General features: G+C 63.3%; 107 protein-coding genes and 1 tRNA gene (1 of these 108 only partly in view). 87 read left to right on the top strand and 21 right to left on the bottom strand.

Annotated features, from left to right (window positions below):
- The 13 genes from ybgC to glmM form a co-directional block, all read left to right on the top strand.
- On the top strand, positions 1 to 355 hold the 3' portion of the coding sequence (gene ybgC / locus JHL16_RS15535; RefSeq protein WP_200185809.1) for a tol-pal system-associated acyl-CoA thioesterase. Its footprint begins 89 nt before the window's first position; only the last 355 of its 444 coding nucleotides appear in the window; its start codon lies beyond the left edge, outside the window; the stop codon is at positions 353 to 355.
- Positions 356 to 691: 336 nt separating this feature from the next.
- Complete coding sequence (gene tolQ / locus JHL16_RS15530) at positions 692 to 1,402, top strand: protein TolQ (RefSeq protein ID WP_200185808.1); 711 nt, start codon at positions 692 to 694, stop codon at positions 1,400 to 1,402.
- 2 nt (positions 1,403 to 1,404) lie between these two features.
- Positions 1,405 to 1,896 carry a protein TolR gene (tolR, locus tag JHL16_RS15525; protein WP_200185807.1) on the top strand — a complete coding sequence of 164 codons (492 nt, stop codon included), beginning with the start codon at positions 1,405 to 1,407 and terminating at the stop codon, positions 1,894 to 1,896.
- Between the two features lie 3 nt (positions 1,897 to 1,899).
- Entirely contained in the window at positions 1,900 to 2,835 is a 936-nt protein-coding gene (locus JHL16_RS15520) for an energy transducer TonB (RefSeq protein ID WP_200185806.1), read from the top strand.
- Positions 2,836 to 2,845: 10 nt separating this feature from the next.
- The gene (tolB, locus tag JHL16_RS15515; RefSeq protein WP_420884540.1) at positions 2,846 to 4,180 is read left to right on the top strand and encodes a Tol-Pal system beta propeller repeat protein TolB; all 1,335 of its coding nucleotides are present in this window, start codon (positions 2,846 to 2,848) and stop codon (positions 4,178 to 4,180) included.
- A gap of 125 nt (positions 4,181 to 4,305) precedes the next feature.
- The gene (gene pal / locus JHL16_RS15510; RefSeq protein ID WP_200185805.1) at positions 4,306 to 4,806 is read left to right on the top strand and encodes a peptidoglycan-associated lipoprotein Pal; all 501 of its coding nucleotides are present in this window, start codon (positions 4,306 to 4,308) and stop codon (positions 4,804 to 4,806) included.
- Positions 4,807 to 4,819: 13 nt separating this feature from the next.
- Positions 4,820 to 5,275: an OmpA family protein gene (locus tag JHL16_RS15505; protein WP_200185804.1), complete on the top strand. Its 456-nt coding sequence runs from the start codon at positions 4,820 to 4,822 to the stop codon at positions 5,273 to 5,275.
- A gap of 251 nt (positions 5,276 to 5,526) precedes the next feature.
- A complete protein-coding gene (pal, locus tag JHL16_RS15500; RefSeq protein WP_200185803.1) occupies positions 5,527 to 6,021 on the top strand; it encodes a peptidoglycan-associated lipoprotein Pal in 495 nt (164 codons plus the stop codon).
- Between the two features lie 188 nt (positions 6,022 to 6,209).
- Entirely contained in the window at positions 6,210 to 7,229 is a 1,020-nt protein-coding gene (gene ybgF, locus JHL16_RS15495) for a tol-pal system protein YbgF (RefSeq protein ID WP_200185802.1), read from the top strand.
- The gene (gene tilS, locus JHL16_RS15490; protein ID WP_200185801.1) at positions 7,216 to 8,487 is read left to right on the top strand and encodes a tRNA lysidine(34) synthetase TilS; all 1,272 of its coding nucleotides are present in this window, start codon (positions 7,216 to 7,218) and stop codon (positions 8,485 to 8,487) included. The genes ybgF and tilS overlap by 14 nt, the downstream gene beginning before the upstream one ends.
- 123 nt (positions 8,488 to 8,610) lie before the next feature.
- The gene (gene ftsH, locus JHL16_RS15485) at positions 8,611 to 10,545 is read left to right on the top strand and encodes an ATP-dependent zinc metalloprotease FtsH (RefSeq protein WP_200185800.1); all 1,935 of its coding nucleotides are present in this window, start codon (positions 8,611 to 8,613) and stop codon (positions 10,543 to 10,545) included.
- A gap of 79 nt (positions 10,546 to 10,624) precedes the next feature.
- On the top strand, positions 10,625 to 11,680 hold the full coding sequence (gene folP / locus JHL16_RS15480) for a dihydropteroate synthase (RefSeq protein ID WP_200185799.1): 1,056 nt from the start codon (positions 10,625 to 10,627) through the stop codon (positions 11,678 to 11,680).
- A gap of 75 nt (positions 11,681 to 11,755) precedes the next feature.
- Positions 11,756 to 13,102: a phosphoglucosamine mutase gene (gene glmM, locus JHL16_RS15475; RefSeq protein ID WP_200185798.1), complete on the top strand. Its 1,347-nt coding sequence runs from the start codon at positions 11,756 to 11,758 to the stop codon at positions 13,100 to 13,102.
- A gap of 3 nt (positions 13,103 to 13,105) precedes the next feature.
- On the opposite strand, the gene JHL16_RS15470 is transcribed toward glmM, so the two are convergent.
- The gene (locus tag JHL16_RS15470) at positions 13,106 to 13,999 is read right to left on the bottom strand and encodes a DMT family transporter (protein WP_200185797.1); all 894 of its coding nucleotides are present in this window, start codon (positions 13,997 to 13,999) and stop codon (positions 13,106 to 13,108) included.
- 217 nt (positions 14,000 to 14,216) lie between these two features.
- Between JHL16_RS15470 and JHL16_RS15465 the strand changes: the two genes are divergently transcribed.
- The 6 genes from JHL16_RS15465 to JHL16_RS15440 all read left to right on the top strand — a co-directional run bounded on the left by JHL16_RS15465 (position 14,217) and on the right by JHL16_RS15440 (position 22,677).
- Complete coding sequence (locus tag JHL16_RS15465) at positions 14,217 to 14,783, top strand: outer membrane protein (RefSeq protein WP_200185796.1); 567 nt, start codon at positions 14,217 to 14,219, stop codon at positions 14,781 to 14,783.
- A 373-nt stretch (positions 14,784 to 15,156) separates the two neighbouring features.
- Positions 15,157 to 16,284: a phosphoserine transaminase gene (locus JHL16_RS15460; RefSeq protein WP_200185794.1), complete on the top strand. Its 1,128-nt coding sequence runs from the start codon at positions 15,157 to 15,159 to the stop codon at positions 16,282 to 16,284.
- Positions 16,285 to 16,355: 71 nt separating this feature from the next.
- Positions 16,356 to 17,942 carry a phosphoglycerate dehydrogenase gene (gene serA, locus JHL16_RS15455; protein ID WP_200185792.1) on the top strand — a complete coding sequence of 529 codons (1,587 nt, stop codon included), beginning with the start codon at positions 16,356 to 16,358 and terminating at the stop codon, positions 17,940 to 17,942.
- A gap of 213 nt (positions 17,943 to 18,155) precedes the next feature.
- On the top strand, positions 18,156 to 18,977 hold the full coding sequence (locus tag JHL16_RS35245) for a hypothetical protein (protein ID WP_200185790.1): 822 nt from the start codon (positions 18,156 to 18,158) through the stop codon (positions 18,975 to 18,977).
- A 162-nt stretch (positions 18,978 to 19,139) separates the two neighbouring features.
- Positions 19,140 to 20,840 carry a mucoidy inhibitor MuiA family protein gene (locus JHL16_RS15445; protein ID WP_200185788.1) on the top strand — a complete coding sequence of 567 codons (1,701 nt, stop codon included), beginning with the start codon at positions 19,140 to 19,142 and terminating at the stop codon, positions 20,838 to 20,840.
- A gap of 157 nt (positions 20,841 to 20,997) precedes the next feature.
- A complete protein-coding gene (locus tag JHL16_RS15440) occupies positions 20,998 to 22,677 on the top strand; it encodes a mucoidy inhibitor MuiA family protein (protein WP_200185786.1) in 1,680 nt (559 codons plus the stop codon).
- A gap of 27 nt (positions 22,678 to 22,704) precedes the next feature.
- Here JHL16_RS15440 and JHL16_RS15435 read toward each other — a convergent pair whose 3' ends face one another.
- A complete protein-coding gene (locus JHL16_RS15435; RefSeq protein WP_200185784.1) occupies positions 22,705 to 22,950 on the bottom strand; it encodes a hypothetical protein in 246 nt (81 codons plus the stop codon).
- Between the two features lie 218 nt (positions 22,951 to 23,168).
- On the opposite strand from JHL16_RS15435, the gene JHL16_RS15430 reads away from it, so the two are divergent.
- From JHL16_RS15430 to JHL16_RS15395, 8 genes are all read left to right on the top strand, one after another.
- On the top strand, positions 23,169 to 24,461 hold the full coding sequence (locus tag JHL16_RS15430; protein ID WP_200185783.1) for an adenylosuccinate synthase: 1,293 nt from the start codon (positions 23,169 to 23,171) through the stop codon (positions 24,459 to 24,461).
- A 1-nt stretch (position 24,462) separates the two neighbouring features.
- A complete protein-coding gene (locus JHL16_RS15425) occupies positions 24,463 to 25,311 on the top strand; it encodes a hypothetical protein (RefSeq protein WP_200185782.1) in 849 nt (282 codons plus the stop codon).
- 366 nt (positions 25,312 to 25,677) lie between these two features.
- Entirely contained in the window at positions 25,678 to 26,532 is an 855-nt protein-coding gene (locus tag JHL16_RS15420) for a hypothetical protein (protein ID WP_200185781.1), read from the top strand.
- Positions 26,522 to 26,851, top strand: a complete 330-nt coding sequence (locus JHL16_RS15415) for a hypothetical protein (RefSeq protein ID WP_200185780.1) — start codon at positions 26,522 to 26,524, stop codon at positions 26,849 to 26,851. Before JHL16_RS15420 ends, JHL16_RS15415 begins: the two co-directional genes overlap by 11 nt.
- Before the next feature lie 126 nt (positions 26,852 to 26,977).
- Positions 26,978 to 28,798, top strand: coding sequence for an ATP-dependent zinc metalloprotease FtsH (gene ftsH / locus JHL16_RS15410; RefSeq protein WP_200185779.1), 1,821 nt, complete (start codon positions 26,978 to 26,980; stop codon positions 28,796 to 28,798).
- A 111-nt stretch (positions 28,799 to 28,909) separates the two neighbouring features.
- Positions 28,910 to 29,938, top strand: a complete 1,029-nt coding sequence (locus JHL16_RS15405) for a cytochrome P450 family protein (RefSeq protein WP_200185777.1) — start codon at positions 28,910 to 28,912, stop codon at positions 29,936 to 29,938.
- A complete protein-coding gene (locus tag JHL16_RS15400) occupies positions 29,935 to 30,186 on the top strand; it encodes an acyl carrier protein (RefSeq protein ID WP_137858090.1) in 252 nt (83 codons plus the stop codon). Before JHL16_RS15405 ends, JHL16_RS15400 begins: the two co-directional genes overlap by 4 nt.
- A gap of 37 nt (positions 30,187 to 30,223) precedes the next feature.
- Positions 30,224 to 31,060: an alpha/beta hydrolase gene (locus tag JHL16_RS15395; RefSeq protein ID WP_200185775.1), complete on the top strand. Its 837-nt coding sequence runs from the start codon at positions 30,224 to 30,226 to the stop codon at positions 31,058 to 31,060.
- Between the two features lie 22 nt (positions 31,061 to 31,082).
- On the opposite strand, the gene JHL16_RS15390 is transcribed toward JHL16_RS15395, so the two are convergent.
- From JHL16_RS15390 to JHL16_RS15380, 3 genes are all read right to left on the bottom strand, one after another.
- The gene (locus JHL16_RS15390) at positions 31,083 to 31,892 is read right to left on the bottom strand and encodes a hypothetical protein (RefSeq protein WP_200185773.1); all 810 of its coding nucleotides are present in this window, start codon (positions 31,890 to 31,892) and stop codon (positions 31,083 to 31,085) included.
- Between the two features lie 116 nt (positions 31,893 to 32,008).
- Complete coding sequence (locus tag JHL16_RS15385) at positions 32,009 to 32,803, bottom strand: hypothetical protein (protein WP_200185771.1); 795 nt, start codon at positions 32,801 to 32,803, stop codon at positions 32,009 to 32,011.
- Between the two features lie 13 nt (positions 32,804 to 32,816).
- Positions 32,817 to 33,602, bottom strand: coding sequence for a hypothetical protein (locus tag JHL16_RS15380; RefSeq protein WP_200185769.1), 786 nt, complete (start codon positions 33,600 to 33,602; stop codon positions 32,817 to 32,819).
- A gap of 81 nt (positions 33,603 to 33,683) precedes the next feature.
- Between JHL16_RS15380 and JHL16_RS15375 the strand changes: the two genes are divergently transcribed.
- Positions 33,684 to 34,286 carry a CAP domain-containing protein gene (locus JHL16_RS15375; protein WP_200185767.1) on the top strand — a complete coding sequence of 201 codons (603 nt, stop codon included), beginning with the start codon at positions 33,684 to 33,686 and terminating at the stop codon, positions 34,284 to 34,286.
- 206 nt (positions 34,287 to 34,492) lie between these two features.
- Here the strand turns inward: JHL16_RS15375 and rpoH are convergent, their stop codons facing one another.
- Positions 34,493 to 35,407: an RNA polymerase sigma factor RpoH gene (rpoH, locus tag JHL16_RS15370; RefSeq protein ID WP_246770944.1), complete on the bottom strand. Its 915-nt coding sequence runs from the start codon at positions 35,405 to 35,407 to the stop codon at positions 34,493 to 34,495.
- Positions 35,408 to 35,682: 275 nt separating this feature from the next.
- Here rpoH and JHL16_RS15365 point away from each other — a divergent pair, with 275 nt between their 5' ends.
- Positions 35,683 to 36,441, top strand: a complete 759-nt coding sequence (locus JHL16_RS15365; protein ID WP_200185765.1) for a bestrophin-like domain — start codon at positions 35,683 to 35,685, stop codon at positions 36,439 to 36,441.
- On the opposite strand, the gene JHL16_RS15360 is transcribed toward JHL16_RS15365, so the two are convergent.
- Positions 36,436 to 37,428, bottom strand: coding sequence for an RluA family pseudouridine synthase (locus JHL16_RS15360; protein ID WP_200185763.1), 993 nt, complete (start codon positions 37,426 to 37,428; stop codon positions 36,436 to 36,438). The genes JHL16_RS15365 and JHL16_RS15360 overlap by 6 nt on opposite strands.
- On the opposite strand from JHL16_RS15360, the gene JHL16_RS15355 reads away from it, so the two are divergent.
- The 6 genes from JHL16_RS15355 (at position 37,427) to JHL16_RS15335 (ending at position 40,903) form a co-directional block, all read left to right on the top strand.
- A complete protein-coding gene (locus JHL16_RS15355; RefSeq protein ID WP_200185761.1) occupies positions 37,427 to 37,774 on the top strand; it encodes a DUF6476 family protein in 348 nt (115 codons plus the stop codon). The genes JHL16_RS15360 and JHL16_RS15355 overlap by 2 nt on opposite strands.
- A gap of 715 nt (positions 37,775 to 38,489) precedes the next feature.
- Entirely contained in the window at positions 38,490 to 38,891 is a 402-nt protein-coding gene (locus JHL16_RS15350) for a hypothetical protein (RefSeq protein WP_200185759.1), read from the top strand.
- Between the two features lie 104 nt (positions 38,892 to 38,995).
- On the top strand, positions 38,996 to 39,124 hold the full coding sequence (locus JHL16_RS35240; RefSeq protein WP_281436049.1) for a hypothetical protein: 129 nt from the start codon (positions 38,996 to 38,998) through the stop codon (positions 39,122 to 39,124).
- A gap of 90 nt (positions 39,125 to 39,214) precedes the next feature.
- A tRNA-Glu gene (locus tag JHL16_RS15345) sits at positions 39,215 to 39,290 on the top strand.
- A gap of 101 nt (positions 39,291 to 39,391) precedes the next feature.
- A complete protein-coding gene (locus JHL16_RS15340; RefSeq protein WP_200185757.1) occupies positions 39,392 to 40,582 on the top strand; it encodes a class I SAM-dependent methyltransferase in 1,191 nt (396 codons plus the stop codon).
- Positions 40,583 to 40,627: 45 nt separating this feature from the next.
- Positions 40,628 to 40,903 carry a hypothetical protein gene (locus JHL16_RS15335; RefSeq protein ID WP_200185755.1) on the top strand — a complete coding sequence of 92 codons (276 nt, stop codon included), beginning with the start codon at positions 40,628 to 40,630 and terminating at the stop codon, positions 40,901 to 40,903.
- A gap of 11 nt (positions 40,904 to 40,914) precedes the next feature.
- Here JHL16_RS15335 and JHL16_RS15330 read toward each other — a convergent pair whose 3' ends face one another.
- Positions 40,915 to 41,295 carry a hypothetical protein gene (locus tag JHL16_RS15330; protein ID WP_200185753.1) on the bottom strand — a complete coding sequence of 127 codons (381 nt, stop codon included), beginning with the start codon at positions 41,293 to 41,295 and terminating at the stop codon, positions 40,915 to 40,917.
- Between the two features lie 138 nt (positions 41,296 to 41,433).
- Here JHL16_RS15330 and JHL16_RS15325 point away from each other — a divergent pair, with 138 nt between their 5' ends.
- Positions 41,434 to 42,714, top strand: coding sequence for a M20/M25/M40 family metallo-hydrolase (locus JHL16_RS15325; protein ID WP_200185751.1), 1,281 nt, complete (start codon positions 41,434 to 41,436; stop codon positions 42,712 to 42,714).
- Here JHL16_RS15325 and JHL16_RS15320 read toward each other — a convergent pair.
- The gene (locus JHL16_RS15320; protein ID WP_200185749.1) at positions 42,698 to 43,777 is read right to left on the bottom strand and encodes an adenylate/guanylate cyclase domain-containing protein; all 1,080 of its coding nucleotides are present in this window, start codon (positions 43,775 to 43,777) and stop codon (positions 42,698 to 42,700) included. The two genes, JHL16_RS15325 and JHL16_RS15320, sit on opposite strands and share 17 nt — an antisense overlap.
- Before the next feature lie 254 nt (positions 43,778 to 44,031).
- On the opposite strand from JHL16_RS15320, the gene JHL16_RS15315 reads away from it, so the two are divergent.
- A complete protein-coding gene (locus JHL16_RS15315) occupies positions 44,032 to 44,478 on the top strand; it encodes an SRPBCC family protein (RefSeq protein WP_200185747.1) in 447 nt (148 codons plus the stop codon).
- Here the strand turns inward: JHL16_RS15315 and JHL16_RS15310 are convergent.
- Positions 44,475 to 44,903 carry a hypothetical protein gene (locus JHL16_RS15310; RefSeq protein WP_200185746.1) on the bottom strand — a complete coding sequence of 143 codons (429 nt, stop codon included), beginning with the start codon at positions 44,901 to 44,903 and terminating at the stop codon, positions 44,475 to 44,477. The genes JHL16_RS15315 and JHL16_RS15310 overlap by 4 nt on opposite strands.
- Positions 44,904 to 45,216: 313 nt before the next feature.
- Between JHL16_RS15310 and JHL16_RS15305 the strand changes: the two genes are divergently transcribed.
- From JHL16_RS15305 to JHL16_RS15225, 17 genes are all read left to right on the top strand, one after another.
- Positions 45,217 to 46,251 carry a succinylglutamate desuccinylase/aspartoacylase family protein gene (locus JHL16_RS15305; RefSeq protein WP_348647260.1) on the top strand — a complete coding sequence of 345 codons (1,035 nt, stop codon included), beginning with the start codon at positions 45,217 to 45,219 and terminating at the stop codon, positions 46,249 to 46,251.
- Positions 46,252 to 46,280: 29 nt separating this feature from the next.
- Positions 46,281 to 47,819 carry an ABC transporter substrate-binding protein gene (locus JHL16_RS15300; protein WP_200185742.1) on the top strand — a complete coding sequence of 513 codons (1,539 nt, stop codon included), beginning with the start codon at positions 46,281 to 46,283 and terminating at the stop codon, positions 47,817 to 47,819.
- Between the two features lie 78 nt (positions 47,820 to 47,897).
- Positions 47,898 to 48,842 (top strand): ABC transporter permease, encoded by a 945-nt coding sequence (locus JHL16_RS15295; protein ID WP_200185740.1) that lies wholly within the window; start codon positions 47,898 to 47,900, stop codon positions 48,840 to 48,842.
- Positions 48,835 to 49,719 (top strand): ABC transporter permease, encoded by an 885-nt coding sequence (locus tag JHL16_RS15290; protein WP_246770943.1) that lies wholly within the window; start codon positions 48,835 to 48,837, stop codon positions 49,717 to 49,719. The genes JHL16_RS15295 and JHL16_RS15290 overlap by 8 nt, the downstream gene beginning before the upstream one ends.
- Entirely contained in the window at positions 49,716 to 50,705 is a 990-nt protein-coding gene (locus JHL16_RS15285) for an ABC transporter ATP-binding protein (RefSeq protein ID WP_200185736.1), read from the top strand. The genes JHL16_RS15290 and JHL16_RS15285 overlap by 4 nt, the downstream gene beginning before the upstream one ends.
- A 178-nt stretch (positions 50,706 to 50,883) precedes the next feature.
- A complete protein-coding gene (locus JHL16_RS15280) occupies positions 50,884 to 51,909 on the top strand; it encodes an ABC transporter ATP-binding protein (RefSeq protein ID WP_200185734.1) in 1,026 nt (341 codons plus the stop codon).
- Positions 51,906 to 53,396, top strand: coding sequence for a M81 family metallopeptidase (locus JHL16_RS15275; protein ID WP_200185733.1), 1,491 nt, complete (start codon positions 51,906 to 51,908; stop codon positions 53,394 to 53,396). Before JHL16_RS15280 ends, JHL16_RS15275 begins: the two co-directional genes overlap by 4 nt.
- A gap of 23 nt (positions 53,397 to 53,419) precedes the next feature.
- Positions 53,420 to 54,595, top strand: coding sequence for a mandelate racemase/muconate lactonizing enzyme family protein (locus JHL16_RS15270; RefSeq protein ID WP_200185731.1), 1,176 nt, complete (start codon positions 53,420 to 53,422; stop codon positions 54,593 to 54,595).
- A 142-nt stretch (positions 54,596 to 54,737) separates the two neighbouring features.
- Positions 54,738 to 55,508 carry an ABC transporter ATP-binding protein gene (locus tag JHL16_RS15265; RefSeq protein ID WP_200185729.1) on the top strand — a complete coding sequence of 257 codons (771 nt, stop codon included), beginning with the start codon at positions 54,738 to 54,740 and terminating at the stop codon, positions 55,506 to 55,508.
- Between the two features lie 2 nt (positions 55,509 to 55,510).
- A complete protein-coding gene (locus JHL16_RS15260; protein ID WP_200185727.1) occupies positions 55,511 to 56,404 on the top strand; it encodes a branched-chain amino acid ABC transporter permease in 894 nt (297 codons plus the stop codon).
- Positions 56,404 to 57,501, top strand: coding sequence for a branched-chain amino acid ABC transporter permease (locus tag JHL16_RS15255; RefSeq protein ID WP_200185725.1), 1,098 nt, complete (start codon positions 56,404 to 56,406; stop codon positions 57,499 to 57,501). The genes JHL16_RS15260 and JHL16_RS15255 overlap by 1 nt, the downstream gene beginning before the upstream one ends.
- A 30-nt stretch (positions 57,502 to 57,531) precedes the next feature.
- Entirely contained in the window at positions 57,532 to 58,722 is a 1,191-nt protein-coding gene (locus JHL16_RS15250; protein ID WP_200185723.1) for an ABC transporter substrate-binding protein, read from the top strand.
- A 66-nt stretch (positions 58,723 to 58,788) separates the two neighbouring features.
- Entirely contained in the window at positions 58,789 to 59,493 is a 705-nt protein-coding gene (locus JHL16_RS15245) for an ABC transporter ATP-binding protein (RefSeq protein WP_200185721.1), read from the top strand.
- A gap of 12 nt (positions 59,494 to 59,505) precedes the next feature.
- The gene (locus tag JHL16_RS15240) at positions 59,506 to 60,759 is read left to right on the top strand and encodes an amidohydrolase family protein (protein WP_200185719.1); all 1,254 of its coding nucleotides are present in this window, start codon (positions 59,506 to 59,508) and stop codon (positions 60,757 to 60,759) included.
- Between the two features lie 122 nt (positions 60,760 to 60,881).
- Positions 60,882 to 62,933 carry a hydantoinase/oxoprolinase family protein gene (locus tag JHL16_RS15235; RefSeq protein WP_200185717.1) on the top strand — a complete coding sequence of 684 codons (2,052 nt, stop codon included), beginning with the start codon at positions 60,882 to 60,884 and terminating at the stop codon, positions 62,931 to 62,933.
- Between the two features lie 14 nt (positions 62,934 to 62,947).
- The gene (locus JHL16_RS15230; RefSeq protein WP_200185716.1) at positions 62,948 to 64,843 is read left to right on the top strand and encodes a hydantoinase B/oxoprolinase family protein; all 1,896 of its coding nucleotides are present in this window, start codon (positions 62,948 to 62,950) and stop codon (positions 64,841 to 64,843) included.
- A gap of 60 nt (positions 64,844 to 64,903) precedes the next feature.
- Positions 64,904 to 65,506 carry an SRPBCC family protein gene (locus tag JHL16_RS15225; protein ID WP_200185714.1) on the top strand — a complete coding sequence of 201 codons (603 nt, stop codon included), beginning with the start codon at positions 64,904 to 64,906 and terminating at the stop codon, positions 65,504 to 65,506.
- Between the two features lie 125 nt (positions 65,507 to 65,631).
- Here the strand turns inward: JHL16_RS15225 and JHL16_RS15220 are convergent, their stop codons facing one another.
- A complete protein-coding gene (locus JHL16_RS15220; protein ID WP_200185712.1) occupies positions 65,632 to 67,176 on the bottom strand; it encodes a malonate--CoA ligase in 1,545 nt (514 codons plus the stop codon).
- A complete protein-coding gene (locus JHL16_RS15215) occupies positions 67,173 to 68,603 on the bottom strand; it encodes a malonyl-CoA decarboxylase (protein WP_348647217.1) in 1,431 nt (476 codons plus the stop codon). The genes JHL16_RS15220 and JHL16_RS15215 overlap by 4 nt, the downstream gene beginning before the upstream one ends.
- Before the next feature lie 164 nt (positions 68,604 to 68,767).
- On the opposite strand from JHL16_RS15215, the gene JHL16_RS15210 reads away from it, so the two are divergent.
- On the top strand, positions 68,768 to 69,535 hold the full coding sequence (locus tag JHL16_RS15210) for a creatininase family protein (RefSeq protein ID WP_200185710.1): 768 nt from the start codon (positions 68,768 to 68,770) through the stop codon (positions 69,533 to 69,535).
- 8 nt (positions 69,536 to 69,543) lie between these two features.
- Here JHL16_RS15210 and JHL16_RS15205 read toward each other — a convergent pair whose 3' ends face one another.
- Positions 69,544 to 70,353, bottom strand: coding sequence for an IclR family transcriptional regulator domain-containing protein (locus JHL16_RS15205; RefSeq protein WP_200185708.1), 810 nt, complete (start codon positions 70,351 to 70,353; stop codon positions 69,544 to 69,546).
- 142 nt (positions 70,354 to 70,495) lie between these two features.
- On the opposite strand from JHL16_RS15205, the gene JHL16_RS15200 reads away from it, so the two are divergent.
- The 9 genes from JHL16_RS15200 (at position 70,496) to JHL16_RS15160 (ending at position 81,586) form a co-directional block, all read left to right on the top strand.
- Positions 70,496 to 71,914 (top strand): amidase, encoded by a 1,419-nt coding sequence (locus tag JHL16_RS15200; protein WP_200185706.1) that lies wholly within the window; start codon positions 70,496 to 70,498, stop codon positions 71,912 to 71,914.
- On the top strand, positions 71,911 to 72,822 hold the full coding sequence (locus JHL16_RS15195; RefSeq protein WP_200185705.1) for a DMT family transporter: 912 nt from the start codon (positions 71,911 to 71,913) through the stop codon (positions 72,820 to 72,822). The genes JHL16_RS15200 and JHL16_RS15195 overlap by 4 nt, the downstream gene beginning before the upstream one ends.
- Positions 72,823 to 73,016: 194 nt before the next feature.
- On the top strand, positions 73,017 to 73,880 hold the full coding sequence (locus tag JHL16_RS15190; protein WP_200185704.1) for an FAD binding domain-containing protein: 864 nt from the start codon (positions 73,017 to 73,019) through the stop codon (positions 73,878 to 73,880).
- Between the two features lie 13 nt (positions 73,881 to 73,893).
- Positions 73,894 to 74,436, top strand: coding sequence for a (2Fe-2S)-binding protein (locus JHL16_RS15185; RefSeq protein ID WP_200185702.1), 543 nt, complete (start codon positions 73,894 to 73,896; stop codon positions 74,434 to 74,436).
- Between the two features lie 3 nt (positions 74,437 to 74,439).
- On the top strand, positions 74,440 to 76,827 hold the full coding sequence (gene cutA, locus JHL16_RS15180; RefSeq protein ID WP_200185700.1) for an aerobic carbon-monoxide dehydrogenase large subunit: 2,388 nt from the start codon (positions 74,440 to 74,442) through the stop codon (positions 76,825 to 76,827).
- 105 nt (positions 76,828 to 76,932) lie between these two features.
- The gene (locus tag JHL16_RS15175; protein ID WP_200185698.1) at positions 76,933 to 78,018 is read left to right on the top strand and encodes a BMP family ABC transporter substrate-binding protein; all 1,086 of its coding nucleotides are present in this window, start codon (positions 76,933 to 76,935) and stop codon (positions 78,016 to 78,018) included.
- A 28-nt stretch (positions 78,019 to 78,046) separates the two neighbouring features.
- On the top strand, positions 78,047 to 79,549 hold the full coding sequence (locus JHL16_RS15170; protein WP_200185696.1) for an ABC transporter ATP-binding protein: 1,503 nt from the start codon (positions 78,047 to 78,049) through the stop codon (positions 79,547 to 79,549).
- Positions 79,542 to 80,648: an ABC transporter permease gene (locus tag JHL16_RS15165; RefSeq protein ID WP_200185694.1), complete on the top strand. Its 1,107-nt coding sequence runs from the start codon at positions 79,542 to 79,544 to the stop codon at positions 80,646 to 80,648. The genes JHL16_RS15170 and JHL16_RS15165 overlap by 8 nt, the downstream gene beginning before the upstream one ends.
- A 2-nt stretch (positions 80,649 to 80,650) precedes the next feature.
- Positions 80,651 to 81,586, top strand: a complete 936-nt coding sequence (locus JHL16_RS15160; RefSeq protein WP_200185692.1) for an ABC transporter permease — start codon at positions 80,651 to 80,653, stop codon at positions 81,584 to 81,586.
- Positions 81,587 to 81,602: 16 nt separating this feature from the next.
- On the opposite strand, the gene JHL16_RS15155 is transcribed toward JHL16_RS15160, so the two are convergent.
- Entirely contained in the window at positions 81,603 to 81,830 is a 228-nt protein-coding gene (locus JHL16_RS15155; RefSeq protein WP_200185690.1) for a hypothetical protein, read from the bottom strand.
- A 231-nt stretch (positions 81,831 to 82,061) separates the two neighbouring features.
- Complete coding sequence (locus JHL16_RS15150) at positions 82,062 to 82,310, bottom strand: hypothetical protein (RefSeq protein WP_200185688.1); 249 nt, start codon at positions 82,308 to 82,310, stop codon at positions 82,062 to 82,064.
- Between the two features lie 592 nt (positions 82,311 to 82,902).
- On the opposite strand from JHL16_RS15150, the gene JHL16_RS15145 reads away from it, so the two are divergent.
- The gene (locus JHL16_RS15145) at positions 82,903 to 83,625 is read left to right on the top strand and encodes a response regulator (RefSeq protein WP_200185686.1); all 723 of its coding nucleotides are present in this window, start codon (positions 82,903 to 82,905) and stop codon (positions 83,623 to 83,625) included.
- Entirely contained in the window at positions 83,622 to 85,034 is a 1,413-nt protein-coding gene (locus tag JHL16_RS15140; RefSeq protein WP_200185684.1) for an ATP-binding protein, read from the top strand. The genes JHL16_RS15145 and JHL16_RS15140 overlap by 4 nt, the downstream gene beginning before the upstream one ends.
- 3 nt (positions 85,035 to 85,037) lie before the next feature.
- Here JHL16_RS15140 and JHL16_RS15135 read toward each other — a convergent pair whose 3' ends face one another.
- Together JHL16_RS15135 and JHL16_RS15130 are read right to left on the bottom strand one after the other, a co-directional pair.
- Positions 85,038 to 86,774: an adenylate/guanylate cyclase domain-containing protein gene (locus JHL16_RS15135; protein ID WP_200185682.1), complete on the bottom strand. Its 1,737-nt coding sequence runs from the start codon at positions 86,772 to 86,774 to the stop codon at positions 85,038 to 85,040.
- A 7-nt stretch (positions 86,775 to 86,781) separates the two neighbouring features.
- On the bottom strand, positions 86,782 to 88,719 hold the full coding sequence (locus tag JHL16_RS15130; protein ID WP_200185680.1) for a GNAT family N-acetyltransferase: 1,938 nt from the start codon (positions 88,717 to 88,719) through the stop codon (positions 86,782 to 86,784).
- 335 nt (positions 88,720 to 89,054) lie between these two features.
- Here JHL16_RS15130 and cysP point away from each other — a divergent pair, with 335 nt between their 5' ends.
- The 13 genes from cysP to JHL16_RS15065 all read left to right on the top strand — a co-directional run bounded on the left by cysP (position 89,055) and on the right by JHL16_RS15065 (position 101,130).
- A complete protein-coding gene (gene cysP / locus JHL16_RS15125; protein ID WP_200185678.1) occupies positions 89,055 to 90,059 on the top strand; it encodes a thiosulfate ABC transporter substrate-binding protein CysP in 1,005 nt (334 codons plus the stop codon).
- Between the two features lie 183 nt (positions 90,060 to 90,242).
- Positions 90,243 to 91,067 (top strand): sulfate ABC transporter permease subunit CysT, encoded by an 825-nt coding sequence (cysT, locus tag JHL16_RS15120; RefSeq protein WP_200185676.1) that lies wholly within the window; start codon positions 90,243 to 90,245, stop codon positions 91,065 to 91,067.
- A gap of 4 nt (positions 91,068 to 91,071) precedes the next feature.
- A complete protein-coding gene (gene cysW / locus JHL16_RS15115; RefSeq protein WP_200185674.1) occupies positions 91,072 to 91,908 on the top strand; it encodes a sulfate ABC transporter permease subunit CysW in 837 nt (278 codons plus the stop codon).
- A 4-nt stretch (positions 91,909 to 91,912) separates the two neighbouring features.
- Positions 91,913 to 92,944 (top strand): ABC transporter ATP-binding protein, encoded by a 1,032-nt coding sequence (locus JHL16_RS15110; protein WP_200185672.1) that lies wholly within the window; start codon positions 91,913 to 91,915, stop codon positions 92,942 to 92,944.
- Between the two features lie 143 nt (positions 92,945 to 93,087).
- Complete coding sequence (locus JHL16_RS15105) at positions 93,088 to 93,831, top strand: SDR family NAD(P)-dependent oxidoreductase (RefSeq protein ID WP_200185670.1); 744 nt, start codon at positions 93,088 to 93,090, stop codon at positions 93,829 to 93,831.
- 90 nt (positions 93,832 to 93,921) lie between these two features.
- A complete protein-coding gene (locus JHL16_RS15100) occupies positions 93,922 to 94,995 on the top strand; it encodes a polyamine ABC transporter substrate-binding protein (protein ID WP_200185668.1) in 1,074 nt (357 codons plus the stop codon).
- 13 nt (positions 94,996 to 95,008) lie between these two features.
- A complete protein-coding gene (locus JHL16_RS15095) occupies positions 95,009 to 95,914 on the top strand; it encodes an ABC transporter permease (protein WP_200185666.1) in 906 nt (301 codons plus the stop codon).
- Entirely contained in the window at positions 95,911 to 96,729 is an 819-nt protein-coding gene (locus tag JHL16_RS15090; protein WP_137858146.1) for an ABC transporter permease, read from the top strand. The genes JHL16_RS15095 and JHL16_RS15090 overlap by 4 nt, the downstream gene beginning before the upstream one ends.
- On the top strand, positions 96,726 to 97,859 hold the full coding sequence (locus tag JHL16_RS15085) for an ABC transporter ATP-binding protein (protein WP_200185664.1): 1,134 nt from the start codon (positions 96,726 to 96,728) through the stop codon (positions 97,857 to 97,859). The genes JHL16_RS15090 and JHL16_RS15085 overlap by 4 nt, the downstream gene beginning before the upstream one ends.
- Positions 97,856 to 98,611, top strand: coding sequence for an SDR family NAD(P)-dependent oxidoreductase (locus tag JHL16_RS15080; RefSeq protein WP_200185662.1), 756 nt, complete (start codon positions 97,856 to 97,858; stop codon positions 98,609 to 98,611). Before JHL16_RS15085 ends, JHL16_RS15080 begins: the two co-directional genes overlap by 4 nt.
- A 106-nt stretch (positions 98,612 to 98,717) precedes the next feature.
- Positions 98,718 to 99,476, top strand: a complete 759-nt coding sequence (locus JHL16_RS15075; RefSeq protein WP_200185660.1) for an SDR family NAD(P)-dependent oxidoreductase — start codon at positions 98,718 to 98,720, stop codon at positions 99,474 to 99,476.
- 30 nt (positions 99,477 to 99,506) lie between these two features.
- Positions 99,507 to 100,568: an LLM class flavin-dependent oxidoreductase gene (locus tag JHL16_RS15070; protein ID WP_200185659.1), complete on the top strand. Its 1,062-nt coding sequence runs from the start codon at positions 99,507 to 99,509 to the stop codon at positions 100,566 to 100,568.
- A 1-nt stretch (position 100,569) separates the two neighbouring features.
- Positions 100,570 to 101,130 (top strand): flavin reductase, encoded by a 561-nt coding sequence (locus JHL16_RS15065; protein WP_200185657.1) that lies wholly within the window; start codon positions 100,570 to 100,572, stop codon positions 101,128 to 101,130.
- Here the strand turns inward: JHL16_RS15065 and JHL16_RS15060 are convergent.
- On the bottom strand, positions 101,127 to 101,915 hold the full coding sequence (locus JHL16_RS15060) for an IclR family transcriptional regulator (protein ID WP_200185656.1): 789 nt from the start codon (positions 101,913 to 101,915) through the stop codon (positions 101,127 to 101,129). The genes JHL16_RS15065 and JHL16_RS15060 overlap by 4 nt on opposite strands.
- 122 nt (positions 101,916 to 102,037) lie before the next feature.
- On the bottom strand, positions 102,038 to 103,330 hold the full coding sequence (locus JHL16_RS15055; protein WP_246771044.1) for an LLM class flavin-dependent oxidoreductase: 1,293 nt from the start codon (positions 103,328 to 103,330) through the stop codon (positions 102,038 to 102,040).
- A gap of 260 nt (positions 103,331 to 103,590) precedes the next feature.
- Between JHL16_RS15055 and JHL16_RS15050 the strand changes: the two genes are divergently transcribed.
- Genes JHL16_RS15050 through JHL16_RS15040 form a run of 3 tightly spaced genes read left to right on the top strand, consistent with a single transcriptional unit; the run spans position 103,591 to position 106,286 of the window.
- Positions 103,591 to 104,904 carry a type I glutamate--ammonia ligase gene (locus tag JHL16_RS15050; protein ID WP_200185653.1) on the top strand — a complete coding sequence of 438 codons (1,314 nt, stop codon included), beginning with the start codon at positions 103,591 to 103,593 and terminating at the stop codon, positions 104,902 to 104,904.
- Entirely contained in the window at positions 104,888 to 105,673 is a 786-nt protein-coding gene (locus tag JHL16_RS15045) for an N-formylglutamate amidohydrolase (RefSeq protein WP_200185651.1), read from the top strand. Before JHL16_RS15050 ends, JHL16_RS15045 begins: the two co-directional genes overlap by 17 nt.
- A 4-nt stretch (positions 105,674 to 105,677) precedes the next feature.
- Positions 105,678 to 106,286 carry a cysteine hydrolase family protein gene (locus JHL16_RS15040; RefSeq protein WP_200185649.1) on the top strand — a complete coding sequence of 203 codons (609 nt, stop codon included), beginning with the start codon at positions 105,678 to 105,680 and terminating at the stop codon, positions 106,284 to 106,286.
- Here the strand turns inward: JHL16_RS15040 and JHL16_RS15035 are convergent.
- Both JHL16_RS15035 and JHL16_RS15030 read right to left on the bottom strand, forming a co-directional pair.
- Complete coding sequence (locus JHL16_RS15035; RefSeq protein WP_200185648.1) at positions 106,283 to 107,212, bottom strand: glutaminase; 930 nt, start codon at positions 107,210 to 107,212, stop codon at positions 106,283 to 106,285. The two genes, JHL16_RS15040 and JHL16_RS15035, sit on opposite strands and share 4 nt — an antisense overlap.
- Entirely contained in the window at positions 107,209 to 108,069 is an 861-nt protein-coding gene (locus tag JHL16_RS15030; RefSeq protein ID WP_200185646.1) for an SIS domain-containing protein, read from the bottom strand. The genes JHL16_RS15035 and JHL16_RS15030 overlap by 4 nt, the downstream gene beginning before the upstream one ends.
- A gap of 209 nt (positions 108,070 to 108,278) precedes the next feature.
- Between JHL16_RS15030 and JHL16_RS15025 the strand changes: the two genes are divergently transcribed.
- Genes JHL16_RS15025 through JHL16_RS15005 form a run of 5 tightly spaced genes read left to right on the top strand, consistent with a single transcriptional unit; the run spans position 108,279 to position 113,636 of the window.
- A complete protein-coding gene (locus JHL16_RS15025; protein ID WP_200185644.1) occupies positions 108,279 to 109,391 on the top strand; it encodes an ABC transporter ATP-binding protein in 1,113 nt (370 codons plus the stop codon).
- Between the two features lie 41 nt (positions 109,392 to 109,432).
- Positions 109,433 to 110,584: an ABC transporter substrate-binding protein gene (locus JHL16_RS15020; protein WP_200185642.1), complete on the top strand. Its 1,152-nt coding sequence runs from the start codon at positions 109,433 to 109,435 to the stop codon at positions 110,582 to 110,584.
- 7 nt (positions 110,585 to 110,591) lie between these two features.
- Positions 110,592 to 111,479, top strand: a complete 888-nt coding sequence (locus tag JHL16_RS15015; protein WP_200185641.1) for an ABC transporter permease — start codon at positions 110,592 to 110,594, stop codon at positions 111,477 to 111,479.
- Complete coding sequence (locus tag JHL16_RS15010; protein ID WP_200185639.1) at positions 111,476 to 112,297, top strand: ABC transporter permease; 822 nt, start codon at positions 111,476 to 111,478, stop codon at positions 112,295 to 112,297. Before JHL16_RS15015 ends, JHL16_RS15010 begins: the two co-directional genes overlap by 4 nt.
- Positions 112,298 to 112,313: 16 nt before the next feature.
- On the top strand, positions 112,314 to 113,636 hold the full coding sequence (locus JHL16_RS15005) for an aspartate aminotransferase family protein (RefSeq protein ID WP_200185638.1): 1,323 nt from the start codon (positions 112,314 to 112,316) through the stop codon (positions 113,634 to 113,636).
- Positions 113,637 to 113,692: the final 56 nt, after the last annotated feature.

Genomic DNA, 113,692 nt, shown 5'->3' with positions numbered 1-113,692 from the left:
CGGTGCCGTCTATCACGCCAATTATCTCAAATTCTGCGAGCGCGGCCGTTCCGACTGCCTGAGGCTCATCGGCATCCATCACAACGAGATGCATTGGCATGAAACCCATGGCCGCATGGGCTTCGTGGTGCGCCGGATGGTCTGCGATTTCCTGAAACCGGCGCGGATCGACGATCTGCTCGAGGTCGAGACGCGTTTTCGCGAGATGGGCGGGGCCCGCATGGAGCTCGATCAGAAGGTGCTGCGGGCGGGCGAGGTGCTGTTTTCAGCCGACGTGACGGTGGCGCTGGTCGATGCGGCGGGGCGCCCCAAACGTTTCCCCGAGGACATGGCGGCCGCCCTTAAGACGTTCTGACGCAACCCCTTGTCCCATGGGAACTCGGCTTCGTAACCATAACTTAACCATAGCTTGCTGTTCTCTCTGGCGCCCGATATGCGGTTTCGGCGGCCAAAAGCCCGCTACGCCGCAGTTTGGACAGATTTAACCTTATCTACCTCGCTCGCTTCACCATGAAGCCAGGGCGGGGATTTGGATTCTAGAGCGCTTCTCGCCAAAGTTGCTCGACTTTGGCGGTAAAGAAGCGCTCCAGGTTAGTGATTTTCGAGCCTCTTACCCGCTTTGCTCGCATCGTTTCGATGCGAGCAAAGTGGGTAAGGCTCTAAGTGCCGGCGGTGGGAAAGAAAGCAAAGCATGGAAGTTGAGACGGTACAGAACGTAGCGCAGGGGGCAGGACAGCTCTCCCTCTGGCATCTGATCTGGAATGCGGGCTTTGTGGTCCAGCTGGTGATGCTGGGCCTCGCTGCGGCCTCGGTGTGGTCCTGGGCCATCATCTTCGAGAAATTCTTCGTCTATCGCCGCACCATGGGGCAGAGCGAGCAGTTCGAGCAGAATTTCTGGTCCGGCCAGTCGCTCGAGGATCTCTATATGGCCTTGGGCTCGCGCAACAATAGCGGGCTCGCGGCGATCTTCATGGCGGCGATGCGCGAATGGAAGCGCAGCCAGGGGGCGGCGTCACGGGCCGGCTTCCAGGGCGTCCAGAAACGCATCGAGAAGGTGATGGACGTCCAGATCCAGAAGGAGATGGGTTATATCGAATCCAGGCTTTTGTTCCTGGCGACGGTCGGCTCGGCCACCCCGTTCATCGGCCTGTTCGGCACCGTCTGGGGCATCATGACCAGCTTCCAGGCCATCGCCAATTCGCAGAACACCAATCTGGCGGTCGTCGCCCCCGGCATCGCCGAAGCGCTGATCGCAACCGCGCTTGGCCTCCTTGCTGCCATACCGGCGACAATCTTCTACAATAAGTTCGCCGCCGACGCGTCGAAGATCGGGGCCAGACTGGAAAACTTCGCTGACGAATTCTCCGCGATCATCTCGCGGCAACTGGACGAGCGGGTGTAAGCATGGGTGCTTCGGCAGGCGGTACGAGCGGGGGATATACGAGACGCGGCAGCCGCCGGCGCTCGTCCTTCTCGGCCATGAGCGAAATCAACGTGACGCCGCTGGTCGACGTCATGCTCGTGCTGCTCATCGTGTTCATGGTGGCGGCGCCCTTGATGACGGTCGGCGTTCCGGTCGACCTGCCGCAGACCAAAGCCAAGCCGATGCAGGGCGATACCGAGCCCATCACGGTCTCCGTCGACGCCGAAGGCAAGATCTTCATCCAGGAAACTCAGATCGACCAGGAGACGCTGATCGCCAAGCTCCAGGCGATCGCCAAGAACGGCTATGAGGAGCGCATCTTCGTGCGCGCCGACACCAATGTGAATTATGGCCTCGTGATGAAAGTCATGGGCGAGCTCAACGGCGCCGGCTTCAAGAAGATCGGCCTCGTCACCTCGTCCGAGACGGTGGCGCCTGACAAGGGCAAGACCCAGAAGAAGGCGCAGAAATAGGGCATGCGGCGCAGCCTCACGATATCGGTTCTGGCGCATGCGGCGATCCTCGCCGCGGCCTTTGTCGTGCTGCCCAATCCGGATGAGTTCAAGGTCGAGGACCAGGAGTCGATCCCGGTCGATATCGTGTCGATCGAAGATCTGCGCAAGACGCAAGCGACAGTGAAGACGCCGGAAAAGCCGGCGGAGAAGGTGGCTCCGAAGCCTGTCGATGTGGTGAAGCAGGTGAAGCCCGCCCCAGAGGTGGCGCCCGAAATCAAGACCGCAGCCAAGGAAGCCTCGGCCCCGCCCGAGCCCAAGCCCGAGCCGAAAAAGGAAGAGCCGAAGAAGGAAGAGCCGAAGCCCGCGCCGAAGCCGGAAGATCTCGCCGAGCTCATCAAGAAGACGGATGAGCCGGAGCCCGAGAAAAAGAAGGAAGAGCCGAAGAAGGCGGAAGTAAAGCCGGAGAAGCCGGTCGAAAAGCCGCCGGAGAAAAAGCCTGAGAAGAAGCTGAAGCCGAAGAAAGAGTTCAATCCGGACGATATCGCGGCCTTCCTCAACAAGACTGATGACAAGCGCACGGCGCCGCTCAAGCAGCAGGCGGAAACGGGCACGCCGAAGCAGGGCGAATACAATCTGTCTGGTATTGATGAAGGCGTCGCCGCAACATTGCGCGACAAGCTGCGTCAGGCTCTGGAGCGATGCTGGGACGTTCCGCCCGGCGCACGTGAAGCGGCGATCGTGGTGAAAGTCCATTTCTTCCTCAATCCCGACGGCTCGGTGAGCGGCATGCCGAATGTCGTGAACAGCAGCTCAGACCCGCTGTTCACCGTCACCGCGCAGTCGGCCGTATCGGCGGTGATGAGCTGCCAGGCTTATGATTTCCTGCCCCAGGACAAATACGACATGTGGCGGGAGATCACTTTTACTTTCAATCCGAACCTGATGTTCCCGAGCTAGATGAGGCGGCATGATCTCGATGCGTATGATTGACGGACGATTCTTTGCGGGCGCGGTCACTCTGTTCATGTGGCTCGCGCTGGCAGCGACGGCGCGCGCGCAGGGCCTCGATGTCGATATCAACAAGGGTCAGATCGATCCTCTGCCGATCGCCATCACCGCGTTTGTCGGCACCTCGCCGGAAGCGGCCCAGTCCGGTGCCGACATCGCCGGCGTCATCGCCAACAATCTTGGCCGTTCGGGCTATTTCCGCCCGCTGCCGCCCGAATCCTTCATCGAGCAGATCACCAATTTCGACCAGGAGCCGCGCTTCGGCGACTGGCGCCAGATCCAGGCCAAGGCGCTGGTCACCGGCCAGACGATCATGGAAGGCGGCCGTCTCAAGGCGCAGTTCATCCTGTGGGACACCGGCTCGCAGCAGAAGCGCGCCGGTTTCGAGTTCACGACATCGCCGAAGAACTGGCGCCGCCTCGGCCATCTGATCTCCGACAAGATCTATCAAGAGTTGACTGGCGTGCCCGGCTATTTCGACACGCGCGTCGTTTTCGTCGCCGAGTCTGGCCCCAAGGACAAGCGGGTCAAGAAGCTGTCGATCATGGACCAGGACGGGTTCAATGTGCGCGCCATCTCGGACGGCAAGCAACTCGTGCTGACGCCGCGCTTCTCGCCGAACTCGCTCGAGATCACCTATATGGCCTTCGGCTCGGGCTCGCCGCGCGTCTATCTCTACAATATCGAAACGGGGCAGCGCGAGATCGTCGGTGAGTTTCCCAATATGAGCTTCTCGCCGCGCTTCTCGCCCGACGGCCAGCGCGTCATCATGAGCCTGCAGGACGGCGGCGCCGCCAACCTGTTCGTGATGGACCTGCGCTCGCGCCAGATGCAGCAGCTCACCAACACCGATGCGATCAACACCGCACCCTCCTATTCGCCGGATGGCAGCCAGATCGCGTTTGAGGTTGGCGGCGACAACAGCCAGCAGATCTTTGTGATGAATGCCGACGGTTCCAATCCACGCCGCATTTCTTCCGGCGGCGGGCGTTATGCGACGCCGGTGTGGTCGCCCGACGGCAAATACATCGCCTTCACCAAGCAGGGCGGCGGTCGTTTCGCCATCGGCGTGATGAATCCCGACGGCAGCGGTGAGAGATTATTAACCGAAGGTTTTCATAATGAAGGTCCGACATGGGCACCGAACAGTCGCGTGATCATGTTTTTCCGCGACGAGCCGGGGGAGAGTGGTGGCCCAAGGCTCTATTCGGTTGACGTTTCGGGCTACAACGAACAGCTCATCAAGACGCCGACCTTCGCGTCGGACCCGGCGTGGTCGCCTTTGTTGAACTGATCCGCCTGCGGATCAAATCCGTCGCGAGGCGGGATAATCTGAGTTGGTTTCGGGCTAGGGGGCCTGATCCGCTTACGGAACAACCGGGAAGCGGGCGCCAACGACTTAAAGGAGTGGGATAAGTCATGTTGCGTATGAGCGCGGGTTTCAAGGCTGTCGCCTTGTGTTTCTGTTTCCTGGCCCTGGCGGCCTGTTCCAAGAAGAACACGGCCAATCTCGAGGATGAGAACGGTCTCGGCCGCGCCGCGATGGCGGGGTCGGAGCAGCAGTTCAAGACAGAAGTCGGTGACACCGTCTTCTATCTCGTCGATCAGTCGACGCTAACACCGGAAGGCCAGGAGACGCTGCGCCGTCAGGCCGCCTGGCTCAAGCAGTATTCCGACGTCGCGATCCAGGTCGAGGGCCATGCCGATGAACGCGGCACGCGCGAATACAATATCGCGTTGTCGGCGCGCCGCGCCACGACGACCCGCCAGTTCCTGATCTCGCAGGGCATCGAGGCGAGCCGTATCTCCTCCATCGCCTATGGCAAGGAGCGCCCCGCGGCGCTGTGCGATGCCGAGCAGTGCTATTCGCAGAATCGCCGCACCGTCACGGTCATCACCTCGGGCGCCAAGACGAGTTGATCTCGCGTCAAGCATGAAGTTGCTGAGAGAATTGAACGAGCGCGGTTTACGCGCTCGTTTTTTATTGCCCCTCGTGGCGGCTCTGGCCTTGTGCACCCAGCCGGCGTTCGCCACGTCGGTCGTCGTCGGTGACACGGTCTATTTCTCACGCAATTCCATGCAACTGAGCGGCGAGGGTGAGGAAACGCTGCGCCGGCAGGCGGCGTGGCTCAACGAGCATCCTCGGGTCACCGTCACGATCGAAGGCCACACGGACAGTTGGGGAAGCCGGACCCAGAACAAGGCGCTCGGCCAGCGGCGGGCCGAAGAAGTTCGCCGCTTTCTGATGAGCCAGGGCGTCGCGGCGTCGCGCGTCACCACCATTTCCTATGGCGAGGATCGGCGGATGGCCATTTGTCAGAAAGAGCAATGCTGGTCCACCAACCGCCGGGCGGTGACGATCATCGCGTCGGATGGTGAGCCCCCCTGACTTCGCGGACACCGTCGCAGGGCAGATTTTTCTCTTGTTTCCTAGGCAATTTGGCGGGTGCGGCAATATTGGTCACAGAATCGCCGCGCTGTTACGGTCATAAGCCCCCTTAACAGGTGCTTTCCGGCATAGCCGGGAAGGGAATATTAACCCTAAATAAGCACTGTACGGTAGCAATTTGGTCCTGTGGTGGGTGAGCGGCCCCGGTGAGAGGCGGCAATGCACAGGGCGGGACATAGGAGTGGGATATCATGTTGCGTCGTTTGGCGGAATTCAAGATCGCTTTGATTTGTTGCTGTTTTCTGGCTTTGGCCGCGTGCTCGAAGAAGAATCAGCCGGATCTGGAAGGCGATGGCGCCGGTACGGCGGTTCCCGGCTCCGAAAAGGATTTCGCCATCAATGTCGGCGACCGCATCTATTTCATCGTCGATACCTCGACGCTGACTCCTGAGGCCCAGGAGACGTTGCGCCGCCAGGCCGCCTGGCTCAAGCAGTATCCCAATGTGACCGTCCAGGTCGAAGGCCATGCCGACGAGCGCGGCACCCGCGAATACAACATCTCGCTGTCGGCGCGCCGCGCCACCGCCACCCGCGAATTCCTGATCGCCCAGGGCGTCCAGGGCAACCGCATCTCCTCCATCGCCTATGGCAAGGAGCGCCCGGTGGCTTTGTGCGATGCCGAACAATGCTACTCCCAGAACCGCCGCGCGGTGACCGTGATCACCGGCGGGGCGGTATCGGGCTAAAGTGACGGACCGGGACCTGTGGCCTCGTGGCAACAGGTCTCAGATGTTTCGGTAGCCCCCTGGCAAAGCCTCATTTTCACCGCCTTTAGAGACCAAGCCCAATCATGGGGTGCTGGGGACGGCTCTGGCACAGCAGCGGTTACGCGATGAAGACAGTTTTGAAGCTTACCCTTCCTGCAGCTCTCCTGATGGCCATGGCCATCGGTGGCGCCCCCCTTGCTCTGGCTCAGTCGGACGGCGAATTGGCCGACCGCGTCAGCCGGATGGAAGAGCAGATGCAGCAGCTGATGGGGCAGGTCGAACAACTGACTTTCGAAGTCAGGCGTCTCCAGGGCCAGCGTAAATCGGGCGATCTCGGTGAGCCCGTTTCGGCCCAGCCGCGTAAGCGCCAGCTGGCCGCCCAGGAGCAGGGCCTCGACAGCCAAGGCGTCGAGCAGATCGGCGACACCGAATATACCCAGCAGCCCTTGCAGACGATCGGCGACGATCTCCCCGAAGGCCAGGTGCAGAGAGCGCCAGGACCCAAGATCCTCGGCACCATTCCCGGCTCCGCCTACCAGAACGGCACTGGCGGCGATCAGCAGGGCAATGGCTATTCGCAGAATAATGGCGGCTACCAGACGGGTGGCAACGGCGAATTCCAGGGCCAAGTCCTGGTACCCCCGGGTGGCGGTACTGAAGGCCAGGTGCTCGTGCCGCCGGCCCAGAATGGCGGCGGCGGTGGCCAAGTGCTGGTTCCGCCCGCTCAAGCCGAAGGCGGCGATGGCGGCGGCAATGATCTCATGCCGGAAAAGGTCGAGACGGTGGCGCTGGGTACGGCAGCCTCCGCCGATCCGGAAGTCGTCTATGAGCGCTCCTATGAGAGCCTGCTCAGGCGCCAGTTCGGCGACGCCGAGGTCGGCTTCCGTGGCTTCCTTGAACAGCATCGCGACCACAGCCTCGCCGGCAACGCCCAATATTGGCTGGGCGAGACCTATTATGTGCAGGGCGATTACAAGCAGGCGGCGTCAGCCTTCCTGTCCGGCTATCGCGATTTCCCGAAGAGCCGCAAGGCGGCGGACAGCCTCCTGAAGCTCGGCCTCTCGCTCAACCGGCTGGGCCAGAAGGAGCAGGCCTGCGCTGCCTATATGCAGGTCGGCTCGCAGTTCCCGAAGGCGGCCGAGGCCAAGAAGCGGGCGCAGTCGGAGATCAAGCGTGCCGGCTGCTGAGGCAGGCCGGCCGATCAGTCTCGACGCTGCGAACGCGCTTTTCGAATCCCTGACCTTCCATGACCATGTGGCGCTCGCTGTCTCGGGCGGCAGCGATTCCACCGCACTCATGTGGCTCGCGGCGCGCTGGGCCGTTACACAGCGCACGCCGCCGCGCCTCACCATCCTCACCGTCGATCATGGCTTGCGGACCGAAGCCGCGGCCGAGGCTCGCAAGGTCGCGGGCTGGGCCGAGGCGCTCGGCCTCGCGGCGCAGATCCTGACCTGGACCGGCGCCCGGCCGGTGAGCGGCCTTCAGGCCAAAGCGCGCGAGATGCGTTATGGCCTGATGCGCGACTGGTGCATTGCCCATGGCATGAGCCTCCTGGTGACCGCCCATACGCGCGAAGACCAGGCCGAAACCTTTCTCATGCGGCTGGCACGCGGCAGCGGCATCAGAGGCCTCTCCGCCATGCGGGCCGACGAGACAGGCGCCGTCCTGCTGGAGCGCCCGCTGCTCGAGACGAGCCGCGCCGATCTCAGGGCGACGCTCGTGGCCGCGGGACATGAATGGATCGAGGATCCGAGCAACCGGGATGAGCGCTTCGAGCGGGTAAGGCTGCGCCAGGCGCTGCCGATGCTGGCCGAGCTCGGCCTGACCCCGGAAGCCGTGACGCGCTCGGCGGCGCGCCTCGAACGGGCCCTCGCCGCGATCGAAGGCCTGTGCCGCGATTTCCTCGGCCGTCACGTGGAGATCCGGCCGGAAGGCTTCGCGATGGTCGATCTTCCGGCCTTCCACAAGCTTGACGAGGAGGTGGCGATCCAGCTCCTCGAGCGGCTCCTGGGACAGCTGGGCGGCGGTGACGCGCCGCCCCGCCTGATGGCGGTCGAGGCGCTCCAGCACTGGCTGAGGCGCGGCGGGACAGAGGCCCGCACGCTCGCCGGCTGCCGGCTCGCCCAGCGCAAGCGCCATCTGCTGATCGGGCGGGAGGCCGGCCGTATCAGCCGGATCCCGGTCGCGCTGGCACCGGGAAGGAGCCTCGTCTGGGACAATCGTTTCAGGATCAGTATCGGCCCGGCGGCGCCTGACGTCGCCATCCTTCCGGTTCACGGGCTGAAGGTGGCGCGCAACCCCAATATCCCGGCCTTCGTCCAGGATGGCCTGCCGGCCTTGCTGATCGCGGGCGAGATTGCCGCCATCCCCTCGTTAAGCTATGTGGGACAAAGCGCCCCGCCGGGCTTGCGGGCGGTCGCGGAATTTCAGAAAATCGGCCTATAAATTGCTTTAGCAAAGCTGCCATGCTTGGCAATCCTGACCCGCATCCCTATGTTAGATTTAACTTTTGGGCGGCAGGATTGGCCCAAATCCCTTCGGCCTCAAGGCCCTTGAGAGAGGAACGACGTGAATAATTTCCGGAATTTTGCTGTCTGGATCGTCATCGCGATCCTGCTATTCGCCCTGTTCAGCCTGTTCCAGGGCCAGGCTTCGCGCTCGAAGAGCGACGAACTCGATTATTCGACGTTCCTCAGCAAGGTCAATGCCGGCGAAGTGCAGACGGTGACCATCACCGATGCCGGCATGAACAGCTCGTATCTCACCGGCAAGCTCACCACCAATGAAGTGTTCGCCACTTACGCGCCGTCGGATCCCGAACTGATCAAGCTGCTCAAGGACAAGAATGTCTCCTTCAACGCCAAGCCGGCGCAGAACGACTCGTTCCTCTCCAATGCGCTGCTCTACTGGCTGCCGACATTGTTGCTCATCGGCGTCTGGGTGTTCTTCATCCGGCAGATGCAGTCGGGCGGCGGCAAGGCGATGGGCTTCGGCAAGTCCAAGGCGAAGCTCCTCACCGAGCGCCATGGCCGCGTGACCTTCGAGGACGTGGCGGGCGTCGATGAAGCCAAGGAAGACCTGCAGGAGATCGTCGAATTCCTGAAGGATCCGCATAAGTTCCAGCGCCTCGGCGGCAAGATTCCGAAAGGCGCCTTGCTCGTCGGTCCTCCCGGCACCGGTAAGACGCTGCTCGCGCGCGCCATTGCGGGCGAGGCGAATGTGCCGTTCTTCACCATCTCGGGCTCCGACTTCGTCGAGATGTTCGTCGGCGTCGGCGCGTCGCGCGTGCGCGACATGTTCGAGCAGGCGAAGAAGAACGCGCCCTGCATCATCTTCATCGACGAAATCGACGCGGTCGGCCGCCATCGCGGCGCCGGCCTCGGCGGCGGCAATGACGAGCGCGAACAGACGCTCAATCAGCTGCTCGTCGAAATGGACGGCTTCGAAGCCAATGAAGGCGTGATCCTGGTCGCGGCCACCAACCGGCCGGACGTGCTCGACCCGGCGCTGCTGCGTCCCGGCCGTTTCGACCGTCAGATCACCGTTCCCAATCCCGACATCGTCGGGCGCGAGCAGATCCTGCGCGTCCATATGCGCAATGTCCCGCTGGCGCCGGATATCGACCCCAAGGTGCTGGCGCGCGGCACGCCCGGTTTCTCGGGCGCCGATCTCGCCAATCTCGTCAACGAGGCGGCCCTGCTGGCGGCCCGGCGCAACAAGCGTCTCGTCACCCAGCATGAATTCGAGGACGCCAAGGACAAGGTGATGATGGGTGCGGAGCGCCGCTCGCTGGTCATGAGCGAGGAGGAGCGCCGCAATACCGCCTATCACGAAGCTGGCCATGCCATCGTCGGCCTCTCGGTTCCTTACGATCCGCTGCACAAGGTGACGATCATCCCGCGCGGACGCGCGCTCGGCGTGACCATGAACCTGCCCGAGGGCGATCGCTATTCGCGCACGCGCGAATGGTGCGAGGCGCGGCTCGCGGTGCTGTTCGGCGGCCGCGAAGCCGAGCTGATCCTCGGCGGCGAGAAGAACGTCACCAATGGCGCCACCGGCGACATCCAGATGGCGACGCAATTGGCGCGCGCCATGATCACCGAATGGGGCATGTCCGACAAGCTCGGCCGTGTCCGCTACAACGGCAATGAGCAGGAGATCTTCCTCGGCCACTCGGTGACCCAGACAAAGAACCTGTCCGACGAGACAGCCTCGCTGATCGATGCCGAGATCCGCAAGCTCATCGAAGACGGCGAAAAGAAAGCGCGCGAAATTCTCCGCGGCGACAGCGACAAGCTGCACACGCTGGCCAAGGCGCTTCTCGAATTCGAGACGCTGTCGGGCGAAGAGGTGAAGCGTGTCCTCAAGGGCGAGCAGATCCAGCGCGACGATCAGGGCGGCGGCCACAAGAAGCCGGAAAAGGCCTCCTCCTCGGTCCCGGTTACCGGGCGTCCGAAGAGCGGCCCGACCCCAGGCGAAATGGAGCCGCAGCCGCAGGGCTGAGCACCGTCTGTCCGACTGAACATCTTGACCCCTCTCTCCGCCACAGCGGGGCGAGGGGTCAAAAGTTTGAAGACCAAGGATGACCCTCTATCTCCGCCCGCTGAGCCTGCTTCATGGACCCGATGCGCGCCGCGCGATCGCGGCGGGCGGCGCCGGTGCGCTTGGCGGCTCCGACTTCATCGCCTTCACGCAAATTCAGCTCATCGAGCGTGCCCGCGGCAGCGTCTTCAAGCGTGTCATCACCTATGCTGAAGCGCAACGTGTCCACGGTGAACTGCTTGATCTTATCGAAGCGCGCCGGCCGGCCTTCGCCGGCCTCGCCATGAACCGGCCGAAGCTGATGGGCATCGTCAATGTCACGCCTGATTCATTCTCCGATGGCGGGCAATTGGCGAATGCAAGCGAAGCGGCCGCACATGGCGCGCGGCTCGCAAGCGAGGGCGCCGACATTCTCGACATCGGTGGAGAATCGACCAGGCCCGGCTCCGATCCGGTGCCCGCGGAAGCGGAGCTCGCGCGCATTTTGCCGGTCATCGAGGCCTTGACGCAACAAGGCCATTACATCTCGGTCGACACGCGCAAGGCGCAGGTCATGCGTCAGGCTGCGGTAGCCGGGGCGCGGATCATCAATGATGTCTCGGCGCTGTCCTACGACCCCGAAGCGGTCGGTACCGTGGCGGCGCTCGGTCTCCCGGTCGTGCTCATGCATGCGCAGGGCGATCCCAAGACGATGCAGAATAATCCCGTCTATGACGATGTGACGCTCGACGTGTTCGATATGCTCAATGCCCGCATCGCTCAATGCGAGGCGGCCGGCATTCCGCGCCGCCTCATCGCGGTCGATCCCGGCATCGGTTTCGGCAAGACGTTCCACCACAATCTGACGCTGCTCAACGAGCTGGCGCTTTTCCACGGGCTCGGCGCCGTGCTTCTGGTCGGGCTGTCGCGCAAGGCTTTCACCGGCGCCCTGACCGGCGAGAACAAGGCGGCCGACCGGGTTTTCGGCTCGGTCGGAGGGGCGATCCAGGCGGCTCTCAATGGCGCCCATATTCTCAGGATTCATGACGTCAAGCCGACGCGGCAAGCCCTCGCGGTGGCGCTCGCCGGCGCGGATCCCGAGGCCGCCCGGCTTTAACCCTTCAGCGCCCGTTCTGGTATAGACTATTCGGGTTCAGTGAGACGGCAAGGTCACGTTAGGAAAAGGAAAACCATGTCCCGCAAATATTTCGGAACCGACGGTGTGCGCGGCGTTGCCAATCGCGCGCCCATGTCGCCCGATATGGTGATGAAGATCGGCCTTGCCGCCGGCAGTGTCTATTCCCAGGGCAACCACCGCCATCGCGCCGTGATCGGCAAGGACACGCGGCTCTCAGGCTACATGATCGAGCAGGCCCTGACCGCCGGCCTGCTGTCGGCCGGTGTCGATGTTTTCCTTTTCGGCCCGTTGCCGACACCCGCCGTCGCCATGCTGACGCGCTCGCTGCGCGCCGATCTCGGCATCATGATTTCCGCTTCGCACAATCCCTATTACGACAACGGCATCAAGCTGTTCGGACCCGACGGCTATAAGCTGTCGGACGCGCAGGAGCTCGCCATCGAGAAGCTGATCGACACCGCCGACAATGTGAGCCTCGCGGCACCCCAGGACAAGCTCGGTCGCGCCAAGCGCATCGAGGACGCGCAGGCCCGCTATATCGAATTCGCCAAGCGCACTTTCCCCAAGGATCTGCGGCTCGAGGGTCTGCGCATCGTCATCGATAGCGCCAATGGCGGCGCCTATCGGGTGGCGTCGGCCGCCCTGTGGGAACTCGGCGCCGAGATCATTCCGATCGGCAACGATCCCAATGGCTTCAACATCAACGAGAAATGCGGCTCGACGGCGCCGGAGGCGATGTGCGCCAAGGTGGTCGAGACGCGCGCCGATATCGGCATTGCGCTCGACGGCGACGCCGATCGCGTCGTCATCGCCGACGAGCATGGCAAGCTCATCGATGGCGACCAGCTGATGGCGCTGATCGCGACGTCCTGGCACAGCCAGGATCGCCTCTCGGGCGGCGGGCTCGTCGCCACCATCATGTCCAATCTCGGCCTCGAGCGTCACCTTGCCGATCGCCAGCTCACATTGGCGCGCACCAAGGTGGGCGACCGTTATGTGGTGGAGCATATGCGCCAGCACGGTTTCAATATCGGCGGCGAGCAATCGGGCCATATCGTGATGTCGGATTTCTCGACCACCGGCGACGGGCTGGTGGCGGCGCTGCAGGTGCTGGCCGAAGTGGTGCGCACCGGCAAGCCGGTGAGCCAGGTCTGCCATATCTTCGAGCCGGTGCCGCAGATCCTCAAGAATGTGCGTTATGGCGAGGGCAAGCCGCTCGAAACCAAGACGGTCAAGCAGGCGATTGCGGATGCGACCTCGCAGCTCGGCGCCTCCGGCCGTCTCGTCATCAGGCCGTCGGGCACCGAGCCGTTGATCCGCGTGATGGCGGAGGGCGATGATGCCGGCCTCGTGGCGAAGATCGTCGACGACATCTGTATGGTGATCGGCAAGGCGGCCTGATTTTCAGGCCGCTTTCCGCATCCGGCTGGCGGCGATGCCGGCCAGGATGAGGACGAGACCGATTCCGACATTCGCGGTCAGGCTCTCACCGAGAAGCATAGCGCCCAATCCGAGCGCATAGACGGGCACGAGATAGTTCGAATAGGACACGAAGCTCGCACCGGCCGAGCGCACGATGACATAAACGAGTAGGGTGGCGATCGCGGTCGGCACGATGCCGAGGCCGATCACGCACAGAAAGGCGAACGTCGTCGCTTGATCAAGCCCATGCGGCGCGTAGAGCGCGGCAAAGATCACGCCCATGGCGCCGCCGGAGAGACAGACGGCGGTGGCTTGTTCCACCGGACCGTGAAACGGAATGCGCCGGGCGAGCAGGCTGTGGGTCGCATAGCAGAAGCAGGAAAAGATGATGGCGATCTCGCCGACGAGCGCCATGCCCTGGCCTTCGAAGCGCAGGAGCTTCTCGGGGCCGAGCACGATCATCAGACCGACGAAACCGACGACGAAACCTACCGCCTTCATGCGCGTGAGCTTCTCATCGGGCAGGAAAAAATGCGCGAGCACGATGACGAAAAGCGGAATGGCCCCCATCAGGACGCCGGACAATCCTGAGGAGATGAACTGAGTTCCCCACGAGACGAGAAAGAAGGGAACCGCATGGCCGATGAGGCCGAGGCCGGCGAACCACAACCAGAGTTCCCGCCCACGCGGCCACTGCCGCTTCGTCAGCATCACGACACCGCTGAGAAATATGCCGGCGACCGAGAGGCGCAGCGCCATGACCCAGGCGGGATCCATCGACGCAACGGCAATCTTGGTCATCGCGAAGGACGAACCCCACGTCATCACGAGTGCGACGAGCGCGATCCAGTCTTTTGTCGTAGGGGAGGAGTTCATGACACAACGGTAACTAGCGTTATGGTCAGTGCACGGTCAATGATTTCCCACGCATCTGTCTCGATCGGGCACAACAGAGCGTGATGTTTTGGCAACAGTTACAATCTGCCTTTTTGCCGCCCGATTCGAGCCCGGCTCTCGTCACACGCCGCTCCTAACTAGGAACCATCACGAGGGACGTGAGTTACCGGATGTATCCGGGAGAGGAGAAGTGTCTATGAAATCTTTCAAGCTCGTTTTGCTGGCCACTGCGATGACGGCGGGTCTCGCTGTCGCCGCGCAGGCCGCCGATGTGACGCCGCCGGAACCGGAGACCGTCACGCAGGAGCAGTATCAGGCGATGGGCTTCTATCTGCGTGGTGACCTCGGCTGGTCGTTCCTCGATTGGGGCGACAAGGACAATGCCTTCGCGGTGGGCGGCGGTGTCGGTTATCAGTTCAACGATTATCTGCGCTCGGACGTGCGCGTCGACTGGTCGGGTGACTACGAGGTCGGTGACAATGCCGACGCCAGCCTGACGACCGTGCTCGGCAATATGTACGTCGACTGGAAGAACGACTCGATCTTCACGCCCTATATCGGCGCCGGTGCCGGTTATGGCTGGGTCAGCGCCGATGACGGCCTCAGCGATGACGGCTTCACCTACGCGCTGATGGGTGGTGTCTCCGTCGACATGTCGCAGAGCATCGCGCTCGACTTCGGCTACCGTTATCGCGAGCTGATGATCAGCGGCGAGAATCCGGCCGATCACTCGGCGCTCGCGGGTATCCGCTTCAAGTTCTGAGGCTCGATCGAGAGACCTCGATTGAATGAAGCGGCGGTGGAGAAATCCACCGCCGTTTTATTTTTGCGCTTGCTATCACTTTCCAATTTTTCCCTTCTCCCGCGCGCAGCGTGGGAGAAGGTGCCCGATAGGGCGGATGAGGGCTCTTCTGAGTTATTAGCTAGTCTTGAGCAAAGAGCCCTCACCCGGCCTTCGGCCACCCTCTCCCATTGCTTCGCAACGGGCGAGGGGGAAACCTGGAGGGGTTCGCGCTGCTGGAGGTGCTAGTGGCCTTTCCGCAAATCTGTTGACGAACGCTCCGGTCTCGGGCATGAGCGTCGCCGGGACACCTCTCCCCACCGAGAGGCGGACCATCTGTAAGGATGGAGCAGACATGACGACGATCGAGAAACCGGCTGTGCGGCCGGCCAATCCGCACTTCTCTTCCGGCCCGTGCGCGAAAATCCCGGGCTGGTCTCCTGAACTCCTCTCCCATGCCCTGATCGGGCGCTCGCATCGCTCGAGCGAAGGCAAGCAGCGCCTCAAGCAGGCGATCACGCTGACGCGCGAGATCCTCGAAGTTCCCGACAGCCATCTGATCGGCATCGTGCCGGCCTCCGATACCGGCGCCGTCGAAATGGCGCTGTGGTCGCTGCTTGGCGCCCGTCCGGTCGATCTCCTCGCCTGGGAAAGCTTCGGCGAAGGCTGGGTCAGCGACGTGCTCAAGCAGCTTAAGCTCAAGGACGCGCGCGTTCTCAAGGCACCTTATGGCGAGCTGCCCGATCTCAAAGCGATCGATTTCAGCCATGACGTGGTCTTCACCTGGAACGGCACGACGTCGGGCGTCTGCGTGCCCGATGGCGACTGGATCGCCGCCGACCGTCAGGGCCTCACCATCTGTGACGCGACCTCGGCCGCCTTCGCGCAGGCCCTCGATTTCGCCAAGCTCGATGTCGTCACCTTCTCCTGGCAGAAAGTGCTGGGCGGCGAAGGCGCCCATGGCGTGATCATCCTGTCGCCGCGCGCCGTCGAACGGCTCGAAAGCTACGTGCCGGCCTGGCCGCTGCCGAAGATTTTCCGTATGACGCAAGGCGGCAAGCTCATCCAGGGCATCTTCACCGGCGAAACCATCAACACGCCCTCGATGCTGTGCGTCGAGGATTATCTGGTGGCGCTCAACTGGGCGCGCGGCATCGGCGGGCTCAAGGTACTGCGCCAGCGCGCCAGCGCCAATGCGGCGGTCATCGACAAATGGATCGCCGGACGCTCCTTCGCGCATCATCTCGCCAAGGATCCGAAGACGCGCTCCAACACTTCGGTGTGCCTCACCCTCGATGGCGGCGAAAGCGTGCCGAAATCGATGGCGAAGCTGCTCGAGGCCGAGCGCGCGGCCTTCGATATCGGCGCCTATCGCGACGCGCCGCCGGGCCTGCGTATCTGGTGCGGCGCCACCGTCGAGACATCCGACGTCGAGGCGCTCATTCCCTGGCTCGACTGGGCTTACGCCGAAGCCACGCGCTGAAGCTTTTCGCGCGCGATCCTGGTCGCGCGCGCCTCATCTTCCAAGCCGTCACATATTTTCGGAGTTCTCTCATGAAACCCCGCGTCCTCGTTTCCGACAAGCTGTCAGAAGCCTCCATCCAGATTTTCCGCGACCGCGGCATCGACGTCGACTATCAGCCCGATCTCGGCAAGGACAAGGACGCGCTCCTTGCCGCGATTTCGCAATATGATGGCCTTGCCATCCGCTCGGCGACGAAAGTGTCGCCGAAGCTCATCGCCGCGGCGACCAAGCTCAAGGTGATCGGCCGGGCCGGCATCGGCGTCGACAATGTCGACATCCCGGCGGCGACGGGACGCGGCATCATCGTGATGAACACGCCCTTCGGCAACGCCATCACCACCGCCGAACATGCGATCTCGCTGATGATGGCGCTGGCGCGCCAGATCCCGGAAGCCAATGCCTCGACCCATGCCGGCAAGTGGGAAAAGAACCGCTTCATGGGCGTCGAGCTCTTCAACAAGACTTTGGGCGTCATCGGCTGCGGCAATATCGGCGCCATCGTCGCCGACCGGGCGCTCGGCCTCAAGATGAAGGTGATCGCCTTCGATCCCTTCCTGTCGCCCGAGCGCGCCATCGAGATCGGCGTCGAGAAGGTCGAGCTCGAGGATGTGCTGCGCCGGTCCGATTTCATCACGCTCCATACGCCGCTCACCGACAAGACGCGCGGCATTATCGACAGAGCGGCGATCGCCAAGATGAAGAAGGGCGTGCGCATCATCAACTGCGCCAGAGGCGGCCTCGTCGTCGAGGAGGCGCTGCAGGAGGCGCTCAAATCCGGCCAAGTCGCAGGCGCCGCCCTCGACGTGTTCGAGACGGAGCCCGCCACCCAGCATCCGCTGTTCGGGCTCGAGAACATCGTCGCTACCCCGCATCTCGGCGCCTCGACGGCAGAGGCGCAGGAGAATGTCGCCATCCAGATCGCCGAACAGATGGCCGACTATCTCATCACCGGCGCGGTCTCCAATGCGCTCAACATGCCGTCGATCTCGGCGGATGAGGCGCCACGCCTGCGGCCCTTCATTGCCGTCGCCGAGAAGCTCGGCTCCTTCGCCGGCCAGCTCACCGACGAGCCGATCACCGGCATCGTCATCGAATATGCGGGCGAGGTCGGCGACATGAATACCCGCGCCCTCACTTCGGCGGCGCTTGCCGGCGTGCTCAAGCCGATGCTGGGCGATGTCAACATGGTGTCGGCGCCGGTGGTGGCGAAGGAACGCGGAATCAAGGTGGACGAGGTGCGCCAGACCCAGCGTGGCGCCTACGAAACCTATATCCGCCTCGCCATCAAGACGGAAAAGATGGAGCGCTCGGTGGCGGGCACCGTGTTCTCCGACGGCAAGCCGCGCATCATCCAGATCAAGGGCATCGAGCTCGAATCGGAATTCGGCCCGCATATGCTCTATGTGACCAATATGGACAAGCCGGGCTTCATCGGCGCGCTCGGCATGCTGCTCGGCAATGCCGGGGTCAATATCGCGACCTTCCATCTGGGCCGGCAGGCCCAGGGCCAGGAGGCCATCTGCCTCGTCCAGATCGACGAGCCGGTGCCGGAAGCGGTGCTCGCCGCGGTGGTGAAGCTGCCGCAGGTCAAACAGGCTAAGCGGCTGGCTTTCTAAGAGCTTCTATCGTCGGATCAAAAGCCCTTCAGGCCGTTGCGACCTGAAGGGTTTTTTATTGCGAAGAAATTGATCCGTAATCGACCTGAATTTCCGCGTGCGTGAACATCAGCCTTCATTCGGGAAACATAAATGCCGGCGCGTCAGCAACAAATTGACGCTGGAGCGCGTTTCAAGAGCATGGGGGTTCATCCTTCAACGGAGAGGTGTTCCATGATTACGGCAAGAAACACCGATAGAAGCACGGCACTCTTTGCAGCGGTATCGCTACTCGCGCTTATCGGCATGACCGCGCCCGGCCATGCCGGCAGTCTCGGCGGCGTCGTTGGTGGCGCCGTCGGTGGCGCCGTCGGAGCGGTTGGCGGCGCTGTTGGCGCTGTCGGCGGCGCGGTTGGAAATGTCGGCAATACCAATGACAACAGTGGTACGTCCGGCGGCAAAGGCGGATTGCTTGGCGGCGGCACTGGCGGACTGGTCGGCGGCGCCGGCGGGTTGGTTGGCGGTACGGTCAACGCCGTAGCCGGCTCCACCAATCTGGCGAAGGCCACGGTCGGCGTGCTCAACCGGAAAGGCGTGTTGCAGGCGGTTGCCAAATCCGACCTGATCGGCGGAATCAAGGCCAAGCTTGACGTGCTGTCCAAGAAGAACCTGGCCAAGCTTTGCGTCGGCATAGGCGGCGGGTCCGGCTGCGGCAGCGGCAAGAGCCGTCATCAATTGCTCGGCCTCATCGACTACCGGCTCACTTTGTTGTCCAAGAAGCAGTTGCTGGGTCTCTGCGTGAGTGTCGGCGGCACCGGCTGCGGTGGCAAGAGTGGTGGCGGTGGTGGTGGCGGAGGCGGGGGCGGAGGAGGAGGCGGTGGGGGCGGCGGAGGCGGAGGTGGCGGTGGCGGCATGAGCCAGGAAGTCGCCGCGCTCTCTGGCGGCGAGCGCCGCGAGCTCATGCGGAAATGCCCGTCGGTTCTGCAGAATCCCGCCGCCTATAGCGGCGACGCGGTGAAGGTCTGCCGCGTTCTCGGGCAGATCGCGGGATTCTAGATCCTGTTTGCAGCGTACATCCCGGCGAAGTGGAAGCACTTCGCCGGATTTCTGCGTCTCCCTGTTGTTTCACTTCCGCCCTAAGTCCGACGCTATCCGGCCCCGATTTTGCCGTCGCCGGCTGGCTCAGATGTTGCCGGGACGGAACCAGGGAGCACCTCCATGCGTACACTTGTTGTCGCGCTACTTCTCACCACCACATCATTGAGCCCCGCCTTCGCTGCCGACATCAATGCGGTATCGCGCATCGACGCCGTCACGGTCTTTCCACAAGGAGCGGAAGTGACCCGCATCGCCGAGGCGCGGATCAGTGCAGGCGAGCACACGCTGATCTTCGACGGACTGCCGGGTGATCTTTCACCCGAGACCTTGCGCATCGAGGGCACGGCCAAGGGCGTAATCGAGATTGGATCGGTCGATTCCAAGGCGGTCTCTTTGCCACGGGCTGAGCTCGATGCGGATCGCCGGCGGATCGAGAAGGATATCGAGACGCTGGCGGATGAGCGCGCCGCCCTCGATCAGGTTATCCAGGACGCTGAGTACGAGAAGAGCTTGATGCAGCAGCTGGCGGCGGGGACGCTCACCCGGAAACCAGAAGAAGGCGACACGCGCATCCTCAATGCGCAGGGCCTAAGCGGGGTGCTTGACCTCGTCAGCACAAGGCTTGCGAGTCTCGGCAAGACGAGCCTCGATGTCCGTCAGCGCCAGCGCGAGATCGACCGTCTGACCGAGGATCTTCAGAAAAAGCTCGCTGAACTCGCCCCGCGTGGCGGCCAGCGCACACGGGTAACGGTGCACCTTTCCGCGCCTGCCCAAACCGAGGGCACCTTCAAGCTCCGCTATCGCGTCTGGTATGCCGGCTGGCAGCCCATCTATGATGCGCGGCTCGGCGCGATGGACAAGGACGGCAAGGCCCGGATCGAGTTGGTGCGCCGCGCCGAAGTCTCGCAGTCGACGGCGGAGAGCTGGGACAATATCGCGCTGACCCTTTCGACGGCGCGGCCGCTTGGCGAAACCGCGGCGCCCGATCTCGAGCCCGTGGCGATCGACAAGCTCGTCGAAGCCCGGCGCGAAAGCTATTCGATCAAAACCAAGGACGATGAGCGTATCGGACCTGAACAAGCTCCCTCAGAGTTGAGAAAGGAAGAGCAGATCGCGGACGTTGGCTTTTCCGATGTCGAATCGCCGCTCGACGCGGCGCTCCGGCAGGCCCAGGCCAATGTGAATATTGCCGGTTTCCAGGCACTCTACGCCATCAAGGACCGGGTGAGCATCGACAATGCGGGTACGGCTAAAAAGGTGCGGATCGGGACCGATGAAATCGACGCGAAGCTGTCGGCGCTTGCCGTGCCTAAGCTCGACCCCAATGCATATCTGACGGCCGCCTTCACGCTCGCGGGCGACACGCCGCTGCTGCCGGGCCTGATCCTGCTTTATCGCGAGGGCGTCTTCATGGGGCAGGGCGTGTTCCCGTTGCTGTCGCCCGGCGAGGAGACGAAGCTCGGTTTCGGCGCCGACGACCTCATCAAGGTCAAGCGCATCGAAGTGAAGCGGCGCACCGCCGAGGAAGGGCTGCTCACGACGTCGAATGTCGACGAGCGGGCTTTCGACATCACCGTCAAGAACCTGCATCAGGCTTCAATTCCCGTCACCATTCTCGACCAGGCGCCTTACTCCACCGAGCAGAAGATCACCGTCGAGACCCTGTCCGGCATGACGCCGGCGACGGTGAAGGACTATGAGCGCCAGCGCGGCATCCTGGCCTGGAGCTTCGATCTCGCGAGCCAGGACAGCAAGGTCATCAAGCACGGTTACAAAATCAGCTGGCCGCGCGATGTCAAACTCGGCTCGAACGGCGATTGAGGCTCGGACGGGCAGCCCCTCCCCAAGGCCATATGGGGAGGGGAAATGGCTGTTGTTGCAGCTCAGCCCCGGGGCTGACGCGATCCCGCCGTGAATTTGCCGTGACGCCGGGATTTGATGCGCCACCCCCGCGACCGGGGAACCACGGAGCACCACCATGCGTCACGCCGCCGCCGCCTTTTTCCTCGCCACCACCGCTTTGACGGCCCCGGCCTTCGCCGCCGACATCACGGCCGCGTCGCGCATCGACAAGGTCACCGTCTTCCCGCAGGGTGCCGAAGTGACCCGCATCGCCGAGGCCCGGATCGGGCAGGGCGAGCATACGCTCATCTTCGACGGGCTGCCGGCGGAGCTTTCGCCCGAGACCCTGCGGGTCGAAGGCGTGGGCGGCGCCAAGCTGGAGATCGGCTCGGTCGATTCGAAGATCGTGTTCCTGCCGACCGACACGCTCGACCAGAATCGCAAGCGCATCGAGAAGGACATCGAAAGCTTGAGCGACGAGCGCGCCGCGCTCGACCAGACGATCGGCGATGCCGAATACCAGAAGACCCTGATGCAGCAGCTCGCCTCGGCGACCCTGACCCAGAAGCCGCAGGAGGGCGCGACCCGCATCCTCGACGCGCAAGGCTTGAGCGGCGTGCTCGATCTCGTCGGAGCCAAGCTTGCGAGCCTCGGCAAGACCGTTCTCGATGCCCGGACGCGGCAGCGCGAGATCGACCGGCTGGTCGAGGAGCTCAACAACAAACTCACCGATCTCGCCCCGCGCGAGGACCAGCGGATGCGGGTGAGCGTGCATCTCTCGGCCCCGGCCGAGACGGCGGGCACGTTCCGCCTGAGCTACCGGGTCCAGAATGCCGGCTGGCAGCCGATCTATGACGCCCGCCTCGGCGAGATGGGCAAGGATGGCAAGGCCAAGATCGAGATCGTGCGGCGCGCCGATGTCATGCAGGCGACGGCGGAAAGCTGGGACAATGTGGCGCTGACCTTGTCGACGGCGCGCCCGATGGGCGCCACCGCGGCCCCCGATCTGGCGCCGATGGCGGTCGGCGGCTTCATCGATGGTCGAAGTGAAAACTACACCTCGCGCGGCGTCGGCAATGCCGCGCCCGAGGCCCCCATCGTGGCCGAAGAATCGCTGCAGGCCGCTCCGGCGCAGGACATGGATGTAAAACGCGCGGTGCAGAAGCAGGCGCGGGTCGAGATCGCCGGCTTCCAGGCGCTCTACGGCATTCAGGACCGGGTGACGGTCGACAATACCGGCACCGCCAAGAAGGTGCGCATCGCCACCGACGAGATCGAGGCGAAATTGTCGGCTCAGGCCGCGCCCAAGCTCGATCCCAACGCCTATCTGACCGCCGCCTTCACGCTCTCAGGCGACACGCCGCTGCTGCCGGGGCCGGTGATGCTCTATCGCGACGGCGTGTTTATGGGCCAGGGCATGCTGCCGATGCTGTCGCCCGGCGAGGAGACCCGGCTCGGCTTCGGCGCCGACGACCTCATCAAGGTGAAGCGCATCGAAGTGAAGCGGCGCACCGCCGAAGAGGGGTTGCTGTCGACCTCCAATGTCGATGAGCGCGCCTTCGACATCACGGTCAAGAACCTGCATCAGGCGGCGATCCCGGTCACCATCCTCGACCAGATGCCTTATTCGACCGACCAGAAGATCACCGTCGAGACCTCGTCCGGCATGACACCCGCGACGGTGAAGGACTATGAGCGCCGGCGCGGCGTCCTCGCCTGGAGCTTCGAGCTTCCGAGCCAGGATACCAAGGTGATCAAACACGGCTACAAGATCAGCTGGCCGCAGACGCTCAAGCTCGGCCTCAACGGCGAGTGAGAGCGCCTCCGGCGGCGGGCTGAAGGTTCAGCGATTCTCCTTGGTGGTCACGCCGAGCATGCGCCTTTCGAGAAAGGCGATGCGCGCGGCAAGGTCGCTGGTCTCGCTCTGGAAATAGGCGACGATCAGCACCGCGATCACCAGGCTGGAGTTGAATTGCCCGATATTTTCGGAGAGCCAGGGACCGAAATAAGCGAGAATCGCGGCAAGCACGATGATTACGCCGACGGTTTTCAGCGCCCGAAATTGACTGGAACTTTGTTTCTTGGCCATGGTCGGCGATTTTAATCCTTGCGATCAGTTACCTCAAGTCATGACCGATCACTTTTAAACGAGGATCTCGGGAACTCCCTTTTTTGGAGCGGCGAAGTGTCCTGTTTTGGGGCGGCCGATCGTGCTTTGCCTTTCGGCCCGGCCCGTGTAAAAGCCTGCAACGGCCCCGGCGCGTCAAGCGTTAACGGGGCCGGTTTCATGTCAGGACTGGGAACTTCATGGCGAATGTCGCGGTAGTGGGCGCCCAATGGGGCGATGAGGGCAAGGGCAAGATTGTCGACTGGCTGTCGGAGCGCGCCGATATCGTGGTGCGCTTCCAGGGCGGCCATAATGCCGGCCATACGCTGGTCATCGACGGGGTGACCTACAAGCTCTCGCTATTGCCCTCCGGCATCGTGCGCAAAGGCAAGCTGTCGGTCATCGGCAATGGCGTCGTCGTCGATCCCTGGGCGCTCTGCGCCGAGATCGAGAAGCTGCAAGGGCAGGGCGTCACCGTCAGCCGTGAAAACCTGCGGATCGCCGGCAATGCGACGCTCATTCTGCCGCTCCACCGCGAGCTCGACCAGATGCGCGAGGCGGCCGCCGGCGACGGCAAGATCGGCACCACCGGGCGCGGCATCGGCCCGGCTTACGAGGACAAGGTCGGCCGGCGCTCGATCCGGGTGCACGACCTCGCCAATCTGGCGACCCTCGACCCCAAGATCGACCGGCTGCTCGCCCATCACAATGCGCTGCGCCGGGGCCTCGGCCAGCCGGAAGTGCAGGCATCCGAGCTGAAAGCCCAGCTCGCCGAAGTGGCGCCGAAGCTCCTCGCTTATTCCGACGCCGTCTGGCACCTGCTCGACGAGGCCAAGCGCGACGGCAAACGCATCCTGTTCGAAGGCGCGCAGGGCATCCTGCTCGACATCGACCACGGCACCTATCCCTATGTGACCTCCTCCAACACGGTGGCCGGCCAAGCCTCGGCCGGCTCCGGCATGGGGCCGTCGTCCATCGGTTATGTGCTCGGCATCGCCAAAGCCTATACGACGCGCGTCGGCTCGGGCCCGTTCCCGACCGAGCAGCAGAACGAGATCGGCGAGCTCATCGGCCAGAGAGGCCGTGAATTCGGCACCGTGACCGGGCGCAAGCGCCGCTGCGGCTGGTTCGACGCGGTGCTGGTCAACCAGACGATCAAGGTCTCGGGCATCCACGGCATCGCGCTGACCAAGCTCGACGTCCTGGACGGGCTCGAGGAGATCAAGGTCTGCGTCGCCTATGAGCTCGACGGCAAGCGCATCGACCGCCTGCCGGCGGCTGAAGAGGCGCAGAAGAACGTGGTTCCCGTCTATGAGACGCTGGAAGGCTGGAAAGAGACGACCGCCGGGGCGCGCTCCTGGGCCGATCTTCCGGCCCAGGCGATCAAATATGTGAAATATCTCGAAGAGCTCATCGGCTGCCCGGTGGCGCTTTTGTCGACGTCGCCCGAGCGCGACGACACGATCCTGATGAAAGATCCGTTCGAGGACTGACATGCTCCGGCGCCTCATCCTCCTCAGCGGCGCCGGTCTCCTTTTCGTTGTCCTGACGGCGCTCACGCAGCTGGGCGGTCTCATTTTCCTGGCGAGCCTCGCGCTCGCCTGGGCTTTGCGCCTCGCCGGATCGACCAGAGCGATGGCCGTTCTCGCCGGCATTGTCCTCTTCCTCGCCGGCGTGCCGCTCGCCAATCTGTTCGTCGCGCCGGCGCTGGCCACGCTCAATGGCCGCGTGGCTCTGCCGTGCGAGATGAGCGCCGGAACATCCTATGCCGCCCTGTCGCCCGTCTACTGCGCGCTCGGCCGCACTTATGCACGGGCGGAAGTCCAGGCGATGCTCGAGGCGATGGGGCGCGATCTCGGCCGCGATGATCCGGGCCTCGTCGTCGCCACGCTCGATGCGAATTTTCCGGTCCTCGACGGTTTTCCGCTGCCGCCGCATCTGTCGCATGACGACGGGCGGCGCATCGATCTCGCTTATTTCTATACGGATGCGGCGGGCAAGCCGCTGCCGCTCGCCGCGCCGTCCTTCCTCGGCTACTGGGGTTTCGAAGAGCCGCCGACGCCGGCCGATGCCGCGTGCACCGACAAGACGCGCTGGCTGACCTTTCGCTGGGACATGGACTGGTTTCAGGCCTTCGTGCGCAAGGACCGGAGGCTCGATCAGGAGCGCACCGCGGCAATGCTGCGCTGGCTCGTCGAGAAGGGGCCCGAGCATGGCGTCACCAAGATCCTGCTCGAGCCCCATATGGTGAAACGGCTCGGCGTCACGTCGCCTTTGATCCGGTTCCAGGGCTGCCGCGCGGCACGCCATGACGACCATATTCATGTCGAGGTCGGCGGCTAGAGTCTGGCTTGACCATCCGGGAGTTTGCCGATGCAACCGATCCTGCTCTTCAACCCGTCGCTGGCGCTCAAGATCGTCGTCGCCGTCATCGCCATCGTGGGGCTGGTGCTGTTCATCCGGGCCTATTGGAAAAGCGGCCGGCTCTGAGTGGGAATTCCGCTGTTTTTTGCAGCGGAATTTGCAGCGGATTAACAGGGGATCTACAGGGATCTGCAGGGAATCTCGAAATTCCCCTGTTTTTTAACTGCGGCGCCGCCTCTGGAATTCTCCAATTGCACATTTGCGCACATGACTGCCAGAACTGTGTTCCTCTCGACGTCGTAGGACAGAAACGATATCGTTGCAGCAGGGATAGGGGAGACGGCCATGGACAGATTTCTGCGTGACGGCTTTGGTGAGGTCGCCGGAGGGCTCGGTGCGGTCGTGAAGAGCTTCTGGCCGGTATTCCTCGTCTATATCGCCATGGGCGTTGTCGGCGTCGGCTTCGGCTATTTCGTGATGACGAGTGATGCGCCGGACCTCACCTTCCTCCTGCTCTATTTCATTATCGTCTTCGTTGTGCTCATTTATATCTTTCTCGCGCTCAGCCAGGGAGCCGTGGCCTGGCATCGCCGCGTCGTCTTGGGCGAAGCCGCGCGCTGGATCTCGCCCATACCGCGATTACGCAGCCTCAAATATGCCTGGGCGGTGTTCCTGTTCTCGCTGGTCTTCATGATCAGCTATCTCATCATTGCCTCCTTCACGCTGCCCTATCTGCATTCCATATTCACAGCGTCAATCGGGCAGATCGATCTCACCAAGGCACCGGCCGAGCAGCTGGAGGCCTGGCGCCGGGCCGTGTGGCCCATCCAGCTCATCCTGTTGGCGATCGTAATCGTCCTCGCCGCGGCCATTCTCTGGCTCGGGCGGTCGTGGCTTCTCATTTTTCCTTTTATTTCGGTGCGCTCGACCGAACCCGCCTTCGGCCGCATCCGCGAAAGTCTCGGCTACTCAAGTGGCCTCGTCGGCTCATTGCTGGCCGTCTACTTTCTGTCGTCGCTCCTGGGGCTGGCCTACTATCTGCTCGTGCCGATGAGCGTACAGCTTCTGCCCGTGCTCAATGTTTTCACGACCATATTGGGGGTCGTGATCTATTTCTTCTGCTTCCTGTGGGGATTGAGTATTCTTTCGCTGGCTTATCGGCGGGCCGTCGCCGTACCGGAAACGAACCATGCGGATTAAGCTCTGCCTCTGCGCCTTTCTCCTCTTCTGCGGCCTGGCGGCGGTTCCCGCCGGCGCCGTCGATACCTTGCGCATCTATCGCCTCGATGGCAGCAAGCAGTGCGAGGAGGGGAAAACGGGGCGCAGCCTTGCCCGTGATGCTCAGGCATTGCGCCGGCTCGGCATTGCGATCCGGTCGATGAAGAAGCTCCATCACCCGACCATGGTCAACATCATGATGTGCGGGGCGACCTCGACGCGCGCCAATACCTATGTCATCCGCGCGAGCGACTGGCGCCGCCATGGTAAACGGCTCAGCGGCTTCAAGCGCTGGCCGTGAGTTCCTCAGCCTCATTTCCCTTCTCCCACAAGCGGGAGAAGGGAAATAGGAGAGACGAGGGCGCTGCGTGACATGCCTGCCAGCCCTTGTTAGTCTCGCCTGTGAATAGTTTCGGAGGCCGGCCGGATGGACAAGAAGCAGCAGTTCAATCTGTGGTACGTGGCGCTCGCATTCGCCGGGATCCTTCTCGCCCAGGGCTGGTGGCAGACCTACCGCACCGTCGAGCCGCTCGATTATTCCGACTTCCTGGCGCTGCTCAAGAAAGGCGAGATCGCCGAGGTCACGGTCAGCCAGAGCACGATCGAAGGCAAGTTCAAGACACCGCAGAACGGCAAGGAGTTTTTCGTCACCACGCGCGTCGATCCCGCGATCGCCAATGATCTCGCGCAATACAATGTGAAAATCTCGGGCCAGGCGAGCAACGGCTTCCTCTCGACGCTGCTCTCCTGGATCGTGCCGGTGCTGTTCTTCTTCGCGCTCTACATGTTCTTCTTCCGCCGCATCATCGACAAGCAGGGGCTCGGCGGCATGATGAATGTCGGCAAGTCCAAGGCCAAGGTCTATGTCGAGAAGGATACCGGCGTCACCTTTGCCGATGTGGCGGGGGTCGACGAGGCGGAGGCCGAGCTCGTCGAGATCGTCGGCTTTCTCAAGGACAAGGAGAAATATGCCCGCCTCGGCGCCACTATTCCGCGCGGCATCCTGCTGGTGGGCCCGCCCGGCACCGGCAAGACGCTGATCGCCAAGGCGGTGGCGGGTGAGGCGAAGGTGCCGTTCTTCTCGATCTCGGGCTCGGAATTCGTGGAAATGTTCGTGGGCGTCGGGGCGGCCCGCGTGCGCGATCTCTTCGAGCAGGCGCGCAAGACGGCGCCCTGCATCATCTTCATCGACGAGCTCGATGCCTTGGGCAAAGCGCGCTCCGGCCCGAGCTTCGGCGGCAATGACGAGAAGGAGCAGACGCTCAACCAGCTCCTGACCGAGCTCGACGGCTTCGATCCGCGCGAAGGCATCGTGCTGCTGGCCGCCACCAACCGGCCGGAGATTCTCGATCCGGCCTTGCTGCGCGCCGGGCGTTTCGACCGGCAGGTGGTGGTGGACCGGCCCGACAAATCGGGGCGTGTCGAAATCCTCAAAGTGCATATGAAGAAGGTCAAGGCCGACAAGGATGTCGATCTCGAGCAGCTGGCGCAGCTGACCACCGGCTTCGCCGGCGCCGATCTCGCCAATCTCATCAACGAGGCGGCGATCTTCGCGACAAGGCGCGGCGCAAAAAGCGTGACGATGAAGGATTTCGTCGAGGCTTTCGAGCGCATCGTCGCCGGCAGCGAAAAGAAGAGCCGGGTGCTCAATCCCGACGACAAGAAACGTGTCGCCTATCATGAAATGGGCCATGCGCTGGCGGCCGCCACGCTGCCGGGCGCCGACCCGGTGCAGAAGATCTCGATCATCCCGCGCTCGATCGGCGCGCTCGGCTATACGATGCAGCGCCCGACCGAAGACAAATATCTGATCACGCTCACCGAGCTGAAGAACCGCATGGTGGTGCTGATGGCGGGGCGCGCCGCCGAGGAGCTGATCTTCAAGGAGATCTCGACGGGGGCGGCCGACGACATCACGCGGGCCACCGACATCGCCCGTCAGATCGTGACGCGCTTCGGCATGGCCAAGGAACTGGGGCAGGCGGTGTTCGAGCGGCAGGGCTCGAGCTATATCGGCGATAACATGGTGGGCATGCGCCAGAAGGATTACTCCGACGAGACGGCGCAGAAGATCGACCTCGCGGTGAAGGAGCTGATCGACGAGGCCTATGCGCGGGCGAAGAAGATCCTCACCACGCGCCACAAGGATCTCGAGGCCGGCACGCATATCCTGCTCGAGAAGGAGACGATCACGCCGGAGGATTTCAAGGCGCTGTTGCCGAAAGCTGCGAAAGCGGCGGCGGAATAGAACGGGCCATCTGGATGCCTGGACGGGCCCGCTGTCGTGGCGTAAACAGCAGGGCCGTCACCTGTTTATTCCAGCCTTGTTCGAAAGCTCCCGGCCGCCGCAATGAATTCCATGGACTTGCTGTCTTTGCACTATCGGGCGTCCCGGCGCGCCGAGTTCAAGACCATAGATGACATATTCTTCAATCAGGAATTGAAGAGCTGGTTCGTCTTCAAGCCAGAGCTGGTCATCGACTTGCTGCGCGACGATGACCGGCTCATCGTGCCCGACACCGTCGCCAACATCAAAATGCTGGAGGCGCGCTACAAGCGGCAGTTCCCCAATCTCATCTATGCGGTGAGCCACATCCCGTTGCTGCTCAATGGCGAGGTGCATCGCGACATCCGGCGCGGTTTGGCCGAGATCGTGTCGCGGGGCAGGCCGAGGATCCTCGCCGGATTGCCGGAGCTGATGGCCCGTCACATCGCGCCCCTGGATCAGGAAACCCACCCGGAATGGGTTTCGGCCAGGCTTTCGCCGCTGGTCGGCGAGATATTCGGCATCATGTGCGATTGCCCGGTTCCATTGCCCTTTCCGAAGCTGGCATTGACCAGGCTGTTCGATCGTTTCGTCAGCCTGGCGGCACTCGGCGAGGCTGAGAAGCATGCCGGCCAGTTGCGCCAGAGACTTGCCGAGACAGCGCCCCATGTCGATCAGGCCTATGCCGTCGCCCTTCTGGTTCTGGGGCGGGATTCGCTGCTCGGCACGCTCGCCACGGCCTTCCATACAATTCTCAGCGAGAACGAGGGCAAATGTTTCGCCGACATCGAGTTCCCGGATTTTCCGCCGGAGACCGGCGTCGCCATCGCCGAACGGATCGCGACGACGGACATCACGGTGGGAGCGCGGACGATCGCCGCCGGCGACCGGGTAAGAATGTATTTCCAGCCTATAAGCGACATGAGCAGCGCCAACAAGCAGGCCTTGTTCGGCGCCGGCGCGCATTCCTGCCTGGGCCGGCCAATCTCCCTTGACGTCTGGCGCGCGATGATCGAGACCTGCAAGGGGTTTTCGTCGCGGCTGATCTCGGTCAGCTGCGAGTTCGAATCCAACAATATATTCGTGATGCCGCAATTCTTAAGGACCGAGCACGCCCGATGAGTGAGAAGATCGAAACTGAACTGCGTAACGTCTTTGCGGAACTTGGCCTGATCGAGGCCGCGCCTGGCGATGTGACCGAGGACATCACCTTCGCGGATCTCAACGCCGATAGCCTGACGCTCATGGATCTCTGTGTCGCCCTCGAGGAACGTTATGAGTTCATCATCGAGCCGGCCGATGTCATGAAGCAGGCCACTTTGAGCAATCTGGCGCGCTTCATCGCGACGCGGCGGCCTGAACGGGCGTGAGCTTTCCGTGAACGAGCGGAAGACACGATTTGAAGTCATGCTCGCGGATAGACCCGTCGCCATCAGCGTGCGGGAATGGCGCATCGGCAAGCCGAAGGGCCGGGTGATCTGCCTGCATGGGCTGGGCGTGAACGGTGCCGAATATGCGCCTATGGCGGAGGGCCTGAACAAGGCCGGTTTCGACGTGCTGGCCCCGGATTGGATGGGGCACGGCGACAGCGACTATCTCAGCAATCTCGAAGACTATGACTGGACGAACTACGTCAAATGCCTGACGGCGATCGTCAGGCACCATCATGGGCCGGTGACCCATTATGTGGGAACGTCCTGGGGCGGGGCGATCCTGCTCATGTTTCTGCTGTCGTTGCGGGTGCGCCCGCAATCGGCGATCTTCGTCGATGTTCCGATCCGGACCGCGCCCGAGACGACGCGTCATGGCGAAATACTCGGCCGGCAGGTGGGCCAAAGCTTCGCATCCGCCGCCGAAGGCAATGCGTTCCTGGCCCAGCTGCGGCCATTGCTGGTGGAGGTGCCGGCGAAATACAAGGCTTATCTCGATCAGGAGCGCTATCGCGCCGAAGGCGATCGCCTCATTTTCAGCTTCGATCCCCTGGCGATAGGCAGGCTGAGCGGAAGCGCAAGCTGGAAATACAATTATTTCGGTGAGCTGAAGCGTTTCAGTTTCGATACACTGTTTCTCTATGGAGCCGCCAGCCCGCATCGCTGGCCGCCGGACTATGTGGCCCTGGCTCAGAAGTCGCCTCTCATCACCTATAATGGCGACATGAAGGGAGGCCACCCGCCGATGCTCCTGTTCGAGGAGCAGTTCGGCCCGATCGTCGATTACATCAAGAAGAAAACGCCGGCGCGCTGACGTCGCGCCAGCGTAACGGTGATCAGAAGTCCCGCCCTTCGACGAAGAAGCCATAAAGCGATGTCAGAATGGTGACGTTGAAGATGGCCAGCAGCCAGCCAAGGAAGGCCTGAATCAGCTGGGAGATGACGAGCGTGATGGTGGGACCGATAAGGGCCAGCGTAAAGTCGAGGGCGAGGAAGACAAGCGCCACGCCGATCAGCAGCAGGAACTGGAACAGGATGACGAGGAAGATCGGCAGCTTGTTGTCGCGCGTCGCCGCCCAGGCGTCGCTGAGCGAGAAGTCGCGCCGGCCGATCGCGATCGCCGGCAGCTTGACGCTGAGCCGGTAGGTCGAGATCACGACGAACATGAAACCGGCCAGCCCGATGATGACGGCCACTACCCCGATGACTTCCGAGAGCGATCCCAGCAGCATCAGCGGCAGCATGCCGATCATGAAGACGACGCCGACGATCAAGCCGATGAGCCAGACATTGCCGACATAGCGCCAGGTCAGTCCGTCGAGCCGGAAGAGCTCGGCCCCGACGGGCACCTGATCGAGCAGAATATAACGGTGCCAGTTCACAGCGATGGAGGCGAAGGCCAGGATGGTGACAAGGGCCACGACGATGGCGATCGGCACATAAAAGCCGGGATGAACCTCGATGCCGCCGGCGAGAGCAAAGCTGGCAAAAGCAAGTGTGCCGATATTCAGGGCAGCCAGGACGAGATACCATGGCCAGGAGATGCGGAAGGCATAGCCGATATTGTTGCGCACGCTTTTGATGGCGTGGCTGACGCACGCCCCGGCCGGGAGCTGGCGGGGCAACGGGCTTCCACTCGTATTCATATGCCGTTCCTTTCCCTTCAGAAGTCCAAGAAGTGATCACTTTGGCAAGTAGTCACCATGCTCTGCCTTCTTATTTGCGCCTGATTTCTCCGGAACTTTCCGGATCATGCTCTAGCTCAGAAGTCGCGGCCCTCGGCGAAGAAGCCATAGAGCGAGGTGAGGACGGTGATGCTGAATATCGTGATGATCCAGTTCGCCGCGAAATGCAGGACATAGGCAACCGCAATGGCCAAAGCCGGGCTGAGCTGATTGAGGGCCGCGGCGAGGAGGCCGATGAGGAGGAGCGATCCCAGGAGACAGACGATCTCGAACAGCGCGACCAGAAAGATCGGCAGGTTGCTGTCGCGCGTCACCGCGAAAGCGTTCTTCAGGCCGAAATCGGTACGGCCCAAGGCGATGGCGGGCAGCTTGACGCTGAGACGCAGCGCGATGGTGCCGGCAACGGGAACGATGATGATGAAGAGCAGGAGCGGAAACAGCGGGCTCGCGCCGAGCGAGGTGAGGGCGGCAATGATGCCGAGCGGAATGCCGACCAGGAAGCCGGCCACCACGAGGATGAGGAAGATGAGGATGATATTGCCGAAATAGCGCCAGACCTTGTCATCGAGGCGGAAAATGCCGCGCGAGTCCGGCACTTCGTCGAGCAGGATATAACGGTGCCAGTTCACCGCGATGGAGGCGAAAGCGAAGCCGAGAAGGAGGCCGGAGATCATGTTGTTGAGGAAGGCCAGCCCCTGGTTCTGCGTCAGGTCGCCGCCGGCGGCAGCGCTCAAGACCAGGCTTACAATGATGGTCAGGGGAATGACGACCACATACCACGGCCAGCTGATGCGGAAAGCATAGACGATATTGTGGCGCACGCTGTTGATGGCATGGCCGATGCAGGTGCCGACCGGTAGCTTCCGGGTCATTAAATCTTCTCCGTCAGAAATCGCGCCCCTCGGCGAAGAAGCCATAGAGCGAGGTGAGAATGGTGATGCCGAAGATGGTGAGGATCCAGTTGACGAACAGCTGGGCCAGGAGGCCGGTGACGAAGCCGAATATGGGATGAATGGCGCCGGTGACAAATTCCAGGAAGAACATGAGCATGCCAGTGCCGAGGGCGAGAGCGACCTGGAACAGGATGAGCAGCAGCACCGGCAGGCTGTTGCCGCGCGTGGCGGCCAGAGCGTGGCTGAAGGTGAAGTCGCGACGGCCGAGCGCCACGGCGGGAAGCTTCACGCTGAGGCGGACGGAAAAGATCGCCAGGATCATGAAGAAGATGAGGCCGACGATGACCACTGCGATGATCACGGAGTCGGAATAGAGATTTGCGGCAAGGGCGATGAGCGGGCCCATAATGACGGCGCTGATGAGAAACAGGATCAGGCCGATGAGCAGCAGATTGCCGAGATAGCGCCAGGTGTGGCCGTCGAGGCGGAAGATGCTGCCGCCGGTGGGAACTTCATCGAGCAGAATGTAGCGGTGCCAGTTCACGGCGATGGCGGCGAAGGCCACGAAGCTGATCGCCACGAGAAAAACCACGCCGAAATGCAGAGCGGAAAGGACGCCGCCGGCCGCCAGGACGCCCAGGCCGGCGAAAACGGCGATGGAGAGGACGGCGATGGCGGCATACCACGGCCAGCTGATGCGGAAGGCGTAGGATATATTGTTGCGGACGCTGTTGACGGCGTGCCGGATGCAGGTGCCAACCGGAAGCTTTCGGGTCATATTGTCTCTCCCTCTTGCCTCCGCCTTAAGAAAGCCCGAAGGCCCCGTCAAGCCGCGTCACGACATGACATGAGAGTGCCCATGAGCCAGACCCGCCGTTCCGTCCTGAGTGTTTTGCTTCTGCTGCCGGTCGTGGGCACTGGGCTCGCGACGGTTCCGGCCGAGGCGGCCGGCGATTATGCCCAATATGCCCGCCAGGTGCTTGCCAGCCTGCCCGCCAATAGCGAGCCCCGGCCCGATCTCGAGGCCTATCTCGACAAGCTCGTCTCGTCCTATCGGCAGGCCAATGGCCGCAAGGGGCTCGCCGCCAGCGACATGCTGCGCGAGGCGGCGCGGGCCCAGGCGGCCGACATGATGTATGCCGGCAAATCGCGCCACGTTTCGCGCGCCGGCCATTCCTTCGACCAGCGTTTCGGCGCCTATGTGGAGGCGGCCGAGCTCTATAAAGCGCGCGGCGAGAATGCTGCCAGCGACCGCAAGAAAGGCCCGGCCGACCTCGCCAAGGCGAAGGGGCTGTTCGACCTGTGGCTCGACAGCAGCGGCCACCGGCGCAACCTGATGAAGCGGGATTACGAGTTCGTGTCGACCGGCGTCATCCAGCGCGGCAATGAATTATGGGCGGTGCAGATCTTCTGGTCGAAGAAGATGGAGCCCGGCAGCAATCCGCTGTTGCTGATTCAGTAGGACAGCTTCGTCGCTATCCGTCATCCCGGCGAAAGCCAGGATCCATTGAGTAAACGCGACTGGGGAAGCGCTGATTATCTTGCGAGGGTTTATTGGATCCCGGCTTTCGCCGGGATGACGGAAAGTGGGCATAGGGCGAGGGCAAAACGAAAAGCGCCGCCCCGGTTTGATGCGGGACGGCGCTCTTCAACTCGTTCAGGCTTGTCTTAGACGCGGGCCTCGGCGGCGAGGGCGGATTTGGGCGCCAGCGCCTTCTGGGCGGCGTTCTTGACCGCCTTCTGCACCTTTTCGAAGGCGCGAACCTCGATCTGGCGAATGCGCTCGCGCGACACGCCGAATTCCTGGCTCAGGTCTTCAAGGGTGGCCGGGTCTTCCTGCATGCGGCGCGCCTCGAAGACGCGGCGCTCGCGGTCGGTGAGCTTATCCATCGCCTCGGTCAGAAGCTCGAGACGCATGCGCTTCTCTTCGCTTTCGACGAGGACGTCTTCCTGCGTGTCGGTGTCATCGACGAGCCAGTCCTGCCATTCGCCTTCCGACTCGGCGCGCACCGGCGCGTTGAGCGAGGCGTCGCCTGACAGGCGGCGGTTCATCGACACGACATCTTCTTCCGGCACGCCGAGACGACGGGCGATCTCCTTAACCTGGTCGGGGCGCAGGTCGCCCTCTTCCAGGGCCTGGATCTGGCCCTTCACCTTGCGCAGGTTGAAGAACAGCTTCTTCTGGCTGGCCGTGGTGCCCATCTTCACGAGGCTCCACGAGCGCAGAATGAATTCTTGAATCGAGGCTTTGATCCACCACATGGCGTAGGTGGCAAGGCGGAAGCCCTTGTCGGGCTCGAAGCGCTTGACCGCCTGCATGAGGCCGACATTGCCTTCCGAGACGACCTCGGAAATGGGCAAGCCATAGCCGCGATAACCCATGGCGATCTTGGCCACGAGGCGCAAATGGGAGGTGACGAGCTTGTGCGCGGCTTCGCGGTCGCCATGCTCTTTCCATTGCTTGGCGAGCATGAACTCCTCGTCCGGCTGCAGCATCGGGAACTGGCGGATCTCCTGCAAATAGCGGGAAAGGCCGCCTTCGCTCGAGACGCTCGGCAGTGCTGACATAGATCTGTTGGCCATTTAGTTTTCCCCCCTTTCACGGGCCGGGTGGAAGGCAAGGGCCTTCTCCGGTGATGAGGATATAGGGATCAATGTGCGAAATTTAAGACCGTTCCCGCCAAAAAAGAAACTAAACAAGTTGCAATATTGGCCTGCGCCGGGCGCAGGGCTGGAAAACGCGTTCAATCCCTTGAATTATATCGGGGATCGGCTTTGAGGCTGGTTGGACCAGCGGACCATGGACAAACTGTCGCTGGGGTATATCAGTAACAGGCTAACTTGCGGGTAACCGGTGCATGACCTGGCTCTATTTCCTGTCCTTCCCCACCCTGTTCCTGGTCCTGTTGATCATGACCGGGCTCGTCAGCACAGCTTTGTGGGCGCTGCCCAAGCTGCCGCCGGTGGCCCACCTGATGCGCTGGGGCAAAGCCATGTCGCCGGTTTTGCAGGGCATTTGCGGCACCTTGTTCGTGCTCGCCACCACCTTCCTGTCGTCGAGCGTATGGACGGCCGAGGACAAGGCTTATGAGGCGGTGGCGATCGAGGCGCGGCAAGTCCGCCAGTTGCGCACGCTGGCGCATCTCTTCGCCGAGCCGCGGCGCTCCGAGCTCGTCAATCTGGTGTCCGAATATGCCGGGCAGACGGCGGCGGAATGGCCGCTGATGACGGACGCCGGCGGCGGGCGCGGCGCCGAGCAGGTGCTGACCGCGCTTTACGGCGCCGCCGTGTCGCTGGCGGGCAGTGAGCAGATGCTGTCGGGCGAGATCATGCAGGCGCTCAATGCGGTGGGCGATGCGCGTGAGCGCCGTCTCGACATCGCGCGCAACAGCGTCAATGAGGACCAATGGGTGGTGATGCTGATCCTGGCGCTGATCCTGGGCGCCGCCGTCACCTTCGTGCATGTCGAGGAGGACAAAGCGCGCGCCGTGGCGCTGGGCCTCGTCACCGTCATGGTGGCGACGGCGCTGCTGCTCATGATCATGCATGACCGGCCGTTCATCGGCTACGAGGCGCTCGGCCCCGAGGCGATCGTCGCCGCGGCGAGAGGTCTATGAAAGGGCCGAAATAAGAGCGGCGAGATCGGGCGGCGGATCGCTTTCGAACGACATCGGCTCGCCCGAGACCGGATGCTCGAAACCCAGCACCGCGGCATGGAGCGCCTGGCGGCTGAGCGCCCTCAGCGCCACCTGGGCGCCTTCGGGGAGCTTGTGGATGGCGGTCTTGAAGCCCTTGCCATAGGTCTCGTCACCTAAGAGCGGGTGGCCGATATGGGCCATATGCACGCGGATCTGGTGGGTGCGGCCGGTTTCGAGCCGGCAGGTGATGAGGCTCGCCACCGGTGGCGTACCGAAGCTTTGCTCCACGTCGTAGTGGGTGATGGCCACGCGGGCCTGGGGGCTGCGGGAGACGGTCATCTTCTCGCGGCTGACGCCGTGGCGGCCGATCGGCGCATCGATGGTGCCGCGCCGGCGCTCAGGCGCGCCCCAGGCGACGGCGATATAGGCGCGCTCGAGCCTTCCGTCGCGGCCATGGGCGGCGAACTGCTCGGAGAGGCTTTTATGGGCCTGGTCGGTCTTGGCGACGACGAGCAGGCCAGACGTGTCCTTGTCGAGGCGGTGGACGATGCCCGGCCGCTTGACGCCGCCGATGCCGGAGAGGCTGTCGCCGCAATGGGCGAGGAGGGCGTTGACGAGGGTGCCTGAATCATGGCCGGCGGCCGGGTGGACCACGAGGCCCGCCGGCTTGTCGATGACGATGAGCGCGTCGTCCTCATAGACGATGGTGAGGTCGATCGCTTCGGGCAAAGGTTCGGCCGGGACGGGGGGCGGCAGGCGGACCGTCACATGATCCTCCGCCTTCATCTTGCGGCGCGCCTCGGTGACGGGCGCCCCCTCGACATCGACGCACCCATTGGCAATAAGGGTCTGGAATCGCGCCCGGCTCACCTCGGGGAAGCGGTGCGAGAGAAAGCGGTCGAGCCGCTCGCCCGCGGCTTCGGGCGGAACGGCCGCTTCCAAGTGATCTAGCGATGGAGACATCATGACGGACAACCAGCAACCGGATATGGGGGATACCCCGCCGCAGCCGGGCTTACGATTCCTTGAATGGACCGTCTATATCATGGGCGGGCTGCTCGTCATCATGCTTGTGGTGCTGCTGGGCGGCATCGCCTGGAAGGCGACGCGCGGCAAGGCGCCGGAAGAACCGCCGAAAGCCAGCCTGGTCGAGATCGGCGTGCCGGCCGGCGCCACGATCGGGTCCGTGACGCTCGACGGGAACACCATGGCGGTGCAGGTGACTGCCAGTGGAACCCAGGAAGTGGTGGTCGTCGATACGAAGAAGGGTGTCGTCGTCAGCAGGGTGAGGTTGAAGCCGGAGGGGCAGTGAGGGGCGGGGGGGCCTGCCCAGCATATTGATGGGCTCGTCGTTGCACCGCTTGGGCTAGGGCCAGTGCCGATCTGGCACATCTATAGGGGCGATGATCGCTCCAGGCCTAGTAGCTGCCTTGCGACAGGAGAGTCTGTTTCAATATGGCGATAAATTTTTTGTGTTTCTATTCCGGCTCTTTGCAATACTGAACCAGACTCACTTGCGGAAGAGTCTCGCCTCGTGCATTCTATTCGCCAACAGGGGCTATCTCGATGCGGGCGGCGTCCAACCTTGCAGAGTCTGCTGACTGCGCGTGTCCCGGTAATTATGCCGAGGCTGCCGCCGGGCTTTTGGCCGGGCCGCCAAATGCGGATTGGGCGAGCCGCTTGTCTTCTGCGCCGTGTGAGGGGCTCGAGCGCCTCCGTGATCAAGGTCGACAAACTTTCAACATCAATGCTTGCTCACGGGCTGTGCAATGGTGCGCAAGTCGAAGTCGCGTCGACGGTCAGTCCCGGCAGGTGCGGACCAAATCCGAAGTCTCGTTCCAATTGAATGCACTGTCACCGAAATTAACTGTCACCGAAATTAAGGCGAGGCCTGGCAAGTGCGGTTCTACGGAGAAGTGAGGCGCCGAGATGGTTAGGTCCACTGCCGTCACCGAAATCCTGGAGATCTCGTTGGCGTGGGCTTAGCAGTGTCGGTACATCGTAGAAAATTTGGATAGGGGAAGTGCATGTTCGTTATCGAAAGGGACCCGAAGCGGCTGGGTAGCGGTAGAACAATAGATCGCGAACGGGGAATGGAGCTGAAGGAGATCATGGCGACCCGTGACGAGATACGTCTCGTCCTGAACGTGAAAGGGAAGGATATTACCGTAAGCGCAAGTTACCGATTCGCCGGAGAAAACAGGAACATTATTGAGTATTTTGTAGAAAGGTTTGGGAACGGTTGGTCCTCAGTCCGTGAAAGCTACAGCAAGTATGACTTTTCGTCTCGTGCCGAGAAGCTTGAGATCGCAGAATATATTGAAGAAGCCTTGAAAGCATTCGGAGTTCATCATTCCCTGCCTCCTGGACATTCTGTCGATGTGAAATTTAGTGAGGAAGCGCTTTCCTACAGGGAGGGAGGGCTGTGATTACGATTGAGCAAGCCAAAATACAGTTAACTGCGCTGTTCGAAAATGGCCAGACTCCCTCACTTGCGCAATTGCAGTCTATTGCGTCGCAGCTTTCCCATTCAGTGCCAGGTACTACCTCGACGCCCGGCATGCCGGCCGAGGTGTTCTTCCCGACCGGTGCCCGCACCATCTTGTCCTATCTGGTGAAGCCGCTCAGCGACCAGGTCGAGCGCGCGTTCCGGGAGGAGTGAGGGCCGGCGCGCGCTGGACCGGCCCGGTCCGTCACGGGATGTCTTGCGCTTTGCGGCGGAGCCCCTTATATCGAGCCCCTCGAACAGTGCGCCCCCTTCGTCTAGTGGCCCAGGACGCGGCCCTCTCACGGCTGAAACAGGGGTTCGACTCCCCTAGGGGGCGCCATTCAATTCCTTAACATCATGATTTTCCAGCCGCTTTCCTGGGTTCACCGCGGCCGCACTCACGGCTGGCGCAAGCGGCCATGCTCACGTTAGGCTTGGGCCATGATCGAATCCTTTCTTCGCCGGATGATCAAGGTCGGGAACCTGACGGTTCATCTGCCCGGCGGCCGCACGCTCAAAGCCGGGGATGGCAGCGGGGCGCCGGTGGTCCTGCGCCTGTCGGCCAAGACGCTGCGCCGCATCGCGCTGCATCCCGGACTGGCCTTTGGCGAGGCCTATATGAACGGCGACCTGGTCATCGAGCAGGGTGGCCTTTGGGACCTCCTGGACATGGTGGGCCGCAGCGGCGGCCGGGCGCCCGCCAAGGGGCGCCCGCCGCTGCTGAAGCGCCTCAAGCAGACGCTCAAGCGACGCCTCCAGCAGGCCAATGGCCGGCTGGCCTCGCGGCGCAACGTCGCCCACCACTACGATCTGTCGAACGACCTCTACCGGCGCTTCCTCGATGCCGACATGCAGTATTCCTGTGCTTATTTCCGCCGACCGGACATGACCCTGGAAGAGGCGCAGGCGGCGAAGAAGAGCCATATCGCGGACAAGCTGAGGATCGAGCCGGGCCAGAGCGTGCTGGACATCGGATCCGGCTGGGGCGGGATGGCCATGACGCTCGCCAAAGACTATGGCGCCAAGGTCACCGGAGTCACGCTGTCGACGGAACAGCTCAACCTGGCACGTGACCGCGTGGCGGCCGCGGGGCTGGCGGAACGGATCACCTTCGAGCTTCGGGATTATCGCGACCTGGCCAGTTCCTTCGACCGGATCGTCTCCGTCGGAATGCTGGAGCATGTGGGCGCCCCTAACCTGCGTGCTTATTTCGAGACGGTGCGCCGGCTGCTGGACACCGATGGCGTCGCGCTGATCCACACCATCGGCCGGATGGAAGGCCCACGGGCCACCAACGCCTTCACCCAGAAATACATCTTTCCGGGCGGCTATGTGCCGGCCATGTCCGAGGTCACCCAAGCCATCGAGGAGGCGGGGCTGTGGATCACCGATGTGGAGGTCCTGCGCCTGCACTATGCCGAGACGCTGAAACATTGGCGCCAGCGATTCATGGCCGACCCGGAAATCCCCCGTCTCTATCCCGAGACGTTCCGCCGGATGTGGGAGTTCTACCTGGCCGGCTCGGAGATGGGCTTCCGCTATGCGGGCCACATGGTGATGCAGTTCCAACTGACCCGGCGTATCGACGTCCTACCGAACACGCGGGACTACATGCTGGAGAAGGGCGCCTGAAAAGGGCATTGTGACGTGTCGCGATCAACAGAGAGGGAGTTTCAGATGAAATTGAAAGTCGTTTCCTGCGTCTTGTTCATCGCCGGCATGACGACGGCGGCTCAAGCCGACCGGAAGGCCGCCGATGAATGCGCCGCATCGCTGCCGGCCAACGCCAAATATATTTATGAGACCACCCAGGCGAGCCACCCGACCGAGGAAACCGGCCGCAGCATCGTGATCGGCATCGTCGAAAAGATGATCGCCGAGGGCAAGCTGACGCTCGGCGAAGGCGAGACCGCCGGCGAAGCGGCGGGGACCTGCCTCGAAAAAATGAAGTAGCCTCCCGGCTCTCAGCCTTCTGTTTCAGGAATGCGGTCGGTCAGTTCCTTGCCGGATGCGGGGGGCGCCGGGGAGCCTGATTTGGGCGGCGCCACGGAATCGGGGGCTGCGTCTTTCTCAGGCGGCCTTATGTCGATAGTCTCGCCCGGCGCCTGCTTGGTGATGATCCGGTCGCCGCCGGTCGATGTCTCCACGGCCGGTGCATTCTCGTCCCGCGGAATACGTTCGTCGATCTCTTTGCCGGATGACGGGGAAGGCGCCTCGGTCGTGGGCTGCTCGTCAATCTTCCCGTCGTTCCAGATCGGCGTGTCGGCGGTCAGGTAATAGATGCCGGCGACCGCGAGCGCGACGCAGAACAAGGCGGCCAGCAAGGCGTAGGTCTGATCCTTCATCGCGCGTCCCTCGGTCAGGAACTTGGTCCTCAGTGCATATTTGGTGAAACTGAAGGCATGCCGCAAGGGAATAAATAACGAGACTTGACGAGACGCGGAGAGAAGGCCAGCACACGGAGATGATCGATCGGGGTGACAATGACTGAAGACCGCAAGCAATTGCTCGACTGGCTCCACAATGAGAAGGACGAGATCATCGAATTGCTCAGGGCTCTCCTGCGCGAGCGCTCGCCCAATCCGCCGGGCGACACACGCTCGACCGCCGATGTCGTCACGCGCTATCTGAGCGGGCAGGGGCTCGACCACCGGATCGTCTCGCCGCATCCCGAAATGCCCAATATCATCGCCAATTTCCAGGCGGCGCGGCCGGGGCGTCATCTGGTGCTCAACGGCCATATGGATGTCTTCCCGCTGGCGCCTGGCAATGCCGGCTGGAGCAAAGATCCGTGGGGCGCCGAGATCGTCGACGGCAAGATCTATGGCCGCGGCGCCTCAGACATGAAGCCGGGCACCACCGCCTCGCTCATCACTTATGTGCTTTTGTCGCGCCTGCGCGACAAGCTCCACGGCCAATTGACGCTCACCTGCGTCTCCGACGAGGAGACTTTCGGGCCCTGGGGTGCCCGTTATCTGATGGAGCATCATCCGGAAGTGCATGGCGACTGCCTGCTCAATGGTGAGCCGAGCGGACCCGAATCGATCCGTTTCGGCGAGCGTGGGCCGTTGTGGATCGAGTTCACGGTGCGCACGCGGGGCGCCCATGGCGCCTATGTGCATGCGACCGGCAGCGCCACCAAGATCGCCATGAATCTCGCAATGGCGCTGGAAGAGCTGACCGACATCGAAGGAAGGGTCAGCGACAATGTGCAGCGCGCCATCGATCTCGGCCGGCCCACCATGGACCGCATGATGGGCAAGGGCGCCGGCGATCTCGTCTCCAAGGTCACGCTCAATATCGGGCTGATGAATGGCGGCGACAAGGTCAACATGATCCCGTCGCATTGCACGTTCACCGCCGATCTGAGGCTGCCGGTCGGCATGGGCAAGGCCGATCTCCTGCCGAAGATCGCCGAGATCACCGGCCGCTATCCGGAAGCCACCTGGCGCGAGATCGGCGGCGACGAGCCGTCCTGGTGCGATCCCGATCACGAGATGGTCGGCATCATCCAGAACAACGTCACCGCCTTCGGCCGCCCGAAGCCGACGCCGATCGTCAGCATCGGCGGCACCGATGCGCGGCTCTGGCGGCACAACAACGTGCCGGCCTATGTCTATGGTCCCTACCCGCATGGCATGGGCTCGCATGACGAGCATGTCGACATCGAGGAGTTCCTCCATGTCGTGCGCACCCATGTGCTATCGGCCTATGATTATCTGAGCCGCCCGGATGCGGTACGGCCGGTCAATCGGGAAGCGTGAAGACCTCGCACGGCTCGTCGATGCCGCGCAGTTCATGCGCGCCCAATGGCCGTAACGGGTTCGTCGCCTCGGCAGCGAAGGCACCCGAGATCAGCACGGTGTGCTGCAGCGGCTTGCACAGGCCTTCGAGCCGGCTGACGAGATTGACGGCGCGGCCGATGGCGGTGAAGTCGAGGCGGTCAGCGGTGCCGATATTGCCCCAGATGATGTCGCCCAGATGCAAGGCCATGCCGAAGGGCAAAGGCGGCAGGCCTTGCCGGGCGCGGCTTTCGTCGAGATGCGCCATGCCGGCGCGCGCCGCCGCAACGGCGCTGAGCGCGCCGTCGCAGGCGACGGAGGGCGGATTGCCGCCGACCGGGAAAATGACGAGCACACCATCGCCGATGAATTTCAGCACCTCGCCGCCAAAGGCATGGACGGCGCCGGCGATGCGATCGAACCAGGCGCCGAGCGCGGCCACCACCACCTCGGGCGCCGCCCGCTCCGACAATTCGGTGAAACCGCGCAGGTCGGCATAGAGGAGAGCCGCGCGAATGGTCTCGCCCGGCTCGCGGCGCAAGCGGCCGGCCAGAACCTGGGCGGCGCTGCGGCGGCCGAGATAGGTCTCGAGCAGCGCGACCAGCGTGGCGTTCAGGGCGAGAATGGCGAGCGGTGCGGCGGCGAAACGCGCGACGGCGCCGAGCAGCGCCGATTGATCCTCGGTGAGAGGCCCGCTCAGCGCCCAGCCGAGGACCGGGCCGTCGGGTGTCGTGCCCGCGACATCCTCGCGGACCGAATGGGGCCTGAGGCCCGAGAGCCAGTCACGCCCGACGGTGACCGGCTCGAGCACGGTGATGCTCATCGAGGCGAAACCCAAAGCTTCGATCACGACGCCATTATCCGCCCGCCACAGCCAGACGCGCCGCGCGATGATCGGATGCGGCGCGGAGAGCGTCAGCGCGCCGCCGGCGAGCGGCAGGCCCTCGGCGATGAGGCGCGCGCCGAGCGCCGCGAGGAACTGGTCGGCGCCGGCGAGGCTGCCGGCGTCGTCGATGAGCCAGGCGAGAGGAGGGGGAAGCTGCATCGGCGGATCATGCCGGTCCGCGGCGCGCCTGTCATCGGGTGATGCGTAGCCCTAACCCCCTCACCCTGAGGTGGCCGCGCAGCGACCCTCGAAGGGTTGCCTCATTCTGATGGTGCTTCGAGGCTCGCTTCGCTCGCGCCTCAGCATGAGGATGCTTTGAGAAGACGCTGCCGCTAGGACAGATGTTCCAGCCGAATGCATCTTGACCGCGACGATGGTTGGGGATGGAGTGTCCTCTTCAAGGAGGCCCCCACATGGTCGAACCGCTCGTCGTTCGCCGCGAAGTCCAGATCGCGGCGCCGCCCGCCACGGTCTTCGCGTTCCTGACCGATCAGGACAAGTTGCTGCGCTGGATGGGCACGGAGGCGACGGTCGAGCCGCAGACGGGTGGGCTCTATCTGGTCAATGTCACCGGCAAGAGCATCGCACGCGGCAAATTCATCGAGGTCGTTCCCGTCCACCGGCTGGCTTACAGCTTTGGCTGGGAGGGGAACCCGAAGGTGCCACCGGGATCGAGCTTGATCGAGATCGATCTCCTCGAGGAAAAAGGCGGCACGCTGTTGCGGCTCACGCATAGCGGCCTGCCGGATGCCGAGGAATGCGCCGGCCATGAAGAGGGCTGGACGCATTATCTCGGCCGCCTCGAGATCACCGCGGCGGGCGGCGATCCTGGACCCGATTCGAACTGCAAAGCGCGCTAGTTGTTTGCCGGCAGCACGAAGGCATTGACGCGGAAAACCCTGAGCGCGATCTTCTTGGCCAACATTTCGGCATCGGCATAGTCGGACTTGCTCAAAGCGAGGCAGGTCTTCTCGAAGGACGACTGATCGTCGGATGTGCTGCGGAGTTTGGGTGAGCCGATGATCACCATCCGCCACGCACAGCTCAGTTTCTGATCACGAACAAAAATGCCATTGGAAAATTCGCTGGCGTAACGGGCGACGGAGCGCATCGAGGCGCGCCGCCCGGCCAGCGCGCCGCCCATGATCAAGGGCAGCAGGCGCTGATGCGCCTTGCAGTTCTTCGGCTCCGAGGTCGTGCCGCAATCGAGCTTCTTGGGGAAGATCGCATCGTCATTGTCGGCCGAAGCGATGGCCGGCGAGGCGAGGCACAATAAGGCGATCACAGGCACTTGCAAAAACTTCACAATCAGCTTGCTCCAGGCTCGTGAGCAGGATGCGCCGTGGCACGCCGCATATCGGAATCGGGCCGACGCTTTTGTTTGCGCATCGGCTTATCCGAAAACCGCTTCGTACTTTTCGGGCCGATGCTGTGCACCATCCTGACAGGAATGTAAATTCACAGGCGACCCATGGTCAAATTAGGGCGAAGTTCCCAATACCGACAAGAAGCTTGACATACGGTATACCGTACGCAAGGATGAATGAACCTCGCGAGGCGGAGGCCTCGGCGTACAAATATGGGGGAACATCTTGGCAGTGCAGGTCGAGAAAAGTCGCATCTCGAATCCCATCGATTTCGACAAGAACGGGCGTCAGGCCGGCGTGCTCAGAGCGCCACTGGCGCGCAATACTTCAGCCTGGGGTGTGATCGAGATTCCGATCATCTCGGTGAAGAACGGCAAAGGTCCGACCGTGTTGCTCACCGGCGGCATCCACGGCGATGAATATGAAGGGCCGATCGCGATCTCGCATCTCGCCCGCACGCTCGATCCGGCCAAGGTGCAGGGCCGGGTGATCATGATTCCCGCTTACAATATCCCCGCCGTGCTCAACGACACGCGGCTCAGCCCGGTCGACAATCGCGACATGAACCGCTGTTTCCCCGGCAATCCGAAAGGCACTTTCTCGGAGATGCTGGCGCATTTCCTCGATGGCTACATCCTGCCTTTGGCCGACGTGTCGGTCGACATGCATACCGCCGGCCACAGCGCGGATTCGGCCCTTTCGACAAACATGCATTATCTCCCCGATCCGGGTTTGCGGAAAAAGACGATGGATGCGGCGGCGGCCTTCGGCGCGCCCTTCAACACGGTGTTCTGGGGCGTCGATGAGGGCGCCACCTTCACCTCCTGCGTCGAGCGCCGTGGCATCATCTCGCTCGGCACCGAGCTCGGCGGCTGGGGCCGCGTCAATATCGAAGGTGTGCGCATCGGCAGGCGCGGCGTCGACAATATCCTGAAGCATTTCGGCGTCATCGAGGGCGAGCCCGAGACGCAGCAGCGCGACGGCTCGGCCGCAACGCGCCACATGATGGTGCGCGATCCCGCCGGCTATTCCTTCGCGCCGGCCGCCGGCCTGTTCGAGCCGACCAAGGTCGTCGGCGATGCGATCGAAGCGGGCGAGTCCGCCGGGCTCCTGCATTTCGTCGAGGAAGTCGACCGCGCCCCGATCGAAGTCAAATACCAGCGTGACGGTGTGTTGTGGATGTCGGCGGGTCCGGGCCGTGTGGCGCGCGGCGACACGATCGGCGTGGTGATGAGAGACTATGACGAAGCGCTGGCCGCTGCCTGAGCCGGAAATTTTCAAAGGGAGGAATAAAAATGTCACTAAGACTGAAAGGACTAGCCTTCGCCTTCGGACTGATGACGGCGCTGGTGGGCGTGACGCCCGCCGTCGAAGCAGCGGGCGGTGAGATCGTCATCGCTTCGGTGCAGGGTCCGCCGTCGCTCGACGCGCATGTCACCAATGCGCAAGTGGCGCGCAACATCACGCTCCACATCTATGAGACGCTCTATGCGCGCAACGAAAATGCGGAGCCGGTTCCCGATCTCGCCGAAGGGGTGAGCGTCTCCGATGATGGGCTTACTTACACCTTCAAGCTGCGTCAGGGCGTCAAGTTCCACAATGGCAAGGAGATGACCTCGGCCGATGTCGTCGCCTCGATCGAGCGTTACCGCAAGATCGGCGTGTCGCCGGCGCTGGTCGCCGCGATCGACACGGTAAGCGCGGTCAGCCCCTATGAGGTGGCGATCAAGCTCAAGGTGAAGCAGTCGGTCTTCCTCGACAATATCTCATCGCCCCGCGCGCCGATCGCCATCTATCCGGCGGAAGAGGCGGCCAAGGGCGCCAATGAGATCCAGTATATCGGCACCGGCCCGTTCAAATTCGTCGAATACAAGCCGGACAGCCATGTCACGCTCGAGAAGTTCGCCGATTATGTGCCCAATCCCGCCTATCAGAAGCGTGACGGTCTTGCCGGCAAGAAGGAAGTGCTGATCGACCGCGTCACCTTCCGCTTCATCCCGGAGGCGGGTGCGCGCACCGCGGCGCTCGAATCGGGCGCGGTGCAGATCGTCGAGACGGTCGACGGTCCGACCGCCGAGCGGCTGCGCAAGGACAGCAAATATGTCGTCCATGACGTGCTGCCCTTCGCTTTCCAGGTCATCAAGCTCAACCATGCTCAGGCGCCGTCGGACGATGTGAATTTCCGCAAGGCGGTGCAGGCGGCGCTCGACATGCAGGAGGTGATGGAGATCTCCTATTCCGGCATCAACCAGGTCGATGGCGGCTGGGTGTTCCCGAAATCGGCCTTCGCCAACGATGCCGGCCTCGATCAATATAATGTCGCCGATTTCGACAAGGCCAAGGAGTTCCTGTCCAAGTCGAGCTATAAGGGCGAGACGGTGACGTTCATCACCGACAATCTCAGGCCCAATGTCGATATCGCCACCGTCGTGCAGGCGCGGCTCGCCGAAATCGGCGTCAAGGTCGACATCAAGGTCGCCGACTGGCCGACGACGTCGAAGATCGGCTTCACCAAGACGGGCTGGAATTTCTGGACACATGGCTTCGGCATCGAGCCCTTCGAAGGCCCCGGCACCGTGATGTCGGCCTTTGTCGGCGGCAATGCCCAGATGGTGGCCGATCCCGAGATCGACCGCATCGCCAAGGAATTCTACGCCACCCTCGACGACGCCAAGAAGAAGGAATTGTTCAAGCAGTTCCAGCAGCGCATGTATGACAACATGGTCGCGATCAAGGCCGGCAATTACGGTCTCTTCCAGGTGACGAGCGACAAGGTGAAGGATTTCGTGCCCTTCCGCATCCCGCGCATGTGGGGTGTGACGCTCGCCCCGTAAGTGTAGAAGTTTCGTGAACCGGCACCGCCGCTGACAGAAGCGGCGGTGTCTCCCGTTAACCCGCGAGAGGAGGTCCCCATGCGCGACTACCTGCTGCGGCGGCTCATATCCGTCGTTCCGGTCCTCTTTCTCGTGTCGCTGATGTCCTTTGCGGTCATCTGGATCATTCCGGGCGATCCGACCGCCGCTTTCCTCGATGCGAGCTCGACGCCGGAAGACGTGGCGCGGCTGCGCGAGATGCTGGGCCTCGACAAGCCGCCACTGGTGCAGATGGCGGAATGGTATGGACGGGTGCTGACCGGCGATCTCGGCCAGTCGATCCTGCTGCGCATCCCCGTTCTCTCAGCCATCCTGGAGCGCCTGCCGCTGACCCTCCTTCTCGCCACGCTCGCTCTCATCCTCGCGGTGGGCCTCGGCGTGGCGGCCGGCACCTTTGCCGCGACACGGCGCGGGACCTGGGCCGATCAATCGGTCATGAGCCTCGCTTTGCTCGGTCTGTCGGTGCCGGATTTCTGGCTCGGACTTCTGCTGATCGTCGTTTTCTCGGTCCAGCTCGGCTGGCTGCCGTCTGGCGGCTATGTGCCGCTGCTCGATGATCCCCTGGGCTGGGCGAAGTCCATGGTGCTGCCGACCATCACACTCGCGGTGGTGCAGGTTGGCTTCATCGCCCGCATGACCCGCTCGGCGATGCTCGACGTGATCAGCCAGGATTTCATGCGCACGGCGGATTCGAAGGGGCTCTCCGGCCTCTATATCATCCTGCGCCACGGTCTGCCCAATGCGATGATGCCCATCCTCACCGTCACCGGCATCATTGCCGGCGCCCTTCTCGGCAGCGCGGTCGTGGTCGAGCAGGTCTTCGCGCTGCCGGGCGTCGGGCGGCTCATCATCGGCGGCATATTGAGCCGCGATTATCCGATCATCCAGGGCGGTCTCCTGTTCCTGACGGTGATCTATCTGCTCATCAATCTCGTCGTCGACCTGCTCTATGCCACCATCGATCCAAGGGTGCGCCTTGAGTAGCCTCGATACCAATCTGGCGCATGAGGCGCTGCCGGAGCGGCAGAGCCCGTTCCTTTTGTTCGCGCGCCGGCTTCTGGGCAACCGCGCCTTCGTCATCGGCGGCTCGCTGTTCCTCATCGTTCTGGTTCTGGCGGTCTTCGCCGACCAGATCGCGCCCTTCAAGCCCAACGCCAATAATTTCCGCGCCCGGCTGGAAGCGCCAAGCGCGATGCATTGGTTCGGCACCGATCATTTCGGCCGCGATATCCTATCACGCGCCATCCATGGCGGGCGGCTGTCATTGTTCATCGGCCTGTCGGTCGTGCTGTTCACCGGCGTGTTCGGCACGCTCATTGGTGCGGCGTCCGGCTATTTCCGCCGGCTCGACAATATTCTCATGCGCATCATGGATGCGCTGATGGCGTTCCCGGCGATCCTACTCGCCATCACGGTGGCGGCGACTCTCGGCGCATCGGTGCAGAATGTCATCCTGGCGCTCGGCATCGCCACGACGCCGCATACCGCGCGCATCGTGCGCGCTTCGGTGCTGGTGGTGCGCGAGATGGAGTTCGTCGAGGCAGCCCGTGCGCTGGGCGCCAGCCATATGCGCATCCTGTTCCGCCATATCCTCGCCAATGCGATGGCGCCGCTCATCGTGCGCCTCACTTATGTCTTCGCTTCCGCGATCCTCGCCGAGGCGCTGCTCTCCTATATCGGCGTCGGCCCCCCGCCTCCCGCCGCGACCTTTGGTGGCATCATCGCCAATGGCCGCGACTTCATGGTGGAAGCGCCCTGGGTGACCTTGTTCCCCGGCCTCATCATCCTGATCGTCGTGCTCGGCCTCAATCTTTTGGGCGACGGCCTGCGCGACGTGCTCGATCCGAGGATCAGGGTATGAGCATGCTCAAGGTCGAGAATCTCACCACTGTGGTCGGCTCGGGCGTGTCAGCGCCGAGCGTGCTGGAAGATGTGTCCTTCACGCTCGATGCCGGCGAAGTGCTGTGCGTCGTGGGTGAATCGGGCAGCGGCAAGTCGATGCTGGCGCTCACCATCATGGGCCTGCTCGGTTTCCCGGTGCGGCGTGCATCCGGCCGCATCATTCTCGATGGCGACGACATCACCGCCGGTGGCGCTTCGGCCTGGCGGCAGCGGCGTGGCCGCGATCTGTCGATGATCTTCCAGGAGCCGATGACCTCGCTCAACCCGATCATGCGGGTCGGCGAGCAGATTGGTGAAGTGCTGCGGATGCGCAAGGGCATGGGCGCCGATACGGCGCGGCGCCGGGCGATCGAGCTGCTCGAACGTGTCGAAATCCCGGCGGCGTCCTCGCGGCTCGCCGCTTTCCCACATGAATTGTCGGGCGGCATGCGCCAGCGCGTGATGATCGCCGTGGCGCTCGCCGCCGAACCCAAGCTCCTCATCGCCGATGAGCCGACGACGGCGCTCGATGTGACCATCCAGGCGCAGATCCTCGATCTCCTGCGCGACATCCAGGCCGAAAGCGGCATGGCGCTGATGCTGATCACCCATGATCTCGGCGTCGTCGCCGAGATGGCGCACAAGGTCATGGTTCTCTATGCCGGCCGTGTCGCCGAGATGGCCGATGTCGAGACGGTGTTCGATGCGCCGTCGCATCCTTATACGCAGGCGCTGCTCGCTTCGATCCCGTCGCTCGATTCAGGTGGCGACCGGCTGGTGACGATACCGGGCTCGGTGCCGGGTGTTGGCCTGATGCCGAAAGGCTGCCGCTTCGCGCCGCGCTGCCCCCATGTGAAAGACGATTGCCGATCTGGGCCACCGCCTCTGGCGATGCTCGGGCCTGCACAACGCGTCGCCTGTTTGAGGCCGTTTGGTTATGTCCGACGTGAGGAGGGACGCGTATGAGGTGCCTCCAATTTTTCACCCTCTCCCGTGCGCGGCATGGGAGAAGGTGCCCGACAGGGCGGATGAGGGCTCTTCATTCGGAGTTACGGAGGGTTCTCAAGAGCCCTCACCCGGCCTTCGGCCACCCTCTCCCATTGCTTCGCAACGGGCGAGGGGGAAATACCGGAGCCGTCGCGCCATGACCGAGATCCTCATCGAGGCGCGCAGGCTCGTCAAACATTTCGAACCGCGTGGGCTGTTCCTCAAGAAGAAAAGCGAGGCGGCGGTCAGAGCGGTCGATGGTGTCGATCTCGCCATCGCGGCAAAGGAAACCGTCGGCCTCGTCGGCGAATCCGGTTGCGGCAAGTCGACGGTCGGCCGGCTGTTCTTGCGCTTGCTGGAGCCCACCTCGGGCCAGATCCTGCATAAGGGCAGGGATCTCGTGTCGCTCACGCCCAAGGAGCTCGAGGAGCGGCGGCGCGACCTGCAGATAGTGTTCCAGGACCCGTTCGGCTCGCTTAATCCGCGGATGAGCGTGGGCGCCATCATCGGGGAGCCCTTCGCCATCCACCGGCTCGCCAAGGGAGCGGAGCGCGAGCGCCGCGTCGCAAGGCTGCTTGATCTTGTCGGGCTTCCCCGCGCCGCCGCCGATCGCTATCCGCATCAGTTCTCCGGCGGCCAGCGTCAGCGCATCGGCATCGCCCGGGCGCTGGCGCTCGAGCCGCAATTCCTCGTCTGCGACGAGGCGGTGTCGGCGCTCGATGTCTCGGTGCAGGCGCAAGTGATCAACCTGCTGCAGGACCTGCAGCGCGAGCTCGGCCTCACCTATCTCTTCATCTCGCATAATCTGTCGGTGGTGCGGCACATCTCGGACCGGGTCGCGGTGATGTATCTCGGCCGTATCGTCGAGCTGGCTGACGCCGATATTTTGTTCAAGGCGCCGGCGCATCCCTATACGCGCGCACTGCTCTCCGCCATCCCGCCCGGCCATCCGCGCGCCAAACGCGATCGCGAAAAGCTCAAAGGCGACGTGCCGAGCCCGCTGGCGATCCCGCAAGGCTGCCGTTTCGCCCCGCGCTGCCGCTTCGCCGTGGAGCGCTGCCGATCGGAAGATCCCGCTCTTTCCATCATTGCCGACGGACGGTCGGTCGCCTGCCATCTCGTGGCCGACGGCAGCCTTTCCGTCCCGCCACGCCTGTCGCCCCATTCCGGAGCCGCCGCATGAAGATCCTGATCGCCGAATGCATGCAGGAGATATCCTCCTTCAATCCGCTGCCGTCGCAATATGAAGACTTCAAGATCGACAATGGTGACGCGCTGTTGAAGCGACGCGGCCTCAATACCTCGATCGGCGGTGCGCTGGCGGTCTTTGACAAGCGAAGCGATGTCAGCATCCTGCCGACGATTTCCGCGCGCGCCGACAGCGCCGGTATCCTCTCGGCGGAAGGCTGGCAGCTTCTCGCGGCGGAGATCCTGGCGGCGGTGCTGCCGCATAAGGGGACGGTCGATGCACTTTATATCTCGCTTCATGGCGCGATGGGCGCTATCGGCGAGGCCGACCCTGAGGGTTATCTCCTCGAAGAAATCCGTAGAAGCTTCGGGCCGGATGTGCCGATCGTCATCTCGCTCGACCTGCATGGCATCCTGACCGACCGCATGCTGCGCCAGATCGACGGTCTCACCATCTACCAGACCTATCCGCATGTCGATTTCGCCGATACCGGGTTGCGCGCGGCGCGGCTGCTGCTCGATATCTTCGACCGCAAGCTCAAACCCACCATTGCGCGCGTCGTGGTGCCACTGCTGGCGCGCGGTGATGAATGTGTCACCAAAAATGGACTCTATGGCGATGTGCTGGCGGATGGGCAGTTGCTCGAACATTCAGGCAAGGCGCTGGCGGCCGGCGTGATGATCGGCAATCCCTTCACCGACGCGCCGGAACTGTGCACGCAAACGATCGTCGTGACGGAAAAGAATGACGGCTCTGCCGAGGCCGCGGCGATCAAGCTGGCGGAGGCCATGTGGGCCGGCCGTCATCGCCTCGTCGGCAAGCTGATCGCTCCGGAGAAAGCGGTGGCGCTGGCGCATCATTTCGACAAGCCGATCATCTTCACCGATGCGGCGGACGCCACCTCATCGGGGGCGAGCGGTGATTCCAACGCACTGATCAAGGCGCTGCGGGAAGGCGGCTACAAGAAACGCGTGCTGGCCCAGATCGTCGATGCGCCGGCCGCCAAAGCTGCGCATGAAGCGGGCGTCGGCGCCACGATCGATGTCGCGCTCGGCGGCACGGTCGATACCAGACGGTTCCAGCCGCTGAAAGTGCGCGCCAACGTCGAAAGCCTGTCGCGCGGCAGGGCGGTGCTGGAGACGATGGGCTTGCCGCTCGATGCGGGCATGAGCGCGGTGCTGAGCTTCGAGAATTTCACCGTGCTGGCGATCAGCAAACCGGCTTTTCTGTTCGATCGCGCACTCTATTACGCCAATGGCCTCGACCCTGAGCGCTTCGATCTCACCATCGTCAAATCGCCCCATACCGAGTTCCACATGTATGACCAGTGGGTGGCGAAGAATTTCAATGTCGATGCGCCCGGATCGACCTCGGCCTATGTCGCAGGATTAGGCCATAGGCTCTGCGCCCGCCCGATCTATCCGATCGAGGCCGACACATCCTTCACCCCCCGCGCCGTGACCTATCGGCGGCGGAGCTAACTCTCAACAAAGGCAAACTCATAATGAAAATCGATAGTGTTGATTTCTTCTATCTGGCCATGCCGAAGGTGACGACCGAGGCGGATGGCAGCCAGGACGCGCTGGTGGTGCGGGTCAGCGCCGGCGGTCATGTCGGCTGGGGCGAATGCGAAGCGGCGCCTTTGCCGTCGATCGCCGCCTTCGTCTGCCCGATGTCGCACGGCGCCTGCCGCCCGGTGGCGGATTCGGTGCTGGGCGAGACGCTCAACGGCCCGGACGATATCCATCGCATGACCGCGACCGTCGCCTATAACAGCATGGACCTGCTGCAAGCGGCCCATACCTGGTCCGGCATAGAGATGGCGATGTGGGATCTCCTGGGTCATGTCCGAGGCGTGCCGACCTGGAAACTGCTCGGTTATGACGCCGCCTATCCGAAGATTCCCTATGCCTCGGTGCTGTTCGGCACGACACCGCAAGGCACGCTGGAGCGGGCGCGCGAGATGCGCGGCCGCGGATTCCGGGCGGCGAAATTCGGCTGGGCGCCCTTCGGCGCCTCGCTCGAAAGCGACATCGCCCATCTCGATGCGGCGCGCGAGGGGCTGGGGCCGGACGGCATCCTGCTCATCGATGCGGGCCAGATCTTCAACGAGGATGTCGAGGCGGCGGCACTTCGGCTCGATGCGATGGAGCGCAACCGTGTCACCTTCTTCGAGGAGCCGTTCCACGGCTCGGCCTATGGCGCCTATGGCAAGCTGTCGGCACGTGTGAAGACGGTGAAGACGGCCGGCGGTGAAGCGGCGCATAACCGCCATATGGCCGAGCATCTCATCGATTTCGGCAAGGTCGGCTATGTGCAGATCGATTGCGGCCGCATCGGCGGCCTGTGGCCGGCGAAGCAAGTGGCCGACTATGCGGTGAAGCGGGGCGTCACCTATATCAACCACACTTTCACGTCGAACCTGGCGCTGAGCGCGTCGATGCAGCCTTTCGCCGGCCTCAAGGATCACCGGATCTGCGAATATCCGACGACGCTCAAGCAACTCGCGGTGGACCTGACGCGCAACCATATCGTGCCCGACAAGAATGGCGAGATCCATGTGCCCGACGCGCCTGGCCTCGGCATCGAGGTCAATCCGGCGGCGCTGACGCAATATGCCCAGGATGTCGAGATCAAGGTCAACGGCAAGGTGCTGTTCCAGAGCGTGCGCAGTGTCTAGATCGATCTGACGCTATCTAGAATGTCAGAGGGACCGGATGGAAATCCGGTCCCGCTTTTTTTGGCGGGATGATTCCGGCTCTTGCGGCCAAGTTTGCGTGATGTTAGCCTGTCGGATATCGTATCCACTATATGGATGTTCAATGTCCAGCCTGGGGAACCAGAAAGACAGCTCAGCCAGCCCGGCAAACCCGGCGGCTGAGGTCATTCTCAGGGCCACGGGGCTCGCGGTGGCGTATGGCGCGGTCGAGGCGGTGCGTAATCTCGACCTCGAAGTCGCCGCTGGCGAGATCGTCGTTCTTCTCGGCGCCAATGGCGCGGGCAAGTCCAGCATGCTCAACGCCATCGTCGGATTGTCGCCGCGCGTCGGCGGCAGCATCACCTTCGAAGGCCATGACATAACGCGCAAAAGCACCGAGATGATCGTGCGTTCCGGCATCTCGCTGGTTCCCGAGGGTCGCCGCCTGTTCTCCAACATGACCGTCCGGGAGAATCTGAGGCTTGGCGGAGCGGCGCTGGGGCTGGCCGAATTCGAGCGCGAATTCGAGCGCCTGCACGACCTTTTTCCCATCTTGCGCAAACGCGCCGATTCACAGGCGGGGCTCTTGTCGGGTGGCGAGCAGCAGCAGGTCGCCATTGCGCGCGCGCTGGTCGGACGCCCGCGCCTTTTGCTGCTCGATGAACCCTCGCTCGGGCTGGCGCCGATCATCGTCAATCGGGTTTTCGAGATCATCGAGGAACTGCGCCGCCGCAAGGTGACGATCCTGCTGGTCGAGCAGAATGCCGAACGGGCGCTGAAAATCGCCGACCGGGGGTATGTGATGTCGAATGGCGTCGTCGAAGCGGCGGGCAGGGCGGCCGATCTCCAGACGAGCGCGATCGAAAACGCCTATCTCGGAACGGCGGGAGCGTGACCATGGAATTGATGCTTCAACAATTGATCAATGCCGTATCGCTCGGATCGATCTATGCGCTGGTGGCGCTCGGCGTGGCCATCGTGTTCAGCATCCTGCGGCTGGCGAATTTCGCTCATGGCGAGCTCATGACGGTCGCGGGTTACACGCTCTATGCGACACTTCTCGCCGGGGTGCATTGGCTCCTCGCCGCCGTCGCCGCCATCGCGGCTTCGGTCATAGCGGCGCTCCTCCTCGAGCGCGTCGCCTATCGCCGACTCAGATCGGCAAATCCGCTGACTCTTCTCATCACGTCCTTCGCGGTTTCCGTCGCGCTGCAGAGCCTGTTCCTGCTGTTCTTCGGCGCGCGGCCCAAGGGCATCGAGCTGCCGGCCTTCGTCGATGCCGGCTTCCGCATCGGGCAGTTGCGCGTTCAATGGCTCGACGTCTTCATCATCGTGATCACCGGGCTGATCGTGCTCTCGCTGCATCTGTTCCTCAAGAAGACGGTGATCGGCCTGGCGCTGCGCTCCGCCGCCGACGACTTCCGCACCACCCGACTCATGGGCATCAAAGCCAATGCGGTGGTCGTGGGCGCCTTCATGCTGTCGGGGGCGCTCGCCGGCATTGCCGCGCTGTTCTATTTCGCGACCGTGCCCAATGTCGTGCCCTCATCGGGCTTCGAGCCCATGCTCAAAGGCTTCATCGCCTGCGTCATCGGCGGGCTCGGCAGCCTGCCGGCGGCGGTCGTCGGCGGTTTCCTGCTCGCCTTTCTCGAAGTCGGCAGTGACGCCATCCTGTCCAACAGCCTTAGCCCCTATCTCGACGCGATCGTCTTCGGCATCGCGATCATTCTGCTCAGATGGCGGCCTGGCGGCCTTTTCGGCGTGCGCATGACGGAAGATCTACGGGTGTGATGGCGATGTCGCAAAAATGGTGGCCGCGCGCCCTTATCGGATCGGCTCAGATCCTCGTGCTGGTGAGTCTCATCGTTGCCGGGGTCAGCCTGCTCGGCTCGTCCACCGATCAGCGAATCCTGACGGTGTTCCTCATCAATCTGATCGCCGCGATAGGCCTGCAGATCTATACCGGCACATCCGGCATCATCTCCTTCGGCCATGTCGGCTTCATGGCGCTGGGCGCCTATGGATCGGCGCTCTTCACCGCCGATCCCGCCATCAAGGCGATGGGGATCCCGAATGCGCCGGACTTCATCCTGACCTCCGCCATGGGCTTCCTGCCGGCGATGCTCATCGGAGTCGGCGTGGCCGCCATCGTCGCCGCGGTCATCGGCCGCGTCTTCGTCCGACTCGGCGGGTCGGCCGCCGCCGTGGCGACCCTCGGCTTCATGGTCATGGTGTTCACCGTGCTCTCGAATGCTGAGGAATGGACACGTGGCGCCAAGGCCTTCAGCGGCATTCCGGCCTATACGACGATGGGTTGGTGCATGGGCGCCTTCGCGGTGATCCTGGTGATCGCCCGGCTTCTGCGTGAGTCGGATACCGGCCTCGGCCTGCGCAGCAGCCGTGACGATGCGATCGCCGCACAGGCCTCGGGTGTCGATGTCGTCAACAGCCGCTATGTCATGTGGGTGGCGAGCGCCGCCTGCTCGGCCGTCGCCGGCGCCCTCTATGCTCACTATATCGGCGCCATCCTGCCCAAGGCGTTCCATTTCGAGCTGACGTTCCTGATCGTCACGATGGTCATCGTCGGCGGCCAGTCGATCACCGGCGCGATCGTCGGGACCTTGCTCATCACCATTCTGGCGGAGGCGCTGCGCCGGCTCGAAAACGGCTTCTCGCTGGGCTCCTTCAGCCTGAGCGAGGCGCCCGGGCTCACCACCGCGGTGCTGGCGCTGCTAATCGTCTTCACCTTGACAATGCGGCCGCAGGGCTTGGTCGGGCGCTGGGAGCTCGATGACCTGACGATGCGCTGGCTGGCGAAACGACGGCCGGCAGCAAGCGGCGCCGCACTGCCATTCGAAAAAGATCGGGAGCGTAACCCGGCAGCCTGACAAGACAAAAAACGAAGAGGAGAGGAAACGATGAACATAAGAACGAAACGCATTGCCTTGATCACCGCCGCGGCGGCCCTGGCGCTGTGGCCGCTGGGCGCCGCGGCCGAATTGAAGCCGGGCACGGTCTACAAGATCGGCTGGGCGTCGGACAAATCGAACTATCTGTCCTTCGTCGACGAGCCGCTTGCGAAGGGCATGGAGATCGCGATTGAGGAGATCAACGCCAAGGGCGGCATCGCCGGCAAGGTGAAGATCGAGCTCGACCGGCGCGACATGAAATCGGATCCCATGCTGGGCGCCACCGTCGTCCAGGAACTGATCGCCGCCGGTGCGAATTTCATCGTCACGACCTGCGACACGGACGTGTCGCTGCCGGGCGCGCAGATGGCCGCCAAGGCCTCGCTTCCGGTGATCAGCAGCTGTGGCGCCGATGCCGCCGGACCGAGCCAGGTGCCGGGCGGTTTCGGCTTCCTCAATGTGCCGGGCACGCTGACCCAGGGCGCCATGCTGGCGGAATACGCGGCCAAGAAGGGATATAAGAAGGCCTTCACGCTGAAGTCGAAGAGCGAAGGCTATACGCATACGCTCGGCGTCGCCTTCGAAGAACGCTTCCGCGAGCTCGGCGGTGAGATCGTCGGCGAGGCCTATTACACGCTGGGCGACAGCAGCTATCGGGTCACCGCGACCAAGATGGCAAGCTCCGACGCCGACGTGATCATGACCAATACGTTCCCGCCCGATACGACGGCCTTCCTCAAGGATCTGGAGCGGCTGGGCAATACCAAGCCGATCATCATGGTCGACGGCAACGACACGCCGGTCATCTTCGATGCCGGCGGCCAGCTCGACATCTCGGCAATGACGACCTATGGCGGCAACCGGACGCCGGGCTCGGCCTTCGAGACCTTCGAGAAGGAATATCGCGCGAAATTCGGCGCCGATCCGGAATCGCTGCAGACCGCGCTCGGCTATGATCTCGTCGTCAGCGTCGCCGCGGCGGTGGAAGCCGCCCGGTCGACGGAAGGCGCTGCGGTGCGCGATGCGCTGGACAATGTCGAGAATGTCGCCGGCGCCACCGGCCTCATCTCCTACAAGAACAGCCCGATCGGCCGCGGAATCCCCAAGAAGGACTATGCGGTGGTGACCTTCGATCGCGCCAACCGCAAATTCGTCGTCGTGGAAGTCGGATTCCCGCAAAAGTTCCCGCCGGTGAAATGACTCTGGCGCAGGCGGGGGACACATGGCCCCGCCAGCGCTCCTCGGCACGCGTTTCGGAGCGGAAGAATGAACTTCAAGGCGAGCGATGTAGTCATGAAATTCAAGGGCCTCACCGCCCTTGACGGGGTCAGCCTGGATGTGGCCAAAGGCGAGATCGTCGGGCTGATCGGTCCCAACGGCTCCGGCAAGACGACGCTCCTGAATGTGACATCCGGCGTCTATTCACCGACCAGCGGCAGCTTCAGCATGGGTGCCGAGAGCTGGTCCAGCATTTCGCTGCGCGATGCGGCGCGGCGCGGCATCCGCCGGACGTTCCAGAATATCCGGCTCTTCAATTCGCTGACGGTGCTCGAAACCGTCGAAGTGGCATCGGCGTGGCTCGGCACGGGTGACCGGCGGGAAAATGCGCTGAACGCCTTGGATGAGTTGCACTTCACCCAGCACCGCGACCGGATCGCCACCGAGCTCGCTTATGGCATGCAGCGCCGGCTCGAGATCGCCCGCGCCATTGCCGGCAGGCTGGAGTTCCTGCTGCTCGACGAGCCGACGGCAGGGCTCAATCACGGCGAATCGGAAGAGATCGTCACGATCGTGCAGGCCATCAGGCGGCGCCGGGGATGCGGCATCGTCATCATCGATCATGATCTCAATGTCATCATGAATGTCTGCGACCGCGTGGTCGTGCTCAGCGAAGGCAAGGTGATCGCCTCCGGTCCGCCGCAGGAGGTGCGGCGCGATCCGCAGGTCATCAAGGCCTATCTGGGTTCATAGGAAGGAACAACAATGTCAGCTCAACCCGCCACCGGCTCCCACGACCTGCTGATCAGGAAAGCACGACTCCTCGATCGCGACGACATCTGCGATATCGCGATCGCCGGCGGCCGCATCGTGGATATCGCCGCCCATATCGGCGGTGCCGCCGCCCGCACCGTGGATGCGCAAGGCGGGCTCGTCACGGCAAGCTTCATCGATCCGCATTTCCATCTCGACAAGGTCCTGTCGCGCAATTATGTCGGCGCGATCTCCTATCAAGAGGCCTTTGCGCGGGCGCGCGAGGCGAAGCGGAATTTCACCGTCGCCGATGTCGAGGCGCGTGTCTGCCGCGCGCTCGATCTGGCGGTGGCCCAGGGAATAGGGCGCATCCGCACACAGGTCGATGTGGACTTTGCCACGAGGCTCGTCTCGCTGGAAGGCGTGCTCCGGGCGCAGGAGCGTTTCCACAACCTCATCGACCTCGAGATCGTCGCCTTCCCGCAAGAGGGCATCGTCACCGATCCTGAAGCGCCGGCGCTGCTGCGCGCGGCGCTTGGCATGGGGGCGACGCTGGTCGGCGGCCTGCCGGAATTCGAACATTCCCTCGAGGATCAGCGGACGCATGTCCGCACCATCTTCGACATCGCCACGGAACGGGGCGTGCCGATCGACTTCCACTGCGACTACACCGATCTGGCGCCCTACAAGACGCTGGAGATGGTGGCCGACATGACCGTCGAGCGCGGCTATCAAGGCAAGGTCACCGCTGGCCATTGCTGCGCTCTCGCGGTCTATCCGGATGAAGAAGCCAAACGTGTGATCGACAAGGTCAGAGCGGCCGATATGAGCGTGACGATCCTGCCGATCGCCAATTTGCAGATGCTCGGCGGCGACGGCGCGACACCGGTCAATCGCGGCTCCTCACGCGCCAAGGAGCTGCTCGCGGCGGGCGTCAATGTCTGCGCCGGCGCCGACAACATGTTCGACATCTGGTTCAGGTTCAACCGTATGGATCCCGTCGACACCGCCTATATGACCTGCCTGAGCACCGGCATGCGCAGCGATGCGGAAGTGCGCGAGGCCTTCGACATGACGACGTCGCGTCCGGCGCGTCTCATGGGGCTGGCCGATCACCGGGCCGGCATCGGCGGGCGCGCCGATCTGGTCGTGCATTCGGCGGCCAATCTCGTCGATATGTTCCGCAATCTTCCCGGCCGGCGGGTGCATATCAAAAACGGCCGGCTGGTGGGCGGCGTGGAAGGAAGCGTCTGGACGGCGCGTTGAGCCAACGCCTGAAACCCCTTTAGGGCATCTTCGCGGATAATTTCCGCTCTTGTGCCGTCAAGGCTTCATGTGCATAATATGAATATCGTATCCACTATATGGATATTGGAGGCGGGTAAAAAATGGGACTTCGCATAGCCATCGACACCGGCGGAACCTTCACTGACGTTGTCGCGATCGACGAGGAAACGGGAGAGATCGCCGCGGTCAAGACACCTTCGACACCGGCCGATCCGAGCATCGGCCTGGTGGAGGGCGTCCAGAAGATCCTCGACACACTGGACCGCGGCGCCGAAGACGTGCGCATGCTGCTGCATGGCTCGACGGTCGCGACCAATGCCGTGCTCGAGCACAAATTCGACGGACTGGGCCTGCTCGTCACCCGCGGTACCCGCCATATGATCGAGATCGCGCGCCAGTCGGTGCCCGACGGCTATGGTAACTCGTTCTTCTGGGTGAAGCCGCCGCGGCTCGTCCCGTTGCATCTGGTGCGCGAGGTTCCCGGCCGCATGCGCTTCGACGGGTCGGAGCTCGAGGCCATCGACGAGAAGGCGACGCTGAAGGCGGTCAAGGAGCTGGTGGAAGACGGCGTGCGCTGCATCGGCGTGTGTCTCCTCCATTCCTACGCCAATGGCGATCACGAGCAGCGGATCGGCGAGCTGATCCGCAAGAATTTTCCGGACGTCTTCGTTTCGCTGTCGTCCGTCGTGCTGCCCGAATATCGTGAATATGAGCGGGCGATGACGACGCTCATCGACGTCCTGGTCAAGCCCTATTGCAAGACCTACCTGCAGAACGCCGCCGACAAGATCAAGGCGAAGTCGGGCGACATTCCGTTCCTGATCATGCAGTCGAATGGCGGGGTGGTGAAGCATTCGACGGCGGGCGAGCGTCCCGTCACGATGCTGCTGTCAGGCCCGGCCGCCGGCATATTGGGCTCGATCCATATGGCGCATCTCGCCGGCTACAAGGACATTCTCACCATCGATGTCGGCGGCACCTCGACCGACGTCGCGATCATCGAGAACTACAAGCCGATGTACACCTCGGCGTCGATGGTCGAGAGCTATCCGGTCAAGACGCCGATGCTCGACATCGTCACCGTCGGCTCAGGCGGCGGCTCGATCGCCTGGACCGATCCCTATGGCAGCCTGAAAGTGGGGCCGCGCAGTGCCGGCGCCGATCCAGGCCCGATCTGCTACCGCAAAGGCGGCACGAAACCCACGGTGACCGATGCGGCCATCGTTCTCGGGCGGCTGCCGGCGGCGCTGATCGGCGGCGAGATCAAGCTCGATCTCGATGCGGCGCGCAAGGCCTATGACGAGCTCGGTAGGCAATTTGGCATGCCGGCGGAAGAAATCGCCGCCGGTGCGCTGGAGATCGCCGCCGTCAACCAGGTCTTCGGTATCCGGCAGGTGACGACATCACGCGGGCGCGAGCCGGGACAATATGCGATGGTCGCGTTCGGCGGCGCCGGCGGACTGTTCGCCGCGGAAGTCGCCGATTTCCTCGGCATCAAGACGATCATCTCGCCGCCCAATCCGGGCAATCTCTGCGCCTTCGGCCTGCATGTCTCGGATGTCCGGCGCGATTATATCCGCACCCTGGTGCGCCAGCAGTCGAACGCAAGCCCCGACGAGATCATCGAGGCCTGGGCCGATCTCACGAAGCTCGGCGTCGACGACATCCGCGCCGAGGGCATTCCGCGCGAGAAGATCATGATCCAGAAGGTCGCCGATCTGCGTTATTTCGGCGAAGGCCATGAAGTGCAGGTCGATATTCCGCCCGAGCTCAGCGATGCGGAAGCGATCGATTATATGTGGAAGAACCTGCATCGCGTGCATGATCAGACCTTCGGCTTCCATTATGAAGGCGAGCAGGATGTCGAGTTGGTGAATCTGCGCGTGCAGGCGGTCGGCACACAGCACCGGCCCAGCCTCAAGCAGGATATCGCCATGCGCAAGCCGGCGGTTCCCTTCGCCAAGCGTAAGGTCTATTGGCGCGGCTCCGGCTGGGTCAATTGCCCGCTCTATCGGCGCACCGAGCTCGCCATCGGCCAGAAGGTCGAAGGTCCGGCGGTCATCGAGGAATATGGCTCGACGGTGGTCGTTCCGGCCAGCTGGACGCTGCGCTCGGACAGCTACGGCAATCTCATTCTCGAAAAATCGGCATAGGGGCAGTCACGACCATGTTGAACAAGGTAAGCCGTACCAAGCTTGGGCCCATCGAGCTCGAGGTCATCCACGGAACCATCCGCGCGGCGGAACTCGAGATCGAAGCGGCGGTGGAGCGCACCGCCCGCTCGCCGATGATCCGCGACCAGCATGATTATCGCGTAGCGCTGTTCGACGCCAAGGGCCGCAAGCTCACCGGGCGTTCCTATTCGGCGATCGTCGAACCGGTCTTCACCCATTTCGAGGAAGGCGACATCCATCCGGGTGACGTGTTCTTCTGGAACGACCCTTACAATTCCTGCGGCGGCATCGGCCATGTGCCGGATCTGTGCACCACGGTGCCGATCTTCTTCGGCGACCGGCTGATCGGCTTCAGCCAGGTCTTCGGCCATCACGATGATATCGGCGGCGCGGTGCCTGGCAGCCTGCCGGTGCATGCCACCGACAGCTGGATGGAAGGCGCCCTCATTCCGCCGATCAAGCTCTATGAAGGCGGCAAGCTGAACAAAGCGGCGTTCAAGATCATCACGCGCAATTCACGCCTGTCGGAACATCTGGCCGGCGACCTCGATGCCGAGATCGGCGCGGCAAGGCTGGGCTCACGGCGCATCGTGGCGCTGGCCGAGCGCTACGGGATCGAGACGCTGGAAGAGGCGTTCGACCAGATCCTGAAGAACACCGCCGAGATCTTCCGGCGCGAAATCCTGCCCAAGATCAAGGACGGCGTCTATCATTTCGAGGATTATATCGAGGCGGATGGTGTCGACGAACCGCGGCTCCATGCGCTCCGCCTCACCATGACGAAGACGCCCGAGAAGATCATCCTCGATTTCAACGGCACCGACCCCGAGGCCAAGGGGCCGATCAACTGGGCGCTCGACGAGATGGAAGGGCGCTATTTCCGCAAATGGCTCGCGCCGGCGCTGCGCTCGCTCGCAGGCTCGCCTGAGCGTGCCGCCGAGATCGATTCCAATGAAGGCGTTCTCGATATCATCGATGTCGTCTTCCCGGCCAAGGGCACGCTGATCACACCCAATTTCGGCAAGCCTACGGGCATGCGCTTCTTCCTGATGTTGCGCTCGCTCGGCGTGTTCACCGCCTGCCTGTCGAAGGCGACCGGCGGCAAGATGCCGGCGGATCACGAAACCATCCGCATCTGGGGCCTCACCGGCGGCAGCACCCAGAACGACTTCTATCTGTTCCGCGAAGTTCTGGGCGGCGGAAGCCCAGGCCGGCCCTGGGCCGACGGGTCGGATGTCGTGCATATCGTGCCGAATTCGAAGAACCTGCCGGCGGAATTCTCGGAGACGCGTTATCCAATCCTGGTCGAGCAGCTGGCGCTGAAGGAGGATTCAGGCGGCGCCGGCTTCCGGCGCGGCGGCTTCGGCTATGACAAGATCATCCGGGCGCTGGGCGACTGCCGTCTCATCTCCAATGCCGACCGTTCGATGCTCGGCTGCTATGGCGTCAATGGCGGCCACGCCGGTCTCAACTACCAGGTGTCGGTGATCGACAAAAAGGGCAAGGAGACCGTCCATCCCGGCATGAGCGACACGGTTGTCGTCAAGGCCGGCACCAGCGTGCGCGTGGTCACGACCGGCGGCGGCGGCTGGGGCGATCCGCTCAAGCGCGAAGTCGACAAGGTCGTCTATGACGTCCAGTGCGGTCTCGTCTCGCGCAAGGCGGCGCGCGATTTCTATGGCGTCGTTCTGAAGAAAGCCGGGCGCAAATGGGCGGCCGATGTTACGGCGACCAAGGTGCTGCGCCGTGAGATGAGCAAAGCACGCGGACGGTTGCCGATGTTCGACCGCGGACCTTACTTCGAGAAATTGAAGAAGAAGGGCGCGGTGACCTATCCCGACAAGTGGAAGGACCCGGATGCGGGCTGGAAAGCGACCGCGATCGATTGACGGCGCGCCACCGGCTTGGCAATCAGCACTTTCGTTTCTCAGTGAGAAAGGCCCGGTTCGATGCAGATCACACAGTCCTTCAAGGTTGCGCGGCCGCTGCCGGCCGTCTGGGCGCTGTTCCAGGATATTCCTGAGATCGCCAGATGCATGCCGGGCGCCGAGCTCATCGAGGACAAGGGGGACGGCAACTATCTCGGACGCGTCGGCATCAAGCTGGGGCCGTTCAATGCCTCCTTCGAAGGTGAAGCGAAGGTCAAGGTGGATGCCGCGACACATACCGGGCATGTCGAAGGCAAGGGAATGGACAAACGCGGCGGCAGCCGCTCCAAACTCGTGATGGACTACAGCCTGTCGGAATCGGGTGATCTCACCGCCGTCGACATCAAGGCCGATCTGCAGCTTTCGGGGCCTGTCGCCCAGTTCGGCCGCACCGGCGTCATCACCGAAACGGCGAATGTGCTGATCGCGCAATTCGCCCGCAATATCGAGCAGAAGCTCGCACCGGCTGTGACCGAGACCCGGCCGGCCCTGGAAGCCGAGCCCGCGGTAAAGGTCGTCAACGAAGCGAAGCCGGCGCCAGCCCCAGCCAATCAGATCAGTGTCGCTACGCTTCTCGGCGCGCTCATCTCATCCTTTTTCCGACGGCTGTTCGGGCGCGCATAAAAGCCCGCGCGTTTAGATCACGATCACTTTAGGTCGGGTCGACCTAAAGTGATAAACGTGATCGTAATCTTTTATTTAGCGCGTGATCGGACGGAAAACCGGCGTCCACTTTTCCTGATCACGCGCTACCGCGGGCGATAGAGATCGGCATAGGTCTGGCGCAAAGCGTTCTTCTGCACCTTGCCCATCGCATTGCGCGGCAGGTCGTCGACGAAGATCACCTGCTTGGGCAGTTTGAACTTGGCGAGCCGGCCTTCGAGCCGCTGCAGGATTTCCCGTTCGAGAAGGCTGTCGCCGGAGCGCACCACGACGGCGGTGACGCCTTCGCCGAAATCGGGATGCGGCAGGCCGATGACCGCCGATTCGACGATGCCCTCGATACTGTCGATCTCGCTCTCGACTTCCTTCGGATAGACATTGAAGCCGCCAGTGATGATGAGGTCCTTGCCGCGGCCGACGATCGACACATAGCCATTGTCGTCGATGCGGCCGAGGTCGCCGGTGATGAAGAAGCCGTCGGCGCGGAATTCGGCCGCCGTCTTCTCCGGCATCCGCCAATAGCCCTTGAACACATTGGGCCCGCGTACCTCGATCATGCCGATCTCGCTTTGCGCCAGCGGCTTGCCGCTGTCGGGATCGCTGATGCGGACATCGACACCGGCCAAGGGAAGGCCGACCGTTCCGGCGATGCGCTCGCCATCATAGGGGTTCGACGTGTTCATATTCGTCTCGGTCATGCCGAAGCGCTCGAGAATGGCATGGCCGGTGCGCTCGCGGAATTCGCGATGCGTGTCGGCGAGGAGGGGCGCCGAGCCCGAGATGAAAAGACGCATATGGGCGGTCGCCGCGAGGCTCAAGCCCGGATGCTGGAGGAGGCGCGTATAGAAGGTCGGGACACCCATCATCGTCGTAGCGCCGGGCATCAGCCGCATCACGTCGTCGGCATCGAATTTCTGCCGGAAGAGCATGGTGCCGCCCGACAGCAGCAGCGTGTTGGTCGCGGTGAAAAGGCCATGCGTGTGATAGACCGGCAAGGCATGGATGAGGGTGTCGGCCGCGCTGAACCGCCAGGTGTCGATGAGCGTCAGTGCATTGGAGGCGAGATTGCCATGGGTGAGCATGGCGCCCTTCGAACGCCCCGTCGTGCCCGAGGTATAGAGGATGGCGGCGAGATCGGACCAGCCGACTTTCGCATCGGTGAAACCGCGCGCCTGCCGGCGTGTCGCGTCCATGAATGTCCCGTCGCCCTTGATGCCGAGCGAGAGCAGGGCAGCGACATTGCGGCGCTTGGCGAGATCCGCGAGAGCATCGAGACGCTCCGGCATGACGATCAAAGCGGAGGGCTCGGCGTCGCCGACGAAATAGTCCACTTCCGGCTCGGTATAGGCGGTGTTGAGCGGCAGATAGACGGCGCCGAGCTTGGCGCAGGCGAGGAAGAGCGCGATGGCTTCCGGGCTTTTATCGACCTGGATCGCCACCCGGTCGCCGGTCTTCACGCCCTGCGCCGCAAGGGCATTGGCCATCTGGCCGGCGAGCGTCCAGAAATCGAAGAAGGTGAAGTCACGGCCGTCGCCATTGCGGATGAAAAGCTTGTCCGGCGCGGTCATCCGACGGTGCACGAGAGCGGGCAGATTGCGCAACTGCGGATCATCGGCATAGGACCAGCTCATGAGATCTTGGCTTCCTTCTTTCTTGGTTTTTCCGAGCCGAGCAGGCTCTGGACGTTTCGGGTCAACATATTTGCCGACAGATCGCCGGCCAGAATCTTACGGATCGCGGATGAATGTGCAACCTCACCACTGTCGGCATAATCTTCATGATTCTTCTCGATGGCGCCGAGATCATAAAGATAATTGACCATCACGCCATGGGACTGGCGCAGGCCCTTGGCGGAGAGGTCGGCCGAGGCGTGGATGCGCTCGAGCCTCGCGCCATTGCCGAGATGGAATCGGGCGACGGGATCGAGCGGCCGGCGATTGGCGCCCTTCGCCTGCAGCAAGTAGGTTGCCGCAGCCTGGCGCAGGACTGGTGCCAGCGCCTCTCGGTCCTCAGCATTCTCCTGCCAGCCGGACTGGTCGAGGCCCGCCAGACGTTCGTTGTCCGGCAGCGCGGCGAGAAGCGGCGAGTCGTCCTGGCGCGCGGTCTTCAGCCAGGACGCGAAGCCTGGCACCGGCGATAGGGTAACGAAGGTCTTGAGCCACGGCATTTCGCGCAGAAGCTCCTCGACGACCTGCTTGATCAGGAAATTGCCGAAGGAGACGCCCTTGAGCCCGACCTGCGTATTGGAAATGGAATAAAAGACCGCCGTGTCGGTACTGGGGAGCTCGAGCGCGGTGCGCTCCTCCGACAGGAGCTCGCCGATATTTCCGGGAATGCCTGAGGTGAGGGCGACTTCGACGAAAATCAGCGGCTCGTCCGGCATCTGCGGATGGAAGAAAGCAAAGCAGCGGCGGTCACGCGGCGCGAGGCGGCGGCGCAGATCGTTCCAGTCCTTGATCTCATGCACCGCTTCATAATGAATGATCTTCTCGAGGACATTCGCCGGCGAGGCCCAGTCGATCGGGCGCAGCAGCAGGAAGCCGCGATTGAACCACGAGGTCAGGAGATGGACGAAGTCGGCCTCGACGGCCTCCAGCGCCGGTGTGTCGCGCAAATGGGTGAGCAGCTCCTGGCGCATCTCGACAAGCGCCGCGGTACCACCAGGCGCGAGGTTGATGCGGCGCAAGAGTTCCTGGCGCAGCGGCTCGGCGGCGGCATGCAGCTTCTGCGCCGCGGCCGGCGTCGGCTGCGCCTGCCATTGCCCGACGGCGTCGGTGAGCTTCTCCGCATCGGGACCGAAATCCTGCGCCAGCATCTCGAACCAGGCGCGCCGCGCCGGCTTGTCCATGCTTTTCCATTGCGCCACGAGGGCGCGCGCCAGAGCGACGCCGGATGCCTCGCCCTTGGTCGAGATGAGGCTCGAGGCCAATTCGCCGATGCGGCTTTCGGCCGATGCGCCCGCCGGCAGTGGCCGGCCGAGCCATTGGCGTCCGCGCTCGGCGATCCTGGCGAAGAGGTCGCTCCAGAAGGCATTTTCCGGGTTGATGGCGTTCATCATGGGTCTCCCAGCTATTTACCCACAAATATGGGGTGCAGATGACGCTTGCACTACGCCCACTTTACATGTTCATATATTAGCTATCGTATCCATATTCTGAGTATGAATGTCATTGCGGGCGAGCGCAAGCCCGAGAAGAGGGAAAGCCGGCCATGGAACACCGCATGTCCAATATGACGCAGATGGAAATCGCCGAGGCGATCAAGGCGAAACGCGCCGTCATCCTGCCGACCGGCGCCACCGAGGCGCATGGCCCGCATATGCCGACCGACACCGACACGCATCAGGCCGAGCATATCGCCTGGCTCCTGGCGGAGCGCATCAACGCGCTGGTGGCGCCGCCCGTCGCCTATGGCATCTCCAAGACCTTCGAATTTTTTCCGGGAACGATATCGCTCTCCATTCCCACCTATCAGACGATGCTGTTCGAAATCGGCGCGGCGCTTTTGCGCCAGGGCTTCGAGCATCTGATCATACTCAACGGCAACCGGCCCAATGGTACGGCCAATGACGCGGTGGCGCGTCATCTGGTGGATGAGCTCGATACCCAGCATACATTCAAGGTTTCGGCGGTCAGCTATTGGGAGCCGGGCGCGGCCAAGATCAATGAGCTGCGCAAGTCGGTTGCCGGCGGCATGGGGCATGGCTGCGAGTTCGAGACCGCCTTCCAGCTCGCCACCAGGCCGCATCTGGTGAAAATGGAGAGACTCGCCGGCGCCAAATACGGGCCGGTCGGCTGGGATCTCGTGGCGCCGACCAATCCGACCCGGACCTATATGCGCCGGCCGCGCCCGGAAGCGGGCCATGCCGCGATCTTCGGCGACCCCACACATGCGACCGCGGAAGCCGGAGAAGTCTTCATCCACACCACCGTGGCGGCGCTCGAGGAGACGTTCAAGACGCTGCGCGGTTCCTACGAAGAGCGCAAGTAAGGCGTGCGTCAGCCTTGCCCGGGGCGCCAGCCCAGATCGAAGGAAATGGAATGCGCCGTGTGGACGATGCGCTCCTGCAGCTCCTCGCGGCGCTTCTCGTTGCGCAGCATCGTCTTGCGGAAGACGAAACACAACGACGCCACGACGCGGCCGCTGCTGTCGCGGATGGGGGCGGCGAGGGAGCCGGTGAAAGGTTGCACGTCGGCGACGGTCTGCGCGAAACCCGCCTCACGGATCTCAGCGAGGCGTTTGCGCAGTTCCACCGGATCGGTGATCGTCTCGCTGGTCAGCTTTTCGAGATTGCGCTTGAGATAAAGCGCGATGAAGGCCGGATCCTCATAGGCGAGAAGGATCTGGCCCTTCGACCCGCAATGCAGCGGAAAATGGTGGCCGTAATGCGCCTTGGTGATGTCCTCGCCGAAACGCTGGGCCGAATAGATCGCCACCGACTGCCAGCCGCTGCGCTCGACGATCTGCACCGCCACGCCCTCGACGTCCTGCATCTGGCCCAGATAAGCCATCGCCGTGTTGAGCACGCGGTTGTTCGACAGATAGGCCGAGCCGATATACCAGAGGCGAGGGCCGATCTCGTAACGGTTGCTTTCCGGATCGCGGCGCAGGAACTGCGCCTTTTCGAGCTGGATGATGGTGCGGTGAACGGTGGCCCAGGGAAGGTCGAGCGCGCGTGTGACATCCACAACGCGGCTCGGCGACGCGGCGATCTGCTCGAGCACCGCGAAAGACCGCGACATGCCACGCAGCTGGCTGGCCCGATCGCCGTCCGCCGCCCGACTGGATTTGACTTTCGCTTTCGCCACAGGCGACTCCTGCCATTGTCTGGGGTAACATCCGCCGGCAGCCGTCCCTGCCAGGGGCGGGATATCGATCGATCCCGATATTCAAATAGCATATACTCTATCCGCTCATCGGATGCCAGTAGACTTGTGGAGGAGAGGGCGCATGAATGATCTTCTTCACACTCTCTCGGCATGCGCCGCGGTCGACGGGCTCCGCCAAGGCGAGCTGTCGCCGGGCCAATTGATCGCCGCACTGGAGCAACGGGTCGAGGCCGTCAATCCGGCGCTCAATGCGCTCCCGACCACATGTTTCGAGCGCGCCCGCGCGCGGGCCGCGGCGCTCGAGAAACTGCCGCCCGGCGAACGCGGGGTGCTGGCCGGCCTGCCGGTGCCGATCAAGGATTCATATGAAGTCGAAGGGGTGCGCACCACCTGGGGCTCGCGCGCCTTCGCCGATCATATCGCGGCCAGGTCTGACTATTGCGTCGAGGCCATCGAGGCCGCCGGTGGCGTCGTCTATGCGAAGTCGAACACGCCGGAATTCGAGGCGGGGGCCAATACGTTCAACGATGTGTTCGGCGCCACGCGCAATCCCTGGAATATCGCTTTGTCGGCGGCGGGATCGTCCGGCGGGGCCGCGGCGGCGGTCGCCAGCGGCATGGCCTTCATCGCGCAAGGATCGGACTTCGCCTGCTCGGTGCGGTATCCGGCGGCCTTCTGCAATATCGTCGGTCTCAGGCCCAGCCCCGGCCTCGTGCCGCAAGGGCCAAATGCCTTGCCGTTCCAGGTGCTGTCGGTGATCGGACCGCTGGCCCGCAGCGTCGCCGATGTGGCGCTCGGCCTCGATGGATTTGCCCGCTTCGACCGGCGCGATCCGCTGTCGCGGCCGGTATCGCCCATGGGCTACCGGGCAGCCGCCATGACGGCTGAGCGGCCGAAGCGGGTCGCCTTCAGCATGGATCTCGGCGTCGCGCGGGTCGCGCGCCCGGTACGCGCGACGATCGAACAGGCGGTCGGGAAGCTCGCCGCTGCGGGACTCGCGGTCGCCGAGACGCATCCTGATCTGAGCCTCGCCGACGGCGCCTTCCGGACATTGCGCGCCTTCCAGTTCGCGGCCTTGCGGCAGGAGGTCCTGCAGACCGCGCGGGACAAGCTCAAGCCGGAAGTGGTGTGGAATATCGAGCAGGGCCTCAAGCTCACGGCGGCCGAGATCGCGCTCGCTGAAGCGCGCCGCGCCCAGTCGCGTCGCGACATGCTGGCTTTCCTGGACGAGCACGACTTCCTGATCGCGCCCGCCGCACCGGTCGAGGCCTTTCCGGTGACCGAGCGCTTCGTGCGCGAGATCGACGGCGAAACGCTCGAGACCTATCTCGACTGGCTGCTGCTCGGTTATGCCGTCACCGTTTGCGGATGCCCGGCGATCTCGATCCCCTGTGGCTTGAGCGAGAACGGCTTGCCGGTCGGGCTGCAGATCATCGGCAAGCCTTATGGGGAAGCTGCGCTGCTTCGGGTCGCGGCATGGTGCGAGAGTGTGCTCGCGGCATCGCTGGCGCGGCCGCTCGAACCGAGGGGCGCCGCATGAGCAGTTCGTCGCTCAGGCTCGAGCCGGTGCTGCTCCTCTTCGCGGCGGGCAGCTGCATCGGGCTGATCTTTCCGCTCGGCCGGCTGGCCGGAGAGGCAGGCGTGCCGCCACTCCTCTATGCCGCGGCGAGCGCCTTCGGGGCGAGCCTGGTGTTGTTCCTGGCCGCGTGGTTTTCCGGAACTCCGGCGGCGGCGCGCCGGGGTGTCGTCAAATATGCGCTGGTTGCCGGGCAACTGACCTTCGCTATCCCCTTCGGCATGCTGGTGGCGGTGATTCCGCATCTGGGCTCGGGCATCCCTGCGATCCTGCAATCGCTGGCTCCCATCATCACGCTGGCCATCGTCGCTGCGCTCGGCCTCGAGCGTCCGAGCCTTTTGCGGCTCGTGGGCCTTGCCTCCGGTCTCGCCGGCGCGCTGCTCATCCTGATCTCACGCAATGCCGGCAGCTTCGGCGAGACGGCGCCGGCCATCTGGTACTTCGCCGCGCTGGTGACGCCGCTCGCGCTCGCCGCCGGCAATGTGTTCAGGACGGTTGCCTGGCCCAAGGCTGAGAAACCTTTGCCACTCGCGGCGGTGACGCTGGCGGCCGCGGCGCTGGGGCTCGCCGCCTTTCTTCTGATCGCCTGGCTGTTCGGCCAGAAGACGGATGTCGTCGCGGGCCTTGGCGCCGGCTGGCACCTCATCGTCTTGCAAAGTCTCGCAAGCGGCATCGGCTATGCCTTGTTCTTCCGGCTGCAGCAGATCGGCGGTCCTGTCTATCTCAGCCAGATCAGCTATGTGCATACCGGAGTCGGCGTCGCCTTTGCCGTCCTGTTCTTCGCCGAGCCCCTGTCCGCCGTGGTGTGGGTCGCGGTGGCCTTGATCCTCGCCGGTGTCGCGCTGGTCAATCGCGAGCAGCAGCCCAGATAACAGTATTGACAGGGCAAGGCGTCGATCAGTATCATCATATTCGATATCATATCCATTATGTGGATAAAACACGAAGGCTCCTCGAAGAGCCTCCATAGCCGGGGAAACGCAGTGCCGAAAATGGCTTCGCAGCGGAACATGGCGACATCCGGGATCTCACCGAGATCCCGCGGCAGCAGGCGGGAGGTGCGCCCGTGAAGCCTTCCCTGTTCGACTATGTGGCGCCGCGCTCGGTGGACGAGGCGGTTGGCTTGCTCAAGGAAGACTCCGGCGCCATGATCCTGGCCGGCGGGCAAAGCCTGATCCCGGCGATGAACATGCGCCTCGCCAGCCCGTCGCGGCTGATCGACATCCAGAATATTCCGGGCCTCTCACATATCACGATCGGCAATGGCAAGATCGCGGTCGGCGCCATGGCACGTCACCGCGAAGTCGAGCTGCATGACGGCGTCGCCGCCGCCAATCCGGTTCTGCGCGCCGCTCTCGGTCATGTCGCCCATATCCCGATCCGCAATCGCGGTACCGTCGTCGGCAGTCTCTGTCATGCCGATGCCGCCGCCGAGATGCCGATGATCCTCGTGCTCACCGGCGGCAGCGTCCAGGTGGCCGGATCGGATGGCGGGCGCGAGATCGCCGCTCAGGATTTCTTCCAGTTTCACATGACGACGTCGCGCCAGCCGGACGAGATGGTGGTGGAAGCGCATTTCCCCGCTCTGCCGCCGGGCGCCGGCTTCGCCTTCGAGGAATTCACGCGCCGCCATGGCGACTATGCCATCGCCGCGGCAGGCTGCATCCTGACACGCAACGGCGCGGGCGCCGTGGCCACCGTGGCCCTGGCCGCCTGCGGCGTGTCTTCCAAGCCGCTGCGCCTTGCCGCCGCCGAGCAGATCCTTGCCGGCAGCCGGCTCACCGCAGCCGATATCAAAGCAGCCGGCGATGCGGCCTGCGCCGCCGTGACGGCGCCGGGCGACATGCATGCCACCGCGGGCTATCGCAAGCATCTTTTCGCCACGCTTGTCCGTCGCGCGGTGGAAAGAGCCGCGGCGCGGGCGCAATAGGAGATCGGACATCATGGCTCGCGGAAAGATCAAACCAAAACTTCCTCAGTCCTCGGATGATCCGCGCGTGAGCGTGAAGCTGACCGTCAATGGCGAGGAAGTCACGCGCGAGGTCAGCGTGCGCATGCTGCTGTCCGACTTCCTGCGCCATGAGCTCGGCCTGACCGGCACACATGTCGGCTGCGAGCATGGAATCTGCGGGGCATGCACCATCGTCATGGACGGCAAGGCGGCGCGCTCCTGCCTCACCTTCGCCGTCCAGGCGTCGGGACGCGAGATCCGCACCATCGAATCGCTGGCCGATCCGGATGGCACGCTGCACCCGCTGCAGCAGGCCTTCCAGGATTGCCATGGATTGCAATGCGGCTACTGCACGCCGGGCATGATCATGAATATCCTCAGCCATCTCGAATCCGATACCGAGATCGATCTGTCCGATGCCGGCGTCCGCGAGATACTGGCGGGCAATCTGTGCCGCTGCACGGGTTATCAGAACATCATCTCGGCGGTGCGTCGTGCCGCCGATCACATGGCGCCAAAAGCCGGTCAGGAATAACCCATGTCGACACGACTGTTCGGTGCCCGGATCAAGCGCAATATCGATCCCCAGCTGTTGCGCGGGGAAGGCTCCTTCATCGACGATATTCCGCTCGCCCAGGCCCTGCATGTGGCTTTTGTGCGCAGCCCCTTCGCGCGCGCCCGCATCAACTCGATCGATATCTCGGCGGCGGTGGCGCATCCGGGCGTCGCCGCGGTCTATACATGCGACAATGTCGGGGCGCTCGATATCGAGATGCCGCTGCTCATCCCGCATTCCTCCATGCACGATGCGCGCACCCAGCGGCCGCTGGCGCGCGACGATGTCTATTATGTCGGGCAGACGGTGGCGATGATCGTCGCGGTCGACCGCTATACGGCGGAGGATGCCGCGGCCCTGGTCGATGTCGACTATGATCCGCGCGATGTCGAGGTGGATCTCGAAAAGGCGATCCTCGACGGCGCGCCCCTTGTGCATGACACGCATGAACAGAATATCGCGGCCCATTTCGTGCAGGTCTCGGGCTATCCCGACAGCGCGATCGCCCAGGCCGAGCATGTGACCAAAATCCGCGTGCAGGTCGACCGTTCCACCGCGGCGCCGATGGAGTGCCGCGCCGTCGCGGCCCAGTTCGACGAGGTGACGGGCGAGCTCACCGTATGGGACGGAACCCAGGCGCCGATCTCGGTGCGCGGCGGTCTTGCCTCCATCTTCAAACTCGACGAGGACAAGGTCCGGGTCATCGCGCCCAATGTCGGCGGCGGTTTCGGGCAGAAGGTGCTGCTGTTCTATCCCGACGAGCTCCTGGTGCCGATGGCGGCGATGCAGCTGGGGCGGCCGGTGAAATATATCGAGGACCGGCGCGAGAACTTCGTCGGCTCCTCGCAGGAGCGCACCCAGATCCATTTCATGGAGCTCTACGCAAAGAAGACGGGCGAGGTGATCGCGCTGCGCGACAGCTTCCTGCACGATACCGGCGCCTTCATCCCCTATGGCATCGCTGTGGCCCAGGTCGCCTCGACCTCGATCGCCGGCCCTTACCGGATTCCCAATATCTGGGTCGAGTTCAAGGCCATCTATACGCCGACCGTGCCGGTCACGCCCTATCGCGGCTGCGGCCGTCCGCAAGCCTGCTTCGCGATCGAGCGGGCGATGGATCAGCTCGCCGACGAATTGGGCCTCGACCGCTTCGAGATCCGCCGCCGCAATCTCATCGCCGATCATGAGTTTCCCTATGATCGGGAAGGGCTGATCTTCGCCGACGGCCTGAAAGTGAGCCTCGACAGCGGCCAGTATCACAAGGCGCTGGCGATGATGGAGGAGCGGCTCGATGCTCCCTCATTCGCGAGCGCGCAGGCCAAAGCGCGTGCTGAAGGCAAACATCTGGGCCTCGGCCTTGCCTTCTATGTCGAGGGCACCGGGCTTGGACCTTATGAAGGCGGCCACGTCCGTATTCATCCGATCACCGGCAAGGTCTATGTGAATACCGGGCTGACCTCGCAAGGGCAGGGACATGACACGGTCTTCGCGCAGATCGCCGCCGACCAGCTGGGTGTGAAGCCCGAAGACGTGATCCTGGTCGAAGGCGACACCAAGGCCTTCGACTGGGGCGTGGCCACCTTCGCCAGCCGTGCCGCGGTGGTTTCGGGCAATGCCATCCACAAATCGGCAATGATCGTCAGGCGCAAGGCGCTCCAGGCGGCCGCCAACATGCTGGAGGCCGATGTCGGCGACGTCGAGCTCAAGGACGGCGCCGCCTGGGTCAAAGGCACCGACCGCAAGGTACCGTTATCGGCGGTCGCCACGGCGACCAATCCGCTGCGTTATGCCTTCAACGAAGCGGCGCAGGCTGCGACCCAGTTCGCGCCGGCGAGCCGTCATGACGGTCCCTCGCTCGATGAGGGCGAGCATCCCGGTCTGGAAGCCACCGATTATTACAGCCCGCCCTGCGCCACCTGGGCCTATGGCGTGCATGGCGCGCTCATCGAGGTCGATCCGGAACTGTGCAGCGTGACCATCCGCAAATATGTCTGCATCCATGATTGCGGCAACATGATCAATCCGATGATCGTCGAGGGCCAGGTCATGGGCGGCATCGCGCAAGGGCTCGGCGGTGCCATGTATGAGCGGATCGAGTTCGACGAGACCGGCAATATGCTCAATGCGAATTTTGTCGATTTCCTCGTCCCCTATGCGACCGAGATTCCCGATGTCGAGATCCTGCATCTCGAGACGCCATCGCCGCTCAACGCCCTGGGCGTGAAAGGCGTTGGCGAGGCGGGCTGCATCGCGGTGGGCGCGGTGGTCGCCTCAGGCGTGGAAGATGCGTTGAAAGCGCTGGGCGGCGGAAAGTTCCGGCATACCCCGATCACACCCAGCATGATTCATGCGGCGCTCGACGCCGCTTGAGCGCTGCCGACGACAAGCCGTCCCATAGAGGACGGCCGAAAAACAAGCCGTGAAGAAGCACAAGCGGTGTTCACCGCGGATGGGAAGCAAGGAAGGACAGGGCACATGACACGACATATTTTGAGACTTCTCGCCTTTGGACTGGCCTTAGTCGGCTTGTCGGCTCTGCCGGCAATGGCGGCGTTCAAGCTCAAGGGTGAGCCCAAGATCGCGCTCGTCATCTTCACCCAGAAGAATGACGGCGGCTGGTCGCAGGCGCTCGATGAGGCGCGCCAGCGCCTGGAAGCGTCGATGGGCGTCAAGATTCCAGTGGTGGAGAACGTGCCGGAAAACGCCACGGCGATCCGGCCGGCGGTGGAATTGCTGATCAGTCGCGGCTTCAACATCATCATCGGCTCGGCCTTCGGCTATTCCGACACGTTCAAGGAGCTGTCGGAGAAGTATCCCGATGTCGCCTTCCTCAATCCGGCGGGCATCACCAACGGGCCCAATCTCCAATCCTTCTATGGCCGCACTTATGAAAGCCAGTATCTGTGCGGCATGGCCGCCGGTGCGGCCTCCAAATCGGGCAAGCTCGGCTTCGTGGCGGCCAATCCCTTCGGCCTCGTGAACTGGACGGTGAACGCCTATGCGCTGGGCGCCCAGCAGGTCAATCCCAACGCGACCGTCACCGTGATCTATACGGGCGCGTGGAACGATCCGGTCAAGGAACGGGCCGCGGCGGAAGCGCTGATCGAGCAGGGCATCGATGTCATCGGCCAGCATGTCGACACGCCGGCAACACAGATTGTCGCCCAGGAGAAGGGCGTCTACGCGACCGGCCATCACCGCGACCTGCGTGAATTCGCGCCGAAGGCGACACAGTGCTCGTCGGTCTGGGTGTGGGATCGCTTCCTTGAGCCCGAGATCAAGAAGATCATCGCCGGCGACTGGACGCCCCCCGCTTATGGTGCCTTCCTGTCGATCAAGGAGGGCGGCACTGACATCGCCTGCTGCGGCGACGCGGTGCCGAAAGACGCGGCCGACAAGATCACCGCCGAACGCGAGGCGATCGTGAACGGCAAGCAGGTCTATGCCGGTCCGCTCGCCGATCGCGACGGCAAGGAACGTGTCCCGGCGGGGCAGGTGCTGTCGGATGCCGATCTCTGGAAAATGGACTGGTTCGTCAAGGGCGTCATCAGTCAGAAGTGACGGCACCTGGCTTTCTGTGGACAAGGTGATGACTTCGGCTCTCGAGCTTTCGGGCATATCCAAGTCATTCGACGGCTTTCGCGCCATCGCCGCTGCGGATCTCGAGGTCCGCAGCGGTGAAGTCCATGCCTTGCTGGGCGAGAACGGCGCCGGCAAGTCCTCGCTCATGAATATCGTCGCCGGCCTCTATGCGCCGGATGAGGGCTCGATCCGCGTCCAGGGCCGTCCGGTGCGCATCGCCGGCCCCCTCGATGCACGGCGCTTGGGCATCGGCATGGTCCATCAGCACTACAAGCTGGTGAAGAGCTTCTCGGCGCTCGAGAACATCCTCCTGGCCAATCCGAAGGGCGGTTTCGCGCGCGGCCGGGCCGCGATCGACACCGCGCTTGCCCGCCTCGCCGACCGTATCGGTTTCACCGTCGATCTGACGAAACCGGTGGGCGCGCTCTCCATCGCCGAGCAGCAGCGGGTCGAGATCCTGAAAATGCTGGTCGGCGGTGCGCGGCTGCTCATCCTCGATGAGCCGACCGCGGTGTTGACCGATATGGAGGCCGAGAGGCTGCTGGCGTTGCTGCGCCATCTCGCCAGCGAAGGCGCCGCGGTCATCCTGGTCACGCATAAGCTCGGCGATGTCATGCGCCATGCAGACCGGCTGACCGTCATGCGCAACGGCAAGACCATCGCCACCGCCAGCCCGGGGACACTTAACGCCGGCGAGCTGACGAAGCTGGTGGTCGGCACCACCACGACCGAATGCGCGGTTCCGGCGCAGAATGTCGGCGGACCGGTTCTTTCTCTCACCGGCGTCAGCAGCGGCGGCAATGGCCGGCGCGAGACGCTGAGCGACGTGACAATGCGGATTTGCAGCGGCGAGATCTATGGTCTCGCCGGCGTCGGCGGCAACGGCCAGACCGAGTTGGCCGAAATCCTCATGGGCGTCGTCACTACGGCGTCCGGGCGGATCACTCTGGAAGACGCGGTCGACATAACAGATGCCACACCGAAGACGCGGCGCGCCAGGGGCCTGGCCGTCATCCCGGCGGACCGGCATTCCTACGGTCTGGCTGGCGAGCTCTCGATCGCCGACAATTATGCGATCGGCGATGTCTATTCCGGCAAATATGGCGGCGTCCTGCGCATGAAGTCGTCGGCGGCGCAAACGGCCGCCGGCGCGGCGGTCGCCGCGCATGACGTGCAAGGCGTGCGCAGCCTCGCGCATAAAGCGGCGCTGCTGTCCGGCGGCAATGCGCAGAAACTCGTGATCGCCCGCGAATTCGCCGGCGCGCCGCGGGTGATCCTGGCCCATAGCCCGAGTCGCGGCCTCGATGTGCGGGCCGCCGCCGCGGTCCATGCACGCCTGCGGGCGGCGCGTGACGGCGGCGCCGGAATTCTTCTCATCAGCGAGGATCTCGACGAGATCCTGCTGCTTGCCGATCGCATCGGCGTCATGAGCAGCGGCCGGCTGGTGGCCGAATTCGCAGCACCCGCCGACCGGCAGGCAGTGGGAGAGGCCATGGTCAGTCATGGCTGAGCCGCTTGCCGCCCTCGATGCGGCACCGCCCGCGCCCTCCCGTCAGTCCAGTCGGATGACGGTCGAGATCCGTCAGACGAGCCCGGCCGGGCAAAGGATCCTGATCCGCGGCGCCGGTCTGCTGATCGGTCTGGCGATCTCCGTCGCCATCCTCGCCTGGGCGGGCGTCGGCCTCGGCAATCTCGCCAATGAGTTCATCTATGCGATCTTCTCGGACAGCCGGAGCGTGGCGAGCGTCCTCGTCCAGATGGCGCCGCTGCTGATCGCGGGCCTCGCCGCCTGCGTCGCCTTCCGGGTACGGTTCTGGAATATCGGCATCGAGGGGCAGATGATCTTCGGCTCGATCGCCGCTACCCTCGTGGCCATCACGGATTTCGGGCCCCCAGCGCTGCGCCTCGTCGTGATGCTGATGGCTGCCGCGCTGGGCGGCATGGGCTGGATCTTCGTTCCCGTCGCGCTCAAGCTGAAGCTCGGCATCAGCGAGGTCGTTTCCACGCTGCTCCTCAACTATGTCGCGCTCAATTTCCTCCTCCATCTTCTCTATGGCAGCTGGCAGGATCCGAAGAGCAGCTTCCCGCATTCCGAGCAATATGACGCCATCGAACGGCTCAGCCCGATCGGCTGGGAGAATGTCACGCTGGCTCTGCCGCTGGCCTTGCTGTTGGCGCTCATCTTGTGGTGGGCCCTCAATATCAGCCGGTTCGGCTTCTTCACCCGCTTCGTGCATGCGAATCCGAAGATGGCGAAAGCCATCGGCATACCGGTGCTCGGCGTCACCTGCGCGGCGGCGCTGCTGTCGGGCGCCCTGGCGGGCGTCGCCGGCTTCGCGATCAGCGCCGGCATCGAGTACCGGATGACGCAATCGTTCTTCTTCGGCTACGGTTTCTCAGGCATCCTCATCGCCTTCCTCGCCCGCAACAATCCCATCGGCGTGATCGTCGTCGCCTTCTTCGTCGCCATTCTCTTCGTCGCCGGGCAGAGCCTGCAGGTCTTCTATCAGATCCCCGGCGCGATCGTGCAGCTGATCCAGGCCATCGTGGTCATCTCGGTGGCCGCGGCAGAGTTCTTCATCCGCCACCGGCTGAAGTGGACGAAGTAGACATGGCCGACTTCATCCTCAACTGGCTCGTCGTCTCGCCCGCCTTCGCCGTTCCCTTCGCCTTGGCGGCGCTCGGTCTCATCGTGGCGGAAAAATCCGGCGTCCTGTTTCTCGGGGCCGAGGGCTTCATGCTGGTCGGCGCGATGACCGGGGCAGGGGCCCTGATCACCATGGGCGGGCATCCCCTGCTGGCACTGCTCGTCGCGATGCTGGCGGCGGCACTGGTCTCGCTCATCTTCGCCTTTCTCGTCGTGGTGCTGCGGGTCGACCAGATCATCGCCGGGCTCAGCATGGTGTTTCTCTGTCAGGGGTTGACGAGCCTGATCTCGACGCAGCAAGGCTGGACCAACCGGCCGATTTCCGGCCTGGACCCCATTGCGCTATGGCCCTTGTCCGAATTGCCGATCCTCGGGCGTCTGCTCTTCCATCAGGACGCGGTCTTCTATGCGACGATCGCGATCTTCGTCGCCTTCCATTGGATATCCAACCGGTCGCTTCTGGGGCTCAGGCTCAAGGCGGTCGGAGAGAATCCCGACGCTGCCGATGCGGCGGGCGTTAGTGTCGCGCTCTATCGTTTCGGCGCGGTGCTCTGTGGCGCGGCGCTGATCGGGCTGGCGGGTGCCTATCTGTCGGTCGGCGTCGCCAAGATCTGGGTCGACGGCATGGCGGGCGGGCGCGGCTGGATCGCCATCGCGCTGGTGATCTTCGCGCGCTGGCAGCCCTGGCGGGCATTGGCCGGCGCCGTGCTGTTCGGCTGCATCGAGGCGCTTATTCCGCGTATTGCCGCCGCCGGCATCCAGGTGCCGCAATATTTCATGCTGATGACGCCCTATGTCGCCACGCTGGCGGTAATGATCTGGGCAGCCCTGCTGCGTTCGCCGCGCACCGGTCAGCCGGCGGCGTTGGGCACGCCCTTCGTGCGCGAAGAGCGGCGCTGAACGATACCTATCGTATCTACTGCTCGGCCGGGGCGCCGTCTTCCGGCACTTCCTCGTCGCCGATCGCCGGGGCGGCGGGAATGCACTGCAGGCTCCAGTTGGCGGCGGGCTTCGTCGCCTCATAGGCCTTGACGGCGGCGAGGCACTGATCCTGCTGATCGAAGGGGCTGGGCAGCACGGTGACTCCGCCTTGCGGGCCGGCAACGACGACATACCAGAGAAAGGCAGCAGCGGCAGCAGACATGGGACCTCCTCGTCAGAATGAAACGTGAAATGAGGCCGGGTGAATCCTTGGTGAGGGTGATCCGCCCGGCCTCCTAGATCACGATCACTTTGGGTCGTTACGACCTAAAGTGATGAACGTGATCGGAATCAATTTGGCGCGTGATCGGACGGAAAACCGGTTTCCACTTTTCCTGATCACGCGCCGAGGTGGCGCGTGATCTTGCCGATCACGCGCTCGTCGCCGTCCTCGTTATTTCTTCTTCTTGGTCACCGGGCACTTATGCGTCTTGGTGTCCTTGCAGAGCTTCTTGTGCTTGGTCACCTTGTGCTTGGTGGTCTTCATCGTCGCCGAGGTCTTGGTCGCCGCGGTCTTGGCCTTCGCCGGCGCCGGGGTAGCAACGGTGGTGGTCGCCGCCTGCACCGGGGTCACGGTGAGAGCCGGCGCCGTGAAGGCGAGGGCCGTGGCGAGGCTCAGAGCAGCCAAAGTAAGTTTGTTCATCTCAGTATCCTTTCCATTCGTTTCAAGAAGCACGAGGCATGTCGGCTTCGGTCATCACTTCGGGTCGATCGGCTGGACCCCAAACAGCTGGAGCGCTTTGACATAGGCTCTGAGGCCTTGCGCTTGTTTGCCTTCGGCGCAGAGTTTCTTCGCCTTCGCTCCAATCGTCGTGGCCTTGGCAGAGCGATTGGACCCGGAATGGGTCTTGATCTGCTCGGCGAGTTGGTCCTGCAGGATGGTGCAACGGTCAGACCTCGTCTGCTCCGCCGCAACACCGCCTGAACCCGCTAGCAGAGCGAACGCGCCTGTCAGTGCCGCGAGACAAGCGATGCGCAGGCTCCGGGACCTGCAGCTCACGTGGGACATAGTAGAGGAACCAGAGTTGCGCATCGTTGTCGCAACAACGGATAGGCGCGCTGTTTTTCCGGAATTTTTCCGAAGCTCGCGGTCTCTGTAACCGATTGTTTCCAGGGCCGTCGGAGCGGATACAAAAACTGTCGTCCAGTTAACTGGATCGCCGTGAAAGCCCGTGTTATGGCCCAACCGGCATGAGACTCACCCGCATTACAAATCTGTTATGGAGGGCCTTCGCATGACGACGAGCGGCCACCTCCTCGTCGTCGATGATGATCGCGAGATCTGCGATCTCATCCGGCATTTCTTCGAACGTCATGGTTATCGCGTGTCGGTGGCGCATGACGAGGCGCAGATGCAGGCGCATCTCAGGCGGACGAATTTCGATCTCGTGGTGCTCGACGTCATGCTGCCCGGCCGCAACGGCCTGGAACTGTGCCGTGACATCCGCGCCAAGTCGCAGGTGCCGATCATCATGGTGACGGCGGTCGGCGAAACCACCGACCGCATCGTCGGTCTCGAAATGGGCGCCGACGACTATCTCGCCAAGCCCTTCGAGCCGCGCGAGCTTCTGGCGCGGGTCCGCGCGGTGATCCGCCGCTTCGCCTCCGCCGGCGAGGCGGAGCGCCAGACGCGCCCGACCCAGACCTATAAGTTCAGCGGCTGGACCATCGACCTCGCGCAGCGCCGGCTGTGGAGCGACGATAATGTCGTCGTCACCCTGACGACCGCCGAATTCGATCTCCTGACCGTCTTCGTCACGCATCCACGCCGTACGCTGAGCCGCGATCAGCTCCTCGACCTGACACAAGGACGCGAGGCGCAGGCCTTCGACCGCAGCATCGACATTCTGGTCAGCCGGCTCAGGCGCAAGCTCACCCAGAGCGTCGAGAACGCCAACTTCATCGTGACCGTCCGAGGCGGCGGCTATATGTTCGCGCCCGCCGTGGAATCGCCATGAGACGGCTGTTGCCGCAATCGCTGCCCGCCTGGGTTCTGCTGATCGTGGTGACGGGCCTCCTTGCGGCGCAGACGGCGACCCTCGTCATCGCCTCGCATGGGGTGGCGAGCACCGGACGTTCCTTCGATCTCTTCCGCTTGGGCGAGCGCACCGTCGCTTTGTCGAAAGCCCTCTATTCGGCGACGCCCGCGGCGCGCCCAGGCCTTCTCGACGATCTCGCCACGCCGCCGCTGATGCTGTCGATGTCTGCCAGGCCGGCGGTCACCAGCGCCATTCCCGCCGATGACGAGCTGGCCGAGCTCGAGGACATTCTCGTCGCCAAGCTCGGCCGCGACGGGGTGAGCGATATCAGGATCCGCGAGGAGGATCCGGCCGCGGTCTTGCGCATCACCGAGCCGCGGGCGAACGATGCCGAAGACGAGCCGGGCAATGTCGAGGAGCAGCTGTCGGAAGCGGCGAGCAATCTTGGCCGCAGCGGCCGTTTCGTCGTCTCGGTGCAGTTCAATGACGGGCAGTGGCTCAATTTCGTATCGCCGGTAACACCTGATCCGCCAGTGCTGACGCCGGAAAATATCCCACTTTATGTCGGCGCGGCCGTCTTCATCATCCTGCTGTCGCTGTGGACGATCCGGCAGCTCACCGCGCCTTATGCCGCTTTCGAACGGGCCGTCAAGGCGATCGGCAACGACCTCAACCGCCCGCCGCTGCCCGAAACCGGCAGCCGCGAAGTCCGCGCGGCGGTGCGCGCCATCAACTGGATGCAAAGCAAGGTGCGCGATTATGTGTCGGAGCGCGAGCATCTCGCCGCTGCGCTCGCCCATGATCTGCGCACGCCGGTGACCAGGCTGCGCCTGCGCTTCGAGCTGCTCAAGAAGAAGAACGAGACCAAGGCCCTCATCGCCGATCTCGCCGAGATCGAGGCGATTATCCAGTCGGTGGTCGATTTCGCCAGTCACGAGCCGCACAAGGAGGCAAGCGAGCGCATCGACATGATCTCGCTGGCCGAGGCCATCTGCGACGACTTCCCGGAGGTGCAGATGGATCAGCCGGCGGAGCCGGTGCGGATCGTGTGCACCGGCCGGCCCATCGCGCTCAAAAGATGCCTCACCAATCTCATCGACAATGCCGTCAAATACGGCAAGCGGGCGCGGGTGACGGTCACCGAGACGGACGGGAATGTCGATGTGGCGATCGCCGATGAAGGTGAGGGGATACCGGCGGACGAGATCGAGAGCGTCTTTGAGCCCTTCGAGCGGCGCGAGCGCTCGCGCAACCGCGAGACGGGCGGCATCGGCTTAGGGTTGGCAATCGCCCGCGGCATCGCCCGGACGCATCAGGGCGATATCACCATGACGCCGCGCGCCGAAGGCGGCATGAAAGTGGTGCTGTCGCTGCCGAAGGGAAGTTGACGTCTATTTCTGATCGAGACGCCAGCATCCGTCCCAGTCGTCCGGCAGTGGCGCGCTCATGAAGCCTTCGATACGCTTGAGGAAAACACGTGAAGGTCCATCGTCGGGAGACATCGCGAGCGCCGCGGCGAAAGCGCCGCGCGCGTCATCCCAGCGCCTGGCGCGATAGGCGGCGAGCCCTTCGGCGAAACGCGCCTTCAGCTCGTGCTGCGCCGGCGTCAGCTCGCCTTTGCGACCCATGATCTCGTACATCGTCTGCGGCCGCGTCTCGCCCAGCACCACCACACGATCGATCTCGCGCGTTTCGACTGTGTCCCCGGCGCCGGCGATCGTATCGGCGGAAGCGAGGATGCGGGTGCCGTAGAGCTTGCTCGCGCCTTCGAGGCGCGAGGCCAGATTCACCGTCTCGCCGAGCACGGTGTAGCTCATCATGAATTCCGAGCCGATGCTGCCGACCAGCGCCTCGCCGGTGGCGACGCCGATGCGGATGTCGAAGGCGATCGGCAGGCTGCGCATGCCGAGCAGCTCGGCGATCTCGGCCTTGAGCGGGGCGATGTGCGCCTGCATGTCGAGGGCGGCGAGACTCGCCAGGCGTGCCTGATCGGCTTTCTCGGTGAAGGGCGGGCCCCAATAGGCCATGATGGCGTCGCCGATATATTTGTCGATGATACCGCCATGGTCGCGGACCGGCGCGGACATCACCGAAAAGTAGCGGTTCATCACCTTGACGAGACCTTCGGACGTCGTCTCCTTGGCGATGCCGGTGAAGCCTCTGACGTCGCAGAACATCACCGTCATGACCCGGTGCTGGCCTTCGGTGGCGAGCACCGGATGGTCGATGAGATCTTCCACCACGCGCGGATCGACATATTTGCCGAAGGTCCGGCGGATATGCTCCTTGAGGCGCAATTGCTCGATCATGCGGTTGAAGGCGGTGGTCAGATGACCGATCTCGTCGCGCGAACTCACCGTGACGGTGTGATCGAGATTGCCGGCCTCGACCGCGCGGGTGCCTTCCAGAAGGCGATGCACCGGGCGCGTGATGCCGCCGCTGACGAGGAGCGCGAACATGAGGCCCAGCAAGGCGGCGAGCGCCGTCACGGCCGCGGCAATTATCATGGCCTGGCGCTGTTGGGCGACCGTCGCCGCCGCGTCCGCCTGCACCAATGACAACATGTCGGCGCGGATGCCGTCGAGCTTGGCGATAAGGTCATCGCGCAGGGCGTCGACCCGCGTCATGCTGTCGGATATCGCCTTGCCGTCGCCGGTGTCGAGTGCGGAGAAGAGACGGTCGATCTCCTGGTTCAGCTGTTGACGGGCATAGGTGATTGCCGCGCCGATGCGGCCGTCGAGCCGGACCAGCGCGATGGCGTCGTCGGCGGATGATTTTCGCATCTCGACGAGACTATTGATCAAGTCGCGGGCGGCTTGCGCTTCCTTCTCCACCTCGTCGCCCTTGCTTTCGAAGAGCTCGCGGTTCTCTTCATATTTGGCCGTGTCGACCGGCGTCTGCATCTTGACCATGACCATGCGGCGCAACGCCAAGGCCCGCTCGAGGGAGCGGATATTGGCGCGCGCCAGATGGCCATAGGCCGGGATGAAGCTGTTGGAGAGTTCCTGGATGCGATGCTCGACCCGCAACGCCCAGACGAATGACAGGATCGCGGTCAGCACCATCAGGACGATCAGTCCGATGGCGATGCCCATGATCTTCTTGCGGACCGTCAGTTGAATCGACATGAATGGATCATTTCGAGGGGCGCCGGGCTTTACGTTTTGGCGGATCTTTGGCGGGCTTCTCCTCGGCATCGGGTTTCGCCGGCCTGGCGGCGGCGCGATCGGAGAACAGAATGGTCACCTGGATCGTGTCACCGTCGCGCTCCGTCGTGGCGACGCCCGGCGCATTGGCCGCGAGACGCACCATGCGGGCATTGTTTGCGAGAATCTCGGCGACGAAGCCCTTGACGCCGCGGGCCATGGCATATTCCTGGAGGCGCGTCTGGAGCGCCGTGCCGAGCCCCTGGCCCTGCCAGTCCGGCGCCACCATATAGGCGACCTCCGCCAGATTGGTCGTCGCATTCAGGAAGTAACAGCCGCTGCCGACCACCACCTCGTTTTCGCGGGGGCCCGTCACCGCGAGAAAGGCCACTTGCGTCTCGTGATTCACGTTACAGAGCGTCTGCAGGTCCTGATAGGAGAGCGACCGGACGCGCCGGAAGAAGCGCGTATAGACATCGTCGGGCGAGAGCAGGTGGAAGAGGGATCTGAGCGCGTCGGCATCGGCGGCGTGCGCCGGCCGGATCAGCAGCTCGGCGCCGTTGGCGAATGTCTGGCGCCGCTCTTCCTGAACCGGATAGGCGTTGTGCGAGGCGAGATACTGCTCGCGCGGGACATAACCGAGCTGCCGGGCGGCTTCGACCAGCGCATCGCGATGGTCGGGATGCGCCACTTCGATCATCGCGAGGGCGCGCTCGCGGATGGATTTCCCGAACAGATAGGCGATGCCATATTCGGTGACGACGTAATGCACGTCGGAGCGCGCGATGCCGACGCCGTCGCCGGCGGCGAGCAGCGGCTTGATCCGCGAGGCGTCGTCTTCCGTGGTCGAGGCGAGGCAGACGATCGGCTTGCCGCCGGGTGAGCGCGCCGCGCCCCGGATGAAGGCGGCCTGGGTGGAAAGCCCGCCATAGAACTGGCCGTCGAGCTGGTCGACGCAGACCTGGCCGGTGAGGTCGATGGCGAAGGCCTGGGTGATCGACACCATGCGATGATTGGCGGCGATGGCGCGCGGATCGCAGACTTCTTCGATCGGCTGGAAGTCGAAGCGCGGATTATCATGCACGAAGTCATAGAGACGGCGCGTTCCCAGACAGTAGCTGGTGACGATGCGGTCGCGGTGCAGCGTCTTGCGCCGGCCAGTCACGACGCCCGCTTCCACCAGGCTCATGATGCCGTCGGTGATGACGTCACTGTGAATACCGAGATCGCGGCGGTCCGTGATGTGGTGCAAAGCTTCGTTGGGAACGCGGCCGAGCCCGATCTGCAAGGTCGAGCCGTCCTCGATGATGGCGGCGATGTAGCGTGCGACGCGGTCCGCCGTTTCGCCGGCTGGCGGATGACGGTATTCGGTCACCGGCGTGTCGACATCGATGAAGGCATCGAAACGATCGATATGGACGAAGCTCGAGCCATGGGTACGCGGCATCGCCGGATTGATCTCGGCGATGACATGACGCGCGACGCCCAGCACCGCCGGGGCGAGATCCACCGATACGCCGAGGCTGACGAAGCCGCGCGCATCCGGCGGCGAGACCTGAAGCAGCGCCACATCGATGGGCAATCGGCCATTGGCGAGAAGGGCAGGCACTTCCTCGAGCGAGATCGGCACATAATCGAGGCGGCCGGCGGCCTGGAGATCGCGAATGTCGCTGCCGACGAAAAATGAGCGGTGACGATAGCGGCTCGCCTGCGCCGCGGGCGATACCAGGGTCGCGAGGAAGCTGACGAATTCGAGATCGGCCGGACCTGGTTCCAGGCTTTCCAGCGTGGCGATCAGATGGCGCGGGGCGGCGCAACCAGTACCGAGATAGATCCGGCTGCCGGGCCGGATCGCCGCCAGGGCTTTCTGCGCATCGACGCGTTTCGCGCCAAGATCAGTCTTAGTCGGAGTCTCCGAAACACTCATCTGGCCTCCCTGCCGTCGGCGTTATCTTTCGCGCGGCCTCCGCCGGCAGGCAAGAAACAAAACTACTAGAGCGCTTCCCGCCAAAGTTGTTCGACTTTGGCGATAAGGAAGCGCTCCAGATTATATGTTTTCGAGCCCTTTTTCCCGTTTTGATCGAATCGAAGCGATTCGATCAAAACGGGAAGGGCTCTAAGCGTCATTCTGAGAATTCCTCATGGCTGCCGTAAGGAAAATAACTGCCGCGCTGCCTTGACAGAGGTTTCGTTCTTTTTATAGAACAGTCGAGATCTTAAACAGAACTCTTGCCCGCCTTCTCTTATCCCCCTGGAGGACTTATGAAAAAGCTTATCGTGGCAGCGGCGCTGGCCACCCTGGCGTTTGCCGCGCCGGTAAAGGCCGAAGAACCGAACAGCATCCTCAACGTCTCCTACGACATTGCGCGCGAGCTCTATGCCGAGGTCAACAAGGCCTTCATCGCCAAATACAAGGCCGATACGGGCAAAGATCTCGAAGTGAAGCAGTCGCATGCCGGTTCCTCCAAGCAGGCGCGCGCCATCCTCGAAGGGCTCGAGGCCGATGTGGTGACCTTCAACCAGGTCACCGACGTGCAGATCCTGCATGACAAGGGCGATCTCGTCGCCGCTGACTGGCAGACGCGACTGCCCAATAATGCGTCGCCCTATTATTCCTTCCCGTCCTTCCTGGTGCGCGAGGGCAATCCGAAAGGCATCAAGGACTGGGGTGATCTCGTTCGCGACGACGTGAAGGTCATCTTCCCCAATCCCAAGACCTCGGGCAATGCGCGCTACACCTATCTGGCCGCTTGGGCCTATGCCAAGGAGGCCTTCCAGGGCGACGAGACGAAGACCCGCGACTTCATCAAGAAGCTGTTCGCCAATGTGCCGGTCTTCGATACCGGCGGGCGCGGCGCCACCACCACCTTCGTCGAGCGCGAAACGGGTGACGTCCTCATCACCTTCGAGGCCGAGACGCGCGCCATCGCCAAGGAGTTCGGCGAGGACAAGTTCGACCTGGTGACGCCGCCGGCGAGCCTCTTGGCCGAATTCCCGGTGGCGGTGGTCGACAAGGTCGCCGACAAGCGCGGCTCGCGCGCCATCGCCGAGGCCTATCTCAAGTTCCTCTATTCGCCGGAAGGCCAGGAGATCGTGGCGCAGTTCGGCAACCGGGTACATGAGCCGAGCGTGGTCGAGAAGCACAAGGCCGACTTCCCCGAGATCAAGCTCGTCACCGTCGAGGACGTGTTCGGCGGCTGGCAGAAGGTCTCCAAGGAGCATTTCGCCTCGGACGGCATTCTCGATCAGCTCTTTGTCGCGCGCTAGCGCGCATCCCGGCGAAGTGGAAACCACTTCGCCGACAAGGATTCGCGCCAGCTTGTATGTTGGGCAAATCCTTATCGTCAAAGTCTCCAACTTTGACGGGATTTGCCCCGCATTTTGTGCTCTAAGCGGGCGGGGCGGGATCATCCCGCCCCGTTCCCTTGTTCAACGATAGCCTGATCCCTCATGCCGCAACGGCGCATTCTTCCCGGCCTTCCGCTCTCGCTCGGCGTCACGCTCGTCTATGTGACGCTTATCATCGCGCTGCCTGTCGCGGCGGTGCTGCTCAAGGCGATGAGCCTGTCGCTCGGCGAATTCTGGAACATCGTCACCTCGCCCCGGGCGCTGTCGACCTATCGGATCACCATCCTCTGCGCGCTCGCCGCCACGCTCTTCAACGCGATCTTCGGCTTCGCCTTCGCCTGGGTGCTGGTGCGCTATGATTTTCCCGGCAAGCGGCTTCTCGACACGCTGGTCGATGTGCCCTTCGCGCTGCCGACCGCCGTCGCCGGCGTGACGCTGACGGCGCTCTTCGCCAAGAACGGCTGGTTCGGCGCACCCTTGGCCTCGATCGGCATCGAAGTCGCCTATACGCCGCTCGGCATCATCATCGCCATGATCTTCACGAGCCTGCCTTTCATCGTGCGCACCGTGCAGCCGGTGCTGGAAGAGCTCGACCCCGAATTCGAAGACGCCGCTTCCTGCCTCGGCGCCGGCGATCTCGACACGATGCGCCGGGTCATCCTGCCCTTGCTGATGCCGGCGCTGCTTGCCGGCATCTCCTTCGCCTTCGTGCGCTGCCTCGGCGAATTCGGCGCCATCATCTTCATCGCCGGCAACCAGCCGCTGTCGACCGAGATCACCTCGCTGCTCGCTTTCATCCGGGTCGAGGAGTTCGACTATCCGGGTGCCGCGGCGATCGCCACGGTGATGCTCCTCGCCTCGCTCACCATCCTCATCCTGACCAGCCTGGCGCAGTCCTGGTATGGCCGGCATCTGACGCGGAGCTGAAGCGATGGCGACGAAACGCGTAGGCGACCAGAAGCTCGTCCGCCGGCTCCTCATCGGCGCCGTGGCGATCATCGCCCTGTTCCTCATCGCGGCACCTCTGCTGGCGATCCTGAGCTACGCCCTCGCCGGCGGGGCGGGGCGTTATTTCGAGAGCCTTCTGACGGAAGACACGCTGCATGCGGTGAAGCTTTCGGTGATCACCGCGCTCATCGCAGTGCCGATCAACACGCTGTTCGGCATCGCCGCCGCCTGGGCCATCGCCAAATTCGATTTTCCCGGCCGCCGCTTCCTCACCGCCATCATCGAGCTGCCTTATTCGATCTCGCCGATCGTGGCGGGCGTGGCCTATCTCTTCGTCTTCGGCGCGCAAGGCCTTTTCGGGCCGTGGCTGCAGGCCAATGACATCAAGATCATGTTCGCGCTGCCGGGCATCGTGCTGGCGAGCTTGTTCGTGACGGCGCCTTTCGTCGCGCGTGAATTGATCCCGCTGCTCGAGGCGCAGGGCCGCGAGCGCGAGGAGGCGGGCATCTCGCTCGGCGCCTCGGGCTTCCAGACCTTCTGGCGCATCAGCCTGCCCGGCATGCGCTGGGCGCTGCTCTACGGCATCATCCTGTGCAATGCGCGCGTCTTCGGCGAGTTCGGCGCGGTGTCGATCGTCTCCGGCAATGTGCGCGGCGAAACCAATACGCTGCCGCTGCATGTCGAGTTGCTCTACCAGGACCATAATTCGGTCGGCGCCTTCGCTGCGGCTTCGGTGCTGATGCTGATCGCCGTTTTCACTCTCGTCGCTAAATTCCTGCTCGAGCGCCGCGGCGTGCGCCGCCATGCGGAAGGAACCTGATCCCATGACCTTGCATATCGACAGCGTGAGCAAGCGCTTCGGCCAGTATCAGGCGCTTGACAGTGTGAGCATCAACATACCCAAGGGCGAGCTCGTCGCGCTGCTGGGCCCTTCCGGCTCGGGCAAGACGACGCTGCTCCGCATCATCGCCGGCCTCGAGACGCCGGATCAGGGCAGGGTGCTGTTCGACGGCGAGGATGCGACCGATGTGGCGCCGCGCTACCGGCAGATCGGCTTCGTCTTCCAGCATTATGCGCTGTTCCCGCATCTTTCCGTCTTCGAGAATGTCGCCTTTGGCCTGCGCGTGATGGCGCGCGAGGCGAGGCCTTCGGAAGAGCAGATCCGCGAGCGGGTCAGCGAGATCTTGAAGCTCGTCCGTCTCACCAATCTCGGCGAGCGGTTTCCGGCGCAATTGTCGGGCGGACAGCGCCAGCGGGTGGCGCTCGCTCGTGCTCTCGTCATCCGGCCGCGCGTGCTGCTGCTCGATGAACCTTTCGGCGCGCTCGACGTGACCGTGCGCACCGAGCTTCGGCGCTGGCTGCGTGAGTTACAGCAGGAGCTCGGCCTCACCACCATCTTCGTCACGCATGATCAAGAAGAGGCGAGCGCCATCTGCGACCGCATCGCCATCCTCAATGAAGGCAAGCTTCTGCAGACGGGCTCGCCGGTCGATCTCTTCACCATGCCCGCCACCAGCTTCGTCGCGGGCTTTCTGGGCTCTGCCAATATCCTGGCGCGGGAAAGTCTCGGCGCCGGTGCGCCGGTGGGCATCTCCGGCGCCAAAGTCGCCTTCCGGCCGGCCGACGGCAAGCTCAGCACTTCCGCCGCGGCTCCGGCGCCCGGCGGCCACTTGCGCCTGTCCGGCACCATCCAGCACCGCGAATTTCTGGGCTCGATCGTGCGTTATGCGATCGCGCGCACGGGCGGCGAGGTGCAGATCGATGCCCCGTTCAAAGCCGGCGAGGCCTTCATTGCACCCGGCACAGAAGTCGCGGTCGATATTCCGCATGACGCCCTGATCAGCCTCAATTCCTGACCTAATTCTCTTTGATTTCAAGAAGCTGCGGCGATTTTCGCCGCCGCCTCGATTCCTGCTTGTCAAACAAGTTTTATCGCATAATAATACTTGAAATTGGAAAGCGATCACAAAGAGGGTCGCTCAGCCCTTGGAGGGGACGAATGGGATCAGCGGAAATGGCCGGCCGGCATGTGGTGATCACCGGTGGCGTAAGGGGCCTGGGTTTCGCCTTGTCCAGTCTCTTCGTCGAACGCGGCGCCAAGGTGGCGATCATCGACATCGACAAGGACGGGCTCGCGAGCGCCGTCGAACGCCTGGGCGGCCCCACGAAAGCGGTTGGCGTTGCGGGCGACATACGCCGGCGCGACAAGGCCCATGTCGCCTTCAGTCTCGCCGCCTCGGCGCTCGGCCATGCCGATATCCTCATCAACAATGCCGGCGTCTATCCGCGCAAACCCATGCTCGAAATCGATGACGAGGCGTGGGACTACACTTTCGACGTCAATCTGCGCGCCATGTTCCATATGTCGGTCGCCGCCGCCAATCACATGAAGCCGCGCAAGGCCGGGCGTATCGTGTCGATCGCCTCGATCGACGCCTATATCCCCTATGCCAAGAACGCCCATTATGCGGCCGCCAAAGCGGGCGTGATCAGCCTGACCAAGTCCTTCGCCCAGGAGCTGGCGCCCGAAGGTATCCTGGTCAATGCCGTGTCGCCCGGTCCGATCGACACACCCAACCTGCGGGCCTTGGGCATCTATGAGGATCTCGCCAAATCGACACCGCTCGGCCGGGTGGCGGATCCGAGCGACATCGCCGAGGTCGTCTATTTCCTTGCCAGCGAACGCAACCGCTACATGACGGGCGAAACCGTCATCGCCGGCGGCGGCATCGTCATGGATTGAACCCGAAAGAAAGAAGAGAGGAGGGCCAACAACGATCTGAGACCGCCGTGCTGTACGCAAGAACGACATAATGAGTCTGGGAGAGAAACAATGATCACCAAACAGCCATCGTCCAAGCGTTCAACATTCGACCGCCGCCGGGTCCTGAAAGGAATGGCGGCAACAAGCGTCGCCCTGACCGGTTTCCCCTATATCGCCAAGGCCAAGCCCGCCACGATGACGGTGCCGAATTCCGGCGGTGCTCTCGAGGAAGCCTTCAAGGTCGCCTATTTCGATACGTTCCAGAAGAAGACCGGTATCCAGATCCTGGGCGCGCCCTATATGGATACGGCGCGCGTCAAGGCGATGGTCGAGAACAACGCCGTCGATGTGGACATACTGAATATCGATGCCACCGAAGCGGCGGCATTGGCGCGCCTTGGCCTGCTCGAGCCCATCGATTACAGCGTTTTCGACAAGTCGACGCTGCTGCCGGCAGCGGCCAAGGAGCATTATGTGCTGGTCGACGTCGCCGCCTATATCATGGCGTGGAACACCAAGACCTTCACCGCCGAGACACGGCCGAAGAACTGGGCCGAGTTCTTCGATCCTGCAACCAAGGAAGGCCAGCGCAGCCTGTGGAAGCTCGCCCCCCAGACGCTCGAAGTGGCGGCGATGGGCGGCGGCCAGGCGCGCGACAAGCTCTATCCCATCGATCTCGATCTCGCTTTCAAATCGCTCGACCGGCTCAAAGCCGATCTCACCTGGTGGACGTCGGGCGCGCAATCGGCGCAGCTCGTCATCGGCGGCGAGGTCGATGTCGGCACTGTGTGGAACGGGCGTGTCTTCAAGGCGAAGAATGACGGCGCGCCGGTAGACTATACCTTCGACAATGCGCTTTATGTGTGTGACTCGATGGTGATCCCCAAGGGGGCGAAGAACAAGAAGGAGGCGATGGAGTTTCTCGCCAATATGGTCGACGCCACCAACCAGGCGACCTTCTCGAAAGCCATCCCCTATGGGCCGGTGAACACCAAGAGCTTCGAGCTTCTCGACGCCAAAACCCTCGAATTGCTGCCCAACTCGCCGCAGAACGGCAAGACGGCGGTGTTCCAGGATTTCGATTACTGGGCCGAGAAAGGCCCGGAAATCTTCGAGCGCTTCAACAAGTGGCTCGTCGGCTAAGGGGGCCGCGCCGATGAGCCTCGCGATGCCGGAGCGGCGTCTGGAAAAACTGTCGCCATCTGCCGCCCGGCATCGTCCCTGGTCGCCCGAGCGCGGCCATGCGCTGCTGCTCTTGCCGCCGCTGCTTCTGCTCGTCGCCTTCTTCGTCATTCCGCTGGCCGATGTGGTGCTGCAGAGTTTCGCAGGTCCCGGCCATCCGCTCACTCAATATGAGCGTATATTCACCCAGTCGAGCACGCTTCAGGTTCTGCTCTATACATTCCAGACGGCGGCGACGGTCACTCTATGCACGCTGGTGCTGAGCTATCCGGTTGCCTTCGTAGTGAGCCGGGCCAAAGGCAATCTTCTTCACTTGAGCCTCGCGCTGATCCTCATTCCGTTCTGGACCAGCACCGTCATCCGCACCTATGCCTGGATCGTCATCCTGCAAAGGCGCGGCGTTCTCAACGAGATGATGCTCGATTGGGGCTGGATCGAGCGGCCCCTCAAGCTGATGAGCAACGGCGTCGGCATGCAGATCGCGATGATCCATATCATGCTGCCCTTCATGGTCATCCCGCTGCTCAACACGATGCGCGGCATCGACGGCAATCTGCTGCGCGCCGCGGCGGTGCTGGGCGCCAATCCGCTGCGCCAGTTCCTGTCGGTCTATCTGCCGCTGTCGCTGCCCGGCGTCAGCGCCGGCTCGATCCTCGTCTTCATTTCCTCGCTCGGCTTCTACATCACACCGGCTTTGCTCGGCGGGCAGAAAACGATGGTCGCGGTGCTCATCGAGCAGCAGGCGTCGCGGCTGCTCGACTGGCCGATGGCGTCAGCCTTGGCTACGGTGCTTCTCGTCGTGACCTGCCTGCTGTTCCTTCTCTATGAGCGGGCCATGCGTTTCGCCGGCGGCGGCAAGACGGTCGGAGAGGTATCATGACCGATCCCCGCCTGTGGCGTATCCTCTCTTATGGCATTCTCGCTTTCGCGGTGCTGGTGCTGATCTATCTGGTGCTGCCGACGCTCGTCATCGTGCCTTTGTCCTTCAGCAGCGAGACCTTTCTGAGCTTCCCGCCGCCCGGCTTCTCGCTGCAATGGTATGACGCCTTCGCGCAGAGCCTCGATTACCGCATCGCCATCCTCAACAGCGTCAAGATCGGCCTGCCGGCGGCGCTGTTCGCCACGGTCTTCGGCACGCTGGCGGCGCTGGCGCTGGTGCGTGGCCACTTGCCCGGCCGGCGACTTCTGTCGGCGCTGATGATCGCGCCGTTGATCCTGCCGCAGATCGTGCTGGCGATCGGGCTGTTTCCGATCATGGTCAAACTCGGCATCATCGGCTCCTATGCCGGCATCCTGCTCGGCCACACGGTGCTCGCCATGCCGCTTGTCTTCATCACAGTGGCGGCGGCGCTCAAAAGCTACGCGCCGACCTATGAGCTCGCCGCCATGACGCTCGGCGCCAATCGCTGGAACACGTTCCGCTTCGTGACGCTGCCGATGATCAAACCCGGCGTGATCGTCGGCTTCATCTTCGCCTTCGCCTTCTCCTTCGACGAGCTGATCCTTGCCATCTTCCTCACCAATCCGGCGACACGCACCGTGCCGCGCCTGCTCTGGGAGCATCTCAACTACCAGATGACACCGGTGATCGCGGCGGCGACCGTGGTGCTGCTCGTCATCACTTTGTCGATGCTGGCGATCGCGGCCGTCTATGCCCGAACCGGCGCCAGGAAACCGAGCGGGGCCGCCTCATGAATGTTCATGCCGATCTTACGCCCGATCACAAGGTCATCGCCGAGAAGCGAGGTGCGCTGGTCGAGTTCGGCGGTGTCACCAAGTCCTATGGGCCGGTGACGGCGCTGCGCCCGACATCGTTGCGGATCGAGGCCGGTGAGTTCTTCGCCATCATCGGGCCGAGCGGATCCGGCAAGTCGACCTTGCTCGGCATCACCGCCGGCTTCATCGTGCCCTCGGCCGGCATGATCCGCATCGATGGCGCCGATATTGTCGCGGTGCCGCCATACTCGCGCAATTTCGGCATGGTGTTCCAGAATTATGCGCTGTTCCCGCATATGACGGTGGCCGAGAATATCGGCTTTCCGTTGCGCATGCGGGGTGTGGCCAAGACTGAAAAGGCGGAGCGTGTCGCCCGCGCACTGGCGATGGTGCGGCTCGAAGGGCTGGGCGATCGCCGCCCGTCGGAACTGTCGGGCGGACAGCAGCAGCGCGTTGCGCTGGCCAGGGCCGCCGTCTATGATCCGCTGCTCCTCCTCATGGACGAGCCGCTCGGCGCCCTCGACAAGAATCTGCGCGAGGAGATGCAGGAAGAGATCAAGAAATTCCAGAAGGCGCTCGGCGTCACCGTCATCTATGTCACGCATGACCAGCAGGAGGCCGCCGCCATGGCGGACCGCCTTGCCATCATGCGCAACGGCCGGCTCGAGCAGATCGGCTCGCCGCGCCAGCTCTATGAGCGGCCGCAGAACATATTTGTCGCGGGTTTTCTCGGCGAAGCGAGCATCCTGCCGGTCAGCAAGGCAACGCCGCTCGCGGGAGGTTTCGCGGTGGCCGAGCTCGCCGGCGGCGGGAGTGTCGAAGCAGTCGCCAGCACAGGCGTCGGCGAAGCACTGTGCATCCGGCCCGAATGTATCGTGGTCGGGCCCGAGGCCGAACATACCGACAATGTCTTCGCGGCGCAGGTGGAAGAGGCTGTCTATGCCAATGGCAGCGTGCGCTACCGGCTGCGGCTCGACGGATCGGGGCATGTCGTCAACGCACGGTTTTCCACACGGCCCGATCTCGTCCTGATGCAACCCGGTCAGCGTACAAAAGTCGGCTGGGCGCGGCGCGACGGGCTGTTGATCGAAGGGAGGCCAGAGACATGAACGGGTTTGACGGAAAAGTGGCGCTGGTCACCGGGGCGGCCTCCGGCATGGGACGCAGCCATGCGGTGAAGCTGGCCCAACTCGGCGCGGCCGTCATCATCCAGGATATCGATGCCAAAGGTCTTGCCGAAACGCAGGCGCTTGTCGAGGCGGAAGGCGGGACATGTGCCGCCTTCGTGTTCGATATTTCAGATGTGGCGGCGATCGCCGACATGTCGGCGAAGGTTCTCGATCGTTTCGGCAGCCTCGACATCGTCGTCAACAATGCCGGTATCGGGCGCGACCGCGTGATCGAGGATATCGACCAGGCGGCTTTCGACCGGATGATCAGCGTGCATGTCAAAGGCTCGTTCTTCTGCGCCAAAGCGGCGGTGCCGGCGATGAAGGCCAAAGGCTGGGGGCGCATCATCAATGTGTCGTCGCGCTGGGCGCAGGCCGGACATTTCATGGCGTCCGATTATATCGCCGCTAAAGGCGCCGTTCTCGGCCTGACCAAAGCCTGGGCCAAAGAGCTGGCGCCGTTCGGCATCACGGTCAATGCCATCGCACCCGGCGGCGTGTGGAGCCGGATGGTGCTCGAAAATCTGGGCGAGGAAGGTGTGCGGCATGAGGAAAGCCAAGTGCCGCTCGGCCGCTGGGCGCAACCGGAAGAAATCTCGGAGACCATGGCCTTTCTGGCGAGCGATGAAGCCGCCTTCATTACCGGCCAGGTGCTGAGCCCGAATGGAGGCAAGACGATCGTTGGATTCTAGGCGCTAAGGCGACACCGCATTCACTGAAAACAACTGAAAATCGTTTCTCGCAGGAGAAGCGAACGGGAAATCGCGCGCCGATGCAAACGCGCAGGAGGATGACAAGATGAGTGATCTCAAAGGCAAGGTGGCGGTCATTACGGGCGCCGGGGCAGGCATGGGCCAGGCGCATGCCGAATTGATGGCCGAGCGTGGCGCGATCATCATCGCGCAGGACATCGACGGCGCCCGCGCCGAGACGACAGCGGCGCTGGTGCGGAAGAAGGGGGGCGCGGCCGATGCGGTCGCCTGCGACGTCGCCGATGTGGCGGCGCTGACCGCGACGCTCGACAAGGTGCTGGCGAAACATGGCCGTGTCGACATTCTCGTCAACAATGCCGGTATCGGCGGCGAGCCGATCATCGAGGAGACGAGCGAGGAGCATTTTGATCGCATGTTCGCGGTCCATGTGCGGGGCTCCTTCTTCGCCGCCAAGGCGGTGATCCCGGCGATGAAAAAACAGCGCAGCGGCAAGATCATCAACATCTCGTCGATCTGGGGCATGGTCGGCCATCATTATGCGTCGCCCTATTGCGCCGCCAAGGCGGCGCTGCTCGGCCTGACCAAGGCCTGGGCCAAGGAGCTGGCGCCGTGGAACATTCATGTGAATGCGGTGGCACCCGGTGGCGTCATCACCGAGATGGTGCTGGCGCAGCCCGATATCGAAAAGAAGATGGCGCAGAAGGTCGCCCGCGTGCCGCTCGGGCGTTATGCCGAGGCGCGCGAGCTTTCCTACACCGTGGCGTTTCTCGCCTCGTCGCAATCCGACTTCATCACCGGCCAGGTCATCAGCCCCAATGGCGGCGAAGTGATCGTCGGCATCTGATCTCAATCGTCAAAGCAGAAGGAGGCGGTCATGCGCTTCGGTCTTTTCAATCTCATGAACCAGTTCGGCTTGAGCCAGCGCGATGTCTATCAGGGCACGATCGACTGTGTCCGGCTCGCTGATGAACTCGGCTTCGATACCGCCTGGTTCGCCGAGCATCACTTTTCCAATTACAGCCTGTGCCCATCGCCCTTGATGATGGCGGCGGCAGTGGCGCGCGAGACGCGGCGCATCCGGCTCGGGCCGGCCGTCATCGTGGCGCCGCTCTATAATCCGATCCGATTGTCGGAGGAGATCGCCCTTCTCGATCAACTGAGCGAAGGGCGCGTGGTGCTGGGTCTCGGCTCGGGTTATCAGCGCTTCGAGTTCGAAGCTTTCGGCGCCGATCTCGCCGAGCGCCAGGACAGGCTGCTCGAGATCTGGGCGATCGTCGACCAGGCGATCCACCAGAACCGTTTCAAGCACAGCGGCCGCTTCTACCAGATACCGGACGTGCCGCAGGCGATCGAGCTCTACAACCGGCGCCGTATGGAGACCTATTTCGTCTCCTGGTCGCCCGAGATCATCGCGCGCGCCGTCGCCACCGATGCGGTGCCGTTCATCACCGTGGGCTGGGGCGATTCAAAGGCGCTCGCCGGCATGCATGATTTCGTCCGCCAGAAGTATCAGGAAGCGGGCTTCTCGCTGGCCGGGCGGCGTTTCGCGGCGCAGCGTTATGTCTTTGTCAGCGACGACCGCAACGAGTTGCGGAAAGTGGCGGAAGGGATCCGTTATGCCGGGCGTTGTGCCGGCCATATGCGGGTGGGCGCCCAGCATCTCGACGGCCATATCATTGCTGATGAGCCGGTGGCGGGCGAGCCCAGCCTCGAGACGATCATCGCCTCGGTGCCGATCGGAGATGCCGAAACCGTCGCCGAAAGGCTGATCGCCGAGATCCGCGCCAATGCGATCACCGATCTGAGCTGCTTCATGATGCCGGCAGGTGTCGCGCCCAAGGCGGTGCTGCGTTCGATGGAGCGCTTCGGCTCAGACGTCATGCCCATCGTCGTGAAAGCGATCGCCGAGGACACTAAGCGGCGCGAGGTCGCCTGAGGTGAACGCCTTCACGCCGCCGATCGGCGAGATCCTGGAGGAGGGGCCGTGGCTGCGCGGCGACAATGACGTGGATGCGCCGGCGATGGCCGAGCCGTTTCGGTCGGCGATGCGTCGCCTCGCCGCCGGCACGTCGGCCGTCACGGTGCGGCAGGGCGATGAAATATTGGGCCTTACGGCGACATCGGTGACGTCCCTGTCGCTCGAGCCGCCGTCACTGCTCGTGTCGATCCGCCAGCAATCGCCGGTGCTGAAGGCGATCGTCGCGGTGAAGGCTTTCACCGTTCATCTGCTCGGCGAAGACCAGTCGCATGAGGCCAATGTTTTTGCCGGCCGCTGTGGTCCTGCGCCGCGGGCAAGCCAGGTCGACTGGGCGCATGCGGGGGACGATCCGCCACGGCTCGCCGGCGCCATTGGCCATATCGATTGCACGGTCGCGAAGCTCATTCCGGTTTTCTCGCATATGCTGGTGATCGGCACCGCTACGGCCGTCGACATCACCCCGCATCGCCCGCCGCTCGTCTATTTCGACGGCGCCTTCCACGGTCTGAAATCCAGCTAACCGCCCCATGACGGCGGGAAGCGGCTGGCCGAGAGGGAGGGGCTCGACATGTCCTGGGCGGCGGCGCGCACCAGGTCAGTGAAACGTTCGCGCGCCGCTTCGAGAGAGTAGCGGCTCTTTTCGATCGAGATCGTCACCGCGCCGACCGGCATGTCGCCATCGCCCATCACCGGGGCGGCGACGCCCATTTCCATGTCGAAGATCTCGCCATCCTGCCAGGCGACCCCTTCCTCGCGCGCTTGCCCCAGAAGGCGGCGCAACTCGGCCTTGTCGATGACGGTGCGCGAGGTGAAGCGCCGCATCGGCGAGTGCTCCAATATGTTGTCGATGTCGCGCTCGGACAGACGCGACATGATCGCCCGGCCGGCCGCCGTGCAATAGGCATAGCGGCGCACCGGGAGCAGCGCGAAATCATGCGAGACGAGATTGGGGATACGGTTGATGTAAAAGACATGGATGCCGTCCATGATGCCGAGGCCGACCGACTCGGTCGTCTGGCGGGCCAGCGGCTCCAGATATTTGGTCGCCTGGATGAGCAGGGGATCGGTCTGGAGATGCGAGACGGCATAGGAGATGAAACGCGGCGACAGGCTGTAGCGCTTGTAGCGCTGATGCCGGCGCAAAAGCCCGAGATTCTGCAGCGTGTAGAGGAGGCGCTGGACCGAGCCTTTCTCGAGGCCGGTCTTTTCCACGATCTCCGAGAAAGTGAAGCTCTCGGCATGCTCATTATAGAGATCGAGGATCTTGTAGGCCTTTTCGAGAGTGCCCAGCTGCAGGCTGCTCATGGTCTTTCCTTGACGCCAAGTGTCGAATCGACTGGCGAGTGTAAGTTCCCACTATCTGATACTGCAAACTCGAAACGGACGCTACGGGTGGCGCGGCAGAGCAGGCTTGAGGAAATCGAAAGCTAGGCGAAGAAGCGGTTTGGCGGCCGCGGCAGCCCCAGATTCTCGCGCAACGTACGGCCTTCATATTGGCGCCGGAACAGGCCACGTCGCTGCAATTCCGGCACCACCCGGTCGACGAAGTCGTCGAGGCCCTCCGGCAGATAAGGGAACATCACATTGAAGCCGTCAGCGCCTTCCGTGTGCAGCCATTCCTCCATCTGGTCGGCAATGGTCTCAGGCGTGCCGATTATCTCGAGGCTGCCGAAGGCGCCGCCGACATATTGGGCGAGCTCGCGCACCGTCATCTTCTCGGCCTTGGCCAGCTCGATCAGCCGCTCGCGGCCGCTTTTGCTGGCATTGCTTTCCGGAATCTCCGGCAAGGGGCCATCGAGATCGAAGCCCGACACATCGGTGCCGAGGCGGACGGAGAGCGAGGCGATGCCACTGTCGGGATGGACCAGGCTATCGAGATGTTTCTTCTTTGCCTTGGCTTCTGCCACCGTGTCGCCGACCACGACGAAGGCGCCGGGCAGGATCTTGAGATGATCGGGATCGCGGCCCAAAGCGCGCATGCGGCCCTTCACATCGGCATAGAACCGCTGCCCGTCGGGAAGATTATTGACGCCGGTGAAGACTGCCTCGGCGGTTTCGGCGGCGATCTGCCGGCCGGCTTCCGAGGCGCCGGCCTGGACGATCACCGGCCAGCCCTGGACGGGCCGCGCGATATTGAGGGGCCCGCGCACCTTGAAATGCTCACCCTTGTGGTCGAGCACATGCAATTTGGCCGGATCGAAATATCGACCGCTTTCGACGTCACGAATGAAGGCGTCGTCGGCCCAGCTGTCCCACAGGCCGGTGACGACGTCGAAGAATTCACGCGCCCGCTTGTAGCGCTCGCCATGCTCGACATGCTCATCGAGGCTGAAATTCAGCGCCTCATGCGGATTGGCGGAAGTGACGAGGTTCCAGCCGGCGCGCCCGTTGCTGATATGATCGAGCGAGGCGAATTTGCGGGCGACATGATAGGGCTCGTTATAGGTGGTCGACGCGGTTGCGATGAGGCCGATATGCTCGGTCATCGCCGCCAGCGCCGGCAGCAAGGTGAGCGGGTCGAAGGAGGTGACGGTGGCGCTGCGCTGCAGGGCCGCCATCGGCATGTTCATGACGGCGAGATGATCGGCCATGAAAAAAGCATCGAACTTGCCGCGCTCCAAGGTCTGGATGAGACGCTTCAGATGCGCGAAGTTGAAATTGGCATCCGGCCAGGCGCCGGGATAACGCCAGGCGCTGGTATGAATGCTGACGGGGCGCATGAAGGCGCCGAGACGCAACTGGCGGGACTGGGGCACGGAACCTCCGGGGAGAAGAAGCAGATCGGGACCAGTGGATATCGGTATTGCCCCCGTCCGATGACAATTTAGATTTTTTCGTCGGCGGATGAAATTTCCTTTGGCTGGAGAGGCCATTCGGCCTTCTGCACTATTTATTCCATCTCATACGTTTACTTTGCATCTTGAACTTATCATTCCATTTCTGATAAGGGCTGCCCATCCGTAGTGGGAAGAAGGCAGTCATGAAACCGGACGATATCGTGATGGCCTGCATCTGCGATTATGCGGGGCAGGTGAAGGGCAAGGGTTTTCGCGGCATCGATCTCAAAAGCAGGCTGCGCAGCGGCGTGGGCCTCGCGCCCACCAACCTGATGATCACCGCCTTTGGCCAGATCGTCGACAGCCCCTGGGGCCCGCGCGGCGAGCTCCTCATGATGCCGGTCGCCGAAACTGAAACGACGGTCGATCATGGCGGCGAGTTGCCGCGCGAGCGTTTCCTTCTGTCCGACCTCCTCGAACTCGACGGCACGCCCTGGGCCTGCTGCCCGAGAAACTGGCTCAACAAAGGGCTGAAGACACTCGAAGCGGAGACGGGGCTTAGGGTGAAATCGGCTTTCGAGCATGAATTCCACTATTCGGGATCACGGCCGCGCCTGGGCGATGCGTACTCCCTCGATTCGATGCGCCTGCAAGGCGCCTTCGGCCAGCTTCTGATGCAGGCGCTCGATGAAAACGGCGTCGGCCCGGAAATGTTCATGCCCGAATATGGGCCGCAGCAATTCGAGGTCACCTGCAAGCCGCAGATCGGACTCAAATCCGCCGACGACGCGGTGCGGCTGCGCGAGATCACCCGCAGCGTGGCGCGCGCCCTCGGTCACAAGGCGACGTTCTCGCCGGTGATGGGGGAAGGCGCGGTCGGCAATGGCGTGCATGTGCATTTCAGCCTCGAGGATGCCGCCGGCAAGCCTCTGACCTTCGATCCCGGAAGGCCCTGTCAGGTCGGCGAAGCGGCGGCCCATTTCGCCGCCGGCATCCTGGCGATGATGCCGGCGATGGTGGCGCTCACCGCGCCGTCGGCCGCCTCCTATGAAAGGCTCAAGCCCAATCGCTGGAGCGCCAGTTACAACAATCTCGCCGACAAAGATCGCGAGGCGGGCATCCGCATCAGCCCGCTGTCGAAGCTGCCCGGCACTGATCCCTATAAGAGCTTCAATCTCGAATATCGCGCCGCCGATGCCGCGGCCAATCCCTATCTGACGCTCGGCGCGCTGGTCTGGGCCGGCCTGCAGGGCATCCGCGACCGGCGGCCGCTGCCCGAGCCGACACAGGGCGATCCGGGACTTCTGTCGGATGCGGAGAAGAAGAAGCGGGGCTTGCGCCGGCTGCCGTCCTCGCTTGCCCAGGCGCTGGATGAGCTCGAAGCCGACGGGCGTTACAGGATCTGGATGGGCGATGAGCTGCTCGAGGCCTATCTCACCCACAAACGCAGCGAGCTCAAGCTCGTGAAGGACCTCGACCTCGCCGAACAGATCAAGCGTTATGCTGAAGTCTACTGAGCTTCTGGGCGGCAGCGATCCCGATCCGGTGATGCTGGGCCGCGAGGGCGGCCGCTCACCCTTTCTCCTCGCCTGCGACCATGCCGGCAATGCCATTCCCGCCAGGCTCGGCACGCTGGGGCTCGGCGAAGCCGACCGCGAGGACCATATCGCCATCGATATCGGCATCTTCAGCACCAGCCATTGGCTGGCGCACCGGCTCGATGCGCCTCTGATCGGCCAGGCCTATTCGCGCCTGGTGATCGATTGCAACCGCAGGCCGGGCACCATGACGTCGATGCCCAAGGTCAGCGATGGCCGCATCGTTCCCGGCAATGCGGATATTTCCGAGGAGGAGCGTCGGCAGCGCGTCGCTGAGATCTTCTCGCCCTATCACACAGCGCTGGCGCAACTGATCGCGGTCAGGACCAGCTTCTTGGGAATGCCGCCGATCCTGTGTGCGATGCACAGCTTCACCCGCGTCTATGGCGGCCGGACGCGGGATTGTGACATCGGCGTGATCCATGGCGAAGAGACGGAGATCGCCAGCCGGCTGATCCATCGCCTGAAGACCTTTGGTGATCTTCGCGTCGGCTACAACGTGCCTTATGAGATCGACTTCGCCGGCGATCATACGATTCCGGCGCACGCCGTCGAAGGTCGCATTCCCTATATCGAGATCGAGATCTGCCAGGACCTGATCGCCACCTGCGCCGGCCAGCGCAAGCTCGCTTTCATGTTCGAAGCCGCTTTCGGCGATGTCGAAGCGGCCTTGGCGCGGAGCGGCTGATCCGATGACCCTGACGCGGCTCAATCCGATCGCACCGAAATCGACGGCGCTCCTGGTGATCGATGTCCAGAACGGCACCTATAGCGACAAGGAGCGCGCCAAACGTCCCTATTTCCATGAGCGGGCGACAAACGAGACGATCCCCAATATCGTGAGGCTTCTCACGGCGTGCCGGCGAGCGCAGGCGGATGTGATCTTCACTGTGATCGAGAGCCTCACTTTGGACGGGCGTGACAGAAGCCTCGACTACAAGCTCAGCGGCTTCAATTTTTCCAAAGGCTCATGGGAGGCGCAGATCCCGATTGATGTGGCGCCCTTGCCGAATGAGATCGTACTGCCGAAGACCTCGTCTAGCCTCTTCAATTCCACGGTCTTCGATTATGTGCTGCGCAATATCGGCATCGACACGGTGCTGGTGACCGGCTTCCTCACCGATCAATGCGTCGACCATACGATCCGCGACGGCGCCGATCGCGGCTTCTACATGACCTGCATTGCCGATGCCTGCGCGACGGAAAGTCCGGAGCGGCATGAGGCTGCGCTTTCGGCCTTCAAGGGCTATTGCCGTATCCGCACGACCGCGGAGGTCGTGGCGGAGCTGGGCAAGGGTTAGAAAACCGACCAGCCCATTTCGCGGCTCAGCTCTTCGAGAGCGGCGGTGGCCAGCCAGGAATTGCCATTGTGATCGAGGCCCGGCGACCAGGCCGCGATCGAGGCCTTGCCCGGAACGATCGCCAATATGCCGCCGCCGACCCCGCTTTTGCCCGGCAGGCCGACACGGAAGGCGAATTCACCCGAGCCGTCATAATGGCCGCAGGTGAGCATCAGCGCATTGATGCGGCGTGCCCGCTCCGGCGAGATGACTTGCGGACCTTCGGGCGAGAGTCTGCCGCCGAACGCCAGATAGCGGCCGGCTTTGGCGAGCTGCCGGCAGCTCATGGCGATGGCGCAGTGATGGAAATAGACACCCAAGGTGAAGTCGACCGGATTTTCGAGATTGCCGAAAGCGCGCATATAATTGGCGAGCGCCATATTGCGGAAGCCGGTCTCCTTCTCGGATGCGGCCACGTCATGGTCGATGGTGATCGCTTCATCATCGGCGACGAAGCGGATGAAACGCAGGATGGCGCCCAAGGCTTCCTTGGGCTGATGGCCGGCGACGATCGCATCGGTGACGGCGATGGCGCCGGCATTGATGAAGGGATTGCGCGGGCGACCCCTCTCATATTCGAGCTGGACGATGGAATTGAAGGGATTGCCGGAGGGCTCGCGGCCGACGCGCTGCCACAGCGCGTCGCCGATCTGGCCCAAAGCCAGCGTCAAGGTGAAGACCTTGGAGATGCTCTGGATCGAGAATGGGCTTTCGTGATCGCCGCAGGCAACGAGGTCACCGTCCGCGGTGGCGACCGCGATGCCGAAGCGGGAGAGATCGGCGGCGGCGAGCTGCGGAATGTAGTCGGCGGGCCGGCCGCGATCGCTTCGGGCGGCGATGTGGTCGGCAATCTTCTGCAGGACGGCTTCGAGACGCGCCACCGTCATTCGGCGAGCCGCCCGTGCAGCTCCTCGATGCGCGCCACGCGGCGTTCGGCGCGGTTGCCGAGGCCTTCGGCGAGCCGCGAGATCAGCGCCTCGATGCACATGATGGTCGCCAGCGCCGAGTCATAGACCGAAGGGCCGGCGACCGGCAGAGCGAAGACATGATCGGCGAGCTTGGCCGCCGGCGACTGCCATTTGTCGGTGAAGACGATCAGTGTCGCTTCAGCCTCACGGGCAATCGTCGCGAATTCGATGACATTGTCCTGATAACGGCGGAAGTCGAAGACCACCACGATATCCTTCTTGTGGATCTCGAGGGCGTCATTGACCATCCGGCGCGTCTCGCTGCTCACCAGATGGACATGCGGGCGCACGCCCATCAGCCCATAGGCGAAGATCTCGGCGATCGAGCGGCTGAAGCGGCCGCCGATCAGATGGACGGCGGCCTTCTCGTTTTCCAGCAGCTGGACCACCGCGTCGAATTCGGCGACCGGGATCATCCCGGAGGCCTGGCGCAGAAGCAGGCCGGCCCAATTGGCATATTGCGCCAGGGTATCGCCCTCCTGGACGCGCGCATCGGGCGTCTGGTAGCGGGCGAGGGGCGATTCGAGCGTGGCGGTGAGCTCGTCGCGCAGGGCCTCCTGGAATTCGGGATAGCTGGCAAAGCCGAGCTTGCCGATGAAGCGCAAAATGGTGGCGCCGCTCGCCTCGGCGCGCCGGCCGAGCTCGGCGACGGTCTCGAGGCCGGCAGTCGGATAGCCGGTGGTCAGCACGCGGGCGATGGTGCGTTCCTTGCGCGTGAAGCTCTCCTGATGCTGAAGGATTCGCGCCGCGATGGTCTGGGCTGTTGGGGTGCTCACACGTTCTCCTCTGGCGTGACTCGCCGCAAAGTATAACCGCGCCGCGCGGCTCTTTCGTCCAATTTTCAGTTTTGGACTATTTAATCCATTTTATATATTGCAGACAGAAAATGAAACATGTATTTGTTTTTGACTCCCCGGCAGATGAGGGGGGCCCAGGACCTGGACGCCAGATGAAAAGAGCGAGCATTTCCCTTGGAAATCACAGCATGACGGAGACTTCCGAAAGGCCGGCGCCGGCTTCCGAGGACATCCTGGCGATCGATCACCTGCATCACCGCTATGGTAATGTGACTGCGCTGAAGGACGTGTCGCTCAAGGTCAGACGCGGCGAGTTTCTGACACTTTTGGGCTCGAGCGGCTCCGGCAAGTCGACGCTTCTGCGCATGATTGCCGGCCTTGAAATGCCGACCTCGGTGGACGTCTTCACGCTCGAGGGCCGTCCGATGGCGCAGGTGCCGGCCAATCACCGCAATGTGTCGACGGTGTTCCAGCATTACGGCCTGTTTCCGCATCTGAGCGTCGGCCAGAATGTCGAATATGGCCTGCATGTCCGCAAAATTCCGGTGCCCGAACGGCGCCGCCAGGCGGAGGAGATGCTGCGGCTCGTCAAGCTCGACGGCATGTATGACCGACCCATCCACGCGCTGAGCGGCGGCCAGCGGCAACGGGTGGCGCTGGCGCGCAGCCTCGTCCTCAAGCCCGCCATCCTGCTGCTCGACGAGCCGCTCGGCGCGCTCGACGAAAAGCTCCGGCTCGAAATGCAGATCGAGCTCCTGTCGCTGCACCGGACGCTCGGCATGACCTTCATCTATGTCACCCATAGCCAGGAGGAGGCGCTCACCATGAGCCACCGCATCCTCCTGATGAGCAACGGCGAGATCGTCCAGGAGGGCAGGCCGGAAGATCTGTTCGACCGGCCGAGCAACCGCTTCGCCGCCGAATTCATGGGCATGGAGAACATCTTCACGGCTGAGATAACGGCCATCGATGGCGGCGTGATCTCGGTCACCGTGAATGGCGCGCATCTGCGCGGCCTGTGGACCGGCAAGACCCAGCCGCGGATCGGCGATCCGATCGCCGTCGCCTTCCGCTCGGAAAAGGTCAAGCTTGCACGCGACAAGGGTGCTCTCGGCGGCGATGCCAACCGTTTCGAGGCGACCCTCAAGAGCCGCGTCTACAAAGGCAAATATCTCGATGTCGTGGCGGCGTCGGCCTTGGGCGACGTGCGGCTCAGGCTGTGGGACGACCATGTCGTCCTTTCCGACCAGTTCAAGATCGAATGGCGCCCGACCAATACGGTGGTCATCCCGATCGACTGAAGGCGATCGGGCTCAATCAGAAAACAGGAGGAGATGTCCAGATGAAGTCCAAGAAGGTTTCCAATATCTCGCGCCGCAGCGTTCTCAAGGCGGGAGCCGCGGTGCTGGCGACGCCCTATCTGATCTCGCGGCCGGCGCGCGCCGATGAAGGCACGGTCAAGATCATGGGTGTTTCCACCGTCGCTCTGCAGGACTGGAGCGCCTTCGAGGCCGATACCGGCCTCAAGATGGATTTCGTCGGCGTCAACAGTGATCCCGGCCTCTATGTTCAGGAAGTCGTCGCCAATGAAGCGGGCGACAGCTACGACATCTTCATCTTCGACGGCGGCATCGAGGATCGTCTCGGTGCCAGCGGTCATTTCCAGAAGATCGATCCGGCGGCGATGAAGCTGTGGGGCGCGGTCGCGGATTCGGTGAAGTCGAGCGCGCTGCTGCAAGGCGCCGACGGCACCCAATATGGCGTGCCGATCGTCTTCAATGCCGACTCCTTCGGCTATCACGTCGATGCGATCAGCGAAGCCGAGCCGTTCTCCTGGGGCATGGTGTTCGAGAACGAGAAGATGCTCGGCAAGGTCGCGCTGGAAGATACCTGGCTCACCACCTTGCCCAATGCCGCGCTCTATCTGATCAGCAAAGGCAAGGCGATCACCGATCCCTCCAACATGACTCCGGAAGAGGCGAAAATGACCGCCGACTTCCTGATCGAGCGCAAGAAGGCCGGGCAGTTCCGGGCTCTGTGGCATTCCTATGAGGAGTCGGTCGACCTTCTCGGCAATCGTGAAGTGCTGATCGCCGAATGCTGGGAGCCGGTGATCAAGCAATTGCAGCGCGACGGCAAGAATGTCCGCTATGCATCGATGAAGGAAGGTTATTCCAAGTGGATGATCGGCGCCTATCTGCCCTCACAGGCGAAGGACGAGCGGCTGGCCCGCGCCTATAAGGCGCTCGACTGGTTCCTCGACGGCCACTATGGCGCACAGATGGCGATCCAGCAGGGCTATGCGACGGCCAATCCGCAGGCGGCGCTCGCTTTCGCCAAGGCCAAAGGCCTGAGCGAAGCCGATCTCGGCGCCATCAAGCTCAATATCGAAAAGGTCGAGCAGAAGATGACGCTGCCGCATTACTGGCAGAATTCGGCGCCCCAGCATGTCGAGGCGATCGAAGCCGAGTGGCAGCGCTTCAAGCAGGCCTGATCCCTTCATGGCCACGGCCTCCGGCACCTTCACGCGTTTCATCAGTCCGAGCGGGGTCAGCCCGCTCGGCGTCTCGGCCGTTCTCGGCGCCTGGATGCTCATCGTCATCCTGCCGCTGCTCGGACTGGTGCTGTGGTCGTTCCTGAAGCTCGAGAATTTCCAGCTCGTCTGGGAACCGACCTTGCAGGCCTATCGCGACCTGCTGTCCTCGGGGCGCTGGGAAGTGACGGTCCGGACCTTGCGCATCGCCGCCATCGTCACCTTGATCGAGCTTGCTCTGGCGGTTCCTTTCGCGGTGTGGCTTGCCAAGGGCACGCGCTCGGTGCCGGTCAAGGTGATCACGCTCGCCGCTCTCACCATCCCGTTTTTCCTGAGCCTCTCGGCGCGCACCATCGTGTGGCGCGCGGTGCTGGGCCTCAACGGGCCGATCAACAGCGCGTTGATGAGCCTCGGCCTCATCGACCAGCCGCTCGACTGGCTGCTGTTCTCGGAATTCGCCGTCATCGTCGGGCTGATCGGTCCTTATTTCCCGCCCATGGTCTTTCCGCTTTATCTGGCAGTCACCCTCATTGGTGACGAGCTCCTCGCCGCCAGCAAGGATCTGGGCGCCTCGCCCGCTTTCACCTTCCGGCATGTGATCCTGCCGCTGGCTCTGCCCGGCCTCGGCGCTGGTTTCATCTTCACCTTCATCCCGATGATCGGCGATCCGGTGGTGCCCGAGCTTCTCGGCGGCGGCCAGGTCGTGGTGCTGGCCTCGTCGGTGAAGAGCCTTCTGCAGGTTCTGAACTATACGGTCGCGGCGGCACTTTCGGTGTTCATGCTGGCGATCATGGTGGGCCTGGCCGCGATACTGACGCTCGTGCTGCGCGGCCGCGTGAGGAGGCAATCCACATGACGGTTCATGCCGCCCATACGCCCAAGATTTCCGAATGGCCGGTCTGGACCAGGCTCGGCGCGCTCACCGGCTTCGTCGCGCTCATCGCCATCTATGCGCCGATCCTCTGGCTCATGATCATGTCGGTGAGCGGCGATCCGCTCAGCGGCATTCCGGGGCCTTTCACCAGCGAATGGTATGGGACGCTTGTCACCAACACCAACTGGCTCGAGCCGCTTTGGCTCAGCGTGCTGCTTGGCCTTGCCGTCGCCTTCACCTGCATGGTGTGCGCCACGGTGGTCGGGCGCGCCATTCCGCGCATCCGGCAGGGCAAGGGTGCCATATTGGCGGTGGCACTGTTCCCGCTGATGATCCCGGGGGTGGTGGTGGGCACCGCGCTCTTCCTCTATTTCCGCGTGCTGCTCGGCCTCAAGATGGGCATGTGGTCGCTGTTCGCCGGTCATCTCGTCTGGTCGTTTCCTTTCGCGTTGCTCGCCGTTCTGGTGGTGGCGCTGCGCTTCGACACGCGGCTCCTCGAATCGGGCGCTGATCTCGGCGCCAGCGCCTGGCAACGTTTTCGCGACATCGAATTCCCGTTGCTCAAGGACGGCATCATCTCCGGCGGCCTGTTCGCCTTCCTGCTCTCCTTCAACGAGATCGCGCGCTCGATCTATCTCAGAGGACGGGTCGAGACGCTGCCGATCTATCTGTGGCAGCAGGCTTCGACCAAGACCTCCAATGTGCCGCTCATCTATTCGCTCAATGTCATCATCCTGATCGTCAGCACGATCATCGTCGCTATCGCCTTCTGGCTCCTGTTCGGCCGGCGCGAAAAATAAGAAAAGAGGAGACTCCATGTCGAACCATCTCAATCTGATCGAGCGCGACCGCGTCGCCGTCGCCGGCATCGAGAAATTGCGCTTCTTCCCGCTGGCGGTGGTCGAGGGCGAAGGCTGCTGGCTCATCGAGGATGGCGGACGCCGGCTGATCGACCTCTCGGCAACCTGGACCGCGTGCGGGCTGGGGCATGGACATCCGAAGATCATCGAGGCGATGACCCGCGCGGCACGCCGGCCGCCGGGTGCCGGCGGTCTTTCCGCGGTCCATCCCGATTCCGTCGGCTTTGCCGAGGAGCTGCTGGCGCTCACCCCCGGCAGCGGCGACCGGCGCGTCTATTTCGGCCATGCCGGCACCGACGCCAATGACGTCGTGCTGCGCGCTTGCCGCAGAGCGACCGGACGGCGGCGCATCATCGCCTATCATCACGGCTACCATGGCGGCATGGGTGTCGCGATGCGGGTGTCGGGTGTCCATATCGAAGCCGGCGCCGAGGCCGATCCCGATCTCTTCCTCGCCACCTATCCCAATCCCTTCCGTCCACATGTCGACGGTCCGGATCCGATCGCGGCGAGCGTCAAAGCGAGCCTCGATGAGATCGCGCGCGAGCTCGCCAAGGGCGACGTCGCCTGCCTCATGGTGGAGCCCATTCTGTCCGATGGCGGTCTCGTCGTCCCGCCCAAGGGCTATCTCAAATCGCTGCACGCATTGTGCCGCAAGCATCAGGTCCCGCTCGCCGTCGATGAGGTGAAGATGGGGCTTGGACGGCCGGGCGTGCTGCATGCCTTCCAGCTCGACGGCATCGTGCCGGAAATCGTCACCTTCGGCAAAGTCATCGGCGGTGGTTTGCCGCTCGGCGCGGCGGTGGGGCCGGCCGAGATCCTGGACGGGCCGGCGGCTTCGGCACTCCTCACCATGGCGGGAAATCCGATCTGCACCGCGGTCGGGCGCCAGGTGATGCGCACGCTCATCGAGGAAGACCTGCCGGGACGCGCGAAGGAATCGGGCGATCATTTCCTGGCGGAACTGCGCAAATGCCAGGCGGCGAGCGACGTCATCGGCGATGTGCGTGGCCACGGCCTCGCCATCGGCCTCGAGCTGGTGGCGGATCGCGCCAGCAACAAGCGCGACCGCAAGCTGGCGCAGCGCACCGTCTATCGCGCCTTCGAGCTCGGCGCCGTCGTCCATTATGTCGGCGGCAATGTGCTGGAGATCACGCCGCCCCTCACCATCAGCCGCGCCGAAGTCGATATCGCGGTCGGCATCCTCGACCAGGCGATCAAGGACGCGCAGGCCGGGCGCGTCGATGACGCGGCGGTCGCCCGCTTTGCCGGCTGGTGAGACCATGAAGACAGCACTTGTCACCGGCGCGGGCTCCGGCATCGGGCGGGCGATCG

The sequence above is a fragment of the Taklimakanibacter albus genome (assembly GCF_016595235.1).
Taxonomy (GTDB): Bacteria; Pseudomonadota; Alphaproteobacteria; order Rhizobiales; family Aestuariivirgaceae; genus Taklimakanibacter; species Taklimakanibacter albus.
Note: the sequence above shows the minus strand (reverse complement) of the source record. Positions and strands in the feature narration are given on the sequence as shown.

Coding starts and splice junctions, on each gene's coding strand:
- JHL16_RS15155 (WP_200185690.1), bottom strand. CDS start 81,830: ATGTCTGCTGCCGCTGCTGCCTTTCTCTGGTATGTCGTCGTTGCCGGC.
- JHL16_RS15005 (WP_200185638.1), top strand. CDS start 112,314: ATGTCGAACCATCTCAATCTGATCGAGCGCGACCGCGTCGCCGTCGCC.
- JHL16_RS15265 (WP_200185729.1), top strand. CDS start 54,738: ATGTCCAGCCTGGGGAACCAGAAAGACAGCTCAGCCAGCCCGGCAAAC.
- JHL16_RS15365 (WP_200185765.1), top strand. CDS start 35,683: ATGACCTGGCTCTATTTCCTGTCCTTCCCCACCCTGTTCCTGGTCCTG.
- folP (WP_200185799.1), top strand. CDS start 10,625: ATGACCCTCTATCTCCGCCCGCTGAGCCTGCTTCATGGACCCGATGCG.
- JHL16_RS15250 (WP_200185723.1), top strand. CDS start 57,532: ATGAACATAAGAACGAAACGCATTGCCTTGATCACCGCCGCGGCGGCC.
- JHL16_RS15050 (WP_200185653.1), top strand. CDS start 103,591: ATGAAACCGGACGATATCGTGATGGCCTGCATCTGCGATTATGCGGGG.
- JHL16_RS15020 (WP_200185642.1), top strand. CDS start 109,433: ATGAAGTCCAAGAAGGTTTCCAATATCTCGCGCCGCAGCGTTCTCAAG.
- JHL16_RS15315 (WP_200185747.1), top strand. CDS start 44,032: ATGGTCGAACCGCTCGTCGTTCGCCGCGAAGTCCAGATCGCGGCGCCG.
- glmM (WP_200185798.1), top strand. CDS start 11,756: ATGTCCCGCAAATATTTCGGAACCGACGGTGTGCGCGGCGTTGCCAAT.
- JHL16_RS15010 (WP_200185639.1), top strand. CDS start 111,476: ATGACGGTTCATGCCGCCCATACGCCCAAGATTTCCGAATGGCCGGTC.
- JHL16_RS15430 (WP_200185783.1), top strand. CDS start 23,169: ATGGCGAATGTCGCGGTAGTGGGCGCCCAATGGGGCGATGAGGGCAAG.
- JHL16_RS15405 (WP_200185777.1), top strand. CDS start 28,910: ATGGACTTGCTGTCTTTGCACTATCGGGCGTCCCGGCGCGCCGAGTTC.
- JHL16_RS15395 (WP_200185775.1), top strand. CDS start 30,224: ATGCTCGCGGATAGACCCGTCGCCATCAGCGTGCGGGAATGGCGCATC.
- JHL16_RS15045 (WP_200185651.1), top strand. CDS start 104,888: ATGCTGAAGTCTACTGAGCTTCTGGGCGGCAGCGATCCCGATCCGGTG.
- tolR (WP_200185807.1), top strand. CDS start 1,405: ATGGGTGCTTCGGCAGGCGGTACGAGCGGGGGATATACGAGACGCGGC.
- JHL16_RS15145 (WP_200185686.1), top strand. CDS start 82,903: ATGACGACGAGCGGCCACCTCCTCGTCGTCGATGATGATCGCGAGATC.
- JHL16_RS15270 (WP_200185731.1), top strand. CDS start 53,420: ATGAAAATCGATAGTGTTGATTTCTTCTATCTGGCCATGCCGAAGGTG.
- pal (WP_200185803.1), top strand. CDS start 5,527: ATGTTGCGTCGTTTGGCGGAATTCAAGATCGCTTTGATTTGTTGCTGT.
- JHL16_RS15210 (WP_200185710.1), top strand. CDS start 68,768: ATGTCCAATATGACGCAGATGGAAATCGCCGAGGCGATCAAGGCGAAA.
- JHL16_RS15060 (WP_200185656.1), bottom strand. CDS start 101,915: ATGAGCAGCCTGCAGCTGGGCACTCTCGAAAAGGCCTACAAGATCCTC.
- JHL16_RS15035 (WP_200185648.1), bottom strand. CDS start 107,212: ATGACGGTGGCGCGTCTCGAAGCCGTCCTGCAGAAGATTGCCGACCAC.
- JHL16_RS15150 (WP_200185688.1), bottom strand. CDS start 82,310: ATGAACAAACTTACTTTGGCTGCTCTGAGCCTCGCCACGGCCCTCGCC.
- JHL16_RS15140 (WP_200185684.1), top strand. CDS start 83,622: ATGAGACGGCTGTTGCCGCAATCGCTGCCCGCCTGGGTTCTGCTGATC.
- JHL16_RS15135 (WP_200185682.1), bottom strand. CDS start 86,774: ATGTCGATTCAACTGACGGTCCGCAAGAAGATCATGGGCATCGCCATC.
- JHL16_RS15025 (WP_200185644.1), top strand. CDS start 108,279: ATGACGGAGACTTCCGAAAGGCCGGCGCCGGCTTCCGAGGACATCCTG.
- JHL16_RS15380 (WP_200185769.1), bottom strand. CDS start 33,602: ATGACCCGAAAGCTTCCGGTTGGCACCTGCATCCGGCACGCCGTCAAC.
- JHL16_RS15080 (WP_200185662.1), top strand. CDS start 97,856: ATGAACGGGTTTGACGGAAAAGTGGCGCTGGTCACCGGGGCGGCCTCC.
- JHL16_RS15255 (WP_200185725.1), top strand. CDS start 56,404: ATGGCGATGTCGCAAAAATGGTGGCCGCGCGCCCTTATCGGATCGGCT.
- JHL16_RS15385 (WP_200185771.1), bottom strand. CDS start 32,803: ATGACCCGGAAGCTACCGGTCGGCACCTGCATCGGCCATGCCATCAAC.
- rpoH (WP_246770944.1), bottom strand. CDS start 35,407: ATGGCCAACAGATCTATGTCAGCACTGCCGAGCGTCTCGAGCGAAGGC.
- ftsH (WP_200185779.1), top strand. CDS start 26,978: ATGGACAAGAAGCAGCAGTTCAATCTGTGGTACGTGGCGCTCGCATTC.
- JHL16_RS15320 (WP_200185749.1), bottom strand. CDS start 43,777: ATGCAGCTTCCCCCTCCTCTCGCCTGGCTCATCGACGACGCCGGCAGC.
- cutA (WP_200185700.1), top strand. CDS start 74,440: ATGTCGACACGACTGTTCGGTGCCCGGATCAAGCGCAATATCGATCCC.
- JHL16_RS35245 (WP_200185790.1), top strand. CDS start 18,156: ATGATTACGGCAAGAAACACCGATAGAAGCACGGCACTCTTTGCAGCG.
- JHL16_RS15100 (WP_200185668.1), top strand. CDS start 93,922: ATGATCACCAAACAGCCATCGTCCAAGCGTTCAACATTCGACCGCCGC.
- JHL16_RS15275 (WP_200185733.1), top strand. CDS start 51,906: ATGAAGATCCTGATCGCCGAATGCATGCAGGAGATATCCTCCTTCAAT.
- JHL16_RS15235 (WP_200185717.1), top strand. CDS start 60,882: ATGGGACTTCGCATAGCCATCGACACCGGCGGAACCTTCACTGACGTT.
- JHL16_RS15440 (WP_200185786.1), top strand. CDS start 20,998: ATGCGTCACGCCGCCGCCGCCTTTTTCCTCGCCACCACCGCTTTGACG.
- tolQ (WP_200185808.1), top strand. CDS start 692: ATGGAAGTTGAGACGGTACAGAACGTAGCGCAGGGGGCAGGACAGCTC.
- JHL16_RS15110 (WP_200185672.1), top strand. CDS start 91,913: ATGACCTTGCATATCGACAGCGTGAGCAAGCGCTTCGGCCAGTATCAG.
- JHL16_RS15300 (WP_200185742.1), top strand. CDS start 46,281: ATGTCACTAAGACTGAAAGGACTAGCCTTCGCCTTCGGACTGATGACG.
- JHL16_RS15015 (WP_200185641.1), top strand. CDS start 110,592: ATGGCCACGGCCTCCGGCACCTTCACGCGTTTCATCAGTCCGAGCGGG.
- JHL16_RS15280 (WP_200185734.1), top strand. CDS start 50,884: ATGACCGAGATCCTCATCGAGGCGCGCAGGCTCGTCAAACATTTCGAA.
- cysT (WP_200185676.1), top strand. CDS start 90,243: ATGCCGCAACGGCGCATTCTTCCCGGCCTTCCGCTCTCGCTCGGCGTC.
- JHL16_RS15335 (WP_200185755.1), top strand. CDS start 40,628: ATGAAATTGAAAGTCGTTTCCTGCGTCTTGTTCATCGCCGGCATGACG.
- JHL16_RS15355 (WP_200185761.1), top strand. CDS start 37,427: ATGACGGACAACCAGCAACCGGATATGGGGGATACCCCGCCGCAGCCG.
- JHL16_RS15095 (WP_200185666.1), top strand. CDS start 95,009: ATGAGCCTCGCGATGCCGGAGCGGCGTCTGGAAAAACTGTCGCCATCT.
- JHL16_RS15245 (WP_200185721.1), top strand. CDS start 58,789: ATGAACTTCAAGGCGAGCGATGTAGTCATGAAATTCAAGGGCCTCACC.
- JHL16_RS15400 (WP_137858090.1), top strand. CDS start 29,935: ATGAGTGAGAAGATCGAAACTGAACTGCGTAACGTCTTTGCGGAACTT.
- JHL16_RS15055 (WP_246771044.1), bottom strand. CDS start 103,330: ATGCGCCCCGTCAGCATTCATACCAGCGCCTGGCGTTATCCCGGCGCC.
- JHL16_RS15520 (WP_200185806.1), top strand. CDS start 1,900: ATGCGGCGCAGCCTCACGATATCGGTTCTGGCGCATGCGGCGATCCTC.
- JHL16_RS15460 (WP_200185794.1), top strand. CDS start 15,157: ATGACGACGATCGAGAAACCGGCTGTGCGGCCGGCCAATCCGCACTTC.
- JHL16_RS15340 (WP_200185757.1), top strand. CDS start 39,392: ATGATCGAATCCTTTCTTCGCCGGATGATCAAGGTCGGGAACCTGACG.
- JHL16_RS15465 (WP_200185796.1), top strand. CDS start 14,217: ATGAAATCTTTCAAGCTCGTTTTGCTGGCCACTGCGATGACGGCGGGT.
- pal (WP_200185805.1), top strand. CDS start 4,306: ATGTTGCGTATGAGCGCGGGTTTCAAGGCTGTCGCCTTGTGTTTCTGT.
- JHL16_RS15165 (WP_200185694.1), top strand. CDS start 79,542: ATGGCTGAGCCGCTTGCCGCCCTCGATGCGGCACCGCCCGCGCCCTCC.
- JHL16_RS15185 (WP_200185702.1), top strand. CDS start 73,894: ATGGCTCGCGGAAAGATCAAACCAAAACTTCCTCAGTCCTCGGATGAT.
- JHL16_RS15040 (WP_200185649.1), top strand. CDS start 105,678: ATGACCCTGACGCGGCTCAATCCGATCGCACCGAAATCGACGGCGCTC.
- JHL16_RS15285 (WP_200185736.1), top strand. CDS start 49,716: ATGAGCATGCTCAAGGTCGAGAATCTCACCACTGTGGTCGGCTCGGGC.
- JHL16_RS15295 (WP_200185740.1), top strand. CDS start 47,898: ATGCGCGACTACCTGCTGCGGCGGCTCATATCCGTCGTTCCGGTCCTC.
- serA (WP_200185792.1), top strand. CDS start 16,356: ATGAAACCCCGCGTCCTCGTTTCCGACAAGCTGTCAGAAGCCTCCATC.
- JHL16_RS15195 (WP_200185705.1), top strand. CDS start 71,911: ATGAGCAGTTCGTCGCTCAGGCTCGAGCCGGTGCTGCTCCTCTTCGCG.
- JHL16_RS15445 (WP_200185788.1), top strand. CDS start 19,140: ATGCGTACACTTGTTGTCGCGCTACTTCTCACCACCACATCATTGAGC.
- JHL16_RS15350 (WP_200185759.1), top strand. CDS start 38,490: ATGTTCGTTATCGAAAGGGACCCGAAGCGGCTGGGTAGCGGTAGAACA.
- JHL16_RS15215 (WP_348647217.1), bottom strand. CDS start 68,603: ATGATGAACGCCATCAACCCGGAAAATGCCTTCTGGAGCGACCTCTTC.
- ybgF (WP_200185802.1), top strand. CDS start 6,210: ATGGCCATGGCCATCGGTGGCGCCCCCCTTGCTCTGGCTCAGTCGGAC.
- JHL16_RS15130 (WP_200185680.1), bottom strand. CDS start 88,719: ATGAGTGTTTCGGAGACTCCGACTAAGACTGATCTTGGCGCGAAACGC.
- JHL16_RS15090 (WP_137858146.1), top strand. CDS start 95,911: ATGACCGATCCCCGCCTGTGGCGTATCCTCTCTTATGGCATTCTCGCT.
- tolB (WP_420884540.1), top strand. CDS start 2,846: ATGATCTCGATGCGTATGATTGACGGACGATTCTTTGCGGGCGCGGTC.
- JHL16_RS15415 (WP_200185780.1), top strand. CDS start 26,522: ATGCGGATTAAGCTCTGCCTCTGCGCCTTTCTCCTCTTCTGCGGCCTG.
- JHL16_RS15435 (WP_200185784.1), bottom strand. CDS start 22,950: ATGGCCAAGAAACAAAGTTCCAGTCAATTTCGGGCGCTGAAAACCGTC.
- JHL16_RS15505 (WP_200185804.1), top strand. CDS start 4,820: ATGAAGTTGCTGAGAGAATTGAACGAGCGCGGTTTACGCGCTCGTTTT.
- JHL16_RS15360 (WP_200185763.1), bottom strand. CDS start 37,428: ATGATGTCTCCATCGCTAGATCACTTGGAAGCGGCCGTTCCGCCCGAA.
- JHL16_RS15200 (WP_200185706.1), top strand. CDS start 70,496: ATGAATGATCTTCTTCACACTCTCTCGGCATGCGCCGCGGTCGACGGG.
- JHL16_RS15420 (WP_200185781.1), top strand. CDS start 25,678: ATGGACAGATTTCTGCGTGACGGCTTTGGTGAGGTCGCCGGAGGGCTC.
- JHL16_RS15425 (WP_200185782.1), top strand. CDS start 24,463: ATGCTCCGGCGCCTCATCCTCCTCAGCGGCGCCGGTCTCCTTTTCGTT.
- JHL16_RS15260 (WP_200185727.1), top strand. CDS start 55,511: ATGGAATTGATGCTTCAACAATTGATCAATGCCGTATCGCTCGGATCG.
- JHL16_RS15325 (WP_200185751.1), top strand. CDS start 41,434: ATGACTGAAGACCGCAAGCAATTGCTCGACTGGCTCCACAATGAGAAG.
- JHL16_RS15390 (WP_200185773.1), bottom strand. CDS start 31,892: ATGAATACGAGTGGAAGCCCGTTGCCCCGCCAGCTCCCGGCCGGGGCG.
- JHL16_RS15375 (WP_200185767.1), top strand. CDS start 33,684: ATGAGCCAGACCCGCCGTTCCGTCCTGAGTGTTTTGCTTCTGCTGCCG.
- cysP (WP_200185678.1), top strand. CDS start 89,055: ATGAAAAAGCTTATCGTGGCAGCGGCGCTGGCCACCCTGGCGTTTGCC.
- JHL16_RS15175 (WP_200185698.1), top strand. CDS start 76,933: ATGACACGACATATTTTGAGACTTCTCGCCTTTGGACTGGCCTTAGTC.
- cysW (WP_200185674.1), top strand. CDS start 91,072: ATGGCGACGAAACGCGTAGGCGACCAGAAGCTCGTCCGCCGGCTCCTC.
- JHL16_RS15220 (WP_200185712.1), bottom strand. CDS start 67,176: ATGAGCTGGTCCTATGCCGATGATCCGCAGTTGCGCAATCTGCCCGCT.
- JHL16_RS15225 (WP_200185714.1), top strand. CDS start 64,904: ATGCAGATCACACAGTCCTTCAAGGTTGCGCGGCCGCTGCCGGCCGTC.
- JHL16_RS15330 (WP_200185753.1), bottom strand. CDS start 41,295: ATGAAGGATCAGACCTACGCCTTGCTGGCCGCCTTGTTCTGCGTCGCG.
- JHL16_RS15470 (WP_200185797.1), bottom strand. CDS start 13,999: ATGAACTCCTCCCCTACGACAAAAGACTGGATCGCGCTCGTCGCACTC.
- JHL16_RS15105 (WP_200185670.1), top strand. CDS start 93,088: ATGGGATCAGCGGAAATGGCCGGCCGGCATGTGGTGATCACCGGTGGC.
- JHL16_RS15240 (WP_200185719.1), top strand. CDS start 59,506: ATGTCAGCTCAACCCGCCACCGGCTCCCACGACCTGCTGATCAGGAAA.
- JHL16_RS15230 (WP_200185716.1), top strand. CDS start 62,948: ATGTTGAACAAGGTAAGCCGTACCAAGCTTGGGCCCATCGAGCTCGAG.
- JHL16_RS15085 (WP_200185664.1), top strand. CDS start 96,726: ATGAATGTTCATGCCGATCTTACGCCCGATCACAAGGTCATCGCCGAG.
- JHL16_RS15160 (WP_200185692.1), top strand. CDS start 80,651: ATGGCCGACTTCATCCTCAACTGGCTCGTCGTCTCGCCCGCCTTCGCC.
- JHL16_RS15170 (WP_200185696.1), top strand. CDS start 78,047: ATGACTTCGGCTCTCGAGCTTTCGGGCATATCCAAGTCATTCGACGGC.
- JHL16_RS15075 (WP_200185660.1), top strand. CDS start 98,718: ATGAGTGATCTCAAAGGCAAGGTGGCGGTCATTACGGGCGCCGGGGCA.
- JHL16_RS15070 (WP_200185659.1), top strand. CDS start 99,507: ATGCGCTTCGGTCTTTTCAATCTCATGAACCAGTTCGGCTTGAGCCAG.